We start from the raw sequence: 115343 nt of genomic DNA on the forward strand, positions 1-115343 counted from the left end.
CTAAGTATGAGACCGTATATCTGCATAAGCTTATCGCTGAACGGTACTTAGAAAAACCAATCGCGGACAAGAAGCTCTTTGTTCGGTTTATCGATGGTGACCCCCTCAATGTCCAGTTAGCTAATTTGGAGTGGGCGCAGATGAAAACGATCAGAAGGGAAATGAAGGGAACCAGTTCTACGGGGTTCAGAGGTGTGACCAAAGATCGTGGTCGGTTCAGAGCCGTTATCTACGTGGGCGACAAGAAGCATGATCTGGGATTTTTCAGCTATGCCGAGGATGCGGCAGAAGCATACAACGAAAAATCCCGTGAGCTGTTCGGTGAAACAGGGAGTCTTAATGTGATTGATGGAGGCAATTCTAAGTAGGGAAGAATCAAACCAAGTTCTTTCCGAATAAAACACGACCTCGCTCCCACCTAAGAATGGTCAGTCGTGCTTCATTATCGTTTGTAGTGCGTTGTGTGTGTATCCACTGCTCCACATATACTAATGGGATTAATTAATCCGACAAGTAGAAGTGCGTGATGATCAAGGATAGGGCATCAAACAAGCCTTGATTGTAATCCTCAGCATCCCAGGCCTTACGTTCTTTTGGCAATCGATGTCGATACTCCTTCATGTACTTGCCGATGACATGAGCAATTTGAAACTTCGATTTTGCTTCACCATCAAATTCAGAGAATACCATTCGGATTTGTTCACGATTGTATCGTGCAACTTGAATGTGTTCTTGAGTCGCAAACTTTTGAATAACCCGTGTGAGTTGTTTAACACGTGATGATTTATACGAATTCTTTCCTTGAAGATGTTGAAGGACTATATGCGTGGGTTCATACTTTGCAATGAGAGTGGTAATCCTTTCGAGCGCTTTTGAATTATTAGGGGGGACAATTCGGACAACTCCACAATCAATTGGTTCCCTTGGACTTCGCACGACTGCATATCCGAATCCTATACTGTTTGGATATATGGCCAATGTGAGACCGTGTTTGGAAGTCATGGTCGGTCAGAACTAAGATTTCTAAGAAATTGGAGAAGGAAGGCGATTCGTTCAGCTCCTTTTGGTGTGAGTTGCTCTTTTTCAAGTTGAGCTACGAGTGGTTTAATGCGAGAGGCGATACGGCTTTGAACGGTCGTGCGTTGATCGACAAAAAATTCACTCACTGCTGCGCCAAAAAGCAGATGGTATGCAATGAGAATTTCAATCGTCACTTGACGTTCGCCATTCTCGCAACGGGAGATGAATGAATTGTCAGTGTGGTTTAATAAAAAGGCAAGGTCGGCCTGAGTGAGATTGGATTGCTTCCGGTGCATGCGTAACGTGTTGAATGGTTTTTTCATAAAAACATGTTCGTTGATGAACTAATAATGTTTATATGATACTAAATGGGTTTAGAGGTAATAGAAGTTAGAATATGTCTGATTGACATATTTTTTCGGTGGTTGTGCACGTGATGTGGATAACCTCGATTGTAGTGGTCGGAGACTATTTATGTTTATGGAAAGAAGAAAAATTGTTTCTCAATTTTTCATCATAGGTATGTGCACACGTCACCCTTAGTTGGTGTGGAACACCAAACTAAGTCTGCCATGTACACATCCCCGTGAGAGTTGAACATTGCAGTGTGATATTCATGTATACAATCGTTTTAGAATATCCTTGATGCTTTGAAGGCTCTTTGTAATATTTTCTTTTGTAGGATTAGTTTTGTCTTGTACAAGTAACCTGACACCTTTCCTCCTACTAACCTTACAAGTCATGTTAAATTGCTTTAAATCTTCTGTTCGCCCAAGTGCGTAGAACAGCTTTGATTTACCTTTTCTCTCTGAAGGTGTGTTGGTAGCATTTCCTTTGAAGTCAGTGATGGAAATCAACTTCAAATTGCTTAAGGTTTGAAGCGTTGAAGAAATAGTTTGCCTTGTTAGTCCAGTTTTTAGCACAAATTGACTTTGACTGATCCAATCACGATTCTTTCGTTGACCATTTGAAAGTGCCCATCCATTCGTTTGGCGGATTATGACCAGAACGACTTTGAGTTCCGCCATGGTTAAGTGGGGAAGCATTTGATCCAACATGATGTTTGGAACTGGGGTTGTGCGTTTTAAGCTCATCCTCCCATCATGAACTATCGAGGACTAGGTAACAGAAGTGAAATTATGCTCAATCGGCTGTCATATTCTCACTTCTGTTTTAGGTAATCTGCCACATGTAGAGTGATTATATGTGTGAAAGATGTCAAAACAATCTAGGGGGAAAATCCAGAAACAAAACTGTGGGATCTGGGCCCGATTTGAAGGTCCAATATGTTACGATTCAAGATGAGGATGCAGAGGCTAAAATCAACCGTGCATTTGACATTCTCTTTAAATCTTTGGAGAATTTATGAATCAAGAAACCTCACAATTCAAGAAACTTGTTGCCGTATATGGTAGAGTTTCAACTTCGACTCAAGAGAATGAAGGAACCATTGAAACACAACTATTGGCAGTTCGAGAACATGCTGAAAAACATGGCTATTCTATTGTACGAGAGTACTTGGATGAAGGATGGAGCGGAGACACGCTAGTGAGACCCAACCTCGACCAGCTTAGGATGGATGCTAAGAAAAAGCTTTGGGAAGCAGTTTTAATATTTGACCCTGATAGACTTGCACGAAGATTCTCGTACCAAGAATTGGTGTCTGATGAGCTTCGCGAAGCTGGAATCGAAGTGATGTTCGTTACCACTCCAACTCCAACCAATAGTGAAGACAGAATCCTCTTTGGAGTAAAGGGTTTGTTTGCAGAATATGAACGGTCAAAAATTGCTGAGCGCTTTCGACTTGGAAAAGTTCGAAAAGCCAAAGAAGGTCATATTATCGCAAGTGAAGCTCCGTATGGATATACCTATGTCGCTCGAAAAGGGAACAAAGGTGAATCTGGTTTTAAGGAAGGGTACTATGAAGTCAATGAGGTAGAAGCAAGTGTTGTCAAAAGCATTTTCTCTTGGGTGGCTGATGACAGACTTAGTCTTCGAGCAGTCATTGGCAAACTAAAGGATTTAGGTATTCCTCCGCGGAAGAGTAAACGAGGTGTTTGGAGCACGAGTACCCTGAGCAACATGTTCAAAAACCGAACCTATATTGGAGAGGGATTTTATGGAAAACACTATGGAGTTGTTCCAGAAAACCCTACGAGTAAAAACGTATATAGGAAGATAAAAAAGACCAGCAGGAAACAGAGACCGGAGGAGGATTGGATCAGTATTCCTACTCCTCAAATAATTCCTGAAAAGTTGTTCAATCGAGCTTCAAAGAGGTTGCAAAAGAATTTCGAACAGTCAATTCGCAACACTAAAAATGAATACTTACTCTCGGGAAGAATCTGGTGTACTTGTGACTCACGGAGAACTGGTGAAGGTCCGCAGAATGGCAAGTACCTCTATTACCGATGCTCTAACAGGATTAATAACTTTCCCTTACCTCCTACTTGCTTGGAAGGGGGAATTAATGCCAGAATTGCCGACAAGTTGGTATGGAACGAGATAAGCCAACTTATGTCATCTCCCTCTTTACTGTTTAAACAGGCTGAACGATTTTATGTTGAACCAAACCGCGAAGTCACTGGTCCGACAATCAACATTCAAGCTACTCAAGCTGAGATTACCAAATTGAAAGAACGAGAAGCACGATTTACCAATGCGTATGGCGATGGGGTTCTTTCGATTGAAAAATTTAAAGAACTCGTTTTGCCAGTTAGAGAAAGGGCTGCCATTCTTGAAAATCAAGTCTCGAAAGCCAAGGACGAAGTCCAGCCCAAGGCAAAACAATCTCTACCGAATTACTCTGACATTGAAGAGTTCACAAACGTGATCTCAAATCGTTTAGGTGACTTGAGTTTTGATGATAAAAAAGCTATCCTAGATGACACAACTTGTAAAATTGTCGGCACACAAGAAGGTTTACTTATTAGCGGTTATATATCAATACAAAATCATGTCGAGTACTGTTCTATCTATAGGTATGACACGAACGCAATCAAGCACACTAAGGATAGTAAAAATATAATCTCATTTAAGATTGAGTTGTCGTTACCACCACCACTTCAGAGGGGAGTTGATTATGGTTTTATTAAAAAATAATCCTATGGAAAATATAGAATCCCCACATGACAGCCTCCTCCTAACGTAATTGGTTGATGTATTTATGCTTTACCTGATTTTATGTATAATCATGTATATGGAGAAACTACAACAACCAGAAAGAACCCCAGAGATTATTCTCGAGGAGATTAATAAAATAAAAGAAGACCTCAAAAGTCCAGACATTACCCTTGAAGGATCAGAGGGGAGACTTTCTTACTTATTGGATGTTATAGGTACATATGAAAATCTCAAGGATATCCCTATACATATAAAAATAGAGTATGGTGCTCTTGAAGATAAGGGTGTGGATAGTTTTTTGGTAAAAGAGAAAAAAAGAATTCAAAAAGAATTAAAAGATAATATCGATAAACTAAACAAGGAGCTAGATTCTTTTGCCAAGGAACAAGAAGAACAGGAGATCGATGATAGGGAAGTTTTGTTTGAAAAATTGAATTCCGAGGTTAAGAGAGTTCAAGAGGTAGTAGCTAATGCGTATGACAAAGTAAGCCCCCTTATTGATCGTGTTGAAAATTATAAGAATGAAAATGGGTCAACAGGTAATGAAAGGTTGGATATAAAAGCAGCCTTACTCTTATTGCCGGATGCAGAAGATGATTACTATAAATATCATAGGATTATTGAAAAAACAGAAGGCCCACTTTCTGAACTACAGGCAATCCTGGATAAGGTAAAAGATGCCGTGGATAATGATAAAGGAATAGGGTATGCAGAAAGAGATTCCAAAGCTATTTTAGAAAATATAGGGAAGTATTTAGAATCATAAAATACAGATAAAAAGCTCCACCGATTGGTGGAGCTTTAAAGTAAACCTTATTAGAAATAATGTGTTATTTACACCCTTTCTCCAGCGTTTCCAACTGATTATTCATTTGGTTAAGGATATCTTCCATTGAGAGTATGGTAAGTTCATATTCTTCGGTGACTTCTTGAAAATCAACTAAAAATTCCTTTGTAAAGCCTTTAGATTCACTAGTCAGAAAAGTTTTCACATGATTCGTTTGCACAATTTCTGACCTCAAGGTTTGCTCTCTCACAATTTTCAAGCCAAATCTGAAAATGAGATCACTCATTTCCGAAACATCAAAACTTCCGTCTTGACTATAACAGTTCTCTGTTAATGAACTGTACTTAAGAGCACTATTCCCATATTCTTGATACAGATCAAGCCTTCTTTCAAAAAACATTAGATATGAATCATAGGCATCGAGATACTGAGCTTCTCTTTCTTCGAGTAGGGCCGTTACTTCTTCAGATTTTTGTCCACATGATTGGAATAGGAAGGTGACGGACAGTAGGAACAATACTTTTTTCATTTTTATTGGATTTTGTGATGAACAGGGTGGTTCCCTGATTGGGTTTAACTATTTATGAGAATGCTATCACACACTTTATATTTTGTCAATATTCCACTTCACTAAAAAATTCAACATTTTCATATTATTTATCTTCACTCATTTCTCTAAACAAAACATCAAATGCTCTATTTATTCTCCTTTCGAACTCCAATCTTTCATCTTCATCCTTAGGTTGTACTTCCACATACGTAACCTTTAATTCTTCTGACTTCATGTTATTAATATTATGTTAATAATACTTCCAGTATACTAGTTTGCTTTTTTGACATATTTTCACTACTATTCAATACATCAATGGTCATGATACATTTTAAAAACAATATAATCCCAAGTCAGAACCTTATCTCATAAGGCTTATTTGACGTTCTATATATGGCACTATCTATAGGAACGCCCAGAACACAATCCGACACGCTGACAGTGAGAAAAACATTGTTCCTTTCGAAATCAAAGTACCGTTACCACCGCCACTTCAGCGAGGTGTCGATTATGGGTTTAAATAGAAGGAAATCGGTTAACTTGGTGGCGGTGGTAATTATTTATTCTTAAGTTCTATTACTATGAGAATTATTGATCGAGACGATATAAAAGCTTGGGGTAAATCATTTGGATCAAAAGGCCAACTACCTGTTCTCTTAGCGAAATTATCAAGAGCCACATCAGGGTTCTCTACTAGAATACATTTCCCATCTGGCAGTGCGGTTACGACTTCAGGATTTGACGGAATCGTAGATTGTACCGAAGAACACGCCTATGTTCCTGAGGGTCGTTCTATCTGGGAATTTGGAACTGAGCCTGGACCAAAAACCAAAGCCCAAGAAGACTACGACAAGAGAACGACTAATCCCAGAGGTCAAACTTTGTCAAAATGCACTTTCGTTTTTGTTACTACTGAGCCTTGGGTGGATAAAGATGTTTGGATTGAGGAAAGGAAAGCAGATGGAGTTTGGGAGGATATTAGGGTGCTGAATTGCAATGACCTTGAAGAATGGATTGATTTGGCCCCTGCCGTTGGTCGAGAATTCTATAAACAAGTAACTGGTGCTTCTATTGACGATATACTTACTGCAGAAGAAAGTTGGAGAGAGTTCAGTACTGGCCCGTATAAACTTAGCTGTGAAATGCTAACAGCTGGTCGTTTGCACGACTCTACTCAGATTGACACTTTTTTGGCTGGAAATCCAGGTATTTTAGCCATAAAGGCTTCATCAAGAGACGAGGCAATAGCCTTCATAATTGCATCTGCATTTCAGTTCAGTGATACAGTCAGGTCAAAGGCATTTTTCCATAAATGTCTTGTGGTAAGCGACCCACGTCAATTTAGGCAAATGGCAAAATCAGGAAAAAAATTAAACCTAGTTGCCAATTTTGAAGACTACAGACCCATTTACACTGCAGTGGAGGATGGTCATCACGTCCTAGTTCCACTTGGAGCAGATGATAATTTCAATCCAAACCCAGATTTACTACCCCTTCTTGATGGTGTTATTTTGACCGAGGAGCTAGTGAAACTTGGCATTGATTATGATCAGGCAAGACGATTCATTAAAGAATCTGCTAACAACATTACACTTCTTAAAGAACGGCTTGGATTTCCACCTTTAAATGTAGACTGGAATAAAGCAGAGTTTGCAACTGATTTACTTGCAGCTTTAATTGTTGGGAAATGGAACGAGGAGAGCAGTGGAGACAAGAAAATTTTGGAAACCATTTCGGGGTTGCCATACGAACAATATGTACAGAAGCTATCCAGATGGAAATCTGACCCAGTTCCTCCAATTATTCAAATCGGAAGTACTTGGAGAATATCGTCCCCATTAATCGTTTGGAGGAACTTGGCAGAGTACATTTCCCATGAACATATGGTGTCTTTCAAAAAGGCTTTCGAAGAGGTTCTGTTGAATAATAAGCCAATTGAGGTTGACGTACCAAATCACGCTTTCACCTTCTTTTCAAGAGAATACATGTATTCCTCAGATTGTAGAGAGGGATTATGTCAGTCAATGATTTTAGTTGCACTATACGGGGTTGGGCTGAAGCTATTCAGTGATGGAGATTCTCAATCATGGGTTGATGAAATTGTTGCTCAGATGTTGGATAGAGCAGATAGCCAACTTTGGATATCACTAGATAGAATAATGCCGTTAATCGCTGAAGCATCTCCGGAATCATTCATCCAAGCGGTTTTAGACTCGTTAAATTCCTCAACACAATCTATTATGGGCATGTTTGAAGAGGTGGATGGGATCATATCCCCAAACAGCCATCACACAGGTCTTCTTTGGGCTTTGGAAGGGTTGGCATGGATGCCAGAATATATTTCCGATGTCGCCATTATTTTAGCCAAGCTTGCTGCTCTTGACCCAGGTGGAAATCTTGCCAACAGACCGGACAACTCATTACGTGAAATCTTCAAACCATGGCACATTCAGACTTTTACTTCGCAAGAAGATAGATTAGTGGTATTGAACAGAATAGCTGACAGTGTTCCTGAAGTTGGTTGGAAACTCCTCGTGAGCTTACTCCCGAAGTTCCACGATATGGGGCAACCAACTCATAAACCACGGTGGCGAATGTTTGAGAAGTCATTTAAGGTCCTAACCACTTATGAAGAGCTATACAGCACCCACACTAGAATTGTAAAACTCCTCATAGATAGGGTCGGAAAATCTGAAGACCGAATTGCCAATCTCCTTGAAGAATCTGACAACCTTGCTCCTGCTGACAGAGCAATAATCATAAAAAAGGCATCTGAACTAGCAGGAACACTGGATGAAACAAATCATTTAGTGTGGCACACGTTGCGTAAGCACTTATCTCATCACAGATCACACCCAGATGCCAAGTGGGCATTATCTGAAGCAGATCTGCAACCGTATGCTGAGTTGTATACAAAATACTCACCTGGTGAAGGAGTAGATAGCATCGAGTGGTTATTTGCTGAACATGGTCCAAGTTTTGCGGATTCGAAGGCGTATGACTCATTAAACTTTTCTGATTCCCACAAAGAGCGTGAGGAACGAATTTCTCAAGAACGAATTAAGGCTTTAAATGCACTTGTAGAAAGTGACGGTTTTGATTCCATAAAAGAGCTCAAAGAGCGTCTTGAGGATGGTTGGTATCTCGGTCAATCTCTAGCACAAGCTTATTTGACAGACAAGCAAGAATATCAGATTCTTGAGGAATATCTGGGGATAGAAACAAATGATCGTTTTATTTCTGGCTATATCTTTCACAGCGCAAGAGAAAAAGGAACAGATTGGGTTACAAGGACATTTGAGCAGCTAGAACAAAAGGGCCTAGACCCTGATAAGTTAGTCTCATTCCTGATTTCAGTGGAAAGTACTCCAGACTTGTGGAAATACATAAACTCTTTGAAAGACGAGGTTGTTACTGGCTATTGGAAACACATGAGGCCAGTTCTTCATGAACTAAAAAAAGAGAATGCTGAATATCAACTGAATAAGTTGATACTAGTCCAACGGCATGCGACTTGTATACAAGTGGCTTTTTACCACCGAGAACATATCCCAACTAAAGTCATTTTTGAGGTTCTACATAGTGCAGGTTCAAGAACCCCTGATGAAGCATTTGGTGGTCGGAGTTATGAGATTGAACAGCTTTTTACAGAGCTTGACGTAAGAGGTGATATTGAGAGAGATAAGTTGATTCAACTTGAACTTCTGTACTTACCGGTTTTAGAGTCGTATGGAAACAATAGAAACCTGAAGACCTTACACGAGGAGTTAAGTTCGAATGCCGAATCGTTCATTACGGTTTTGTCGTGGCTATATAAGCCGGAAAGTGACGAGCAAAGAGAGTTAGAGGTGAAAGATGTTGACGATAAGACTCTTTCGAATCGAAGCATGGCTGCATACAGAATCCTCAGCTCTTGGAAATTAATACCGGGAAAAACTGATGACGGTGTTGCTGAAGCCAAGTTGATAGAGTGGATCGAACAAGTGAGAGAGCAAGCAAAAGCATGTAGTAGACTAGACGTTGCCGATTCACGTATTGGTGAAATTTTAGCAGAATTTCCACAAGGAAAATTTAACGGCTGGCTGCCTGATGGCTTATGTAAAAAACTTGAAGGCTATGAAAGTGAATCTATACTAAGAGGACTGTCAAGAGCTCTATACAACCAACGCGGCTCCTCTAGCCGAGGTGTTTATGCTGGCGGTGAAATAGAACGAGGTCATGCCGACTACTTCCTTAAGCTTGAAGAATATCATCAAGTTAAGTATCCTAAAATTGCTTCAGTATTTAGGCAGCTCCGCACAGGATACCTGAAACAAGCGAAGAAAATGGATGACGAGGCGGTTAGAAACCAACTGGATTGATGCTCAAGGTATAACTGCTAAACGGTTTTGATGGCTTGCCATCTATCATCAAGGTCAAGTAAATGTGGTAGTTTGGGAGTGACATGAAATCAATGGGTTCAAATACAGGAGACATTTTCTTTGCCATATAGTCCGCATCAAAGGCATCTACTCTGAATGAGATATGTGTTCCAATGTTTCCCAATACGGCATTTCTAAGTTCAAGAGGTAGCTGATCCATGTATTGGTGAGCCATAACCATCCCTACTTTAAACTTTCGTAGTTCTGAGAGCATATTGACCAATGAGAGAGTCGTGAAATTTTGGAATTCATCAAGAAAAATATGGAATGGAACTCGTTCGGATTCTTGCTTGTCGACACGGCTAAAAGCTGCTGATGATAGGGAAGTGAGAAGTACCGCACCGAGGATATGGGCCACATCTTCTCCAACTGCTCCTTTTGATAGGTTGACCAAGAGGATTTTCTTTTCATCCATCAAAGACCGAAGAGATATTCTGTCCTTGTTGTCCACCAATATTCGTTTGATGGCAGGATATGCAAGCATCCCTCCTACCTTATTCAATGCAGGAAGTATGTCGTAGTATGAATACCGAGGAAACTCCTTAGTCCAGAAGTTACGTACCTCAGGATTCTCCACATGTTCCAAGGCTTTCTTTCTGAATTCCTTGTCCATGAGCATGGTTGAAACTTGGGAAATATCAGCTTCTGGTTGATCAAGAAGAGCGAGAAGGGTGAATCTCAAGATGTGTTCGAGTTTTACACCCCACGCATCAAACCAGAGCTTCTTGAGGGTTTCTAAAATTGAAGATGCTACAAGCGCTCGTTTCTCATAACTGACCTTTCGAAGTGGATTGTACCCAAAGGATTGATTGGGGTTGGTGACATCGATATAGACCACATCATTCTTTCGATTGGGTGGAATCTTTTGGAGTATTCGGTTCACTAGGTCACCATGGGGATCAATGAGGCAAAAGCCTCGATTGTGGATGGCGTCCTGGGTCATAAGGGTTTCTAAAAGGGTACTCTTTCCCGTACCTGTTTTCCCAATGATGTATGTGTGCAAAAGGCGGTCAGCCTGCTTGATTCCAAAAGGAACACCTGCGTTTCTGAAGGTGGTTTTTGCGAAATAGCTTATGTCTCCATTTCCACTGTTGGCCATACTCAAAGTATCTCAGGCAACACATTCCTGAAACAGTAGGGAATATATGCTATTGCATATTCTGACTTCTAGTAAGTGCTCAAGCATTAGAGGACAATTCGGGTATGAGAATACTCGAACTATTCGCTGGAAGTCGTTCAATAGGAAAGGCAGCAGCACAACTGAACGTAGAATCCTTCTCGACTGACATAGAAGGATTCGAGGGTATTGATCTAGTCAAGAATATTCTTCATCTCAATCCGGAGGATATTCCTTTCGTTCCTGATGTCATATGGGCATCTCCACCATGCACCACGTTTAGTGTTGCAAGCATGTGGAGACATTGGAAGAAGGTTGATGGGCGATATATCCCACAAACAGCTAAAGCTATTGAAGGCCTCAAAATTGTTCGCAGAACCCTTTGGCTTATCCGTGAATTTCAGAAACTGAATCCGAACCTTGTTTGGTATCTTGAGAATCCACGAGGAGCGTTACGGAAAATGCCCATGATGCAGAACCTTCCAATCAGGCACACGGTCACGTACTGTCAGTATGGAGATTTTAGAATGAAGCCTACTGATATTTGGACGAACAACCCTCAGTGGAAACCAAGATCTATGTGTCGACCAGGTGCCTCTTGTCATATTTCAGCACCACGAGGAAGTCATACGGGAACGCAGGGCATGAAGAACAGTTTTGAGCGGTCGAAGATTCCTCATGAACTGTGCTTGGAAGTGGTGGATTCTGCGACTTCTCTATGACATATTTTCACTTCTGTTTGGCCTCTTTCGTCAGAACTACAATGAGTGAAAAACAATGGTAAAACGAGATTCAATTAACCACGTAGTTGTGAAAGAATTAGAGATTCAATACGAACGACCAGCATTTGATTCCATGAAGAAAATAGCGGATTCTAAAGATTGTGAAAAGTTGTTTAGGGCAGTATTTAACCCAAAGACAATAGATCTGAAAGAATCCTTTTGGGTCGCCCTCTTGAACAGGGCAAACCGAGTACTTGGAGTTTCAATGATTGGTATGGGTTCCGTATCAGGATGTACAGTCAACTTGATTGAAATTTTTCAACTCGCAATCAATACGAATTCATGCGCCATAGTTCTTTGTCATAATCACCCATCAGGGAATGTAAAGCCAAGTCAATCCGACATGGCTCTTACACAGAAAATCAAGGATGGATGCAAGCTCTTTGAGATTGTGTTGCTCGACCACATCATCTTAACACGGGAGTCATATTCCTCTTTTGTCGATGATTGTATCATGTAATCGCTTCTTCACCCTTACTGTGGCTAGTCCAACGTTGCTCGGTCTTTATGTAAGATTCTGTTTGGTCCTGCTCTGAATTGAACACTCTCCATTATGGACGTTGCACGAAATGCGCAAGCAATGCTGGCTTCGCTCATTCCTACTTGCACTCTATTTCTATCACAAGTCCGCGGTACGGCTCGATTATCAATTAAGCCAAAGCAATATGGACACAAAAACAAAATCACACATTACAAAGACACTTAAAGCAATCGTTCTGGATGAGCCAAACTCAATAAGGGGTGCGGTTGCACAAGAAGCACTTGATTACCATGACCCTGTAGAATTTTTCAATGACCTGCTTTCACACGGATGCGTGAGTGGTATAGTGAGCTCTCTGATCTACTACAAGGACACGCATGCTTTCTTCGATGTTCATTATGAAGAAATCGAAGACTTGCGAGTAGAATATGTAGAGAGCATAGGGGAATCACTTATGGTGAAAGGCGACATGAAAAATTGGTTCGCATGGTTCTCTTTTGAAGAAACTGCGCGATCTCTTTCTTGTGAGTTGGGCATATAAAACCGGAACTAAATCTGAAAAGCACTTCAAATAGAAGAGCTTTTTTATTTATGATTTTAACCAAATCTCATTCACTTGAATAGGTTAACTAGTTTATAAATATTGTATCCATTTCTCCATGCAGTGTTTTGTCGTGTTATGGACATTATTTAGGTCAATCGAAACCAAATGAGGAATGATAAGAACCTTATAGTTCTTGGTTAGGTGGTTGAAATTTCCTTTCATCGTAAAAAATTCAAGTAACCTGATTGATTATAAGTTCACTTCGCTTCATCCGGGATTTGATGTTGATAAAAAGCCAGTCAATTGATATTTGTTGTTATGAAAAAGTCATTTGTCTGACTATTTTTCCGACATTAATTTAATTGTAGCAAGATAGTTGACATGTCTAATATTGATGTTCGAAAGTTTGACAGAGCCTCATTGGCTCAAGCAATTGCCGATTGCAACATGTCAATTACCGGCAAGGAGGTAAATGAGGATAAATGGTTCAGTTACCTCTTCTCATACCTCTCTTATCCCAGTGCTGGTTTCAAGGCTAAAATATTCATTATCGAACCCAATTATGTAAGCGAGGCTTATCTAGGTGATTATTTAAGCCATTATTCAACAAAGTTCAAGGAATATCCAAAGTTCACCTACCGAATTCATTTTTTTGACAGCAATATAGACGCAGAAACTTTATCTCATGATTTACTTCACTCGGATGATAACGAGAAGTTAGATAAATTTTGGGAGAAATGCTATATAGGTTATACCGTAATTAAACCAGTTACAAATTCAATTTTTGGTGCTACATTACTTAAACCGTACGAGGATAAAACCAAAATTCTGCGAAAGTATCCAGTAACTACGCTCGAAGAAATTCATTTTCTAGGGCGGACGATTAAAATTCGAGCACTTGGTTATCAACAACAAGATGTTTCGGTCGGTGTATGCGCCACAAATTCGCTGTGGTGCGCTTTTCATAAAACTTCACGACTTTTCGGGACAGATTTACCATCTCCGCATAACATAACCAAATCATCATTATCCAGCACAGGAATATTTGATGATTTTGAAAATGCGGAACTTGGATTGACTTTTGGTCACATAGCTCAAGCTATCAGATCTCTTGGTATGGGATTAGACAGGTTGTATTCAGGGGTGGGTTCCGTGGGCCTTGATCATCCTACACTGAGGAAGTATGTATACGGATATTGTAAAGCGGAAATACCGGTACTGTTAGGGTACCAAAGAAACGATTCATACCACCTGGTAACTATTTGTGGATACCGACTTTCGTCATCTGAGAAAGTTTCTGATGGTCGCGGTGAATTTGTTGAGTTTGCGGATCGAATTGACCGCTTATACGTTCATGATGACCTCATTGGGCCGTACGCTAAAATGACATTCGAAAAAGAGTCCCTGACGTTGATGAAGAGAAACGATGAGGGTAAATTAGTACCAGCGTCAAAGACCGTGGAAACCTTCACCACTCACTATATAGATGGGATTCCGCATTTTAACACTTGTATCCCCAATATGCTGATTATCCCACTTGACAAATCGATATCAGTTAAGCTAGAAGAAATAAGAAAAAGTGTACGGAAATTCCATAAGTTCTTTGTTCAAATCAACCTTTCTAATCTTGAACTACTAAAGAATTCTCAATGGGAAATTTATCTTCAATCTGGTATTGATTATAAAAAAGAATTCAAAAATTCGGGGAAAACTAACACCATTTCTAAGATCATGGGTGCATCGTTTCCGTTGTACGTCTGGATTGGAAGATTAATTCATCAAGGAAAACCAATCCTAGATATTGTATATGACGCTTCTGATGACAACAACAGCTTTTGTTGTTTCCAATTCAATGTATTTGACGACGAGCATAAAGCAATATTCTATAACTTCATTCTGATGGAGTTGAGGAAAAATCGAAACGACTCAGAATCTAAATTACCTCAGAAACAATCAAAGGATTCATTAAGCAGACGGCATATCAATTTCATGATATTAGCACTTATCTATGATGGTCTAGAAATGCAATATTATGGTAAGTTCAATTTAGCAAACCAATTAGTTGACGAAATAAGGTGAATTTTATCGACCCAAGCACGCTTAAGGACACTAAATCGCTAGAAACCCAAATGGGATTGAGCCTGAGCCATTATCGTGAATTAGAATCGCAAATAAATGATCTAAGAGGACTGTCAAAATATCATGTCGCATATGTCACGCTGACAGGTTACTATTTAATTTCAACAATTTCGGAATTGAAATTGCTTCTGTCCAACCTTCATAACACAACTGTTCTTTTAGGTGAGGTCTACGTAGTTGTTGTGCTTTTTATGTTCTTGTTAATTTCAATTTCAGTCTCCTCATTCAAACTGATTTTGGTTCTTCGTCCGATTCACCTTCATGATGCCCCGCCACCCTCATATCGTTTTGACAATTTTAAAATACTAGTTAAAGACAAGTGGACTGAAACCAAAGCATGGAACATTTCAACTTGTAAGTTTATTAAAGAGATCGATAAAGTGTGCGTCAAGAACAAACTAATAATCGACAACGTTCATACTCAACATAAACTCTTTGTAAATTGGGCCATTGTGGTCATGGTTGTAGGGTTTGTATTAATGACGACATTAACTATTATTGTTTAAACTATTTCAAGGACTTGAATCAATGGAGAACGAGGAAAGCAATTCTAATTTGATGAACACCCCAAATAATTTAGGGGATAAGGATATGGGACTACCGTCCCAAAATGTTGAGACCTCAAACGATATTGGTAAGTATGAGTACGTTATGATAGGTGGCAAACTGCAACGATTACTAAAATATGATGGCGGAAAGAGATACAAAGGACTGGGTGATAATGAAGATAAATGAGTGTGTTATATCCGTTTAGTTATCTCAATCAAAAAGTTTTACATTTGCAGACCTTTTTTAGGCATGGTACAATTCTTGACAAGAAATTGAACAGTATATAAAATGAAAGATTTAGTATTATCAGGTACTTACCAGGATCATGTCGATTTAGTCAAGAAGAAAAATGAAACTCGAGATTTTGAGATTGAAAGTACGTGGTGGGATGGAGACATCTTCTGCGGAAAGGTCTTGACAAAATCAACGGGACAGGTCGCAGTGTACAAAATTGACTACAGTGATGGACTTTCTAATCAACTAAAAGAAAGGTCTTCATTCAGTTCTAAGAAGAACTTAACGCCGGAAGATGTCGTGAGACTACTTGGTATTAGATTTAACGCTACAAACGATGAGTGAAATTCGTTGATTACGTAGTTCATTAGCCACCTACACAATACTTGTAGGTGGTTTTTTATTTACACATGTATCCCTATAATGGATGAGTGGTATGCTAATATAATTGACTTAGATATTTTTTTGCCTTTTTTCTGGAATCACATTTCGCTGTTCACGCAGTAAGAACGGCTTCCTATTCTTGTTCTAAAATTGATATAATATTCATCCTAAAAACCTTTATTCATAGTTGTTTCAACTATCTTGTCATCTATGATAGGGATACGTGCGTTTATTTAACTACGTTTTGCAAGATTGCTGTTTACTGAAAACTTGAAAGTATTTCATTTAACAGCCATCTTGTCGGGGGAATCCCCGAACCCCTTTTTGCAGGTCGGAGACCTGTGGATGACTAACGCTCAATACCAAAGCGGTCATCCAGTGGTCGATTTCTCAAGGAGGCAAGCTCAATCGACCTTTCACTTTCAAGCAATAGTCCTTGTATCCGTTCTTGGTTTACACCAAGTTTATTAAAGCGAAAGCGCCTTCCTTCGTGCTCTACTCCGTAGAGTTTTCCACCACGATAGTATGGCTCATACTGATTCTCCTTTAAGTTGTCGAACCAATCATCCAAGCCATCAGCTTGTTCTAAGGAAGAGGAAAGAAAGTTGCGTATGACCTCTCGATGAAAGACACCGTTTCGGAGCTTTATTTGGTATTCCTTGTCTGAAGCCTCAAGCTGCTCTCTATGCTTCTTGCCATGATCCGCGAGGCTACTGTAGTGCAATTCAGGGAAATTAATCTGTTGGTACAATTGCAATTCTTTCTTCATGTCTTGGAAAGACTCAATACTCATTCTTTTGTTCTTACCCGTAAGGTCAAGAGGGGATTCAACCAGATGTAAGTGATGATGGTCTGCATCATGATGTGACACGATGAGGTATTTTGAATCCAAGCCTCGAAGAGAAACGTATTTGAGCGCCATGGCTTTCAGTACTTCTTCATCCACATGTTTAGAGTCGTCCGGTGCTAAGGCAATCACCGTGTGTATGAGCTTGATGTTATGTTTATGATGAAGTTGCCGGAGTTTCTCATTGTCCTCGAATTCTTTCACCCAATCTTCGATTGATTGGCCTTTCAAATTCCATGGAATAAGAATGCCCTTGTCACCAAGGGCATCTTCACGCATCACATACGATATCAGCTGCTTATACGATGCCAATTTCCGAGTGAGCGTCTTGAGAATCATTCTCTAACTTTTTGATAAGCTTTTCCATATCACCAATCATCTTTTGCAACATGGTTTTCTTTGTCTCGTCCAGTATGTCGCCCTGAATCAGGGTCAATACTTGAAGTGAGGTGGAAAGGGTAGCCACAACTTCAATCGTTGAGAATTCTAACATCCGTTTTTGGTTCAACTCTGATAAAACCAACGTCTTAAGATATGTAGAGAGACCTTGGCCGAACCTATTACTCTTTGGGACAATGCTTCTCATCTCCTTATCGGTGAATTCCAAGGTGACAGGCGTGAGATTCTCTCTGCGCTCACGTTGGTACTCTCGCAGATAGACCTTTCTAAATTCAAACCTGAGACGATCCTTCGTATCTCGATCAGCGTTCATGGCTCCTTTCATCTCAAGATAATCCCAGAAATTGATTCCTGACTTATACATCGCTCCCAGTATTTGAGTTCAACTTGTCGAGGTCGAGATATGGTATGTGCGTTGGAAGGTGACCCTTGAATTCAACAGGAGGCATCTTCGCATATTTGCTGTATTTGCTGTACTTGTAGTAGGGGGCCAATCTCACTAGCATTGGACGTTTAGAACCACTTGTCAGAATTCCCATGTCGGGGTCGAGGTGCATGAGTTCATCGACCTCCTTTGCGTTCTTAATGACCTTGTGACCTTTGTCGTCTTCAAATTGCCATTTTCCTAATCTTCTGGAAAACTGTCCTGCTAAATCCTCCGATAACCGTCCGAAGGCTATCAGGTTATTTGTGTTATCAAGAATGGTTGTGGCTGAGCCATGATATGTCGTTTGAAGTTGTGCCAAGCTTTGGCAGGCATAGAGGAGCATCACCCGATTTGCCCTACAATTTGAAATGAAAATTGGAAAAGAGGGCACGTACACGGATCCGAATTCTTCTAAAATCATGAGCAAATCAAGTTCTTCCTCTTTGGGGTACTGACTCAATATTTCATCAAATACCTGCTCGAAAAAGCAACTAACAAGAGGCTGGTAATATGTGTCCAGTCCACTCTCAACGAATAGTACCGTTTGAGTGGTTCGAAGGGCACTGAGATCAATATCATCCCTTCCAGTCACTGCATTTACTATTGGATCATTGAAGATTTTTAGCGTTGCTAACACTGTACTTATAACATTGCTTTGAACCTTAGAATCTTGGGCGATGAAGGCTTTGTAAGCGTTGTACACCTCAGGATTATCAATGGTGCTTCGAGCTACGAAACTGTCGACCTGCTTAGGGTTCCCGAGCATTTGAGCGAGCAACTGATTTGTGTAGCCAAGTGTCCTGTATTGCTCGGCCATCAAATCCTGTATTCGCCAGAGTAGAACGCAGAGGTTCTGACCTGAGTTTCCCCAGAAATCGTGATCAGATTGCTTGCCGAAAAGGGCATGAGCCAATTTGTATTTGGCTGTGATGCTCGTTGCTCGTTTCAATGGGTTGTAGCCTAAGCTGTCCATTGAGTTGAACCTGAGAACCTCTACCTTATGTGTCATAGCAAGAAATCCGCTAGACTTCGTTCGTAATTCTCCTTTGGGGTCGAGGACCAGCTTCGATGTCGTATCACTCTGAAAAAGTGATGGTAATAGCACAACACTTGACTTACCCCCACCCGACCCTGAAATCGTGGCAGAGGAACGGTAGCTTGCACTTTTGGAGAGTTGCTTGTTGATGCCAGCTATGGCAACTCCTGTGTTCCACATGGAAATCGTTCCTAAACTTGAATCGAAGTTTCCTTGAAGTTCCTTGCTTCTCTGATCACTAGGTAGCAATGCAAAGAGTACAAGCAGTGCAATGATGGCACCGATGAGCCATAGATTGAATAACAGTATTGCTAAATCCATTGGTTGAGTTTTTTTAGTTCGACATTCGTTTGATGAAAAGGCCAAGGCTTTCTATAAGGAAGCCAAGAGCTTGAAGAAGAAGACAGATCAGCCATAGCAGTAACCGAAGTACTGCTATGGCGAAATCTCTCAGGTAGAGAAGGAGGTGTTTTTGCTGCATCACTTTAGAATTTGAGATGCGTGTCTTTGGCGCGGATCACCACCCTTGCTCCTTGTTCCTCCAATCTTCGTTTGAGGAACTCCGAGCGGGTACGATAGGACGTTTCTTGATTCTGAGTTGGGCGGTAGATGAAGAAGATATGTATGCCTTTCAATTCAAGTTCTTTCGCACCCGGAATCTCATCCCAAACTAACCTGTCGTCTTTCTTCATCCTTTCAAGTGAGGGACTAGCATCCAGCCAATTCCGTTCATCATTGAATTCAGCCAGGTCTGAGAACACTATAAGAGCGCGGTCGTCCGTGGGGTAATCACTCAGACTTTGTAATTCTTGAACAAGTGAACGAATGAATGAGGTTCGGTCGTACCCAATCCGTTCGGACATGACCTCCGATATGGTAGAGGATACTCCCAGTTCAAACTTCTCAATCTGACCCCTTCGGTATTCCTCATCCTTATGTCCCTCCCACTCTGTGGTGCTCCATTCTCCGATGATGCGGTAGGCAGGAAGTTCCAGATGTATCCTGTCCTCAGTCAGGATATCGGTCACTGGACGAATGACTACTCGTCTTGACTGTTTCAATTCATCCATACTGAACTCCAATTCAACGTGCTCGCTGTCGGCGGAAAGTTGGAACTCATTTGTCCTATCAAGTAAATAGGTTCTCCGATGAGTAGGGACTTCTCCGTGGTATGAAAAGATGAAGGATCCTGCGATAGCTAGCATGGCCACGAAGGCACATGACCCAAGTATTGCGAGTATTACATGTTGCGTTTTCATAATCAATCGTTTTTAGTGGTTGTGAAAAATGTCCGGTCCTCAATTCCGAAAAGAGGCTCTGGCCTTACTGCGGTGAAGCTGTCATCGATGCGTTCGCCTTTGTTGCTTCTGCCTTTCAGGTAGAGTGTCAGAAATTTTGAATGGGTTGACCGATGGTGATCTTCCAACATCTGGAACAATGCTTCAGCCTCACTCCTATCCAATTCTCCTTCCACCGCTGATTCGACCAACAGGTTTCTCAGTTCCTGTTGACGGGCTTCTAGCTGTTGCTTTTTCTTGCGCAGTTCGGCTGTCTTCTGATGGTCATGCCATCTTTGACGGCTCACTTGGATTTCTCCTCGGATAGGTTCAGTGAGGTAGTGAGAAGCCCATATAGCCCCGAAGAAAAAGAGGCTCAGGGTCACGAAAGCCATCTCTCCTGAAGTCTCAGTAATTCCTGAGTTTGCCAAGGTTTGAAGGCGTAATTTTGCGACCATCATAAAAAGGCCTGTCATGGTAAGTAGGGTTGTTGCCATGATTGCCACTTTCCAAGTAAGTTTTTCAGTCCGTTTCAGTAATCGGGTCAGCAACTGAATAATGACCAGCTTGGATATATTGAAACCAATCGCCAAAAACAGCGCAACAAGGTAGAACAACTTCAAACTTGAGAAGGCAGACGCATCAAACGCTATTTCGGTGAGAACTAGCAGGTAGCTAAGCCAAGACAGCAGTCGCTTCGATAGCGATACACTATCTGGCGCGGTTTTTCCAACATTAGGATCATTGCTTAGTCTGTTGTTAACGTCTTCGAGATCAGCACCTGTTTCTTTCATCTCGTTCTCGTAGCTCTCAGTTCTCAGTCGTTCTATATCCCTGTTGGTAGGGTTAATCCAACCATGAACCATCTGTAGGAGCTTTCTGTACTCGTACCTGAGACCTTGCAGGTGGATGGTGAGCTCTGGAACACTTAATGGAATCCTGGACTCTGCCTGTTGTAATGCGTTCCGTATGGCTTCTTCTCGGACGTGTTCTGCCTCGTTAAGTAATTCTTGCTTGTGTGCCTCTTTTAAGGCCTTACGTTTCTTTGATTCCTCCTCATGGAATCGATATTCATTCGTTTTCATCGTTTTGAGTTTTTAGAATTAACAGGTGATTTATTGGATTGTGTAGTTGTTGATTACGCTCCATCGGGAGGGTCTCTTACCTGTTCAGTCCGAGCCCTGATCGTTTCCTGTAGGCATGCAGAAGCTTGGCTTTCCGACAAGCCATTGGAGACAAGGGTTTGGAAGAAGCGTATAGCGTGCTGAGCGTCCTTGATGGGGACATGGAGATTCTCAGTCGAAGTGCTTGACAACTTTGACTGGTCTATGTTAGACTTGTTGTAGGTCGGGGTTTCCCGATGACCGAGAAGGTCTCGATTAGTTCTTTTTGTCATTTGTCGGAACTTTTTCAGGCTTTCAAAGTCGGTCGCATCTCGTAAATGCGGCCCTTTTTATTGCCTGGGTTCGGGACAAAGGTTATTTCAGGTTATTCCAGAGAGGCACTAATCAGCTGGGGGGTGTAACTTTTAGTCAGTATCGTTTAATTTTATAGCATCGGCCACCTTTACATGGAAATTTCCAGAGCGACATTACTTGATTTACTTACCTCAAAACAATGGAAGGCCAGAGAAGCACTGGACAGGTTTACGTACAATTTTTATTTAAGAGACATTCTGAAACCTCGGCTGGAAGATTCAAAGCCACAACGGATTAATGTGGGGAAGCTTTGTGTATCAAGGGCGGAGCTAGGAAAACTTGTGGAACATATTGAAGTGTCTGATTGGGGAGAAACCATGTTTCATTGGGTGAAGAATGTCACCATCCCCAACCTGACGACCTTAAAGTTTATTCATAAGTGGTTTAGCAACGGGATTGAACTTCTCACCTATAATCAGTTCTCCAAACAAACAGATCTTTGCTGTAAATACTTTGATGACAATCTAGAGGAGTACGTTCAGCGCATACAGTCGGACAGAGTGTGTCCGTTTACATTCAATGATGTTTTTTCATACGGAATTTCACTCAATTCAAAGGTTCTTGGTAGTAGCAATAAAGCTGGTGATGATGACGGGAGGCTTAAGATCATTACAATTCTCGTTGGGTTGTTAATTGAAAATGGCAGAGCAAGTGCGGGGGAATTGAGCCTGTATTCCGCAGAATTTAAGTTAACTCGGTTACTAAGAAGTAAGCGACTTGATAAAGAGAGTAACCTAGAATTAAAGAGTGAGATTTCGCGATTAAAATCGTTTCGAGTAAGCTCTGCCTCTCAATTCACGACAAGGGAATTCGTAGTGAAGTGGAAGGTGCTCCTGACGCTAAGCACTGCCATCTTCGTGGCACTTATGGCGTATACGTATCGTTCCAACTTCGGATTTGCCGGCTCCGATGTCAGTCTACCAGGTAGTTCCATGTCCACTGTCGCGCTTCCACGACCATTTTCGGATACGTCAGCTCTACTCGATTCTAATTTTTGGGATTCTTATGAAGGCATTCTTCACACCAAAGAATACTTTCTTCGCGAGGATTTTTGCGACTGGATGGAGGGTCTTGAGAGCTTGAATACTCTTGAAGACAAGCTTTACTATATGGACAGTATTGTTAAGGTAAAACCGTTCTCACCCCGTGCTTTTGGAGAAAGAGCGAACATAAAATTTGAGATGAACTCATTTGATGAAGCTTTGAAAGACATTCAAATTGGAATTTCACTCAAGCCATATATCATTTGGGAATACTATATTAAAAAATCGTTCTTTCTCGGAACAAAAGGTCAGAAATGGGAGTCTCTCGTTTGTCTTGATTCCACCATGATGTTCCTACCCAAAGAAACTACGGACTCAATCAGAGCGGAATGTTACCTACTCCGAGCCTTAGCACGTGATAACCTGTCATTTTTAGATTCAGCTATTGCAGACTACTATCGATCTCTCCAACTCTACCCAGACAAACCAATCGCCTATTATAAATTGGGTCGGGTAAATTTGGAAAACTCTGAATTCGAAAGTTCAATTGGCAACTTTCAAACACTTTTAAAGGCACACCACGAAGGAAGACCATTGGATGATGTCAAATTAGAAGACATATATTCGTACGTAGGGCTGGCATTTTATCAAATAGCCAGATATTCTACGGAAACGACAAAAAACAGGGACGCACACATTAATTACTCAATAATGTACTGTGATAGTGCGCTAAAGCTGAATCCTCAGAATATAATGGCCTCTAACACGAAAAAAAATGCAAAAGACTTGTACAAAGGATTAGTTCCTTTTATGGATCCCTTGAAATTGAGAAAATCGCGCGATACGCTCGGGGTAAACTAGAGTTGGGGTGAACTCAAAATTGACTACTAAGCTCACCCCTAAGATTACACGATTATTATCGAATCAGAATCAGTCTCTCATATTGGACCTGAGCCCCTTCATAGTACACTTGCACGATATACATTCCTTTTCCAACGCTAAATAGGTTTACCGTTTCAACACTTGCTCCAAAACCACCTGAAGTAACCAATCGGCCAAGCTGATCAGTAACCTCATATCGAATAGGGTGGGAATTGCCCGAAGTTTGAATAGTGAACATTCCTGTTGAAGGATTAGGATAAATGGATAATCGGTTATCCATCTCATTCGCCTGAACTGATGTTACATCAACAAGTTGGGTTTCGGAGCTACAAATAGTATCTGTATCACAAACGATACATCCTGTAGCTGTTACGACATATCCTGTCTCAAATGAGGCAAACGTGTGGGAAGGGGAAAAGCCTGTTTCAACTGGTGATGAATCACCAAAATCCCATTCTACATAATCAAATTGTCCTGCGTTTGAGAGTTCAAATTCGACATACAATGAGTTTGATATATAGCTATGAAGAGGCCACTCAATGATTGGTGTTGGTGCTTGATTTGATATGACAGAGACTAACACATTATCGATATTGGTACACCCCGTATTAATGTCTGTAACTTCTACGCTGTATTGTGTATCGGTGCTAGGTGAGGCATTCGTTGAACAATTAATTGGGTTTGCAAGACCTGTGGTGGGCGTCCATGTGCAACTAGATGCTGTTGTGACGCTCGTAAGGGTAGCGCTGTCGCCAAAACATATAGATACATCTGAACCCGCATTAACCGAAGGCAATGGAATCGTGGTAACGGAGGTCGGCATACTAGAGGTTTGGCAACCGTACTGATCAGAAATGGTGACCGAATAATTGCCAGATGTTGAAACCGTGAGATTTTGAGCTACTCCATTTCCAGGACTCCATGAATAGCTGTATCCTGACGGGGCAGAAAGAACGACTGAGCCACCATTACAGAACTGTACAGGTCCATTTGCTGAAACTGTCGGAGTTGGAGGTAACGCGTGCACGACAATCGGTCGCGTGGCTTCTGCTGAGCAACCTGTTGCATTAATGTATTCATAGGTAATGATGTGTGTGCCAACACCTGCGGTTTGTGGGTTAAACGAACCGTTTGTCACACCTGTTCCTGAGTATGTTCCACCAGTTGGAGAACCTCCTGAAAGTTGAATTGGATTGGCATTGATACAGATTCCATTGTATGGGTTTAGGGCGACTACAGGCGGTGTGCAGTACATGAGAAGAATTCCATCATCATTCGTTGCGTTTGAATTGCTCATTCCTCCTACTCGAAATGTTCCGCTATTATCTACATGGATAAACTTCGCAATGTCTGAGTTTCCATCCGGTCCATTATATGGAAGATACCACTCGACATTTCCGTTGGTGTTGTCCAAGCTAAAAGTCCCAATATCATTAGTTCCTTGAGCCGTACTAGTTACGGTTCCGTATACAGAAGAGTACGTTTGATTATCTGGAAATAACGCTTCAATTACATCCGTTCCTGTTCCAACAATTGAACGGAACCAGCTATATGAGTAGTCTGAATTAAAGCAGAGTATAAATCCATCAAGATCAATTCCATTGGTTGGGTCAGCATCATAGCTTCCTGAAACGTAAATCTTGCCAAGGCCATCGACAACAATATCAGTCACGTGGTGCTCATCAACTCCAGCATCCCAGTACCAATAGAATTCATAGGTAATAGTGCCATTTATACCTGCATTTCCAACCTTGTACACCTGAATGCTATGTGAAATGTTCTGATTGTCTATGATACCTTCAGCGGCAATGAATACCTCCTCAGAAGAGGTCATGTAGGTAGCGCGTGGTCGTATAATGTCCGAGACGGAATTAGTTGAATAGCCGAAAGTAGGGTTGCCGCCACTCGAGCTGCGAGCCTCAAGTTCTAATTGGATGCTATATGGACCGCTGGGTTGTGCCGAGTGAGACGAATCTTCGCTTACGAATACCATATTTCCATTATTGAAAAATTCAACAAATCTCGATGTCTTATCATAACCCCCTTGGTTGATTTCAGCGTTTATTAACTGTCCGTTCTGATTCAGTATGATGAAAATAGCGTCTCTATCATTAAAGCCCCCATCCGTTTCACCAGCTAGGGCAATACGCGTTCCGTTATTAGAAACAGATACGGAATTGGCTTTGTCAACACCACTTACGATACCGTCATACACGTAATCCCACAAAAGACTTCCGTTGGTTGGGTTGAGTTTAAATATCACGGCATCCTGACTTGTTCCAGTGTTGGTGACTGTTCCAATGCAATACACGTTTGACTGACTATCAATCTCGATGTCAGTCCCGACATCGGTTTGATTTGCAGTTCCATTGTAGCGGTATGTCCAAACGATGCTTCCTTGATTGTTAACCTTAGATACGATGATGTCATAACCTGTTCCTTGACCAATTGATTTTCCAATCAAATAGCTATTTCCAGCCCCATCAACTTCCATATCAATCCATTCATCCTTATTGTTGATTAATTGGTTGTTGTATTTGACTTCCCAATTAAAGACTGGTTGAGCAGAAACAAGACTTACAAATAGGGATAATGCTACGATTAGTGAGAATCTATGTGTCATGGCGTATATTTTCAAATCGAAACTACAAAAAGTAGGCCGAAATATCAGCCTAATTTATCAGAAGGTGCTTCTCACCTTTCGATAATGACTAAGATTCGAGACGAACAACTCCTACAGGCTTTCGGTGAGCGTGTTAGAAGCTTGCGTATTGAACGGAATCTTTCTCAATACGAATTAGCGGACACAGCAAACATTAGTCGGAGTCAAGTGAAGGGAATTGAAAAAGGGGATATTAATCCATCCTTATGTACCATGGCCGTCTTAGCAGACGCATTCAATATCACTACAAGTGAATTGACAGACTTTTAGCTTACTCGCAGAAGATGTCATTCACATCGAGTGAAGGGGTATCACAGATTTTCTAATCGACAGTGAAAAGAAGGATTCTCTAAACTGCCTCATGTTTTACCTATGTTTTACCAAGCAAAAAAATAAGGCTTCCAGATTTCTCTGAAAGCCTTATTCTCACTGTGTTGCGGGAGCTGGACTCGAACCAACGACCTTCGGGTTATGAGCCCGACGAGCTACCAACTGCTCCATCCCGCGATATATCTTCTGGCGCTGAAGTTGCTTTAGCGCAGCCTGTTTTTCTAAGGGGCGGCAAATATATAATTTGTTTCTTTGCTGACCAAATTTTTCACACTCCATTTCCAAATGTCGCACAAGGCCGGATTCGTAAGCATCATCGGTAAGCCCAATGTTGGGAAATCTACACTGATGAACGCACTCATTGGTGAAAGGCTTTCTATCACCAATCCGAAAGCTCAAACCACGCGCCATCGAATTTTGGGCATTTGGAACAACGAGGAGAATCAGATCGTTTTTTCAGACACTCCTGGAATTTTGGATCCAGCATACAAATTGCAGGAAAACATGATGGCTATCGTGCATTCTGCTATCAAAGACGCAGACGTTCTGCTTTATTTGGTGGAACCTGCAGAACCTTTTAACGAAACCTTGATTGAACAGTTGCAGACCGTGAAGTGTCCTGTCATTGTCGTTTTAAATAAGGTTGACCTTAGCTATCAGGAAAAAGTTGAAGGCAGGATAAACGAATGGAAGGAGAAATTGCCCAACGCAGAAATCCTTCCTGTGTCAGCATTGCATCAATTCAACACGGCATCGTTGATTGAAATGATGACACAGCATTTGCCTGAACATGCGCCCTATTACGATAAGGACGAATTGACAGATAGACCAGTTCGATTCTTTGTGTCTGAGATCATTCGAGAGAAAATACTCAAGCATTACAAAAAGGAAATCCCCTACTCTGTTGAAGTTGTTGTAGAAAACTATACCGAAGAGGAAAAAATGGATCGGATTCAAGCCACGGTTTTCGTGGAACGGGAATCTCAGAAAATGATCCTTATTGGTCAAGGCGGAAAGGCCATAAAGCGAATGGGTACTGATGCAAGGCGAGACATTGAAAATTTCGTTGGAAAGAAAGTGTATTTGGATCTGACGATCAAAGTGAGAAAGGATTGGAGAAGTAACGACCGAGACTTGAAAGAATTCGGTTATTCATAGAAATAGAAAATGAGCAATATTGTAGCAATTGTAGGAAGGCCAAATGTTGGCAAATCGACCCTATTCAATAGGATGATCGGTGAGCGTCAGGCCATTGTGGATGAGCAAAGTGGCGTGACACGCGACAGAACTTATGGCAAATCGATCTGGAATGGAATTGAGTTCAACTTGATTGATTCTGGAGGATATGTGATGGGTTCGGAAGATGTATTTGAAGGCGAAATAAGGAAACAGGTTGATATCGCCATTTCTGAAGCAACAGTGCTTCTTTTTGTGGTTGATGTTTCATCTGGAATCATGGGACCAGATGAGGTGGTTGCAGAGGTTTTACGCAAGTCTCAAAAGCCAATTATCCTAGTGGTGAACAAGGTGGATAACAGCGACCGTATTGGAGACGCATCAGAGTTCTACTCCCTTGGCTTGGGCGAATATTTCTGCATTTCGAGTATTAACGGAAGCGGAACTGGAGAATTGCTCGATGAAGTTGTAACCTATTTGACGCCCGAAAAGGAAGAAACCAAATCGGATCTACCGAAATTTGCGATTGTTGGCCGTCCCAATGTAGGAAAATCGAGTCTGACAAACGCTTTGCTGGGTGAGAATAGAAACATTGTAACTGACGTTGCTGGAACTACTCGCGATACGGTTGATAGCTATTACAACGGCTATGGATTTGAATTCACATTGGTTGATACTGCCGGTATTCGAAAGAAAAAATCGGTGCACGAAGACGTTGAATTCTATTCAGTTCTTCGATCTATCCGTGCAATAGAAAGCTGTGATGTCTGTATTCTGATGGTAGACGCAACAGTGGGCTTTGAGCATCAGGATATGAGCATTCTTGGTCTGGCCCAGAAAAACCATAAAGGAATTGTCATCCTCGTAAACAAATGGGATCTGATGGAAAAGGACACCATGAGCACAAAGGAGTACACAGAACACATTCTGAATAAGATTGCTCCTTTTAATGATGTTCCGATTTTATTCGTGAGTGCGCATACTAAGCAACGTATTCATAAAGCATTGGAGACAGCTGTTCAGGTTTACAAGAATCGATTGACACGAATTCCGACCAAGAAACTGAACGATCTGATGCTGCCGATCATTGATTCGAATCCTCCGCCAACGATGAAGCATCATTACGTCAAGATCAAATACGTGACACAACTTCCAACGTATTTTCCTTCGTTTGCATTCTTCTGCAATCATCCGAAATACGTTCGCGAAGACTACAGACGTTTCCTTGAAAATAAACTGAGAGACAATTTCAATTTCACTGGCGTTCCAATTGAAATCTACATGCGGCAGAAATAGCCATTGTAACGAAACTTTTTAGCACAAAAAAAACGGGGCGAAATGCCCCGTTTTTCGTATTCAATCAATTGGCATTACATGTTATAGACGTCTGGAATTGAAATCACCTCATCCAGTTCAAATTCTTTGATCAATTCGTCCACTCGGTCAAGTCGTTCCCAACCAAAGGTTTCCACCTTTTTGTAAAGCTTATCAGCTCTTCTTGTAACGCCTTCACCTTCGTAATAGACTTCAACTTCTTTTTGCTCTGGCTGACGACCAAAGTGTCCGTAAGCTGCGGTTTCAGAGAATATTGGGTTCTTAAGACCAAATCGTTTAACAATAGCTGCTGGCTTCATATCAAACATTCTAGCTACAATCGCTGAAATTTCACCATCAGTCATTTTCTTTCCATCTCTCCACAGTTTAGCAGTCTTATACGTGTTGACATAAAGACTAACCGGATCAGCAACTCCAATGGCATAAGCAACTTGAACCAAGGCTTGGTCGCAAACACCTGCTACAACAAGATTCTTGGCCACGTGACGGGCAGCGTAAGCCGCACTTCTGTCGACTTTTGTTGAATCCTTTCCAGAAAACGCGCCACCACCGTGTGCGCCACGTCCTCCATAAGTATCTACAATGATTTTTCTTCCAGTAAGACCAACATCACCGTGTGGTCCGCCAATTACAAATTTGCCGGTCGGATTAACGTGAAGAATGATGCTTTCTTTCCATCCGCGACCAAACAAGCGTCTTTCTGTTGTTGGAAGTTTCTTTATTATTCGTTTAAGAACGATTTCTCGAACATCATTTTTAATGACTTCGAGCATTTTTTCCTCTTCATCAAAGTCATCGTGCTGAGTGGACACAACAATAGTGTGGATAGACTCAGGCCTTCCTCTATCGTTGTATTCAATTGTAACTTGCGATTTAGCATCTGGACCTAGATACTTCATCAACCGTCCTTCCTTACGGATCTCTGCCATTTCCTGCAAGATCATATGCGACAATTTCAAGGTGATCGGAATGGCATTTTCGGTTTCGCTAGTTGCATAACCGAACATCATTCCCTGATCACCAGCGCCTTGCTCTTTGTGCAATCCTTGACCTTCAACTACTCCCTGACGAATATCGCTCGATTGTTCATGAAGAGCAGAAATGACACCACAGCTTTCAGAATCGAACTTATATGAAGCTTTCGTGTAACCGATCTTTTTAACTGTTCTACGAACCACTTCATCCACTTTCACTTTTCCTTCACCTAACGAAGATATCTCTCCTCCCACTACGACAAGACCTGTTGTACAGAAGGTTTCGCATGCAACTTTTGAATTCGGATCGTGCTTGAGGAATTCATCCAACATGGCATCCGAAATTTGATCTGCCACTTTATCTGGATGGCCCTCCGAAACTGATTCTGATGTAAATAAATATGACATAATGAATTAGGTTTTAACTTAACAAGGTATGAATGTGAAACATTGGCGCAATTTATGACTTTTCCAGAATGCAGAACAAGCATTAGCGACTTCAACCAAAATTAATTTGTGAATTTTCGGAAAACGCCTTCAAGATTTTCGTCTTCCAGTTTAAGTGTAAGCACCAATAGGTTGTTCTCTCTAGCAAATTCCGAAATCAACTTACGAAGGTCTCCTTGGTAATCTGCAACAACCTTATAGGTTCGATTCTCCATTATTTCGCATTGAAGCACGAATTCAATTTGCTTCAGACGCTCAAGCGAAACTTCTCCGTCAAACTCCACAATCACTGATTGAAGTGATGTATGCGACAGCGAATCCTTCATGGTTCTATCTGTCATCAATTTCCCTTTATCAATGATGATGATACGATCGGAGACCGCCTCAACTTCCTGCATGATGTGCGATGAAAACATAACCGTCTTTTCCCTTCCTAAGTTCCTGATCAATTCGCGGACATCTACCAACTGATTGGGGTCCAAACCCGATGTCGGTTCATCTAAAATGAGCACCTCTGGATCATGAATAAGCGCCTGTGCAATCCCAACTCGTTGCTTATATCCTTTAGAAAGTTGTCCGATCTGCTTGTGTTGTTCGCGGCCAAGCCCAGTAAGCTCTATCATCTTCTTCACCTGTTCCTTTCTATTTTTTCCTGCATCATAGAGCGAAGCCACAAATTCCAGGTATTCCTTCACATACATATCATAGTAAAGCGGATTGCTTTCTGGCAGGTAACCGACCATTTGTCGTACGGCCATGGAATCATCAAGGATATCGTAACCACCGACCGTGACTTTTCCTGATGTTGGAGGGATAAAACACGATATGATCTTCATCATCGTTGATTTTCCAGCACCGTTAGGCCCTAAGAAACCCAAAACTTCCCCTTTCTTCACTTCAAAAGACACATCATCGAGTGCTTTCTGAGTACCATAGATCTTCGTTACGTGTTCTACTTTAATCGACATTGAAAACAATTTGGGGTGAAATTAACAAATGACCATCTTGATGAAAGTATCTTTGACCACAATGGCAGAGCGAATTAAAGGCACCGTTATCAGAAGCACCGGAAGTTGGAGCACAGTGATGCTTGCAGATAAGCGCTCGGTGGAATGTCGGTTGCGTGGTCAATACCGTATCAAAGGTTTGCGCACCACAAGCCCCATTTCTGTAGGCGATAAAGTGGAGATTGAGTTGGAAGAGGACGCGGAAACTGGTGTTATCAATACCATTTTCGAACGTGAGAATTACATCATCCGTAAGTCTGTGAATCTGAGTAAGCAAGCGCATATTATCGCTTCGAACGTAGATCAGATGCTGATCATTGCCACGGTCCATCATCCTCGCACATCTTTTGGTTTCATTGATCGATTACTGTGTACGGCTGAAGCTTACAACATCCGCGCTGCGGTATTGATCAATAAGATTGACCTGAACGACACAGGAAAATCCATCAACCTACAAGAAGAATACGAAAACTGCTACCGTTCCATCGGTTATCCTGTTTTCCTTGCCTCGGCACTGGATGGAACAGGAATGGATCAATTAAAAACGTGGATGAGCGGAAAGGTGACACTCGTTTCGGGACACTCAGGAGTTGGAAAAAGCACTTTGATCAATAGTTTGGTTCCAGATCTGAATCTCAGAACTTCCGAAATCTCTGAAATGCACAGCAAAGGAACCCACACTACCACCTTTGCCGAAATGTTTCCGTTGGTCGGTGATGGCTACATCATTGACACGCCAGGCATTAAGGAATTTGGAATGATTGATATGCAGCCTTCCGAACTATCGCACTTCTTTCCTGAGATATTCAGCGCCTCGGCCAAGTGCAAATTCCACAATTGTCAGCATGTGAATGAGCCAGGATGCAACGTTCGCGCAGCGGTGGAATCAAATGCCATCCCAAGCAGTCGGTATTCCAACTATATTAGCATACTCGAGAGCATTCAATGAGCGAATACGTCAACCACATACAAGGCACTGGCTGGGAAGTCATCATTGCGTTTGTGGTGGCAAATCTGATTGCTCAATTCTTCAAGATCCTTACAGTTGCCATCAAGAAGAAAACCTTTAAGTGGACCATTCTGTTTGCTACTGGCGGAATGCCATCCAGTCACAGTTCTACGGTTGTTTCCATGGCCACTTCCATCGGTTTGATAGATGGATTTGATTCTACAACCTATGCATTGGCCGTGTGTTTTGCCACAGTGGTGATGTTTGATGCCGCTGGATTGAGACGGAATGCTAGCAAGCAAGCCATGGTCTTGAATAGGATGATCAAAGAACTGCTTTCGCCAGATAGCAACGTAAGCCGCGTGAAACTGAAGGAATTCTTGGGACACACGCCTACCGAAGTATTGGTTGGCGCACTGCTTGGAGTAGCCGTGAGCTTGGCATTGCACTTCGGGCCAGACTTCCTCTAGCACACTTTTTCCTTAACATTTCTGAACACCAACTTTATTTAGCTTTGCGATTATGGCAGGTCAATTTACCAAAGAGGAATTGGAAGGTTTTACTACCCGTAAGGAGGTAGTGAAGCTTGCTAAGCAGAAAGACATCAATATCCAAAACCACATTGCAAACCGCGAATACGAAATAGAACTGGCCAAACTTCAGGCGCAGCTTGTCAGTTTGCAGCGTTGGGTTTACAAACGGAAGCTCCGCGTGGCCATTCTTCTGGAAGGTCGCGATGCTTCGGGAAAAGGTGGAACCATCAAGCGTTACACCGAACACTTGAACCCAAGAACATCACGCGTTGTGGCGCTCAACAAGCCTACAGATATTGAAAAAGGTCAGTGGTTTTTTAGACGTTACATCAGTCAACTACCAGAACCGGGCGAGATCGTCTTCTTTGACCGAAGCTGGTACAACCGTGCCGTGGTTGAACCCGTTATGGGCTTCTGCGACCGAAAGCAATACGACCAGTTTATGGTGCAAGTGCCCGAATTTGAGCACATGCTTTATGAAGATGGCGTCATCATCATTAAGTTCTGGTTCTCCATTACCAAAGATGAGCAGCGAAAACGCTTCGAATCTCGAATGAAAAACCCACTGAAACAGTGGAAATTCAGTCCTGTAGACATGAAAGGACAGGAATATTGGGATGAATACACTTACTACAAGGAGCAGATGTTCACGAAGACCCACACCAATTTCAGTCCGTGGGTCATTGTAAAGACCAATAGCAAGCGCACGGCAAGACTCGAGAGCATGCGCTACATTCTCTCCCGATTCGATTATGATGGAAAAGATCAAGCTGAAACAGTGCTTCTACCCGACCCTAACGTCATTTTGAGATATTACCGTCACATTCAACAATTGGATATCTGATATGGAAACCGTGAAAAAGATAGAACTTACGGAAGAAGATGTCAGACTGCTGAACTCCAAAACAGGCCTTCGGCAACTTATCCGATCATCCAAGGTCAGCTTAGAAAAAGCCTTGCAGTATGCTCGTTACGACCATAGGCTGAAAGAACTTCAGGCAGAGATGATCAATCTCCAAACGTGGGTAATGGAGAACGAGAAAAAACTTGTGGTCATTTATGAAGGGCGCGATGCTGCCGGAAAAGGTGGCGCCATCCGTAGGACAACCGCACACATCAATCCTCGGGCTTATCGGGTTGTGGCACTTCCGAGACCAACGCACCAAGAGGCCGGTCAATGGTATTTTCAGCGTTACGTTAGACGATTACCCATTCCTGGCGAGATCGTATTCTTTGACCGTAGCTGGTACAACCGTGCGGTGGTAGAACCGGTGAATGGCTTCTGCACGCCTGAGCAGTACAGCATTTTCTTGGAAAATGTGAATGAGTTTGAGAAGATGCTGGTTCAAGGAGAAACCTATCTCATTAAGATGTATTTCTCCATCACCAAAGAAGAACAAGCGTTGCGGTTTGCAGATATAACCAACGATCCACTTAAGCGATGGAAAATGAGCCCGGTTGATGAGCGTGCTCAAGAACTTTGGGATCAGTATACCAAGTACAAGCAGATCATGTTCGACCGAACACACACCGATCTTTGTCCTTGGACCATTATTGACGCGAACGTAAAAACCCACGCGCGCGTTAGTTCCTTAGAGCATATCCTGCAGAGTGTGCCATACAAGAAGTGAAGTTTGGCGATAGTTTGCCCCTTGCCGATCATCATGAAAACAACTACCGTCCTACTCGCCATCGCGCTTTTTGCTTGCACCCTTTTGAATGATCAAAATGCTGCAATTGCTCAGACCTTTTGGACAAAAGACGCCACAAACCCTGTGCTACGCAGGGATACGGTGCTTGCCAATTTACCGCACGACATCTATGCCATTAGCGACTGCTGGGTATTGAAGGAAGGTGCAACTTATAAGATGTGGTATACTGGTGGTGGCTTGAATTATCCTACCGACACCGAATTGCGTTCAAGAATCTGTTATGCCACTTCTTCTGATGGCGTTAATTGGACTAAATATGCTGGCAATCCTGTGTTGGATGTGTCTTACAATGGTGCGTGGGATTCGCTTGGAGTGGAAACTGTTTCTGTCATTATTGACGAAGACGCTCCTGCCGGACAACGCTACAAAATGTGGTATGCAGGTCAGTATTTCAACGAGTATCGCTACGAAATTGGTTACGCCTATTCTGCCGATGGCATCAGTTGGACAAAACATGGAAACCCCGTGCTACAGGTTGGAACAGCCAACGAATGGGACAATGGTTTTTTGGAAGGCCCCTCCGTAGTTAAAGATGGCAGCACCTACCAAATGTGGTATTGCGGTTATGACGTGACCGTAAACGGAAGCCCAACAGACGGAAAGGCAAGTATCGGCTACGCAACATCTACCGATGGCATCAACTGGACGAAGTATGCCAATAATCCAATCATGGTTACAGGAGTTGGCAATTGGGAGAGCGTTTACGTGCAAGACCCGCACGTGATCAAAGACGACCTAGGATATTATATGTGGTATGGCGGTGGATCGGACGACTCGCACTATGACCAACAAGTTGGTTACGCCACTTCGTTCGATGGTATCAATTGGGGCAAATCTCCGCTCAATCCTGTTCTGACAAGAGGAAATCCAGGCGATTGGGACCAATTGGTTGCTTCTTTTCCAAGTGTGATAAATGATGGTGGAGGCTATAAAATGTGGTACACGGGCAAAGACGTTGATCCGCTTCCTGAGAACTCCACAGCGTATTATTGGGAAATCGGCTATGCCACTTCATCTCCCACAGGGATGGAGGAATTCGCTAGCAATCCAAACGAAATGCAGATCTATCCGAATCCTGCCACCGAAACCATTTATATCACCTTTCCTCCTTCTGAAACCGGACAGAAACATCTGCTCATTTTCAATTCGTTGGGAGCTTTGGTGCAAACGGTCAACACGAATCAAGCAGTGCAGATAAACATTGCCGACCTACCAGCTGGCCTTTATTTCATCCAAATGAACTCAGATAACGGCAGTGTGACGAACAGACTGGTTAAGAATTAAGCGTCTAAGCAGCTTTGCCTTTATCCAAGCCAAGACCTTTCTGCAGTCGCGACAGCCTGAATAGAGATAAATCCTCCAGAAATTTAAGAACACCTTAAGCCTAAAAGAAGCCATCAGAACCATGGACGATTTCGAAAGTGACTACAGTGAAAGAATAAATCCCGCTTTAATGACAATGTTGCTTTCTGAAGCGGTGCCTACCATTAAAGATGTGGACTTTCGATATGAAGAGGTAAAAAAAGGGTATTGCAGGTCCGTTTTGCCTCTAAATCATAAGAGCTCAAATCAGCATGGTACCCATCAGGCATTAATCATGGGCATGAGTGGAGATTACACCGGTGGGCTTGCTTTAGCTTCATTGATTCCATTCGAACCAATACTTGGCATTCATGAGATTACTCCTGACAGAGGCATGAGCCTATGGTTAGTGAAATCGGACATGAAATATCTTAAACCATCTACTGACGATGTAGTTGTGGAAGCAATAATTCCAGAAGATCTGGGAGAAGCGATAAACAAACGCTATCACAACGGCCAAATAATTCTTCTGGACGTTGCGGTAACGTTCAAAGATCTAAGAAACACAGATGTTGCCCAAGGAACTTTCCGCTATTACTGCAAGAAGAAAAACTCTCTTGCCCCTGTTTCTACAAGCAGAGCGATTAATGTGATGTTTGAACATCTTCTAAAAACATCGGCAAAGCTAATTGCGCAGTTAAGGTCTTTTGAAAGCAGTAAAAGCCGACCGCTTTTCATAGATGATATTTCTGCAGAAGTTGCCGGAAAGCAAGGAAAAGTCATTGCCGACCGATTCATGGAACTATTACCCGAATTGCAGAACATGGTTGCTGCAAGAACATTCCATTTAGACGAAGCGCTTAAAAAACGCGCTTCTGAAATAAAGAACGTAGTGTTTATCGGAGCTGGGCTCGATTTCAGAATGTATCGCAATCAATCTGATTTTAAAGGCAAGATGATCTTTGAACTGGACCTAGCTGAAATGTTAGCTGAAAGAATTCACACAGAAACAGCACTTCAACTCAAATCATCATCCTTCAACACACCGGTTAAAATCAGCTGTAATTTCATATCCGAAAGCATCTCAGAAAAACTGTTGCACCACGGATTTAACCCTGAGGAACCTTCATTCTATATTTTCGAAGGGTGTTCGATGTATTTCTCGGAAGCAGAAAATCGGAAAATTCTGATGGAAATAAGCGGCCTGCTTCATCAAAATTCAGCAAGTGTTCTTTGGATGGATATGGTAGACGACAGAGCAATCCAGATCACGGAAAAGCTACCGATGGAAATCAAGTCTTTTCTTTCGAATATGGCCAAACTTGGAGAACCTTTTATTTACGGATTCGACAAGGATTCTGAACTCTTTACAATAGCAGACCTTTCCATTGTTGAAAGCGCACTTACCAATGATTGCATGGATATTGAACCAAGTGATGTGTACTCGCTGTATTCCTTTAATCTATTGAAGTACAATCACTAATACACGAGACCTTCAAGGTTTTTAAAGCCTTGAAGGTCTTTTCTACATTCAATTATCCCCAAAAAACAGCTGACTTCCAGTTGAATCAAAAGAGAAAGCCTTGTCGCTTTCGGTTCTATCCAGTTTATTCGAAACGGCCAAGGTCCAAAGCACCAATTCCATAGCGAAGAGTTTTTCAGGTTCAGTCAACCTAGGCGCATATTCGTTTACCAATTTCACCAGCGGTTTGATGCTGAGTAGATTGGCATTGAATTCCTCGTCCGTATCCGTGTAGTTAAGTTCGACCAGATTGCTGCTATCGAACCAGGTGATGATGTCGGTGTAAGGCGTTTTCACTCCTGCTTTTTCAAGATTGGGGATGCGCGGGAACAGCTTCTCGAACTCGGTTACCACCGCTTGATCGATGAGGTGCTTGGCCACTTCGGTGGCTCCCTCCTGCTCTCCTTCATAGACCAACTCGATCTTGCCCGTAATGGAGGGAATGATAGACATGAAATCGACCAATCGGATGGCTGTTTTCTTCTCGCCCGATTCGATCAGACGGAGATTGGCAGCGGCCATGAGGTTTTCCATGGCGCTGATGGTGAGACGGGCGCTAACGCCACTCTTTGCATCCACATATTCGCTATCGCGCGCTTCAAAGGCCACTTGCTCTAAGAGGTCTTTGGCCAATTCGCACATGGCGATGTTGGCACGGTCTGCTTCCGATAGCCGCGCTTCCTGCTCGGTTATCTTCTTGGCCAGCGCAATGCTTTTCGGGTAATGCGTGAATATCTGCGAACCGATACGGTCCTTCAATGGCGTGACGATGCTTCCGCGATTGGTGTAATCCTCTGGGTTTGCTGTGAAGATGAACTGAATATCGAGCGGCATTCTGAGCTGAAAACCTCTGATCTGAATGTCGCCTTCCTGCAAGATATTGAAGAGCGAAACCTGAATGCGCGCTTGAAGGTCGGGCAATTCGTTGAGTACGAAAATGCATCGGTTGGCACGAGGGATCATACCATAATGTAGCACGCGTTCGTCCGAATACGGCACTTTTAAGGTAGCGGCCTTTATCGGGTCGATGTCTCCGATGAGGTCGGAAACATTCACATCGGGCGTGGCCAGTTTCTCAAAGAAACGGTCGGAGCGGTGCAACCACGCAATGGGCGTGCTGTCTCCCATTTCGGCCAGCGTGTCTTTGGCAAACTTCGAAATGGGACTGTAGGGACTGTCGTTGATCTCGGAACCTTCCACGATGGGCATGTACTCATCCAAGAGACTGACCAAGTTGCGCGCAATGCGTGTTTTGGCCTGTCCGCGCAGACCGAGCAGGTTGATATGATGCCCCGCCAGAATGGCTTTCTTCAATTGCGGCACCACGGTATCATCGTAGCCCCATAATCCTTCGAAAGCCGGTTCGTTGGCACGGATCCGTGCAATAAGGTTCTCCTTCAACTCCTCGCTAATAGTGCGCTCGGTATAACCCGCTGCTTTCAACTCCCCAAAAGTGGTTTCCTTCTTCATTTAAATACGTTTGATTCTGTTCTTCTCGTAATCTTCAAATATCATCTGCCCCAAGCCTTTCAATCCTGTCAGGAAGGCTTTGCCGTTGTTCTGCTTGGTGAACATCTCTACAAATTGCCGCAGGTAAGGGTCGGATGCGATCATGAATGTGGTGATCGGTATCTTCAGTTTCCTAGCCTGCGCGGCCTTGTTCAGACACTGATTCACGATCATCTCGTTGAGGCCGTTACTGTCCTTGTAATACTCTCCGTTTGGCAACCGCACACAGCTTGGTTTGCCATCGGTTATCATGAATATCTGCTTGTTGGTGTTGCGCTTGCGTCTTAGAATGTCCATGGCCAATTCCAATCCGGCAACGGTATTTGTGTGATACGGCCCCACCTTCAAATACGGCAGGTCTTTCACCTGAATGGGCCACGCATCATTGCCGAACACGATGATGTCTATCGAATCTTTCGGGTATTTGCGATGGATCATCTCCACCAAGGCCATGGCCACCTTTTTGGCAGGCGTGATGCGGTCTTCGCCATACAGGATCATGGAATGGCTGATGTCGATCATGAGCACGGTGCTCATCTGCGCCTTGTGCTTGGTCTCCTCCACGATCAGGTCGTTCTCGGTGAGTTTCAGGTCGCCAATGCCGTGGTTTATCTGTGCATTCTTGAGGCTCTCGGTCATATCCACCCGCGAGAAATCATCCCCGTAATTGTAGGGGCGGTTCTCGCCATCCTTCTCATCTCCCTGCCCTACTTTCTTGGTTCGGTGGTTGCCCGCTCCGCTCTTCTGAAGTTTCCCGAAGATCTGCTCCAAGGCGTATTCGCGTAGAGCAGATTCCAATTTAGGCGTGAGGATGTTCTTGCCTTTTCCCTTGCCCGAATTCCCCTCCTCGGGGTCAATCTCCTCTTTGATATAACCACGTTTTTTGAGGTCTTCCTCAAAGTCAGCCAGCGTGTATTCGTCCGTGAAAATGTTGTACTCCCTATCGAGTTGATTCAACCAATCGAAGGCTTCCTCAATATCGCCCGAAGTGTGGGTGATCAGCTCCTTGAAAATATTGAACACGCGGTCAAAAGGAGAAACCTCCTTCGGATGGTGCTTACTGAAAATGAAGCCTTTGCTAAGATTGAATTCTATGCCGTCCATTGTGTGCTCAATATACTGCTTCGCTCAGAAGAACGTAGCTTCCTTTTACTTGATCTCTGTGATGAGGTCCGCTCTGCTTTTTCGCACCTTTTTCAGGTTTACGAGCCAATCTTTTTCGGCATTCCGATAGCCCAAGGGCAGCATCACGCAGCTTCTCAATCCCTTTGCCCGTAAACCCAGTATCTCATCTACGGCCGCAGGGTCAAAACCTTCTATTGGCGTGCTGTCAACACCTTGAAATGCAGCAGCAGCTATGGCCATCGAAAACGCGATATAAGCTTGCTTGGCCGCATGATTGAAGTTGACTTCCGCATCCTTTTGAGGGTACGTGCCCAGTAGCAGTTGGCGGTAGTTCTCCCAACCCTTATTCTCAAATTCTCTGATGGTGTTTACCAGATCAAACTGCTTGTTGATGCGATCTGCCGTGTAGGTATCCCAAGCGGCAAAGACCAACAGGTGCGAACAATCCCTTATCACCGATTGGCCCCAAGCCACTGGTCTGATCTTCTCTTTTACTTCCTGATTGGTGATGACCAAAACCTCGAAAGGCTGCAATCCACTGGAAGTTGGTGCTAGCGAAATGGCTTCAATAATGTTCTCGATCTTTTCCTCTGGCACCGTTTGGCCGTTCATGGCCTTGGTAGCATAACGCCACTTCAATTTCTCTATTAATTCCACTTTATGTTGTTTTTCTGTTTGTTCTCAGCTGCTTGCAATTGCTTTGGTCAAAGCTACGGTGCTTAAGCCGCGCTGCTCACCGTGTCTGAACACGGCTTGAAGAGGAATTGTTGTGATCATGGGCAACAAGCCAACTCAGATGCTGCAACGAGTTCAGCATGACCGGACCTTTTGGTGTTCGCACCAAACCTACATACACCGTCACCCTCAACTTGTTTCAGGGTCTGTCTTACCAGTTAAACCGTAATAGATGCTGAAACGAGTTCAGCATGACGCGCTTGTAGCCCCGATCTAAGGATAATACGGATACACGTCTCCCTCTGGGGGTTCGTGTGCCTGTTTCATGGCTTTGCCTTGTAGGCGAAGTTCCTTCATGTAGGTATTGAAGGGACGATGAAGACGGTGTAGCATGTCGGCCAATACGGTATCGGTTTTGGCAGCGTTTAGCATCCATGTGGCCTTAGGGTCTATGCGGCCTTCGTTGTTGCCCAAGCCCGGAACGCGGGTAGAAAGGCGATTGACATCTTCTGCCTCGGCCCAGTAATCTGTCTTATCCATTGGCAGCAGGCTCGGAAAATCGGACCATGCCTCGATGAAGGTGATCTCTCCTTCATTGTTGAAAGTGAACTCTTCGTAAATGGGAACGCGCTTGCCGCTGTAATTGAATACCACGTGGCAGCGACAGAAGGGCTGCTGTTCAAAAAACCGACAATCGATGGTATCGTACTTGGTTGGGTACAACTTGAGCAGGATATCTGTATCGATGAGGTTCCTTCTTCGGTATCCTGTAAGCAGCAACCACGGGTGCCATTCCCAGCGGATAACGAGGTCGGAATAGTAGGGTTTTACCTTAATGGGCACAGACGATTCCATGGTGAGGAAGTACTTGACCCCCTGCTCTATGTAATAATCGGCCGTTTGGCTTGGCACAAGCGTGGTAGATAATGCCGAATCCACATCGGCAACCAGGTACAATTCAGAGCTACCATCGCTTACCGTTTTGCAGGCGCTGGCCGAAACCAAAACCACAAACAATAGGAAGCTGAAGTAGTTGATGGTTGGCATATGCATGGATTGCTAAAGATAACAGCGAACTATGAAATGAGCGCCATCGTTCACAAAGCGGAATATTTCAAGCTGCCTGTTGTAAATGCACGAAAAAATATCTTTGTACTACAATCAATCCCATGAAAACGCACATTTCCATTCTCGGTCTGGTCATCATAACCCTCTTTGCTTCTTGTAAAAGAGACCCCACCACCACCGAACTTCTTACGGATGGCAGTTGGAATATGAAAACCCTGACAATCAATCCGTCCATTACCATAAACGGAGTGGTCATCACCGATTATTACAATCAACTCTACGATTATGACAAGGATAACATTCTGACTTTCAATACCAATGGAATCGTTACCTCAGATGAAGGTCCGCTTAAGGAGTTCCCAAGTGATCCACAGACCAAACAAGGCAATTGGCTTCTTTCTACTTCGGAAGACGTGATCACTGTTTACCTGAACGATGACACGGCTGTTTATGAACTTTCTGCTATTTCTGAAAGCCAACTGACACTTATCTACTCACAGCGAGACACAGCTACACAGATCAATTACACCCTCACCGCAGGATACACGCATCTGTAATTTTAGGAAGCTGAAGTAGTTGATGGTTGGCAGCTGCATGGATTGCTAAACATAGCGTTTTACAACTATGAAAATAGAGCTTTAATACCTGCGTCCTTTCGCCCGAAACCGAAAACTGCAAACCGTGATGAACTTGCGGCAAACATTTCACGCCCTATTTTTATAGTTGGTGTTGTGTGTAGTTGTTTTCTTTTTTGCTTTAAAATCTTTGTAACAGTCGAAGCACCGAATTGTCTTGCTTAAAAACGGTAGAGGCAGTCCGATTAGTAAAAGTCCAATTCCAATTGCCGCACATGAAAACTTCGGTTTTGAAACATTAGTTGAATTACAGTAGGGACAAGTCGTCATACATAGGTTTTAGTGCATTTCCTTATAGCAAACCAAAATAGTACTGTAAGAAGTCAGATACATCATTCTGCGTTCAAATTCGATCTTATACCGTCCGTTATAAACGTGTTCGAAGCTGTCGAGTTGACTTATAATCACAGAGTCGCCAAAGAGTTCCCAATTGGCATTGAGAAAACCATGTCCGAAACCTGGAATTGTTGTTTGACCATTTGGGCTAAACGTTATCTCGTCACGGCAAACACCAGTAAAAATGACGCCCCCTTCTTTCGAAGTAGGGTAGTAAACATCTTCACCGTAAACGATGTAGTCCAAACACCACGGGCTGCCTGTCATACGTTGTGTAATTGTCGGCTTGTTTAGCTGTTTGAAGATAATTCCTGAGGTAATCAATACTGCGGCAACAACCAAAACAGAGAGGCTTGCCCATTTGAAAATTTGAGCAGTCTTTTGTCTGCGAGCAACATCATTCTTGTCTATTATTGTCGAAGTTTCTTCATCTGAAAAACCACCTGCTCTAAGGATTGCCCCCGCCTTTTCAAAATCAGATTTCCTAACCTGAAGCTTCACACCACCGACCGCGTTGGAAACAAAATTGTATGATTGAACCGTTAATTCGTCAAGAACTCTACACTCAATTCCTTCTGCTTCAAGTTTCAGTTTTGCAATTGCAAGTTCGCTGGGGTATGTAAAGCTGACAATTGTCACAAACTCGTTCATGTCGGTTTGTTTCATTTTAGAAACCACTTTGCTTTCAATTTAGTGCCGCGTTTTCAGACGGCTTAACAATTACACACAACTATGAGCTATGAGATATTAGATATCAGAAGACTCAAAGGCACAAAAATCAAACACTAAGACACTTATAATCGGCACGTTCAAAGAGTTAACAGAGGTCACCTACCTCCTATCTATAAGAATCTTCGGTTTGCGTTCGTTCTCATCAAACTTCAACACGTTGATTTCTTCGTTGCTGGCTAGGATGAGCCGTGGTTTTACACGAAGTTTGCCGCTCAGCTTTTCAAGCACCTTTGCTTCTGCATTCTCGCCTTTCAGCAAAGCTTTAATCACCACTTCGTCCAAACCAAGTTCATCGCTGTGCAGTTCTACCACAAAATTGGCTACTTCAGCAATAGCGTTCAGCTCATCAATAATGGCATTGGGGTATAGCGATGTGCCTTTGAGCTTCACCATCTGTTGTTTACGCCCAACCACCGGACCTAATCGGGGCGTATTGCGTCCGCAGCTACATGGTTCATCGTAATAATGGCAGATATCGCCCGTTCGGAATCGCAGTAAAGGCGTGCCTTCTACACCCAAAGGCGTTACCACCACTTCTCCCCGCTCTCCATTTTTCACCTGAATGCCATCTTCGTCCAGCACTTCAGCAAACATCAATTCGGGTTGGATGTGCGCGCCATTTCCTGCTTTGCATTCGGTAAAGGCCGTGGCCATTTCGGTGCTAGCATAGGTCGAAAACAGTTGCACATTCCATTGTTCTGTAATGCGCAGTGCGAGGTAATTAGGTTGCAGGTTCTCATCGCGCACGGCTTCGCCAATACACACGATCTTCTTCACGCTGGTCTTGTTTGGGTCGATGCCATTAGCCAATGCATAGCTAATGAGACGTGGAATGAAACTCGGCACAGCAACCAACACGGTAGGATTGAATCGCATGATACTCTCCCATTGCAATTGCAACGCTCCTGGGCCCGAACGCACCATCCGTGCTCCAAGCTCGTTGGCTCCAAGGAAATACGCCAATCCTGCCATAAAACGTTTATCAATGGTGGTGAGCAATTGAAAGGTGTCGTCACTGGTGCAGCCTGCCAATTTGTAAGAACCCGCTTCATTTACACCCAATCTGTGAAGATCTTTTTGCGTCAGATAAACCGCCACCGAACCGCCTAACGTACCTGACGTGGTTACGATATCGCGGATATCTCCCATTGGCACACAAAGAAAATCCTCGTTGCGACTGGCAATATCATCCTTCTCCGTAAACGGGAAATTCTGAATATCAGAAAGCTCTTCGAGCACGGTTGCTTCTGGCCCTGCCCAAACCAGTTGGTCTTTATAATACCAACTGTTCTTTTTAAGGTAAGCGATGTGTTCATTCAAGGCCTTCAACCAATAATTCTGGCGCGCTAAGGGGCTAGTTTCCAACTGTGCTAGTGGCATGCTGTTAAGTTCTGTTGTATTTTCTTCCGTTCTTGTTCAGAGGCAACCTCCTTACTCAAACTGAGTAAATAGTACTTGCTGGCCTCTTGAAATTTATCTTGTTCAAGGTAAAGATCTCCGAGCATTAAATACGTCACATAACTCTCCGGATTGCTCGCAATGAACTCCGCTTCCAAGGCCTCGTTCCACTCAATATCTTTTCCTAAAGCAATGTTGTCGAATAGCCTATTTTTCAATTCCTTGTAGCGCAGGAAGTGCGTATAATCTTCGGAAGCAAGGAAATTGTCGGCAGGAATGGTGAGGGAATCGCTAGAGATATCAGATATCAGATATGAGATGTCAGATTGAGGTCTGTTGTCTGTCGTCTGTCGCCTGACGTCTGACCGAAAGATTTTCTTGAGGTCGTAGCAAACAAACTCCCCCAATTGAAATGGATTTGTGCTGATCCACAGCACACGCTTCTCTGGTTGAAACACAATACCATGATGTGCCAACAATTGATTGATTGCCTTTGGGTTTCCCATTCCCAATTCTGCATCGTTCAACCCTTTCTGGTTTCGGAGAATATCTACAGATTCCCTTGGATCGATGGGGAAATTGGCTTCCAATAGTTGATTCAAACGCTTGAAACGATACTCCGAATCCGAATTGCGCATATTCTGGATATTGACGGAATCATTCTTAAAAGTCTCACTCTGGTAATGATTGGTGCAAGTCAATCGACTGTCATTCGGTCTGTATATATCAATGCGGTCTGGCGATTTCTCGATGATGGCGGCCGCATGATCATCGGCTGAAGCAATAAGCAATGATTCCGAAACAAAGGTTTCCCTCGATTTGGCGATAGCATAAGCTTCATCAATCGTTCGAGCATATTGAAGAATTTCCCTCGCTAAGAGCGAAATAGGCGTTTTTGCACCATTCGGGATCTCACTTTTGGCAGCATTCAGCGTCACAGTCAATCCGTGCTCATTCATCCCAGAAACCACCCCCATGAAACCGGCCCAAGTGATGCTGGCGAAAGCATAACCACTATCAGGTTTTACAAAGAGAATGATCTTGTCCTTCGCAAAATCATCTCCCATGTAGAAATCGAAATTGCGCCCTACAATAAGCGCTGAATCGGCACTGAACTCGTCCCAAACTGCAAAACTACTGCAGCCCACAATACTCAGATCCTGCAAGGCATGACCGATATCATGTGCTGCGTGGTAATTGAGAATACGGCTGTATTTGTCGCCAATGAAATCAAACTCATCGGCAAATGATTTCGAAACGCCATAGATCTCCTGCTGCAATTCTTCAGAAACATGCTCGGGCAAGTTCCGATTGAAGAAAACCACGCCATATTTCAAGGTTTTCAAAAACCATTCGGATGGAATAAGCTTCCGTATCTGCGCCACGAAGCTTTCCTCTTGAGATACGACCTGTGCCTTGGCTAGGATTCCTAAGGTAAGTCCTCGCTCATAAGCGCTTCCTTCCACATAGGCTTCCCAAAGTCCATTCTCATTCTGCCAATACCAACTGCCATTCAAGCTGCGAACGCCATTTTCGGTCGTCACTTGGCTTTCACCTATGGCAAGTTCCGGTACCGATGGCGGATCCAAAGCCAAGGAATAATAGAACAACTGAAGCCCAAGCCATGCCACAATAAGCACGATCAGCAGTCCAATTCCTATGTTTCGAAGTGTCCTCATCTTGCGCGAACGAAGTTAAGATTTGCCATCTGTTTCAACTGGTTACTTTTGCCTTCAAATTGAAGACAAGCAAGATGAAGAGTTGGATTGAGATAACCGAAGACAGTGATTTTAGTTTAGACAACATTCCTTTCGGAGTTTATGGTAACGGTGGAAAACCGAAAGCAGCCACACGAATAGGCGACTCGGTAATTGACCTAGATGTATTGCTCAAGGCTGGGCTTTTTGCTGGTTTGAATCTTCCTGAAGACGTATTTGAACAGCAAGTTCTAAACGATTTCATCGAACTTGGAAAACCAACTACTAACGCCACAAGAAAGCGCATTCAGGAACTGTTTGCAGCAGATAATGGCGAATTGCGCGACAATGCTGCGCTTTGCGTAGATGCCATTCTGAATATTCAGGATGTAAAGATGCACATGCCAGTGCGTGTAGGCGATTACACCGATTTCTACAGCAGCAGAGAGCACGCCACGAATGTTGGAACAATGTTTCGTGACCCTGCAAATGCCTTATTACCAAACTGGTTGCATATTCCGGTGGGTTACCACGGCAGAGCTTCATCAATTGTTATCAGCGGCACGCCCATTCATCGTCCAAAAGGACAGACAAAGGCCGATGATGCTGAACTACCAACTTTCGGACCTACCCGCCTACTCGATTTTGAACTGGAGATGGCGTTTATCGTTGGAAAAGGGAATGCTATTGGAACAACAGTTCCTGTGGAAGAAGCCGAAGACCACATTTTCGGCATGGTGGTTTTTAACGATTGGAGCGCGCGCGATATTCAAAAGTGGGAATACGTTCCATTGGGACCATTCTTGGCAAAGAATTTCGGGTCGTCCATTTCTCCTTGGATTGTGACGATGGAAGCTTTGGAACCATTCCGCTCGGCCAGTCCAAAACAGGAACCGAATGTTCTTCCATATCTGGAAATGAAAAAAGACCACAATTTCAACATCAATCTGGAAGCCATCATCGAAACACCAGAAGGCGTTTCAAAAACCGTGAGCCATTCCAATTTCAAATACATGTATTGGAGCATGGCGCAGCAATTGGCGCATCATACCGTCAATGGTTGCAACATGAACGTGGGCGATATGTGTGCTTCAGGAACAATCTCTGGCCCAACGCCTGATAGTTACGGCTCCATGCTCGAGATCACTTGGCGAGGCTCAAAACCTGTGGCCATGCCCGATGGAACGGAACGAAAGTTCATTCAGGATGGCGATTCGGTAATTATGAAGGCATTCTGCGAAAAAGACGGTAAACGTGTTGGCTTTGGCGAAGTAAGAACAAAGGTTCTTCCTGCCAACTAATTCAATTGGAAATCTTTACCAATAAAAAAGGCCGAGCGAATGCTCGGCCTTTTGTTTTAAAGTTGATGCTTCTTAGTGAGCAGCTTCTTCAGTAACTTCTTCAACTGCAACAGTGTCAGCAGGAGCTTCTTCAACAACTGTTTCCTCAACAACTGTTTCTTCAACAACAGTCTCCTCTACAGGAGCCTCTTCTTGAGCTGGTGATGAACATGCAACAAAAGATGCACAGAAAATAGCAACTAGTGCGTTGCTGAAAAATGTAGATTTCTTCATTATTAAATGAGTTTGGTTTATGAGGGCACAAACGTAGTAAAAACTCAACGATCTGTTATAATTTGTTAATAAATACGACCTATTTGGTGACAAAATCATCATTTTATATCGGACAGCGTTGTTAACAGCCTCACTTGAATACTTCTTTCTCCCCGTTGCCGTTAGGGCACGCGTAGCTTATACATTTGTCTACATTACATGGTCTGGATAAAACGGATTGTATCTATTCTCCTTCTGCTGTTGCTGATTTCCGCAGCAACCATTGGATTCATTACATGGCGCTACGCGGACGAGATCAAAGCCTACGCACTTGACGCCCTTCGCTCGTCCATTGTAACTGATATATCATTCAACGAAGAAGTAGTCTTGTCCTTGTGGAAGGATTTCCCGCTTATTGCTGTAGAGATATCTGACATCCAAATTGAAGACGCGTTCAAAACGGATACGCTCCTAAAAGTTGACAAAGCCTTTGTTCAGTTCGACATCATCAAGATAATCCAGAACCAGTTTACCATTGAAGGAATCAGAGTGACAGATGGATTTCTTCGGTTACGGAGAAATGACCACGACAAGTGGAATTTCCGCGTGTGGAAGGAGAAGGAAGATGATGGCGCGCCAAGCAAGACCGACTTCAGCATAGAAATTCTGACGCTTGAGAATATTCATTTGGATTATGACGACCGCATGGTTGACCTGAACATTCAATTCCTCTCCGAAAAATCTAAGCTAAAAGGGCGTTTTACAGACGAAAACACACGTTTGGGGTTGAGTATCAAAGGCTTCATGGAACGTCTTAGCACCACTGGAGGAGATCGGATTATAGACCTTTCTCTTAGCTTGGCAGGTGTGCTCAATATCAATTCTAAGGAAAGCATCTACACCATCGAAATGGGAAATGCCATTTTAGCTGGAAACGAAATGGTGCTTGACGCTGAATGGACAAGAATTGCCGAAGGCACCAACATGGAAATGGAAGTCCATGCGGGCAACATCGAACCTTTTGCCTTGTTGCCACATATTTGGCCACAAATGCCCGAAAACATCCAAAAACTGAAACTAGAAGGTAGAGCAGATCTTATCTTCTCACTGAATGGTCCGTTTACAAAAACCAGAGGCCCGCAATTGGATGCAACCATCAGAATGCGTGATGGTGGATTGGTTTTTCAGGAAACGAATGTTTCGGAACTCAATTTCGAAGGCAAGCTGTTTATGAAAGACATTAAAAGCTCCAAGGCAATGGAAATCACGTTCGATTCCTTCGACCTTAGAACGCCTCAGGGAAAAGTGAATGGAAAAGGAAAGCTAACTGATCTTTCCAATCCTTATTTGCGCCTTAGTAGCACCGGAACTTCCAGATTGGAAGAGATTCTGACCGTGGCTCACGTGAATGAAGAAATGGCCGGTACTGGAGATGTTTCGTGGTCCATTGATTTTGAAGGACCATTAGGCCCCGATTTTAACACAACAGTGAATGAATTGAAACAGATGCGTTGGTCTGGCAGTTTGAATCTTTCCAACACCGAAATGCGCTTCAATGCGAACATTCCGACCATTCAAAACCTGAATGCGAAGATCCAAATGCAATCAGGCAAGACCTCCATCCAAGATTGCTCGGGCAAGATCGGGCATCTTGAATTTGATGGGAACGTTGATATTGCCCAACTGACGGACATTTTGACCGATCCGAATTCGAAAATTGCGCTGACTGGAGAAATTCATATCGTAGAATTAGATATCCAACAACTTCCAAAGGAATGGCATTTCGAATCTGATTCTGATGCTGAAAAAGCCAATTCGCGACCTGTTTCGTTCAAGGTTAAAACAGCCATAGACCGAATTGTTTACAACAACTTCAGTGCTACTTCCATTTCAGGAAATCTAGCCATGGAAAATGAGCTCCTTCTGGTGAATGAATTACATTTTAAAGCATTGGATGGTAACATATTAACAGACCTCACATATAGCCCTACATCCAATGGATACGTTCTCGGAATTGCCTCCGAACTTCGGAATATTGACATGACCAGAACACTTGCAGAATGGGATGATTTTGGTCAAAAAGGAATCACTTCCAAAAATCTGAAAGGACGTGCGTCTGCCAAATTGGAAGCACAGATTTTCATGGACAAGGATTTCCAAATTCTGAAAGACAAGCTTAAGGTTGAAACGGACATGGAGATCAGCGGTGGTGAACTCATAAAATTTGAGCCGCTTTTAGCGCTTTCCAAATTCATAAGCGTAGACGAATTGAATGACGTTAAATTCGATACCCTACGTAATCAGTTGAGCATTCACGATGGGAAACTTTATATCCCAAAAATGTCTGTTTCGAGCAGTATTCTGAACGTTCAGGTATTTGGCGAGCACGGATTTGATCAAGAAATGGATTATCACGTTAACCTGCTATTGAACGATCTGCTGCGCAGAAAAGCCAAGAAAAAGGAAATGTTTGATGGACATGAAATTGTGGATGAACGTGGAAAAACACGCTTGTTCCTTTGGGTTAGAGGCAAACCTGGCGATATTAAAGTTGGGTTCGATAAGAAGGAAGTGCGCCAGAAACTGAAAGAAGATTTCAAGCAGGAAGGTCAAACATTGAAGCAATTATTCAAGGAAGAGTTCGGTGGCGCGTCTTCAACCAAGAGCGAACCCGAAGCCGTGCAATTTCAATTGGAAGAAGAACCAACGCAACCCGCAACGAAGGGTGCTCCTGAAAAAGAAAAAACCGAACAAACAGACAAGCCTAAAAAGAAGAAGGGCTTCTTCTCTACCGAAAAGGAAGAAACTGAAACAGAAGGCAAATTTGAGATTGAATTCGACCCTTAAAAACTACATTTACACGTATTGAAAATCCGTTTACGAACGTGAATATCTATTCTCAAAAACAACGCTGGAAACAACTACTGATCGTGCTAGCGCTATGCATTGGTGCAGGCTCGCTGCTTTATACCAATCAGCTTGCAGACCGACTTGCCAACCAAGAGCGGCTAAAGGTTGAACTATGGGCAAAAGGCACCAAGTTTCTAGCTACTTCTACAGATCAGAACACAGATCTGAGCTTTGTGTTTGAGGTGGTGAAATCAAACACAACCATTCCTTTAATCTTAACCGATGGCGATAACAACATCATTTCCATCAGGAATTTTGATGAAGATCGAAGTCAAGACCCAATATATCAAAAGCAGCAATTAGAAAGGATCTTAAACCTCAACGAAGCAATAGAAATTGAGCTTTATGGAGGCACTAAGAATTTGATTCATTACGATAATTCCGACCTTTATTATCAACTCAAATATTACCCGTACGTCAGTTTAGGAATCATCTCCATCTTCATTCTCGTAGCCTACTTCGCCTTCAGTTTTGCGCGCAAAGCAGAGCAAGATCAAGTTTGGGTTGGAATGGCCAAAGAGACGGCACACCAACTCGGAACTCCGCTTTCATCACTCATTGCATGGATTGAATATCTGCGTTTGAAAAATGTTGATTCAGCCACGTTGGATGATATGAAAAAGGACGTGTCGAGATTGGAAACGATCACAGAACGCTTCTCAAAGATCGGTTCGGTACCTGACCTTGTTCCCGCAAATATTGCCGATGTGCTGACAGAAAGCATGGATTACATGCAAACGCGGAGTTCCAAAAAAGTGCATTTCACCTTGAATATTGACGATGTGAAGAACGTTGAAGTGCCGATGAATATTCCGCTGTTTGCTTGGGTAATTGAAAACCTTTGCCGAAATGCCATTGATGCCATGGAAGGTGCTGGAGCAATTGATCTTGTTGCCAGCGTTTCAGGCTCAAAAGTGATCATCGATGTTTCGGACACAGGAAAAGGAATTGCACGTTCGAAATTTGAAACCGTCTTTCAGCCGGGATATACAAGTAAGAAACGCGGCTGGGGTCTCGGACTTTCGCTTACCAAACGAATTGTAGAGCAATATCACAGCGGTAAAATTGTGGTCAGTAAATCCGAATTGGGCAAAGGAACAACCTTTAGAATCACCCTGAATAAAGCCTGATGGCGGGCATTTATATTCACATTCCCTTTTGCAGGAGGGCTTGCCATTACTGCGATTTCCACTTCACAACTAACCTTTCCAATGCAGATCAGCTGGTGGCTGCAATTGTGAAGGAAATAGAGATTCAAAAGAATTACCTCTACGGTGAGACCATTTCGACCATCTATTTTGGTGGTGGCACTCCTTCCCTACTTCCAACCAAGCAGATTGAACGCATCATCCAAACAATCGGTACGTTTCATTCAGTTGAAAACGATCTTGAATTGACCTTGGAAGCCAATCCCGAAGATCTTTCTCTCGAAAAATTGAAAGATCTGAAATCTATTGGAATCAACCGATTGAGCTTGGGAACACAATCATTTATCGATGCAGAGCTGAAATGGATGAATCGAATGCACACAGCCGAACAGGCAATTGAATGCATTAAGGTGGCCCAACAAATTGGATTCGACAACATCAGCATTGATCTGATTTTTGGTCTCCCAAGCCAATCGGTCAAAGACTGGAACTTCAATCTGGCAACAGCTTTGAGTTTGAATGTTCAGCATATTTCAAGTTATGGGCTTACTATTGAAGCTAAGACTGTACTCGGAAATCGCGTGAAGAAAGGAACGCAAGAAGCACCAGACGATGAAGTTGCAGCTGAATTCTTCAGAATGAATATGGAGTTTTTTCCAAGCAACGGATTTGAGCATTACGAGATCAGCAATTTTGCCAAGGAAGGTTTCATTTCACGCCATAATTCATCGTATTGGAGAGGCGTTCCATATTTAGGTTTAGGTCCGTCTGCTCACTCATTCAACGGTACCTCAAGGCAATGGAATGTACGCAGTAATGCAGCTTATCTGAATTCAATTTCTACTGAAAAGACCTTCTTCAAAACCGAAGAATTGTCTGAGATCGATCGATTGAATGAACAGATCATGATCGGACTTCGGACCAAATGGGGCGTTGAAAAGGCCAAGATGGAACAGATTCGATCTGACAGTTGGAAAATCCTTGTTTCTGAGGTCGCGAGGCAAGAACCTGAAAATTATATTGTGGATGAATCCACAATTAGACTTTCTGAAATCGGCAAACTGTTTTCCGACAAGCTTACTTCAGATCTTTTCTTCGATTAACAAATTTACCTTTGGGCAGCTATGGAATTTCTGAAGAACAATAAAGAGGTACTACTGTTTTTGGGCAAGCTTTCTGCCTTGTGTGCTTTTTATTTCCTGTGGTTCAGCCCCAATGTTTGGCAACTACCAGTAATAAGTACGCTCTACGGTTATTACATCCACTACACGCTTCTCTATCTTATAGAACCAAGTGTTTGGATCCTTCGATTGTTAGGGTATGGTGCTGATGTAATCAACCTCAGGAATATCGACCTGCATGATCTTACCTACAATATTCATATCAGAAATTTCTGCCTTGGAACAGATATGATGTTTTCCCTCGCTGCACTTATCGTTTCTTTTCCTGGAAAATGGCTTGATCGCTTCTGGTTCATTCCGCTTGGATTGATTGGCATACAGATTATAAATATTGCGCGAATTGTCGGGTTGTGCATTTCTCTCATCCTATTGAAAAACGGAAACTTTGTGGACCACCACGATGTCTTTAATGTAGTTGCCGTCATTTTCATCTTTTTCATGTTCACCTTATGGGTAAAGCGATATGAAAAAGAACCTGCTTGTTAAAGCAGGTTCTCGTTGATAGCTACGCGAACCAGTTCTGCGAAATTTCCACATCGGGAACGGTTCAGCATATTCTTTCGGTGGTTGGTAACTGTATGGTTGCTTAGAAAAAGTTTCTCTGCAATTTCCCTCGATGAGCACCCGAACGAAATCAATTGTAGGATTTCAATTTCACGTTCAGAGAGCACAGAGGCCGTTTTACCGTAGTTGGTTGCAGGTAACTTGATGATCACTGTAGAACCTGTTTCTCTGCTGATGCGTAATGAACGAATCCATTCTTTGTGGCGCATGTCCAGAATATCTTCTGGAGAAGGCCTTTTTGTTCGAGGGTCTCTCATGGCTTTCTACTTGCCATCATTGAACTTGAACCCACTTCGCTGCTCCGTGCCAATTGAACCTGTTGTGCACTTATCTTCTCGATGACGGAGCGTTTGTGCTGGATGGATGCCAATGGAATACAGCTCATGTAGTTCCTGTATGCATCGATCGACTTTTTAGCAGCTCCAGTGTGAGCGTAAGATTCTGCCAGCAAGTACCAGACATTGGCCGGAGAAGTCTCGTCATTCACATCTCCATAAGCGTGGTAGAAATTGTACTTCTTAGAAGCTTCCTCAAGCAGACGAACCGTTTTTCCCCCGAAGTTTCCCTCTTTGATCCTACTCATGGCAAGCAGATATTGAACTTGCCCATGTGTGCGGTCTGATTCATTCAGTTGTGTTAGCAACGGAGTGGCTTCGGCATAGTTTCCATTCAAAATGGCCGCAAATGCCTGGTTGAATACTTGTTCGAATTTGTATTGGCTCATTTGCGCAATAGCTGAGTACGAACTGGTGATGCTGATGATTACAGCTACAGAGATTTTCATTATCGTTTTCATGGTGTTTGTTTTTATTGTTTGTTAAAACTTGATTATTGGTTCAGTACTACATTCTCTGGTAAAACTTCTGCTGAATTCTCTATTGTGGCAGCTTTGCACTTTTCCATATTCCGATGGATCATGGCGTAAGTTCTGCTACCGTTGTCAGCTCCATTGTTGATGGTTGCGAGGTATTGTTCGTAGTATCGAGCTGCTTTGGCGAAATCCTGAAGGTTTTCATAAGCCTTGGCCAAATGATACACTGATTCGATCGGAGCGCGTTTCTCATCCAGATCCCAGCTTTCGAAATCAACGGCTGCGTGCTTGGCTGCTTTGTTCAGGTAGAAAACCGCCTTTTCCGATGCATCCTGCCCATAGAGATAGCACATTCCAAGCATGTGGTTCACGTTGGCATTTTCTTCCGAGTTTGCTCGCACTTCAAGTAACTTGGCCGCTGCCTTGTCGAAATCCAGTCTATCCATATCCAGCATCGCTTGTCTTAGCATGATCCGATACTTTAATGGATCAGGTTGTGCCGATGCTACTATCGATACACTTAGCGTTATCAGCATGAACAGCACGATGATCGCATTCATGGTTCGGTCAGAGATGCCATCGTCATCACCGATCTTTGGTCGTGGAGATTCCTCTACTGTTGTTTGAGTGGCCTTAAGGCTTACACTCCATTTTTCATTTTCTTTTAAGGTTTTCATGATTAAGAGTTTTTGAGTGTTTCAGTTGTTTGACTTGTGGTACCTGTGTTTTGAATTCGAGGTCAAACATACCGGGGCGGCAAGCCCTGCTCCTAACCAACTTTTTTCAGGTTTTAGGAATTCTGAGCCTGTTGTTTGTCGAAATAGCCTTTTTCAGTCATTGAATCAAACGACTGATTATCAATTGATTAATCACTTTGGAATAGCTAAAAACAACTAGTGAACGTTAGGAATTGAGAAGCCCAACGAAAGCCGTATTTTGCAGGTAAATTCTTTGATAATGGCGGCCCAAGACGAGCTTTTTCTGTTGATCCAATCCCTTTCTCCTTCCGAGAAACGATACTTCAAGGTAAATGCATCAAAGGGTGGTGATGCCAAAAGCAACTACATGCAGTTGTTTGAAGCCATGGATGAACAGAAAGAAGAATACGATGAAGAACTTCTGAAGAAGAAGCACGGAAAGAAACCATTCGTCAAATACCTATCAGCAGAAAAGAAGCATCTGCGCGAGCAGATCATGAAGCAGATGCGGGCGTTCAATTCTAACAGAACGGTAGACAATCGAATAAACGAATTGCTGCAAGATGAAATGTTCTACCGTGATAAGGGATTGAACGATCTGCGAGAAAAGGCACTAGCAAAAGCAAAGGAGCTGGCCACTGATTTTGAGAGATTCCATTTTTTACAAGAAATATTGGAACGCCAAACCAACTTCGTGGAAGAGTTTGAGCAGAAAATCTTGACTGAGCCAGTGATTGGATTGCTGACGGAGTTAAAGCAACTATCCATTACGCAATCCACATATATTGATCTATGGGGCAAGAACAAAGAGATTTTCTCGAACTATCGATCAGGAGCCGATATAAAAGACCCAATGGTCATTCATCGGATGAAGACCTTGGTTGCCGAAGTTGAATTATTAAGAGGCAGGCTAGGTACATCCTTTCGTTTAAACAGAGCTTTTCAGATTGCTTACTCGAACTATTATTTCGTATTCAACGAAACAGAAAGGAACTACGAGCATTTAAACGCTGAATATCAACTTTTTCAGGATCATCCTAGATTTAAAGAAGAGTTAGCTATCAATTATAAAATCTGTTTGGCCAACTTGATCGGAAGAGCTCACTCAGCTGGAAAGCTTGATGTTTTTCTAAAAGGTATTGCTGAGCTTAAAAGCCTACCAACGGCTTCTTTCAATGAAGAAGGTGAAGTTTTTCAAAACGTCTATTTTTCAGAACATTTGCATTATATAAACAATGGAGATTTTGAAAAGGCAGAGGATTTGGTACCTGATATTGAGGAAGGTTTGGTGAAGTATGAAAGCAAGATCAACAAGGCCCGATTACTTTCCTTTCAATTCAACATAATGATCATGTATTTCATCATGCATCGATTCAAAGAAGCTGCAGTTTGGGCTGAAAAGGTGTTGGACGACAAGAGCGAGATCAAGCAGGGAATTCATGTGGTGACCAGAATTCTTCTCCCTATCATTCATTTCGAAATGGGACATCACGACTTGGTAGAAAACCTGACACGATCAGCCTATCGATACCTTCTGTCCAAAAAAAGACTCCACAGCTTCGAAAGATTAATGGTAAATTATTTAAAAGATATGCCGCTTAGTGCTGATTCAGAAGAATTCACCAAAAAACTGAAGGCATTTGACCTAAAACTACAAGCCATCTTTGATGACCCTAATGAGTCCGTGACATATGGAATGGAGGAACTTCGATTATGGATACTTAGTCACTTGGGCAACAAACGAATGAGCTCATTGGTCAAATGAGAGCCTAGTTCTTCCTCGAGAATACATTCACGTTGCAGTGTAATCCAGCTAATCTTTTAAAATCAGTAGACTTAATGAACGTTAATTTAATTCCTTGTTTTGAAAGCTGCCTTTTTACTATCGTCAAAGACTTGCCATATTTGGTTTCTTTCCGAAGCAATATGTTTCCAGCCGCAGAATAATCGGGCAAATAGCAGTGAATACCTGATTTGTAGCTTTCTACCAATCCATTTGCGAATGATGCAATCGTCTCAAGCTCGGAATTGTCATCTTTTATCACCAAGGGCATTGGAACTGTAATTGCTTCTAATTGAACACCTAATTTGGATATAAGATCTTGCTGTAATTTTCTAAAACAAGTGTCTGTAAATAAAACCAAAGAGTCAACCACGGTAACATACATTGCCTGTTTTGATCGAGAATTTACACCCTTCAAATTCTGGAATTCGATATTTGGTTTCGCTAAAAGGCAATGATAAACGTTTGAATCATTAAATCTCGTGCCTAACAACATCATTGATAAATCAAGATGATACATAGGCGCATGGCCACGATAAGAAGCGATGGTGCTGGAGTCAATCGTGTAAGAATGAAATCTCGCACGCTTTTCCTCAAGCCCAAACCACAATATGGTTTTCGTTCCGTTTGACAATACGTACTCTAAACTCTGTGTCACCTTAAGTTCAATCTCCTTTTTAGTCAATTTGTTCCAATTAATTCCGAACTGAGTTAATCTCTCCCTAACTGAGGTACTCGCTGTGTCCAAATAGCGCATCTCCAATTCGTCTCGACCAATTATTATGAACCTGTCAGCAATAATCATGCTTCCTCCCTGTATGTCGCATTGCGGAAGCATCATGGGACCAGTATGACAAACGCATCGAGCCATACTTCCAGCGGCCTGAATCGGAGAGTTTCTATCCGTAAGGAGGTCATTCCTAATAGCGAAACTTTTCAATCCACTTGCTGTGGATGGCTCCAATGCGTAATAGTAATCTTGAATCCAAGAAGCAGTTAACCAATTTTCAATATTTGCAACACACGTTGGATCAGAAGCACAGTATCTGGTCACGTTTGAAAAAACTGGTGGACACTCATTCCTAGTCCTGAAAACATTGAGATAAACCTCATCTATGGTCTTATTATATTCCAGATATAACTCGACAAGAGAATCAAAAAGATCCTGAACAATTTTGTCCTGGTTGGAAAGCCAATTTTCAAGTTTAACATCTCCAGTATATTCTAACGAGCTCAATCTCCTGATTCGTTCATCCAGAAAATAATGTGATTCAGGAAGGAAAGACGCTGTCAAAAGCCTTTTTCGTGCGCCTAAGGAAACAAGTTCGTCCAAGCTGGATTTATCCAAGTTCAATGCTTTTTGCGCACCCAAACTATGAAAAGTGACAGATAGTGAATCTAGTTTATGCTTTAGTTCAGGAGAGTGAGAAAGTGACTGACACCAAGGGCGATTTTGCGCAAGAAAATCATGATTAGTAATTGACGAAACGTTCTCAACCACTGGGATTGCACAGAATTGACCAGCTTCGAGTTTGAGCTTTCTCTTAAGGTTAGTAGGCGGGTTTGGATGTGACAGAGTAGCCCGATACTTCACTAGAAGGTGATCTATTTTTCCGTGGTAGGAATTAAGGACAGTTACAACATCATATTCATCGTTGAACTGACCATGACATTGCAAAGTCATTATTAAAACAAAGGCCATGGAATTGAAAATCCATGGCCTTAGCAAGTTGTTTCTTAAAAACTTTGACATCAATACTTACATGTCCAATGACTAACTCCTAAATCATCTGTTTTCTCTTTTCCAATCTTCAGGTCGTTAACTGTCCCAGAGGTTGCTAAGTATAGAGTTCCAGAGCTAGGACTTCGATCGTTAAAATGAATAAAAAATGAAGAAGAAACTGCTCCTTCTGAACGCGTATACAAATCTGCCAAAACGACTTCCTTAGTTGTCACGCCAGCATTTCTGCCATCTGTTGCTCCAATTAATGCCGGTGAAGATTCACCATGACCGAATAAATCCTTAGTAAAGGAAAGTTTAAAGTCTGAGTATTCGTCAAAATCTTTCTGTTGCGTAACTCGCTTTGGATCTCTTGCCGCAACAGTGCTGATTCTACCAGAATACACCTTTCCTTTTTGCCTAGTTGTAAATATTTCAACACCAGCAAGCTGATGAATATTTGCTTCAAAAACGGGTTTCGAAGTACCACTATTGTCATAAACCTCAAAAATCGCAGTTGCAAAAGCAGGCCAAGTGTGTTTTTCAATTCGGAGACATATGTTGTATTTACTTATATCTGCCATTTCAAGAGATTTAGCCTTTTCTCCACTCTCAACTTCTGGCATACTATCAATCACAGCAAGTCTAATTTGATTCAAAATGGAATCCTTTATAGCACCTTGTTGAATATAGCTATCTTGACACTCCTTTAATTTTCCGGCATCTCCACATCCCGCCATTCCGCCAACTAGAACAACAGCGATAAATAATTTCATTAACGATTTCATAGGTCAAATAGATTTTCAGGTTAGTCTCCCAATATTACCTATTCATCTATAAAAACACAATACCCAAGTGATAAAATGACTGAAAAAGGCTATCGATTTTACGATAGGATAACATTCAGCTACTTCAGTTGCTCAATTGGTAGCTAGTGATGGTGAGTTCGGTGAGTTCCTCCGATAAAGAACGAACGTTGATGGTTCCTTCAGCATTACTGATGCGCGTTAACTGACCATCCTTTCCTTTCACAAAACGCAATCCATCCAATAAACTGGCTTGTTTACTCATTTTGAGTAAAGCTTCCAGCAGTACATATGTCTGTGGAACGGAAATGGGCAACAATAACTTAGATGTTCTTCGGTCGTTTTGCTTCTCCAATTCAAGCTCTATTCCAGCGTCAAACTTCTGTAAGCTGTAGAATAAGGTATCTCCACTTCTACTCTTCTCTGTAGCCGTAATGGTTTCTCCTTCCTGATGCAGCGTTGATGCACAATAAACAGGAAGCAATTCGGTAAGCGAGCCAGTTTCTGAGACTTGGGTAGGCGCAGGTAACTCATTAAGATAACCTCCGAAAATATATCCTTCTCTACCTCTGAAGCTGACCTTAAACCAATGGTCCTTTATCCATCCCAATTGAAGGTCGATGTTTGTCCGTTCTAGTATTTCGACCTGCTTGCCAAACGGAACTTTTGTTACCACGCGGGCATTGGCATCGGGTTGCGAACGCATGTTCAGACCGTTTACGGCCATCACGTTCAAATACTTAGGTGTGTTTTGCGCCATCGCGTTCATACCGATGGCCGAAATGAGAATTACCAGTAGCTTTTTCATGACTTTCAGATTTTGGTTCAATCACTGAACGTCTATCTGAAAACCAATATTGAACGGACTACATCGCTCTTAACATATATTAGATCGGCTCCGCTTTATGGAGTTGCACGCGCAAGGTCAATACTGCGGCAAGCAGCATCAATCCACCGCCAAGCATTACAGCCGAAAGGCGGTCATTATCCAAGACTGATTCCATTACCCAACCAAAACCAAGGCTGGCAATGATCTCTGGTAATACAATGAAGAAGTTGAAAATACCCATATAAACACCGATTTTCTCTTTAGGAAGACTATTGCCCAACATGGCATAAGGCATGGAAAGAATACTGGCCCATGCAATGCCAACGCCTGTCATAGAAAGGAAAAGCATGTTCGGTTCGGTTACAAATTTCACAGATATGAGACCGATTCCGCCAGCTAGCAAGCACAAGGCATGCGTTACTTTCATAGAAAGACGTGTGGCCAACCACGGCAGCACCAATGCAAACAAGAAGGTTATGAGATTGTAATACGCAAGCGTCAATCCGGCAAACTCAATTCCTTCGGTGTATGCCTGAGAACCGTCTTCTGCCATGAACACGTTTCGGGCCACGGCAACCGAATAATAGAACCACATCAAAAACAATCCTGGCCATGTAAAAAACTGGACCAAAGCCACTTGCCGCATGGTTTTGGGCATAGTTGCAATAGAACTGAAAATCTCTTTTAGTGCCACGCCAACTCCTTTGCTATTGGCATTCTTGCTTCTAAATGCTTCAAGATCAGCAGGTGGATAGGGTTTTGTGGTGATAATCGTAACGGAAACAGCTCCGATAAAAGCCACGGCACCCAAATAGAATGAGAACTTGACCGAATCTGGAATACCGCCATCAGGCGAAGCATTGGAAACACCGAACCAATTGCTCATCATCCATGGTAAGGCTGATGCAATTACAGCTCCAATACCGATCATGAAGCTTTGCATGGCGAATCCTTTGCTGTGCTGTTTTTCTGGAAGCATATCCACGACAAACGCCCTGAACGGTTCCATGGAAACGTTGATGGAAGCATCCAAAATCCATAGAAGACCGGCAGCCATCCAAATGGCTGAAGAATTTGGCATTAATACCAAAGCGATGGAACTCAAAATTGCACCAGTAAGAAAATATGGCCTCCTTCGTCCGAGTTTGGTCCATGTCCTATCGCTCATGTAACCTATGATGGGTTGAATGATCAGGCCTGTGAGTGGCGCAGCTAACCATAGCATTGGGATATCTTCAGGTTTGGCTCCGAGATATTCGTAAATGGCGCTCATGTTGGCCATTTGCAATCCCCAACCGAACTGAATTCCCATAAAACCGAAACTCATGTTCCATATCTGCCAAAAAGAAAGGGTAGGTTTTGTCTGTGTATTCATGCTTAAAACGACTTAGTGTAAATGTAACACTTTGGGTCATTGAGCAACAACTGGCAAATTTGCTGGCATCCACTATTTCTTAGCTACGAATCGTAAAAAAACGTGCGTGATCATATACCTTTGATTCATGTCTGATAACATGCCAGCGATAGACCCAGAGAAGGAGAAACAGGATATTCTCAAAGCGTATAAAAAGCTCCTACGTTCCACCAAGCGACACGAAGCCAAAGGCGATCTGAAAATGATTCGCAAGGCCTTTGATGTGGCGTTGGATGCGCACAAGGATATGCGCAGAAAATCTGGAGAACCGTACATCTATCATCCGATTGCCGTAGCAGAGATTGTGACCTCTGAGATCGGTCTGGGGGCAAAATCGATTGTATGCGCGCTTTTGCACGATACGGTGGAAGACACTGACCTCACCGTTGAAGACATGCGAAGGATGTTCGGAGACAAGGTGGCGCAGATCATTGATGGTCTGACCAAGCTCTCTGGCGTACTCGATATTAAAGAAGATAAAAGCCTTCAGGCAGAGAATTTCAGAAAGATGTTGCTGACCATGAGCAGCGACATCCGTGTGATCCTGATCAAACTGGCCGATCGATTGCACAACATGCGTACGATGGATTCGATGCGCAGAGACAAGCAGCTGAAAATTGCATCCGAAACGATGTACATCTACGCTCCGCTTGCGCATCGATTGGGACTTTACGCCATCAAGACCGAATTGGAAGACCTCTCGTTCAAATACCTTGAACCAGAACTCTACGATGAGATTGTAAACAAGCTACGGGATTCGGCCAGGCAACGAAATAGATTCATCAATAAATTCAGTTTTCCGATCATCAATTCTTTGAATGATGCAGGAGTTGACTACGAAATAAAAGGCCGGACCAAATCGGTCTATTCCATTGCTCGGAAGATGAAATCGCAAGGTGTTCCGTTCGAAGAAGTGTTCGACATTTTCGCCATCCGCATCATTACCAACAGTAAAGAAGAATCGGAGAAAACAGATTGCTGGAAAGCCTATTCCATCGTTACAGATCATTATGTTCCAAATCCAGGTCGATTCCGCGATTGGGTGAGCAAACCCAAATCTAACGGTTACGAATCGCTGCATACAACGGTAATGAGCGAAGGCGGAAAGTGGGTTGAGGTTCAGATCCGTACAAGAAGAATGGATGATGTGGCCGAAAAAGGATTGGCGGCACATTGGAAGTATAAGGAAACAAAGAAGGGAGACGATCAGCCACAGTCAAACGAAAGTGGATTTGATGAATGGTTGAATCAGATCCGTGAATTGCTGGAAAGTCCAGACCCGAATGCCATCGATTTCATTGATGATTTCAAGCTGAATCTGTTTGCTGAGGAGATTTTCGTTTTCACCCCATCGGGAGAAGTTCGAACGCTGCCATCGAATGCAACTTCGCTTGACTTCGCCTTTGAGATCCACACAGAAGTAGGAATGCGCTGCATTGGCGCCAAAGTGAACGGCAAACTTTATCCGCTCAGCTACAATTTAAAAAGTGGCGATCAGGTTGAAGTATTGACCAGCAACAAGCAAAAACCGAAGGAAGATTGGTTGTCGTTTGTGGTAACGGCCAAGGCCAAATCGAAGATAAAACAGGCACTAAAAGAGGAAAGTAGAAGCATTGCCGCTGACGGAAAAGAAATACTTGAGCGTAAACTGAAGCAGATGAAGCTTACGCTCGATCGTGAATTGACCGATAAGCTTCACAAGCACTTCAGGCTTCAAACAAGTCAGGATCTATTCATTAAAATCGCCAAAAAGAGTATCGATTTCAAGGAGATAAAGGAGTTTATCGAAAGCAGTAAGAATGCTTCAAAATGGTATAATGTTCTCCGAAATCGTATTACTGGAACAAGTGAAAGCAATACGGCCAAAACCGAAGCACCGAAACCTAAATCGGCAGACAAAGACAAAGCAGATACGATAGTTATTGGCGATGCCAGTCAGAAAATGGACTACGTGATGGCCAAATGCTGCAGTCCGATTCCTGGCGATGACATTTTCGGTTTTGTGACCATTGGCGAAGGCATTAAGATCCATCGGACCAATTGCCCAAATGCCATCAACATAAGAAGCAACTACGCTTACCGCGTAGTGCCAGCAAGTTGGGCAAGTAAAGACGATCATACTTCTTTCGTCACTGGAATTCTCATTACTGGAATTGATGACGTAGGTTTGGTGAATGCCATTACAACGGTTATTTCCAAAGACTTGAATGTGAATATGAAAAGTATCGCGTTCGAAAGTCATGATGGTGTGTTTGAAGGCCACATCAAGGTTTTGGTGGAAGGAATTCATCACCTCAACAATCTAATTGTGAACCTCAAAAAGGTTAACGGTATAAAGAAGATCGTCAGAGAAGACGAACTGGACAATTAATGGAAGTAATTGCCTCAAATAGAAACGCCAAGTACGAATTCGCCTTTTTGGAAGAATTCACGGCAGGACTACAACTATTTGGCACCGAAATAAAAAGTATTCGGAACAAAGATGTGAGCATTGCCGAAGGCTATTGCACCTTCATCAATGATGAACTGTATATCCTTAACATGCATATTGCGCCATACGAGCAAGGCACTTACAACAATCACGAGCCGAAGCGCGACCGAAAACTGTTGTTGAAATCGCAAGAACTGAAAAAGCTCAGCGGTAAATTGAAGGACAAAGGTCTGACCATTATCCCAACGCGGCTGTTCATTTCAGATAAAGGTCACGCCAAGTTGAACATCGCGCTGGCAAAGGGTAAGAAACTGCACGACAAACGCGACACCATTAAAGACAAAGACGTGAAGCGCGAAATTGATCGCGCCATGAAGCGCTGATCTTTAACACAATCGATCATCTGAGATTGATGGTTTAAGGTCTATTGAGCCTTATCATCCAACATCGGCACAAAACGGAAGCTGCCATGATCGGCAGTGATCAATTCCCCGTTGGCTTTCTTTGTGATGGTCTTCATGATTTCTTCATCACCATTCGAAACAGGAATGACCATGATTCCATCTGGCTTCAGCTGTTCCAACAATCCTTCGGGAATAATAGGTGCTCCAGCAGTAATGATAATGCGATCGTAAGGTGCCCAAACAGGTACACCAAGATTGCCATCTCCGAAAAAAGTCTTTACCTGATAGCCGAGCTTCGGTAGTAATTTACTTGTTCTATCAAACAGCTCTTTAATTCTTTCGATGCTGAAAACCTTCGCTCCCATTTCTTGAAGAACGGACGCCTGATAACCGGAGCCAGTACCGATTTCAAGCACCTTCATTCCGCGCTTTATCTGTAACAGTTCGCTTTGCACAGCCACCGTGTAAGGCTGCGATATGGTCTGACCTGCACCAATGCTGAATGGTCTGTCTTCATACGCATACTGTTCAAATGCACTGTTCAAGAACAAATGTCGAGGCACATTCCCAATTGCCTTCAGAACATTCTCATCCTTAATTCCTTTTTCTCTAAGGTGCTCAATCAGCTTCCTTCTATTTCCTTGCTGTTTATGAGAATCCTTGACCAATTGAGATGTTAAATTTTGAATGTTGAAAAGAGAATTTCCCGCTGAATATCGGGGCGGCTAAATGTAATAATTTGCAGGTGTTCTAATTTAAAACGAAGTCTGAATTTCAATGGAAAACCTTAAGGTCGGGGTACTAGGTGCTGGGCATCTTGGAAAGATTCACATCAAGCTGCTCTTAGAGACCGAAGGATTTGACCTCGTTGGTTTTTACGATCCTGATAAAAAACAGGCCGACTTTGCAAATGAACAATTCGGCATCAAAGCGTTTTCCAGCATCGAAGAACTGATTGATGCCGTTGATGTGGTAGACGTGGTCACTCCTACTCTTTCTCACTACGACTGTGCTTCGCTGGCACTTAGAAATTCGAAACACGTTTTCATCGAAAAACCTGTAACCAACACCTTAGAAGAAGCCGAAGCGTTGATGAAATTGGCTGAAGAAGCCAAAGTGAAGGTGCAAATTGGTCACGTGGAGCGCTTCAATCCAGCGTTTCTTGCCAGCAAACCATTCATCAAAAATCCGATGTTCATTGAATGCCATCGCTTGGCGCAGTTCAACCCGCGTGGAACAGATGTTCCTGTCGTAATGGACCTTATGATCCATGATCTGGACATCATTCTGAGCTTGGTTAAATCGAACGTGAAACGCATCAGTGCGAGTGGTGTTTCTGTGGTAAGTAACACGCCAGATATTGCCAATGCGCGCATCGAGTTTGGAAATGGTTGCGTGGCCAACATTACTGCAAGCAGAATTTCGTTGAAGAATATGCGTAAAACACGGCTGTTTCAGCGCGATGCATACATCGCCATCGATTTTCTAAAGAAGAAGACCGAAGTGGTCCGATTGGAAGATGCCGGCTCAGAAACGAACTCGAACGACATGTTCATTGAATTGCCTGACAACAGCAGGAAAAAGATTCATTTTGAATTTCCAAACATTGAAGAAACCAATGCCATTCACGAAGAACTTCGGTCGTTCAGAAACTGCATTGAAACGGATACAGAACCAGCCGTTTCTATTCAAGATGGCTACAACGCGCTTCAGATTGCCCATCAGATCGTAACCAAGTTGCACCTTGGCACCGATCTTCTTACTTCTGAGATATAATAAAATTACTTTCGCGTCCGTTCTCGCGCTTTATAATGCAATGAGAAAACGACTACGACCAACCACATATCTGTTCATCCTTATTGTACTTGCTGCCTCATACAGTTCGTGCGACCTGATCAATCCTGAAGAAACGATTCCTGGTTTTCTGAGAATTGATTCTATTTCTCTTGCGACCACAAGTGTGGAATCGGAAGGACATCCAGTTCCTAATTTGGTAGATGCCTGGGTTTTCGATGATGATCAGTTGGTTGGCATTTATGAACTACCGGCAATCGTTCCTATCCTCCGAAATGGTGATGCCAACATCCGTATTCGAGGTGGTATTAAGCTCAATGGTTTGGTTGGTTCGCGTGTTCCCTTATTGTTTTCTGAAGATTATCAGGCAACATTGGAGATGTTTCCCGATAGCCAACTTCACGTAAACCCAACACTTCATTTTCATGATTGGGTTACATTTTCCTGGTTAGAAGATTTTGACAATGTAGGACTATCAATAGAAGCTTCTGCGGGTAGCGATGGAACAACTGACCGTGTAAGCGGTGTAGAAGCCCTTGATGGAAATTCCTTTAAAATGGCACTCAGCGCTGATGAACTACTAATGGAATGTTCGATGACCGGAAACATGCTCGAACTTCCATCTGGAGGTGCACCTGTTTTTTTGGATTTCTCCTATAAAAACAACAACCCATTTGTTGTTGGACTATTTAGCAGCGATGCTACTGGAACGATTCAAACATCACTCATTGTTCTCAATCCATCAGAAGATTGGAATCATATTTTCGTGAATCTGACGGATGCCGTGTCTGCAAACGCCTCCTACACCGGCCACCGACCATTCTTCGGATTTGTACGTGATGAAACCGTTTCAGGCGAAGCTTACGTCTATTTGGACAACATCAGGCTGATTCATTGATGAACCGAAAACTCCAAACTGCCAAGTATCTGCTGTTTGATTGGTTGGCTGCAACCATTACATGGAGCCTGTTTTTCTACTATCGGAAAACGTTTGTGGAAAGCAACAAGTTCGGCTATCAGGTAATGGTTAACGTGGACGAGCGATTCATCCTCGGATTGATTCTGATTCCGTTGTTCTGGTTGCTATTTTATACCGTTTTAGGCAACTACCGCAAGGTTTATCGCAAATCGAGACTGAAAGAATTCTTTCAAACCTTGCTTTCCACGCTTATTGGGGTTACATCCATCTTTTTCTTGCTTATTCTAGATGATGTGGTGGTAAACCACAAAACCTATTATCAGTCGTATGCGGTGCTTTTCGGAATGCAATTCGCATTCACATTCATATTCCGCTTCATTCTTTCCTCCATTACGGCTTCAAAAATTCATAGAAGGGTAATCGGTTTTCCTACGCTGATGGTTGGAAGCGATGCCAAAGCATTGGAAGTTTTCAATGAATTGGATGGACAACGCCAAGCTTCCGGAAACCTTTTCAAGGGTTTTATCCGTGTTAAGGAGCGCGAACTTTATCCGCTGGAAGGTCGACTTCCATTTCTGGGAGACATGGAAAACCTAGAACAGGTCATCCGCGAAAATTCCATTGAAGAAGTGATCATTGCGCTTGAATCGAGCGAACACGCGAGTTTGCAGAACATACTTACGCGGTTGGAAGACACGAATGTGATCGTGAAGGTGATTCCAGACATGTACGACATCCTTTCGGGTTCTGTGCGCATGGATTCCATTTATGGAACGCCACTTATTCAAGTGACCCAAGATATAATGGCGCCTTGGCAACAAGTGACAAAACGGATCGGAGATATTTCTGTGTCCGTTTTTTCGCTTCTTGTGCTTAGTCCTGTTTACTTGATAACTGCATTTTTGGTAAAGGTTACCAGCCCAGGTCCAATATTCTATGCGCAGGAACGAATTGGAAAAGGCGGCAAACCGTTCTTCATCTATAAGTTCCGATCAATGGTTGTGAATGCTGAAAAGCTTGGGCCTGCGTTATCAAGCGACAATGACCCACGAATTACACCTTTCGGCAGGTTTATGCGTAAGGTGCGATTGGATGAAACTCCTCAGTTTTATAATGTATTGATCGGTGATATGAGCCTAGTAGGTCCACGACCAGAGCGCCAACATTTCATCGACCTTATTGTAAAGGAAGCCCCTCATTACCGTCATCTTTTGAAGGTGAAACCTGGAATTACATCTTGGGGAATGGTGAAATACGGCTATGCCGAAAACGTGGAGCAAATGGTAAGACGGATGAAGTTTGATCTGCTTTATATCGAAAACATGAGTTTGTTAGTGGATCTTAAAATTCTGATCTATACCGTTCAAACCGTGCTTATGGGAAGAGGAAAATAACCTCAATTTCGAACTTCTGTTCAGTCGAATTTTCCTGACATCATACTATTTCAACAGTTGTTTCGTACTAAGATTAGATGAAACAAATACTTGTTCTGTTCTTGACCTTTGCTTTATGCCTTCTCAAGGTGATGGGGCAAAATCCGTTGCACCATTCGGTGTACTTCGAACGAGATAAGGCAGAAATCTCAGCATCGGAGATTCAAAAACTGAATAAATTCCTTCAATCAGTTTCAGACACTGCTGCTAAAATTGAATTGATCGGACATGCTGATTATTTGGGTTCTGAAGCGTATAATCTTCGACTTTCAGAAAACAGGGCTAAAACTGTCGGTTCATTTCTAGAAAATCAGCGGTTGGTTCCTGTAAGAATCATCTTATCGGATTTCAAAGGAGAGTCGGAATCAACTCAAACGCCTGATCCAAGCGGCAACCCGCCAGACCGAAAAGTGGAGATTGTACTTCAGCTCCAGCCAAAAAAGTCACCAGCGATAAATGAACTCAAACCCATCGCAGAAGAACCTAGTTCAGAAACTGAACTTCTAACAAGAGCAGAGGTTGGTCAAACAGTGGTTCTCAGAAATCTCAACTTCTTTCCCGGCATGCATTACCTAGTTCCAGAAGCATTGCCAGAATTGGAACGCTTGGCCGAAGTTTTGAAATCCAATCCTAATATGGAGATTGAGATCCAAGGCCACATCTGCTGTAAACTGGATTCGCTTGATGGCTTGGACATCAGCACGAGAACGTATAGTCTTTCCTTTAATCGGTCGAAATACATTTATGACCAATTGGTATTGGCTGGTGTGGAGCAAGATCAAATGAAATATCGTGGTTTTGCGGGCAGCAGACCGCTGATAAAACCCGAACTGACGGAAACTGACCGCTTGCGTAACCGAAGGGTTGAGATCCGAATACTTAAGAAGTAGTTATTCGGTAGGGAATTCGTCTTCAAAATTGAGCTCTACAGCAGAAGAACCTGTCATATCTGAACGCAACTCGATATCGAGTTTCTGAACACCATCCGAAATAGTCATTGTCACCGTATTGGGCGAAATGGTTCCCAGATTGTGTGCGTGCAGATAGAGATATACCTTCTTATAGGCCGAAGCATCAAAATGAACCACTTTCTTATCTGCTGTAATGCTGTACTCTTCTACAATGCATTTATCATCAATGAAGATGGAAACGATATCACCATCAATCACCTGTGCATCCCAAATCTCAAACGTTAACTGATGCGATTTCAACAGCAATCTGTGCTCTCTTCTGATCGGCATAACCCTTCGGCCATTTTTCCTATCAGGCAATTCGCTCACTATAGGATCAGCCACAATCGTATCAACTACAGCTACAACTCCATCCTCGTTCCCGGAAATCACTTTCGTATCAATTGGCTTGATTTTAACAACCTGAGGCACATCTTGCACAGGCTCTGAATATTGAACGATCTCAACATCTGGTTCTACACTTACTGGCTCTGTTTGAACTTCTTTCTTCTTCTTTTTGACTTCTTCAGGAACGTCTTCTACTATCTGCCAAAGTTTTATACTCTTGTCCAAACTGCCAGAAAGCAAATACTTTGGACCACTTTCAAGATCAAAGGTCATCACCGTTCCTTGTTCAGCCCATTGATCTAAAACAAGTTGCTTGCTGTTCAGGTCCCATACATTGAAACGAGATGCATGATCGCCAGTGACCACATATTTCTGGTCTTCTGTAAATGCTAGATTGCTGAACTTCCGAGAACTTGTTCCTGAACGGAAACTCGTTATCAGATAAAAATTAGAAGGATCACGCATATCAACACGCGAATTATCGCACCACGAAAGCAATCGCTTTCCGTCACCAGAAAACTCCAAACAATTCACCATACAACTTCCTGTGTTGTATTCGCGAACAACTTCTCCCGAACTTAGGTCAAGTGCCATCAGGTACTTTCCAGCAGCAAAAATGATTTCCTTGCCATCTGGGCTCAAAACTGCACATCTTATTTCTTCCTGTGGATCTGTATAAATAACCTCGGGATCACCCGTACTCTTCAACGGTATTTTGGACAGAAATCGGTTTGAACCACCGAAATAAACCGTACCTGTCTTTGACGAAATGAGACAAAAATTAACCTTGTTCAAAGGGCTGCTTTCGGATGTAGGGCTAATTATTTGCTGAATGCCTTTTCCTGATGTCGCATCCCACACCTTCACTTGTCCATCTTCTCCTGCAGAAACGAGATACTTTCCATCTTCAGAATAGCGAACATCGGTCACCGAACCATAATGACCTTCCAGTTGCTTCACAGCACCGGTTCCATCTACCTTCCACATAAAAAGTTCCCCACGAGTGCCACCGCTGGCAAAATGAGTTCCATCAGGAGAAAAGGTTACTCTTCGAACACCATGAGAGTGCCCAGTGAAGGTCCTAATATGCTCTAGCTTCAAATTTTGCGCTTCGCAAAATTCAAAACCAATTAAACTGAGTACGTAAAAGATGAATCTCATTAGTTTCCCGACCAATCATAAGTAGTCAATTTTTTATACGTGCACAAATATCAGCGTGCAGTTGTCTTTGCAAATACAATTCCTGTTGCATAAGGGTTAAAACTCACCTTCTATTGTCGCCTTTTGAATGTACTTGCTAAAGTTTCAGTTTTATTTCCACATTTGCTGCTGATGACGAAAGGTATTGGCTTCATGCTTATCAGCACATTTTCGTTTTCGCTGATGCAGTTATGCGTCAAGTATCTCAACCATTTGCCAACGCACGAGCTCATTCTTTTTCGAAGTGTGATCTCGCTCCTTCTCAGCTTAGGCTATCTGTTACCAAAAGGAATTGACCCATTCGGAAACAATCGCAAATTCTTACTTCTTCGAGGAATCTTTGGGGTGACAGCGCTGAGTTTATTCTTTCTCACCTTGCAGCATATTCCGCTTGCCAGCGCGGTTACGATTCAATACCTCTCTCCTATTTTCACTGCCATCATTGCCATTTTCATGTTAGGTGAAAGGATGAAGACAGTACAATGGATTTTCTTCGGAATTGCATTCATCGGTGTAGCATTACTTAAAGGATTTGATGAACGTGTTTCTATCTTCTATTTGGTTTTAGGCGTCATCTCGGCCTTTTTTGCTGGGGCTGCTTACAACTGCATACGTATTGTAAAAGATACCGATCATCCATTGGTAGTGGTATTCTACTTTCCGCTGGTAGCAACACCAATTATGCTTGTGCTTAGTTATTTTGAATGGATAACACCTGTTGGTTGGGATTGGGTTGCCATCCTTTTGCTGGGCATTTTTACGCAGATCGGTCAGGTTTTTATGACCAAGGCCTTGCAAGCTGAGAAGGCTAATCTTGTCACTAGCCTCAAATACCTAGGTTCGCTTTATGCACTTATTTATGGTTACTTCTTCTTCGATGAAACCTACGGAATAGTCAGTCTATTGGGAATTGCCCTGGTGTTGGCTGGCGTTCTGCTAAACGTTGGACTAAGAAATTACTGGGAGAAAAACACATAAAAAGAAACCCCGAAAGCCAGTGTTGTCTTTCGGGGTTTCTTTATCAATTATCACAATCAGTTATTTGACCGTCATTCTTCGCGTTACACGGTCAACGCCATCGGATAACGTATAGACATAGATTCCAGAAGCTAGTCCGTTGGCAGAAAAGTCAATGGTGTTTCTTCCTTTAGCAGTTGAAACGCTACGAGAAATGATGCGATTTCCTAGCACGTCAAAAACTTCAAACTGAACCATCGAAACTTGCTTTTGCAAGTCGAAAGAAATAAGTGTTTGTCCTGAGAAAGGATTTGGTTGATTTTGTACTGTTGCAAACTGCTCGCTTGCATCTTGAATGCCAAGTCCACTTTCTATCACCTCCAAAACTGGACCTTGATATCTGATTCCATCAGAAGTGAAATTGGTATCGCCAAAGGTCTCCAGTAAAGACCCCATATCCGTTACCCACGTATTGTAGCCAACAATATTGGCGATTGCACCTGGATCGAACTTGGCTGCGCGAGCATCAAGAAAGATAGTAAGTGGGTAAAGTCCGTCACTGTTCGGCCCTCCATTTGCTGCTGCAGTCCAATCGGCCGCAGAACCTGTAATGCTGATGCAACCTGTGGTAGAAGAAAGTCCAACCGTTGTATCTCCTTGATTAACCCAATAACCAAAAGGATTTTCAACTTCGTCATACGTAGTATCGAGCGCTGCATCAGTGGTATAGCTTAATCCAGATGGAAGTCCTTCAACGGAAATCAATCGGAAAAAATCAGCGTACACAGTCACATCCAACGGAGGATTACCAGGTGCAAGTTCGATGGACAAAACTGTATCTGCTAAGGTGTGAACACTGATAATTCGTTCCTGATCACCGCAATCCAGGCAAGCATAAACAGGTTCTAATTGAATTGGAAGAAATGCAACTCCTGTTCCAGTGAAGCCAGATACTGGAACACATTGAGCAGATGCATTCAGACCTATAGAAATAGTGAAGATTGATAGTAATAGTTTTTTCATGTGTTAGATTTAAAGTGCTGCGAATCTAATCTTTCTCACGAATTGCGTTGTTGATGTAATCGGTCAACGACATAACCAAAGTTTCACTTTCTACGTTAAGAGTTCGGTGAATAGCGTTGGCGAGAAATTATTAATACCATCAAAAGCTACCAAAAATTGGTTTGAAGAGGCTTGGACACTTGTTTCATCGCTTGGCGTAAAGGAATCGGATTCTCCTTATTTATCGAGAAAGATCGTGCTTACCAATCAGGTAGCGATCATCATTTTTACCATTGCCTTACTTCTAACTACAGGCTTTTTAGCCATTGACTCGCCACAAGCAACCATTAACTGGTTCTTGCTTTTACTGATTGCAGTTTGGGCGGTTCCGTTCTTGAATTTCCTTGGCAACAGAATCCTTTCAAGGCATGTGCTTAGTACGGCACTACCGTTATTCTCAGTCCTATTTGTAGCTCATATTCGTTCCATTGCTCCAGAGTCAGTGCATGAAGCAAGCTTTTACATCCCTCGCTATTTTCAGATAGCACTTAGCTTCATTCCTGTCATCCTTTTTGGTTTTGAAGAAAGGAAACACCTGTTCATCTCGTTCACATTTAACGTACTAGTACTTCTCTTTTACAACCAGATAATGGATGCGATGGGTGCAGGGCTAGGCGTGGCAGAACCGATTATCAAGGACCCGTTCTTTGTAAGCGTATCTTCTGTTCTTGGTTTGATGATCGTTAGCACCGGATACTTTTTCTTGAACAAGATGAACAGCGAATATGAAGTTCAGATAGAAAGTCTGTTGCATAAAACTGAGCAACAGAATCGTAGCATGCAAGATGCAATCAACTATGCTAAAAACATACAGCAAGTGGTACTGCCAAAAGATAATGTGCTTGCCAAGCTAAAAGAGAACCTGTTTGTGCTTTACAAGCCGCTTCACACAGTATCGGGCGATTTTTACATGGTTGAGGAATCTGATGACCATCTTATTTTTTCCGTCATAGATTGTACAGGACATGGTGTTCCAGGTGCTTTCATGAGCATCTTGGCAAGTTCATCGCTTCAACGGTCTATCGACCTTGTGGGTTATAAGCACCCTGAGGTGATACTGAACAATGCCAATCGTCTGTTTCATGAAGACCTCAGCCGCAGTGGAAATCCAGACATTCAGGATGGAATGGACATGGTTCTCTGCAGTTTTGATAAACGTACGAATGAACTTCAATTGGCAGGAGCAAACCTTTCTGTACATGTAGTAACCGAAGGAGGAATTGCTGAATATCGTACCGATAAAGGAGGAATCAGCATGGGTTCGCCCACACGTAACTTTAAAACCACCAGCGTTAAACTTGAACAGGGGAACCTTGTGTACATCAGTTCCGATGGCTACTACGACCAATTCGGTGGCGATCGGGATAAACGTTTGGGAAAACGCTCATTCAGAGAAAAACTGGAGACTATTTCGCACCTACCGATGACAGAACAACACGAAGTACTACTTGCGTTCTTCGAAGAGTGGAAAGGCAGTAGCTTTCAGGTAGATGACGTCTGTCTGATAGGTTTCAAATGTTGAAATAACACCCACGAGCAAGTCCCAAACCATCGATTGTCCTTCAAATAAAATGATCGACAAACTGCGCAACTGAAATACGTGTTTTTGGTAATAGGATGACAAAACTTTTCGTCAAAGTCACGAAATTGGCGTTCATTCTTAACTCTTTCAATATCCATGTCTTTAACATTCGAATTCGCTAGAAAAGCACTTATTGCGTTGGTAATTATTTGTGCAACTGCTGGAATGTTATGGATGGCCGCCAACACGGTTAGCGGAATCTGAATCTCTGTTTTCACTCCTCATTTCATACGTTTGATCGGAAGCTCTGGCCTCCGAGTACGTATTGAACTTCATTGAAGATGAACGTTTGTTAGCTTTATCGCAATCAAACCTTATTCGTATGAAGAAAAGTCTTTACTCGCTTCTTGTTGTTCTATTGATGCTGAGTTCAGTTGTTACTGCATTCAGTCAGATATCTTCACAGCTACAGCAAGCACTCACGGAAAATGCCGGAGAGTATCATCGTATTCGCATTGAATTCAAGAATAATGTGGATTGCTATGCCTTGAATCATGAATTCAAGCAACAGCGGACTCCTGCTTCTGAGCGATCTAAAATGGTGATCACTCAGTTGCAAGATCAAGCGAAAACTTCTCAAGCAGATGTTCTTGAATTATTAAACGGTGAGCTTGAAGATCAAGTCAGTCATATACAGCCTTTTTGGGTTGTGAATATGATTGTTTTGGAAGCCAGCAAAGATGCCATTGAGAAGATTGCGGACATACCTGAAGTGGCATTGATTGATCTGGAAAACTCGCACATACTTCCACACGACCCAATAATTCGGGAAGTAGAATCGCATCAACGAACACCAAATGGTGTTGAGTCAGGTCTTGTTGCCATCAATGCTCCTGCCGTGTGGGCTTTGGGCTATACCGGCCGAGGAAGAATGGTGTACGATTATGACACAGGAGTTTGGCCAACACATCCTGCTTTTTCTGAGCGATTTCTCGCACATCGATATCCTATTGATCAGTGCTGGTACGGCTATTTCAGTGATGTTCCGAACGGAACAGTTAGCGATCATGGCACGCACACCTTGGGCACCATGACAGGCTTGGTTGAAGCAACAAACGACACGATAGGAGTGGCTTTCAAAGCTTATTGGATTGCTAACGATTTCGTGACGTCAACGGTGGAAGCACTTCCTCCTCTTACCGATATGATCGGTGCTTTTGAATGGGCACTTAATCCTGACGGTGATGTAAATACGACAGAAGATATTCCGGACGTGATCAACAACAGTTGGCGCTGGCGCGATGACCCTGACACGGTTCAGTGCGGTGGAATAGTTGTGAATCTGATGAATGCCATTGAGGCGGCCGGAATTGCCAATGTTTTCTCTGGCGGAAATTCAGGGCCAAACAATACAACGGTAAATGCACCGCAACGAATTAACACATCCGAGGTCAATACATTTTCGGTCGGAAGTGTAAATGGAAACAGCCCTTTCCCCTATCCTATCAGCAATTTCTCAACCATTGGTCCAACGCAATGCCCAAGCGGAGGCAATTCAGCACTCGAAATTCATCCCGAAGTGGTAGCTCCTGGGCAAAATGTCCGTTCAGCTTGGGGAACAGATGGATTCAATACAATTTCCGGCACAAGCATGGCTGCGCCTCATGTTTCGGGCGCCATTCTCTTACTGAAAGAAGCATTTCCGTACCTCAGTGGCGAAGAGCTACTTTGGGCATTGTATCTTACTGCCGTTGACCTTGGTGATCCAGGAGAAGATAACGTTTACGGAAGAGGTATCATTGATGTTTATGCTGCATTTCAGCATCTGGCCCAAACAAATACACCAGTAGATCCACTGAATGTAGCTTGGGATCTGGGATTGAAAATGATCGAGGATCCAAACGAAAAGGGATTTACCTGCGATGGTACGATGAATCCGCAAGTTTCCATCACCAATTTGGGCGACAGCATCATTACCTCTATCGATTTTGAATACAACATAAACGCAGGGAATTTGCAATCATTTACATGGACAGGAACACTTTTGCCAGCGCAATCCATTACTGTGAATCTTCCAGCAATTTTAACCTCCGATTATGGTGATCTGGGATTGAGCATTACGGCCAGTATTTCAGGAATTCCCAGCGAGTACGATCTATACAACAACAAGTGGTACCACACCATCAACAGAAGAGAACCTGTATCACTTCCGTTCATAGAAGATTTCGAACACGGATTCTCGCAAAATAATTGGTTCGTCAACAATATTGATGGAGATATGACCTGGGAACCATTTCAAACACAAGGCCTTCCATGGAATGATTATTCCGCTTCAATTCAACTCTTTAAGTATACACCACGCAACAATCAACGTGATGGATTGATCAGCAATGAACTGGTTATTCCAAATACGTCTGATCCAGTTTGGCTTCTATTTGATGTGGCCTATCAGAAATGGACAAGCAGTATCTCATCTCAAGATACGTTTACTGTGAGCGTTTCGACCGATTGCGGAGCAAATTTTGAGAACGAAGTGTACCGTAAACAAGCGGATGAATTGAGCACTGCAGATACGGTTCAACCAAACTTCATACCCACGTTTGAATGGGATTGGAGACGCGATTCGGTGAGTTTGGACGATTTTGCAGGACAGAATATTCTTCTGAAGTTTCAAACGGTCAATCGAAAAGGCAACAACCTTTATATAGATAATGTGAAAGTGTTTACCGGCAGCACAGAGCCAGCATCAGTCGTTGATCAGATCAAGAACGAACTCAAACTTTTTCCAAACCCAACTGCTGGGCTATTGAATATCGTTTCCACTCAAACCTTCAATCCGAAAGCAACGGTGCGCATCTATTCCAATGTAGGCGCGGAAATATCGATTGACAGTCAAATCTCTAGCAACCGAATTGAGCTACGCACGGAATCCTTAAGCAGTGGAATCTATTTTATCCGAATAAGTGACGGAAAGCTGGATGAACGCCTTCGTTTCGTAAAGCTTTAGGAATTGCCTTAAACAAAAACGGCCCCGATAATTCGGGTCCGTTTCTATTAAATGCGTTTCGGATTACGGATTAACATGCTCTTCTTTCACTTCAGTCGCTGCTGCATGTGCAGGACATTTCTTCTCACAAGATGGCGCGCAAGCCTTCTTGTCGCCAGCCGCTTTATCTCCTGCTGCTGCACAGCAAGCTTTCGTGCAACCTGGTTCGCAGGCATGTTTCTCTGCAGAAACTTCGGTTTTTACTGTTGCTGAGTGGTCTGCATCTGCTTTCTTGTCTTGTGCCATAGTAGCAGTTACGCCAACAAACAAGAACATCACGAATGTCAATACAAGGTTTTTCATTTGAAATAGATTTAAAGTTGAGGCGAAGATACCTTCGTTTACAGTGAAAGGTTACGTCTTGGCGACATTACTGACAATTATCAGCACGAAAACTGAAGTTAAATTAATCGTGAATGGCTCTCAGGTACTGCCGTGCATCTTCTATGGAAACCTTTCTTCCTTCGTTGAAGGCCACGATGAAGGCATCTTTAAAACCCATCAAACGAAGTTCATCTCTGCGTTCAATTGCGTTTCCATAGCTCTTATAATTACCTACGGTTAGTAGTGTGAGGTCATCGAGCGGAACTTCCGAAATACTATCAATCATCAGGTAGAATCTCGCTGACTCATCTGGCAACGTTTCTCTATATGCGGCCAATTGAATTCGATAATTCACTTCTCCCCGTATTTGCGCCTTTGGCGATTTCTGGTCCAATGCAACTACTTCCAATGGATAGCGCTCTTCGTCCGTAATGTTCACAACAAACGCATCGGCATAACCAACACCTTTGACTACTTCTAACATTTTCTCGGCTTGAGACTGGAAATTGAAATTGCCAATCACGTACCGATACACTCCATTCATATCCACATAAACTTCCACGTTATTCAAGCCATCAAACTTGCGGGTCATTTGAGGCTCGAGCAGCGCAGCCACTTGCACGCCATAAAGTGTCGATAAAGTGGAGTACTTGTGCGGTTGGGTTTTTATCCGAAGGTCATGCTTCACTAATCGTTCTGGCACCTCCAGCAATTGGATAGTTGGTTCTTTGCAGAGATTGGCCCATTTCCTACCATCGAACAAATAGTATTCATCCGACTTCAAGAAGTCTTCATTGTTCGCAAATGCTTCTTCCAAACGCACCAGACTTTCCTTCGCCTTGTCGCATGCTCCACTTCGACAATATGCCAAAATCATATAATAGAACAAATGTTCTGGTGGTCCAACGCCAGGATTGTCCCATAGCTCAGCAAAGTTCTTATCAGCCATTTCGAACAAAGAAGTTGCTCTCTTTGGATCTTTTCCTACAATTATCAACGAAACACCTAATAGATATCCAACATTCGGATTGAGCGTGTCTTGTTGATGAAGTTCTTCGAGAATTTTAATGGCCCGACCAGCATTATGTTTCGCAATGTAAAGTCGTGCCTGGTCAAATCGATCCCAATACGCTTGGTCTTTCACATCCTGCGCAGACACAGTAAGTGAACTTACAGTCAGCACCCACAGCGAACAAAAGCTCAGAACATACGATTTCACAGCATACCGATTTGGTTACTATGAATCTAGCCAAGTTCTCAGCCGATTGAAGACACTTTTCTATATCCTATCAAGAATGAAATGTGGATAACCTTAACAATCGAAACCTTCATAATCCAGTTCGCATGGTAGTTTGTTTGGAATTAAACATTTCTGATGAGTTCAAAACTTTCTTAATTGCCATTTTCCTGCAAAAAGGGAACAAATACCTTTGCTTCATCCACTAAGCTATAACCAAATGGACATTTTTGAACGCATAAAGAACAACCGCGGCCCGCTAGGAGAGCACGCAAAACAAGCGCACGGATATTTCACTTTCCCTAAACTGGAAGGAGAGATCAGCAACAAAATGATGTTCAACGGTAGAGAACGTCTGGTTTGGAGTTTGAACAATTACCTCGGACTTGCTAATCATCCAGAGGTGCGTAAGGCAGATGCCGATGCTGCACGAGATTGGGGAATGGCCTATCCGATGGGCGCACGCATGATGAGCGGACAGACCCAGTATCACGAACAATTGGAGCGCGAATTGGCCGATTTCGTGATGAAGGAGGATGCCTATCTGCTCAACTTCGGATATCAGGGAATGGTTTCAGCCATTGATGCTCTTGTGAACAGACATGATGTGATCGTGTACGATTCCGATTCGCATGCTTGCATTTTGGATGGTGTTCGACTACATATGGGAAAACGTTTTGTGTATCCACACAACAACATCGAAAATCTTGAGAAACAATTGCAACGTGCCACCAAATTGGCCAACGAGCAAGGAGGTGGTGTATTGGTGATCACCGAAGGTGTGTTCGGTATGAGCGGTGTGCAAGGAAGCCTGAAAGAGGTCGTTGAGTTAAAGAAAAAATATGCCTTCCGACTGTTTGTAGATGATGCACACGGATTTGGGACACAAGGAAAAACAGGTGCTGGAACTGGCGAGCAACAAGGCTGTCAAGATGGTATTGATATCTACTTTGGCACCTTTGCCAAAAGCATGGCCAGTATTGGTGGATTTGTAGCTGGAGAAGCTGACGTGATTGACTTTCTGCGATACAATATGCGTTCGCAGATCTTCGCCAAAAGCTTGCCGATGCCAATTGTGATTGGCGCACTGAAACGCTTAGAACTGCTGCGAAAAAGTCCTGAATTGAAGGACAAACTTTGGACAATCGTAAATGCACTACAGGAAGGATTGAAAACTGCAGGCTTCGATATCGGTAATACGCAATCTTGCGTTACGCCTGTTTACTTGAATGGTACGATACCTGAAGCAACAGCCATGATCGTGGATCTGCGAGAGAATTACGACATCTTCTGCTCCATGGTTGTTTATCCTGTTGTTCCAAAGGGAATCATTTTGTTAAGACTTATTCCTACCGCTGTTCATACCTTGGAGGACGTGAAATACACCATTGAAACCTTCGGTAAGATAAGACAGAACCTCACCGCAGGTAAGTACAACACAACTACCATTTCCACCACTATCTAAGCCATGGCGCGATTAAAGATCTTAATTCCAACCGATTTCTCGATGCTTGCACGCAAGGCAGCAGAATATGCTGTTTCGCTTTCGGCCAATCTTGATGCGGAATTCATCCTATTGCATTGCGATAATGTGCCTCGTCCTTCCTACTCGTTTGTGAACAAGTTGGATACGATTCTTCGCGATGAAGCTATTAAGACAGGCAACGAACTGGCTGAGTCTATCAGAAAGTCTACGGGTATCAATGCCAAAATCACTCCCGATTTTACGTTTGGAGATCCAATCGAAGTATTGGAAGAATACAGCAAAGCCCACAAAATTGATCTGATAGTGATGGGCACCAAAGGCGAATCGGTTATTCAGAACAAGATATTCGGTTCTACCGCATCTGGCGTGTTGGAGCATATTTCATGTCCTACCATTTTTGTGCCTTCGTCTGCTGACGTAAACAGTCCTGAGAATATTGCATTTGCCACCGACCTCACCAATTTGGATGAGGAAATTGGAGAATTGATCTCGTTTGCGCAGTTTTTCAACGCTACCATTCATGTCGTGCATGTTTATCCAGATATGATTGACCCAGCGACCTTTGATGAGGAGAGCACCAAGTTGCAGCTAATTGCAGATACGGACTATCCGCAGATCACCTTCAATGCGGTGATGGATTCAGACATCATTGCCGGATTGGATCAATTCGTTGCCTCCGACAAACCAGATATGATCGCCATGTTCACCTACAAATCAGGAATTCTCGAATACCTGTTCAATACGAGTTACACGGAAAAGATGGCTATGCACAGCCATACGCCATTGCTCATTATGCGTAAAAAGTAAATCGTACAATTCGTGACTAAATAAACAAGCTACCATACACTGACGAAAAGCACTTTTATGTGTGGGCGGATATGATAGATTTGTGAAGATAAAACACTTGAATAATGGCAAATTTTCATTCACTTGAGGTTGTTGACATAAAGCGGGAAACAGCAGAGGCCGTTTCCATCAAACTTCGGATTCCGGAAGAATTGAAGGAAGAATTCAGCTTCATTCCTGGTCAATATGTCATGTTTAAGCGCATGATCAATGGCGAAGAATTGAAACGGTCATACTCCATCAGTTCTTCACCTTCAGAAGGTGAACTTCGAGTTGGGGTGAAAGAAGTGGCAGACGGAAGATTCTCTACCTATGTTAATCAAGAACTGAAAGTAGGCGACACCTTGGATACTTTGCCTCCAAGAGGACGATTTGTGGTGAATACCGATGCCATCAACAAGAAGCATTTCGTGAGTTTTTGCGCTGGCAGTGGTGTCACGCCAATCATTAGTATGATGAAGCACGTTTTGGAAACCGAGCCACAAAGCAAATTCACTTGCTTTTACGGAAATCGCTACGCTTCAACCATCATCTATTTTGATGAGATCAATGCATTGAAGAACCGTTTTCCAGACCGTTTGGAGGTTCATTTTGTGATGAGTAAGGAAGAAATGGGTTCCGATTTTTTCCGAGGAAGAATTGATGAGGAAAAGATCCGCAAGTTCAGCGAAGTGCTTTTCGATCCTGCGGAAGTAGACGCATTTTATATGTGTGGACCAGAGCAGATCATTCACGCAGCTAAAAAAGTACTCAGCGAGAAAGGTGTGGATGAAACGCGCTTGCATTTCGAATTGTTCGGAACACCGAACCCTACCGCTGGCTTTGCCTTGGATCTGGTTCCGGAAGACACCGAAACGGTCAAGAGTCGCATCACGGTTGTGATGGACGGAGACGAATTTGCATTTGATATGGAACCGGGCAACATGACCATTTTGGATGCTGCCGATAAAGAAGGTCTGGACGTTCCTTATTCCTGCAAAGGTGGTGTTTGCTGCACCTGTTTGGCCCGTGTGAAGAAAGGTGAGGTTTCTATGGAAAAGAACTACTCTCTAACCGATAAAGAGGTCGCGTCCGGATTGGTGCTTACCTGTCAGGCTCATCCAAAATCAGATGAGGTGTTGGTAGATTTTGATGATATCTGGTAAGAGCTAGTCGGCTAAAAGCCACGCTTTAGCTTGATCCACATCTGTGAATACCTTCGCAATCTTACCTCGATTTACAAGCACCGTTTCAATGAACATCAATTGTTCTAGTGAATCTGGGTTCAATTCGAACCAAGCAATCTTGTATCTGTAGTTTATTCCTATCTCGTCAAACAGGTCACCATGCTCGTAGCCTTCCATGGTAGAAAAGGTTTTGGTCGAATTGGCTAAGCCTAAAACCTTGTAGCAGTTATGTTGCTTGCAGGTTTCCGCAATCATCGACCACATTTTATGAGCCGTTTCATAACTCTTATCTCCATTGGAAATAACAAGCACAAACGTTCCTTCAAACGTTACCTTGAGCTCGTATTCAGTATGCATTGACTTTAATTGAGGTTATTCTTGAAAAGAAAGAACTTGAACGCTTTTGCCTATTCCGCTTCAGTCGTTTTCTTAGACTTTCTGTAGAGATATGAGTTGAAGATGCTTCTTCTTCCAAAGCGATATTGCTTGTCAGAATTATGGAATTTGATGAAGACTGTCTTCGGAACTCCGAAGTACTCGTAAGTGCTTCCATCCAAGAAGGTCACCTCCAACAACAGACCTTTATGGAAGTAATCTGCAATGCCTGTTTCAGAAATAGTGATGTTGTATTGTTCCAAATTCGCCTCTCGCGTTTCGGGTGCAATGCTTACCAGAAAATGGTAACCATCAATGATCTTTCTGCTCACCGCTTCGGCTTCTTCCGCGCGTTCATCGTTTTCCCTGAACTTGTCCGGATGCCACTCTTTTACCAGATTTCTGTAATTGGTTTTCAATTCTTTAAGCGTGGCCTTCTCTTCCACTCCAAATAATTTCCGGTATTCAGTAACGCGTTTCATAATTCGGTACTCTACTTATTTCAGCGCGCGAAAGTACACTTTACGTTTAGCTATGGATGATTTTGCGGAACAAAGGACAAAATCATCCATGTATTATCTTGACCATATTTGCAGTATGGACAATCAACTTAGCGGAAACCTATTTAAAATGCCAGCAACGTTTGGCAATCCAATAACTTACAGACTTCACCTTGGCGAAGATGAGCTTGTTCTGAATGACCTTTTAGGGAAGAAACTGTCGATTGAGTTTGGAGGTCGAATCAATTGCGTTGCCTGCGGAAGAGCAACGAAAAAGGCGTTCGGTCAAGGATTCTGCTACCCTTGCTTTTCAACTGCGCCTGAAAATGCTGAATGTATTTTGCGACCAGAACTTTGCGAAGGTCATTTAGGAAAAGGCCGTGACCCCGAATGGGAATTACAGCACCACGTTCAACCGCATTACGTTTATCTGGCGTTGAGCAGTGGATTGAAAGTGGGCATTACGCGAGAAACCCAAATTCCAACCCGTTGGATTGATCAAGGAGCTTCATCGGCCATCATTCTTGCCAAGGTTCCACATCGAAGATTATCCGGAGAGATTGAGGTTGCTTTGAAAGCGTTTTACAGCGACAAAACGAACTGGCAACGCATGCTTAAGAACGAACTCCTGGATGCTGACCTCACCCAATGTAAACGAGAAGCCAAAGCGCATCTTCCCGCTGAATTGAAGCAATACGTTTTGGATGATGACGAAATCTGGGATTTGGAATTCCCATCGTTAGATACGCCTTCGAAGGTCAAAAGCATCCGCTTAGAGAAACAACCCATTTTAGAAGGCGTCCTTACGGGAATAAAAGGGCAATACCTGATATTGGACAATATCAATGTCATCAACATCCGTAATCACGCTGGCTACTTCGTCCGTTTCTGTTTCTAAAACTTCGTTTGTCGAAAGCTTGAATAACTTGATCTATTGATTTCCGTGTTTCGTCTTCCTTTTTACTATTTTGCGCCACTTATTCCAAAGTTGTACATGTTCTGAATTCGAATTCATGAAAAGACTTTTACCTCTACTCTCCATAGCAGCAATTCTAGTATTTACTGGAGAAACTACCGCTCAAACGGCCACTTGCCAAAATTTAACTGTTCAGCTTGACGGAACGGGGAATTACAGTTTTGCTATTGGAAGTACCGCTCCGCAAGTTGACGCACAGCAACTTATTCCTGCTGGCATTCAAACTTCGGGTGGATTCGTTTATCAATCATTCACACCAACGGTTGACGGGGTTCTTCATAGCGTCAGTTTGTCTTTTTCAGCCATTCCTTCTAGTGATATTGACATAATAATACGTCAAGGTCAGGGTTTTGGTGGCTCTGCTATTGGAGCAGCACAGACCGTTACAGTTGGTGCTACGGGATTGGTGGAATATGAGCTTAACAGTATGATTGAAGTATTGGCTGGAAATGAATACACTATTGATATTCAACCACTGGTTTCTCCTGTTAGTCTTCAAAAAAACGATGGAGATCCTTATGCTGGTGGAAGAAACAGCGTTAACGCAAGCTCCGACTTCATCTTTAGCACGAAAATTCTTCGAAGACCTGACATTGACAATGGTTCTACAGCTATGGCTGGTTTAGCTTCATTCGGAGTAGACATCTCTTCGTTTAACTGCTCTAATATTGGCGCAAACACGGTTACGCTAACGGTAACTGACAACACTAGTTCTAGTACAACATGTACTTCTACAGTTACGGTAGAAGATGTTGATCTTCCTACAGCAGTTTGTAAAGACATTTCGGTAAACCTTGATGCAAACGGAGATGCAACAATTGTCGCAACCGACATTGACAATGGTAGTTCAGATAATTGCTCCATTACTTATTCCGCAGACGTAACCGCATTCAACTGTGGAGATATTGGTACAAATACAGTAACGTTGACGGTTACAGATCCTGCCAGCAACTCAGATCAATGTACATCAACCGTTACCGTAAGTGACGTAACTGATCCAACAGCAAGTTGCCAAAATTTCACGCTTGTTCTAGATGGTTCAGGAAGCGGAACCCTTCTGGTCAGCAATATCAACAATGGTTCCTCTGATAACTGTGCAATTGCCACAACATCTCTTGACCAGACTTCTTTCAACTGTGGCGATCTAGGAACAAATACGGTAACACTGACTGTAACAGATGTTAATGGCTTGGTTTCTTCCTGCACTGCAACTGTTACTGTTGCAGACAACCAAACGCCATCCATCACTTGTCCATCCGACATAGTCGAATGTGCTGCAGATGCTAGTGGCATGTTGGTGAGCTACTCAGCTGCTATTGGTTCAGATAACTGCGGTTTTACCATCACACAGACAGACGGATCTGGACTCACATCTGGAAACACATTTCCGATTGGATCAACCACTCAGGAATGGACGATCACAGATGCTGCTTTGAATGTTTCATCTTGCTCATTCACAGTTTCTGTAAACGCAACTCCAGTTGCTGATTACTCATTTTCGCCAGCATGTCTTAGTGAATCAATTTTCTTCACGGACGAATCTACAATTGATCCATCTACCAGTATCATTAGTTGGACTTGGAATATGGACGATGGTAGCGGGCCAATTACACTTGTTGACCCAACGCATGTTTTTGCCGCGCTTGGATCGTATGACGTAAGCTTACTTGTAGAAACACCTGAAGGTTGTTCCGATGTTGTTACCCAAACAGTAGATGTAACGCCAGTTCCAGTTGCAGGCTTCACCTTCGTTGAAGGTTGCGAAGGAAATGCAACTGTCTTTACCAACACATCAACCATTGCCAGTGGAACACTAACTTATGCTTGGGATTTTGGAGATACCAATACTTCAACAGATGCTTCTCCTAGCAATGTTTACGCCTTGGATGGAACTTACACGGTTACGCTCACAGTAACAAGCAATAATGGCTGCAAGGACGAGATTTCTCATTCAGTAACAGTCGATAATTCTCCAACAGCACTTTTCACCGCTTCTACAGAATGTGAAGGTTTTGCTACCGAATTCACGAATCTAAGTACAGGAGATGGCGTGCTTTCTCATTCTTGGGATTTTGGTGATGGAAACAATTCATTTGACCCAAGCCCGACACACACTTATGCATCAGCGGGAAATTACACGGTGGTTTTGAGCGTTACAAATAGTAATGGATGTGTTAATACTCACACCGTAAACGTGTTGGTAAATGCGCTTCCAACTGTCGACTTCACTTTCAGCAATGTTTGCGAAGGAAGCACAGCCTCATTTGTGAATGCATCTTCTTCCGGAACCTACACTTGGGATCTTGGCGATGGTTCAAGTTCCAGTTTAACCAATGTCAATCACGATTATACCACCTTTGGTTTTTATGACGTTACGTTGACAGTTACCGATGCCAATTTCTGTATCAATACTGGTACGCAGCAAATTGAGATCTATGATCTTCCTGATTTCACACTTACTCCAACCGATGTATTGTGCTTCGGAGAATCGACTGGAGCTATCAACACAACTCCAGTAGGAAGTCCAGCATTTCCTTGGACCTTGAGCCTGAATGGTGCCACACCAGTTTCCAACGGAAACTTCTCTAACCTTCCTGCTGGTAGTTACGATGTGACCGCTTATGATGTAAACGGATGCGAATTCACAGCGTCAACTGTTGTTTCTCAACCAAATGAAGCGCTTGGAATCAACGTAATCAGCTTCGATGACATTCTTTGCAACGGAGATAATTCTGGAGCAATTTCGGTTACTGGAACTGGCGGAACAGGGCCTTACAGCTACAGTTTAGATTCAGGCTCTCCACAAGTAAACGGAACATTCTCAGGCTTAGTAGCAGGAGTTCACGCAGTACAGATTACAGACAACAATCTTTGTGTTTTCGATACGGTAATCATACTTTCAGAACCTGCGGTATTGGTTCTTGGATCTGTGAATGCAGAAGACCTCCTTTGTAACGGAGACAACTCAGGACTTGTTGAAGTTGCAGCAACAGGTGGTGTGACGCCTTACATGTACAGTATAGATGGTGGTAGCTTCGCTAACCCGAGTACATTTAATGGCCTTGCTGCTGGGCTACACATCTTAGGCGTTTTGGATGCCAATGGTTGTACAGATACGGTGCACGTAACGCTTTCGGAGCCAGGCATTCTTCAACTTTCGATATTGGCAAGTGCTGATGCAAATTGCTTTGGAGAATCAAGCGGAAGTATTGAGACACAAGCAGCATCTGGCACAGCTCCTTATCAATACAGTTTGGATGGCGTTAGCTTCGTTGGAGGCGGAACATTTGAAGGACTTTCTGCTGGAACGTACACCATCACGGTCAGAGACGCGAATGGCTGTTTAGACAACGTGACTGAAACCATTTTCGAGCCTTCAGTACTAACTATCGAAACAAACTCTGCGCCTGTTTCTTGCTTTGGAGATGACAGCGGAATGATTGAGATCATTGCTACAGGAGGAACTCCGAATTATCAATATTCATCGAACGGAGGTGGTCTTTTTGTTCAGAATGGGGGGCAATTTACTGATGTAGTTGCTGGAACTTATCTTGCAGTGGTTCTTGATGCAAACGGCTGTTCAGCATCTGAAGGAGTAATTGTTTCGCAGCCAACATCCGTTTTTGTGATAAGTGCAAACGTGACGAATGCTGCTTGTCTTAATGAAGCTTCAGGTTCTGTTCAATTGATCGGTGCTGGTGGAACGCCTACTTACACCTACTCGAACGATAACACCACTTTCGGAACATCAACTGTTTTTGAAGGCTTTGCAGCAGGTGCTTACACGCTTTACGCCAAGGACCTTAACGGTTGTGTTGACAGCGTGAATGTGACCATCAGTCAGCCATCAACTGCTGTCTCCATCAACAATACAATTCTAAACAATCCAGCATGTCCTAATTCGCAAACAGGAACTGTAACCGTTCAGGCTGGAGGCGGAACTCCACCGTACATGTATTCTTCCAATGGCGGAGGAACGTACCAGAACGGTCAATTCCTATTTGGAGTTGGTGGCGGAAATCATTTGATCTTTGTAATGGATGACAATGGATGTACGGATTCTGATACTGTTACGTTGGTCAGTCCTCCACTTTTAGATTTTATCATCGATACGGTGATCGGTGTTCCATGCGAGAATAATTTCAGTGGCGAAATTCACGTAACTGCAGTTGGCGGAACCCCATCGTACAACTACACGCTTAACGGTGGCAGTCTTCAATCCAATGGTGATTACGTTAACCTTACAAGCGGCAACTATGTCGTAGCCATTACGGATGTTAACAGCTGTGTTCATTCTGAGAGCTTCACAATTGTGGCCGATCAGTTGCTTCCAGAGGCAGACTTCAGTTGGTCAGTGAGTGGAACTGCAGTGCTGTTCAGCAACAATTCAGATTTTGGAGATACCTACTTGTGGTCGTTTGGTGATGATTCTACCAGTACTGAAGAATCTCCAGTGCACGTATATGCAGAAGATGGTGATTACAACGTGAGCTTGACCGTCTCTAATGCCTGTGGTTCTGCGGTTGTAAGCTATAACGTGTCTACCACTGCTCTTGGCATTTCAGATTCAGAGCAAATCGCATTTGGAATTTATCCTAACCCGGCTTCTACCCTATTGTTCTTACAGTCATCGAGCACAATGAATGAAAAACTGAGCTTAGAGGTTATTTCCATTTCAGGTCAATTGATCAATTCTCTTCAGATTTCAGGCATCGATGCCAACGAAGCAATGAGCGTAGACGTCAGTAGCCTGTCTAACGGGATGTATTACCTACGAATTGTTGGGCAAGATCAGTCCAGCGTATTGAGATTTGACATTATCAAATAAGAAATAATCAAGGATGAAAAAGATGAGAATCCTATTTTCCATACTTACCCTATTGGCATTTAATGCCAATGCAACCATCGTGTCGGTTGATTACACCACCACTACTGTGTGCGAAGGATCACAAACCACCTTTGCCAATGCTTCTGTGGTTTCAGGAGGTGCACAGATCACCAATTGGAATTGGGATTTGGATGCTGATGGGCAGTTTGATGACGCTACTGGACCTAGCATCAATTTTCAGTTCAACACACCAGGTGTTTACAACGTAGGACTTCAGATCGTTACTGATATGGATGCTCCCGCAGCGGTATACAAGTTGATTACAGTAAATCCAGTTCCAACAGCTAATTTTTCTGGGCCAGATGTCTGCGAAGGTTCTGCTACCGTTCTTCAAGATCAATCAACAATTGCTTCTGGATCTGTTGTCAGCTGGGAATGGGACCTGAATAATGATGGACTATACGATGATGCTACTGGAACACTGGTTTCACACAACTTCGGCTCTGCTGGAAGCTATGTTGTTGGTCTGTTGGTCACATCAAATACCGGATGTCAATCAACCACTTCAGCCAACGTTACTGTTGACCCAATGCCAACGGTCGGATTCTCTGTTTCAGATGTTTGTTTAGGAGACTTGACTCAACTTTCAGGAATTAGCACAGTGAGCTCAGGACAGATTTCCAGCTATGCTTGGGAACTGAATGGAAACGGTTTTTATGATGATGCCACTGGGCAGAACATTTCCAACCAATTCATTACAGATGGAAACTACCAGATCGGACTTCAGGTAACATCAGACCAAGGTTGCGTGAACGATACATTCCAGTTGGTAACGATTGCTCCATTTCCCTACGTGAATTTCAGTTTCGACAATGCTTGTCAAAACACTGCTGTTCAGTTCACCAACCTTACTGGAAATGTGGTAGGCACGATTTCTTACAATTGGACATTTGGACTTGAAGGAAACTCTGTGCTTGAATCTCCTTCGTTCTCTTTTTCTGGAGCAGGTCCAGCGCAGGTTCAACTTATTGGTCTTACATCGTATGGTTGCGCAGATACGCTTGTACAGACCGTTACAGTTCATCCTACTCCAAGAGCCGATTTTTCTGCCACAGAGGTTTGCTTTGGCAATCCTACCAACTTCACCAATCTTACTGATCCTAAAGGGTCAACGATTGAAAGTTATTTCTGGGACTATTCGGATGGAAACACCGGTGCTGGACCAAATCCTTTCCACCAGTTTAACACCGCAGATAGCTTCAATGTAAGTTTGGTTGCTTACACTACAGATGGCTGTAGAGATACAATTGAGCATTACGTGCACGTTTGGGCACTTCCTACTCCTGAAATAACAGCCGATGGTCCAGTTTTCTTTTGCGAAGGCGAGAACGTTACACTTACAGTAAATCCTATAGGAACACCAACGCTTTGGAGCACAGGTGTAATCACCCAATCCATTACCGTAGATACAACAGGCGATTACAGTGTATTGATAACAGATGAGCATGGGTGTGTCGGCACTGGCTCCATCTTGGTTTACTCTTGGCTTTTGCCTGAGTTGACAATCAGTAATGATACAACGGTCAGTTTAGGAGAAGAAGTTCCGTTATGGGTTGCAGGAGCGAACTTCTATAATTGGAACCCCGAAACTTACTTGGATGATGCAACGAGCGCTACACCTATCAGTTCTCCGAAAGAAACCATCACTTACTCGGTTTTAGGAACAGATCTGAACGGATGTCAATCAACCATTGATGTCAATATCAAAGTTGACGTTGACTACAACCTGAAACCAGTGAACCTCTTTACTCCGAACGGAGATGGTGCAAACGAACGATTCTACATTGGAAACATCGAATGCTATTCTGATTGTGTTGTAAAGGTTTACAACCGATGGGGATTGGAAGTGTACTCTTCTAACGCATACCAAAACGACTGGAAAGGAACGTTCAATAACGATCCACTTCCTGACGGAACCTATTATTATGTTATTGAATGTGATGGCAAGGAAGACCGCTTTGACGGTGCCGTGACCATCTTACATTAATTAATCTTTTGACCACACGAAATCCTACTCGAATGAGAAAGATATACGTTTCACTTTTCATCCTTGGGCTTATCGCTCAAAGCTGGTCTGCAATCGCGCAGCAAACACCAATGTCGAGCCTCTACAAGGAAAACCGATTTCTGATAAATCCGGCCAACGCTGGATACAGTGATGGGCTTGTTGGTTTTGTTAACTACCGAAATCAATGGACAAACGTGCAGGGTTCGCCTACTACCGCGTTGGTGAGTTTACACACTCCGCTTGGAAAGAACACCAATATTGGAGGAAACCTGATTTACGATAAGACCAATTTTGTGTCCACGATCAATGCCATGCTTGCTTATGCGCATGACATCAAACTGGCGACCGATCATGAACTGAGTTTAGGCGTAGGTTTCGGTATCAATCACACGCAGCTTAACCTGACTGATGCAATTGTGGAAGACCCAACAGATGCGATTTTGGCCAATGGAAATGTGGGAAGCACCACGTTCGACATGAATGCTGGATTGAAGTATAGCTGGAGAAATCGTCTTGAAATTGGTGCTTCTGCCCCACACGTTTTAGAAACTGTGGCTGAGATCAGAGCCAAGGACAATTCATACAGCTACGACCTAAGTCGTCACTTTAAGTTCTATGCGGGTTATGATTTCTGGATAAAGAAAGATTGGTTAATCGCTCCTTCAGCCTTAGTGCGTTGGTTGCCTTACAAGACAAATCTGTCTTACGATGCCACAGTGAAATTCGGCTACAAGCAAATTGTTTGGACCTCATTCACTTGGAGAGCGGAAACTGGACCAGTAGCTGCGATTGGCGTTAAAATAGCTGACAAATTCATGCTTGCGTATGCGTACGATTTCACGCTCAATGGAATAGACGGTAAACCAGGAGCTCCATGGTCAAACGAGATCATGCTTGGATTCAGTCTTGATGGTTTCAAGAAGAAAATCAAGAAACTGGAAGACGATATGGCCGGAATGCAACAGGATAACGAATTGCTCAATTCTAAAATGGATTCGTTGGAAGGTGTGCTGGGTTCTAAAATGGATTCATTGGAAATTGAAGTGGATGGCGTTAAAAAACGTGTGGATCAACATGATGATGATCTAGAAAGATTGAAGCGTGAGATTGACGGACTGAACAAAGAGATTGAAGATGTAAACAGCCGAATGATCGACACTAACAAGTTGAAAGGCATGCTTCAACAGATCACTCCTTACCGACAAGAAGACGGTTCTGTGGGAATGAAAAAGGCTGAACTTGAAAGCGGTTATTATGTGGTCATCGAATCGTTCAGAAAAGTGGAGAACGCATGGAAAGCAATCGACATTTGGAAGTCGAAAGGTCGAGACGCCATCATTGTTTACAATGAAGAAAGAAAGTGGTTCTATGTTTATTCAACGAAGTTTGACAGCCTTAAACCTGCTGTGAAAGAGATGAAGAAAACACGTAAACAGGATGTGCCGGATGCGTGGGTTCACAAATACAGAATTGACGCGAAAGACCTAGAAAAGTAGTCGGTGATTCTGACTTCTAATAAAGCAGCTCGATGCTAAATCCTATTCAAAAGGCCAACCTGAGATTCAAACTGGTTGGCCTTTTTAAAATCAGATTGATCGGTTTTGTAAATGCAAAACTGGTTGAATACTCGGACGATAAAACTGTGGTCAGAATTCCGCTGAACCGGAAAACGCGTAATCATTTAGGCAGTGTCTATTTTGGGGCATTGGCAATTGGTGCCGATGTTACTGGTGCTTGGATTGCATTTGACTATTTAGCCAAGACAAAAAAGAACGTTTCAGTTGTTTTCAAAGATCTGAACGCGGAGTTCTTGAAGCGCGCAGATGGCGATGTTCATTTTACATGCCTTGATGGAAAAAAAGTACTGGCCGCATTCAATCAAACGATTGAAGACGGTGAAAGGAAAAACGTAGAAATTCAAGTTATTGCTACAGTTCCAGACAAGTATCAGGACGAAGCCGTAGCGAAATTCAATATGACTTTAAGCATGCGCTACAACGCGCGTTGATCACTTATTGTATTCCTGATTGACCTGTTCAATGCTCGGAAATACAACGCTCTCATCCCCTGCTCTTCTCCCCCACGAAAGGTACTTTCCAGTTCCAACACAGGCATAGGCTCGTAACGAATCTCCTGGCGCCATGCTCGTATGATGAAAACGCTTCCATTGCTTATTGTCTTCCTGAACGCAAATCATCACATCAATTGATTCGTCACAGGTGTTTTTGAGATACACCACGTAGCTATCCTTCCAAGCAGTACACTGAGAACATTCTTCGCCCCAAGAAGACCTATACTTCTCCAGACAATCCGTGTAACTCATCTGGTCAACTTTCTTCGTATCCGGTTTAGGATTAACAGCGAAAAAAGTAATACTGAATGCAAGCAATAAACTCGATATAAAATTCATGACGTTTTATTTACAGTGATTATTCTTCAAAATCAACTTGGCTTCTTCATTACCTAGTTTCTTAGACTTATTCCAATCGGCACACGCCTCTTTGTAAAGTCCCATTCCATTCATGGCCCAACCTCTATTGTTGTATGCTTCTTGATTATCAGGATCAAGATTCAACGCCTTGTCAAAGTCGATCAACGCACTTTTGTATTCTTCCAACTTATTGTGCGCGCTTCCACGACTTATGTAAGCGAACGGATGATTTGGATGCTTGTCAATCACAACACTGAAATCGGAAACGGCTTGATCATATTTTTTCAGAACCGAGAAACAAAATCCTCTTCTTAGATAAGCATTGTCGTTTTCAGGGTCAGCGGTTATCACCTGAGTATAAAGTGCCGATGCTTGTTCGTATTCTCCAGAAGCGAATAGATTTTCAGCTTGATTGAAAACAGCTTCTGCATCTTGAGCAATGCTCTGAAAAGCCACACAAAAAAGGAACGCACACAGGATCAACTTTCTCATTTCAATAAGTTTTAACCATTTCATTCAACATTAGTCGAAGCTTTTCTACGATTTCAAGGCCAGAAATGCCATCAGACAAACCGAAGACCAAGCGCTTTCTGTAAGTTTTTTTCTTATCCAGAACCAATACCTGATCTACACATCCATCAAGATCGGAATGACAATTGACAGAAACGGTGTTATCCGTTTCAGAAAACTTCAGTGTCGCCATGTCCAGATCAAACACATTCACTTTTTCTGTTTTAACCTGTTTGCCTTCTCGGAAACCATTAACTAACAGAATCTTCCCCTTATTACTCACGTTATATTCTTTCCCGATAGCTTCGTTAAATGCATCGATACGCGCATCGACATCTTGTCCATAACTGATGGCAGTTACGAACATCAAACTGAAAACAAGAAAAGGTAAAGGAAGGATATGCAAGTGGTAGGATTTTCTACTTTTAAGACTTTCTCAGATACAACTATCTGGCCAATGCCATTTTTGTTTAAACGACTATTACTCTTTTTACTGGTTTTTGTTTCATCAGAGCTGATGGGACAGAACTTGTCCATCCTCATTAAGTTTGAAGTGAACGGAGGAAATTTCAACGACACCAAGGTCACAATTACCGAAAACGGAAAAGTTAAAGAGGTTTTTGAGCCCGGAAAAGCCAAGATGGTTCCGGAGCTTGGTTTTGGGAATAGTTATATCGTTACGTTCGAAAAACCGGGGTACATAACTAAACGGGTAGAAATTAGCACCAAAAATGTACCAGAGGATATTCGAGAAGATGACCTGGACTTTGACTTTGCGGTAGAAATATTTGAACAGTATGAAGGCGTAAACACAGTCATCTTCAACCAGCCTGTAGCGAAGTGGTTCTACGACACACAGGAAGACGCTTTTACCTACGATACAGATTACACGAAAAGCATTCGATCTGCCCTGATCAATTTTGATAAAGAATATGAAGCTGCGAAGGAAAACAAACCTGACCCATCGGCAGAAGCTTTAAAAGCAAAACAAGCTGAGGAAGCACGATTGGCAGCAGAGGCCAAAGCAAATGCTGCAGAGGAGCAACGACTTCTTGCAGAAGCGAAGGCCGCAGAAGAAGCTAAAAAACGACAAGAACAAGAAGCGCGACTAGCTGAAGAAGCAAGAAAGAAACAAGAACAGGAACTGGCCGAAAAACAAGCGTTGAAAGAGCAAGAATTGCAAAATGCACAGGTCAAATTGGATGAGGAGCAGAAACGATCAGTACAAGAAAAACTAGATCAGGAGCAGCGAGAAGCTCAGCTCAAATCGGAAGAAGAAGCGAGAAAACAACTTGAGGCAAAAGGAGCTGAAGAAAAGCGGTTGGCGCAGGCCAAAGCTGATGAAGACAAGCGAAATTCAGAAATGCGAGCTGCAGAAGAAGCCAGACAAAAGGCTGAATCCAAAGCCGATGAAGAAGCTAAGAAACAAGAAGCTGTTAGATTGGCTGAAGAAGAACGAGCCAGAAAGAAGGCTGAGATTGAAGCCGAAATGAAGAAGGCTGAGCAAGAATCTGCTCAGGAAGCAAAACGAAGAGCACAATTAGAAAAGGAAGAGATTGAAAAACGGCAACGAGATGCCGATGCTCGAATGGCCGAAGAAGCGCGATCAGCTGCATTACAAGCTGCAGAAGCTGAGAAAAAGAGAATAACTGAAGAAGCACGACTGGCAGAGGAAACACGGCAAAAAGCGTTGCAAGACCAAGCCTACGAAGAAGAACGGAAAAAAAGAGCCCAAGCTGATTTTGAAGCAGAGCAAAGACGATTGGCACAAGCAAAGGCCGTTAGCGAATCGCAGCAGCGAGATAGGTCTGAAGCTGTAGCTAAAATGGAAGAAGAAAGAAAGAGTCTGGCCATAAAAGATGCTGGAAACGTAGTTTCTCGAACGGAAGAATTGATTGAAGAAGTGAATCGGAAGATCACACAGATAACCGTGAAGCGTGAGAATATGACCTACGTGTACAAGAAAGTGGTATATAACTGGGGCGGTGTTTACTATTTCCGTGATGACACAGACATCACCAAATTCGTATTCGAAAACGAAACCAGCGTCAAATAGATGAACGCCAACGACTATTTAAGCAAAGATGAAATACAACGCTTGCTTAAAAAATCGAACGTAAAGGCGGCATTAGAAATATTGGATACATGGTTCTGGATCTGCATTGCTTTTGCCATTTCTGGCATCTGGCCGAATCCGTTCACAATCATTGTTTCGATTTGGATCCTTGGCGGTAAGCAGCTTGCCTGCGCCATCATTATGCACGACACATCGCATCATGCGCAATTTGAAACTAAACGGGCAAACGAAATATTCGGAAACCTGTTCGGTGGCTTCCCCATATTCTTAGATGTTGCTCGTTATCGTCCCTATCATCTCTCCCACCACTCTCATACTGGAAAGGATAATGATCCAGACATTGACCTTACGAAAGGCTATCCGGCAGGAACAAAAAGTCTGATACGGAAAATCGCCAGAGACCTAACGGGACTGACTGGTTTGAAAATCCTTGTGGCACTGGTCATGATTCAATCCGAGCTATGGAGATTCAATTTAGGAGGACGAGTTGAACGGATTTCTAAATCGGAACGAAAAGGCCTTTGGCACATATTCCTGTTTTTCAAGAATATGGCCGGTCCAATAGTCGTGAACACCTTAATGTGGTTTGCGCTATGGTCAACAGGAAATGGCTGGCTTTACCTATTGTGGATCGTTGCCTATTTCACCACTTATCAGTTTTGCTTACGAATTCGATCAATTGCAGAACATAGCGTTGTTCCTGATAGAACTGATAATCATCTGAACACAAGAACAACTTACGCCAACTTCATTGAGAAAATGCTATCCGCACCGCACCATGTCAATTATCATGCTGAGCACCATTTGCTAATGACAGTTCCGAGCTACAACCTTCCGAAAATGCACAGGCTTTTAAAGGCTAGAGGATACTTCGACAAAGGCTTGCTAAAGCCGAATTACCTCGAGATAATCAAGTTAGCTGCGTAGCCTAAACTTTTACAGTGAACTGAATGGAAGCCGTTCTTGGTTGTTCCATTTTAAGTGGACGCAACGAATAAGAGCTGTTCAACAGATTGTTTACGATGAACGCAGCCTTCAGCCATCCAGAAACCTGAAAGCTGACTCGAGCATCCATCACGTAATTTCCTTTGTGTTTATCACTGATAACGTAATACGGTGGTGCTGTACCAGACGGCCAATCCTGAAGCTCCGTATCTCCGCGTTGTGTAATGATACCTGAATCAAATTGATCATGACCAGTTGCTTCCTTGACATTTGAATCAAGACTGTAAAGCACCTTATCGATATTCTTCATGTAGCTGTAATACCTGAAAGTATATCCCAAAGACCACTTTCTGTAAGTAAACTCAAGATCAAGATTGACCAAATGCTGAAAACGATACTTAAGGATTTTGGTCGAGTCTATTGATGTGCTGTAATGAGTGTGTTGCTGAACGGATCCTCCTCCAGTGGAATCTGAATAGAACACTTTTTCAGGTTCTACAGATTCAGGAATGGTGTACGTATATCCAACAATTACACTCATTCCCAATGATTTTGTGAACTGGCCACCTCCCATTACAGATGTTTCAATTCCTCGCACTCGATTCCTGCCTGTATTAAGGAACTTGAACCCAGGAAGCACATCATCCTTGGAATATCGTCCCATTACGAACTGAATGCTGTTGTTGTACTCTTGCCAGAATCCAACCAGGTCAAAATAGCCCATGAATTTTCCGATCTTGAAACCTTGCTTGAAACCTAGTTCCATGTTCCAGCTGGTTTCAGGCTTCAAATCTGGGTTTGGAAATACGCCCAAGCCACCAGAACTTGTGAGAATATACTTCTCGGCAATTGTCGGGAAACGATATCCCTGACCATACGAACCTCGAATGTAGCTCTCTCTGCCAGCCTTCCAACTTAGCCCCGTTCTAAACACAGGTCTAACAACAAATTCTGTTGTATTGATCTGAAAATACTCTCCTCTCACTCCTACCGAAACATTAACCGCTTTGAAGAACTTCTTGTCCAACTGCATGTACAGGCTGAAATTCTTGGCATTGTTTACGCCAGATGAGTCTCCTCCTACGAAAATGGCAGATTTTGATTGAGTATAGCTCCCAGATGCACCGACAATCACATTCAGGTCTTTCATTTTCTCGAACGTTCGGTGCAATTGGTATTCGCCAAAATAGACCGTGCTTTGTACAGATTGGTTGTTCGAATTGTCGCTGTGGTTGTACAATATTCTTGACCGGAAAGTGTGTTGCACGCCAATTGGCGTTACGTAATTCACAAATGGATCCAAATAAAAAGTAGTGATCTCCGTAAGCGTCATCGTACCAGGATAAGAACGATACTGTCCTGATTGGTCAAATTCTGTGGATTGCCAAACAAGCGAAAAATTCTTGCTGCTTCGCATGAAGTTCCCGTTCAATCCGTAATTCAATCCACTCACCTTCTTATTGCGATAGCGCAAATTGAAATTCAATCTTCCTCTTACCTCCCGCACCTTGTCGTTCGGAATATCAGCAACAGTATCCTTATCAGTATTGAATAGGTCCACATAACCTAAGCCAGCCAAGTCGCTAGGTGCTACAGACTTCACGGGCCTTTGCGGTCCGATGTAGCCATAATCATAGAGGAAATTTCCTCCGATCACTACGTCCAATTGTTTGATTTTTCTAGAATGCATGAAGTTCATGCCTGAAAAATTGGCCACGCCATCCCACCATTTTTTGCCGTTGGCCTTGGAAGCATCCAATCCGAAGAAGTTGGCAATTCGTTTCCCCACTGAAGCATCGTCTTCTAGAATCGCGCTTCTAAAGCCTGTGAAAATATTGACCTTGGTTAATGGCTTGTCTTTCGGAAATGCCGTTCGAACGTTAATTGCTCCACTCAAAGCAGAAGAACCATATAGTACGGATGATGCGCCTTTTATAACTTCAATCTGCTCCACATTTTCCGTAGGAATGAAGCTCCATTCTGCTTTACCGATGTCACCATTCAAAACAGGAAGATCATCAACCAGAATGGCAACCCTACTTCCTATTCCAAAACTGTAGCCACTACCACTTCTTATCTGTGGTTCTTCGTCCATGATGGTAAGACCTGGAGTTTGTTCCAACGCAGAAGTGATGTTCATGGAATTCCGGTTTTCAATAAGTTCCGGTTTGATCACATTCATAGTGACCGTAAGTTCTTCCAGCTTCTGTTCAAACCTACCCGCTGAAACCACTACCGTTCCAAGCTGTTCCACATTCATCCCGAGAATAATGTTCCTGTTCGTAATCTTACCACTCACGATAACAACCGATATCGTATCTGCTTTCATACCTGTGAACGAACAGATTACCTGATGTTTTCCTGGAGGAAGTGTGAATGAGTAATTACCATCAATGTCTGTAGATGCGCCTCTGCCTCTATCTTCCAACATCACCACATTGGCACCTATCAGTGTTTCGTCAGTGGCATCATCCGAAACCGTCCCTGATAAAGTTCCAAACTCCTGCGCAAAACCAGAGTGAACGGAAATTCCCAAAATGACGGCAAACAACAACTTCTTCATGGGCTGTGCTTTATAACTGAAAGAGGGAAATCACTTTTATTACTAAAGCGTTTCCCTCATTCAAATAAAAATTATCCTATTAAGGATTTACCAATAATTTTCCTGTTCGTACAGATGTACCATCCATAGAACTGATCTGATACAGATATACACCTGCAACTAATTTACTTAAGTCAAGAGAAGACGCTCCTGCTCCTATTCTTTTCAACATCATTCGTTTTCCCGTAATGTCCAGCAATTCGAAATTTGCTGGTTCCAACGATGAACCTTGAATATTCAATATTCCTGAAACAGGATTTGGATATACATTCCAATCATTCTCATTGGTAACAGTATTGATTCCAGTACCGAACGGATAAATGAATTGAACCGCATCTACATACATGATTGAACCAATTTCAGCTTGGCCTTGGGCGCCATCTCCCCAGCTTGAACTAAAAAACAGACTCAACTTTTCAGGTGTTCCAGTAGCCTGTGTGATCGGTGCTGAAAAACGAGTCCAAGATGAAACGGTGGTTGTAAAATTCACTCTTGTGTAAGACACCGTATCTTGGTCGTTATTGGCCAAAAACATGATCTGAGAATATGCAGAATCCTGATTTGCCGGAGCATACTTATACCACCCTACAATACTATCTGGCATGACTCCAGAAAAATCAGCTCCGCCTTCTTGCCCTCCTGAATTGGCCGAGCAGATCATCTGAGCTGTTGTAACCACACCGTTCATTACAATAGTTGGTCCTGGGCCATCAAGCGACTCTAATCTAATAGAGTGTGATCCAGAATGTGCATCAGTAGATTTGGTAACAGGAGTTACGTTCAAGATGGCCGTACACTCGTTTGCTGTGTTCCAACTTACTGGTTCATCGTATGTATTAGAGATAGGTCCATTCAATGTTTCCCAATCATCGAAGCTTGCGTTGGCTGGCTGAAATTGAGCGACAGCATTCAATATGAAAGCTGATGATATAAAAGTGAGTAATGATTTTTTCATGTCCAGTTAATGTTTGTTAACCCGTCAAAGGTAGAGATCAACCCTTGTGGACAACTTGATATTTATCCACAGGTTTTTATTGAAAACTCATACATTCCGCGCACTTCAAGCTCCATTTTGAACTCAACGCGCATTGAATTCATTTCAATTCAAGGCTTTTTGTTTCTCGAAGAGCACTTTAAGGTTCTTAACGGTCACATCAACTTCATCCTTCGTGTTGTATTTACTGAACGAGAACCGAATGGCAGGTCGTTTCTGATCGCGTACCAATGCTGCTAACACGTGCGAGCCGACATTGCTTCCTGACGAACAAGCGCTTCCACCAGAGGCTGAAATGCCCATGATATCGAGATTGAAGAGCAGCATTTCTGAAATTGGCGTATCTGGGAAACAGACGTTCAAAACCGTGTAAAGCGAATTTCCCTCAGCATCACCATTAAAACGAACGTCAGGAATGTGCTTCCGAAGCTCAGTTATCATGTACGTTTTCAATCCTTGTATGTGCTGATGATGAGCCTCCAATTCGCGATAGGCCACTTCCATGGCTTTGGCAAGTCCAACAATACCGTAGATGTTTTCGGTTCCACCGCGCATATTCCGTTCCTGCGCTCCGCCATGTATCATTGGTTTGATGCGCACATTTGAATTGATATACAGGAAACCGATTCCTTTTGGACCATGGAATTTATGAGCTGATGCCGTTATAAAATCGATATCCAAAGCAGAAAGATCAAACGCATAGTGACACATGGTCTGAACTGTATCTGAATGAAAATATGCTCCATATTTCCTGCACAACTCAGAAACTTTCTTCAGCTCTATCAGATTTCCGATCTCGTTGTTGGCATGCATCAACGAAACCAAGGTGTTCTCGCTCTCGCTAAGCAGTTGTTCCAGATCAGCAAGATCAACATGACCATTTTCGGTCAGTTTCACATAATTCACTTTCACATTATGTTCAGCTTCAGCTGCTTCTACCGAATGTAGAATTGCATGATGCTCAATTTTTGAGGTGATAATATGTTTCACTCCAAGGTCGCGGATGCTGCAAAGAATGGCCATGTTATCGGCTTCCGTTCCTCCTGAAGTGAAGAAAATCTCGGAAGGAGACACTTTCAATAAAGAGGAAACAGTTCGTCTTGCCCGTTCAATTTCCGCTCGCGCCTGTCTACCAAAACCGTGCACTGACGAAGGATTACCATAGTTCTCCTGCATCACCTTACACATGGCTTCAATCACCTCAGAATCAATCTGAGTAGTTGCCGCGTTATCAAGGTAAATTTTCATGGCTAGTTATTTTGGCTGCATAATTAGTTCCAACTAGTTACCAATGTCGCCTTTCTTTAGACAAATCAGCAATTCTTTCTCAACCTTTCATCAACTCTTTGATGTCTCCGATGATCTTATTCGCCAAGTTTTCGGCTGTGCTTTCGTTCTCACTTTCGCTATAAATACGAATGATCGGCTCTGTGTTCGATTTTCGGAGATGAACCCATTCCTTACCAAACTCGATCTTCACGCCATCAACGGTATTCACTGGTTGAGATCTATACTTCTCTGCCATTGAAACAAGAATTCCATCAACATCAGTTTCTGGCGTGAGCGATATTTTGTTCTTGGAAATGTGATAACTCGGATAAGACGCTCTAAGCTGACTAGCCGTTTTGCCCGTTTGGGCCAAATGGGTAAGGAAAAGTGCAATTCCAACAAGCGCATCTCGACCGTAATGTAGATCCGGATAAATGATGCCTCCGTTGCCCTCGCCACCAATAACCGCATTTGTTTCCTTCATCATGCTTACCACATTCACTTCGCCCACGGCACTCGCATTGTAGGTTCCACCAGCAGCTTCCGTCACATCACGTAGTGCGCGTGTTGATGAAAGATTGGAAACCGTATTTCCTTTCTTGTTTTTGAGAATGAAATCGGCCACAGCAACAAGCGTATACTCTTCTCCGAACATTTCTCCGTCCTCGCAAACCATCGCCAAACGGTCCACATCTGGATCAACCACAAAACCCACATCTGCCCCGCTCTTTTTAATGGTTGATGAAAGTTCTGTCAAATGCTCAGGAAGCGGCTCTGGATTGTGCGGAAAATGACCGTTTGGTTCAGTGAATAATTCTGTCACTTTGCTAACTCCCAAAGCGGAAAGCAGCTTTGGCAATGCTATGCCGCCTGTTGAATTGACACAATCGATGGCAACATGAAAATCTGCTTTTTTGATGGCTTCAACATCCACGAGTGGAAGATCGAGAATCATATTAATATGCCGATCGATGTAATCATCCATTTTTCGGATAGAACCAAGATTATCCACTTCAGCAAAATTGAAAGCATCGTTTTCAGCGATCTCCAGCAATTGTGTGCCGTCTTCACCAGAAATAAACTCACCTAGTTCGTTCAACAATTTCAGCGCATTCCATTGCTTCGGATTGTGACTAGCCGTAAGAATAATGCCGCCATCGGCTTTTTCAGCTGTCACGGCAACTTCCACCGTTGGTGTAGTAGAAAGTCCGAGATCGATCACGTCAATTCCGCAGCCGGTCAAGGTTCCCAGAACCAAACTACTGACCATCTCTCCGCTCAATCGCGCATCGCGCCCAACAACCACGGTCAGTTTCTTTTTACTCGAACGTTTCTTCAAGAATTCAGCGTAAGCGGAAGTGAATTTTACCACGTCCAACGGAGTCAGACCATCTCCTGTCTTTCCTCCTATTGTTCCCCGAATTCCGGATATCGATTTTATTAAGGTCATCGCTGAGTTTATTGCGCAAAAGTACCATTGCAGAAAGACCACTTCCGTGTCATTCACCTATTTTTGCCGCCCTTTTATACTTTTTTTAAACAATTGCTGTTGAAAATAAGCCGCGAACAAACGGATAGAAACGTTCAAATTATTCTTACCCTTGATAAAACCGTAGGCCATGCATTCTAACTCTGGAGACGAACAGGAAGAAGAACGACTGAACGAGTGCGTTGTGCGTTTCGAGCATATGCTTGCACACGATGATCAATACTATTTTGACGTTGCGGACCTCGAGGAGCTGATCGATCATTATATGGATAGGCTCGAGTTGGAAAAAGCGTGGAAGGTGCTTGAATTGGCTTCTAGCCAGCACCCACACAGCAGCGAATTTGAACTGAAACGGGCCGATATTCTAGGGCTGAAAGGCGATTATGAAGGCGCCATGAAATCCATTAATCTGTTAGAGGCCATTATGCCCAACAATCCGGAAATGCTGATTACCAAAGGCAGCATTTTAAGTAAACTTGGCAAGCACGAACAAGCGGTTGAGATTTACAATCGGGCATTGGAAACTGCCGAAAATCCGAGTGATGTCCGATTGTTGCTTTCCTACGAATATCAATCGCTCGGCAATCAATTGGAAGCTTTAAGCCAACTGAAGATCGGATTAATGGATTCTCCAACCGATCAAGCATTGATCTACGAGATCAGTTTCCTGTTCGATATGATGGGCGATAGCGATTCGGCCATTGAATTTTTCACAAAGTATTTGGACGAGCATCCGTATCAATACAATGCTTGGTACAACTTATCAACGTTTTATATCAAGCAAAAAGATTTTGAAAAAGCCATTTGGGCACTTGAATTCTGCTTGGCAGTAAGTGACAAACACTTGATGGCGCTACAGGAAATCGGTGATTGTTTTCTTGAAATTGAAAATTGGGATAAAGCCGAGGAACATTTCGAGGAAGTCCTGTTGCTCGATGAAGATAACGTGGATGCGCTGATCGGAATTGCCGAATGTTCTGAAGGACGAGAGGATTTCGAACTAGCTTTTGAACGCTACAAGGAAATTGCAGATTCGGATGCGTTTCATTCAGAAGCTTGGTATGGAATGGCCGTGGTGAGAGAGAAACAAGAACGCTACAGCGAGTGCTTACCGTACATAGAAAAAGCACTGGAAATTGACCCGACCGATCCTGAATATTGGAACTTTCTGGCCGATCTGAAAGAACAATCTGGTGATTACGAAGCGGCCATCGATGCATTGGAAAAAGCCAATTCCATCAGCCCTGAAGAAGAACGGTTTTGGATTTCTAAAGCAGAACTCATCTTTCATCATGTTGATCGGGAAATGGGAACTGAAGTGCTGATGGAAGCGTTGAAAATTTCTCCAGAAAATGCAGAGTTGCATTATAGACAAGCTGCTTTCCTGCTGGCTTCTGGTCAAATAGTTGAAGGTTTGAACTTTCTACAGAATGGCCTCGAACTGGATTATCACAAACACCTACTTTTGTTCGAGCAATTTCCTGAAGCCATCAACATACCACGGGTAATGGATCTCATTCAGATCTACGGTCAATAATGAATTTCGAACTAAGTAACATCCCAGAAAGAGCGTCCAAACCCAGAGAAGCTGGGTTAACCATGGTGATGGACAAAGGTTTGAGCTTGCGTGAAGCTGAAAACCTGATTGAATCCAGTGATCATCTCACCGATCTTGTCAAACTCGGTTTTGGCACTTCGCTCATTACCAAGCATCTGGCGGAGAAGATCAAACTGTACCAAGATGCGGGAATCATGGTCTATTTGGGCGGAACGCTTTTCGAGGCATTTTTGATCCGCGGCCAATTTGACGATTACCGTAAACTGCTACATAAATTAGGATTGGATACTGCTGAGGTTTCGGATGGTTCAATTGAATTGAACCACAACACGAAATGCGAGCTTATTCATGAAATGGCCAAAGATTTCAGAACACTTTCTGAGGTTGGCTCGAAGGAAGCAGGTATCATCATTCATCCAAGCAAATGGAAGAATATGATGAAAGCTGAATTGGAAGCTGGTTCGTGGAAAGTGATTGCTGAAGCACGAGAAAGTGGAAATGTTGGTATTTATCGCCCAAATGGTTCTGCTCACGTTTCACTCATCAATAAGATATTGGATGTGATTCCGAAGGACAGCATTCTTTGGGAAGCACCTATAAAGGCACAGCAAGTGTGGTTCATCAATCAGTTGGGCGCTAATGTGAACTTAGGAAACATTGCTCCAAACGAGGTAATTCCGCTCGAAACGCTTCGCTTAGGTGTACGTGGAGATACGTTCTTCAACTATCTGCCGCAAGACATCGATGTGAATAAAGTGATTGCAAAATCGAAGAAAAAATAAAGATGAAAGAACTGTCTGTTCTGCAATTGAAGGAAATGAAAGATGCCAGCAAGGCATTCCAATTGATTGATGTGCGCGAACCTTGGGAAGTGGAGATCTGCAGTATTGGCGGAGAACATATTCCGATGGGAGAAATTCTGGAACGTGCGTATGAGATCAAAAAAGACATTCCGGTAATAATACATTGCCGAAGTGGAGCACGTTCATCCAACGTTATCAATGCTTTAGAAATGCAGCTTGGACTCACCAACCTGCATAACTTGAAGGGAGGAATTTTGGCTTGGGCCGATGAGGTTGATCAAAGTTTGGAAAAGTATTAATGGCCACTGAAACCAATTCACGGAGCACAAAAGACTTCGTTTTCCTCTATTTGAAAGGCATGTCCATGGGCGCTGCCGATGTGGTACCAGGCGTTTCTGGAGGAACCATCGCGTTCATCACCGGTATTTACGAAGAACTGCTCGAAACCATCAAAGGATTCAATCTTTCGGTCTTTAAAACACTGAAGGATCAAGGCGTAAAAGCTGCTTGGAAACAGACGAATGCCACTTTTCTCGTGGTGTTGTTGGCAGGCATTTTCACGAGTGTTATAAGTCTGGCAAAAGGCATTACCTACTTGCTCGATACTTTTCCTGTGTTGCTTTGGGCCTTCTTTTTCGGATTGATCGTTGCCTCAAGTCTCATCATTGGACGCTACATCAAAGCCTGGGGGATGAAGGAAATTATTGCCTTGGTGGCAGGAGTGGCCATTGCATTCTATATCACCATTGCCGCACCTTCTCAAATGCCTGAAGGTCTGATTTTCATTTTCTTGGCTGGTTGCATTGCTATTTGTGCCATGATATTGCCAGGTATTTCTGGAAGTTTCATTTTGCTTTTACTAGGTGCTTACGGTACTGTTCTTGGGTCTATCAGTGGTTTAGTTGATGGGTTAAAAGCTGTTGATATTGAGTCAATTATAAAATTCGGAACAAACATCATCGTATTCATTCTTGGTTGTGTTGTCGGCATCATTTCTTTCTCGAACGTCCTTTCTTGGATGTTCAAAAGAGCTTATAATCTGACCATGGCGTTGCTTACTGGTTTCATGATCGGTTCGCTGAATAAAGTTTGGCCATGGAAAGAAACGCTCGAATTCAGAATCAACAGTCATGGAGAAGAAGTTCCGTTTCTTCAATCGAACGTTACTCCAATGCGCTTTGAAGAATTGACAGGAGAAGCATCGCAGCTTTGGCTGGCCCTTGGACTTTGCATTGCAGGATTTCTTCTCGTATTCATCATGGAAAAAATGGCATCGCAGAAAGGATGAGGAAATTCGGACTTATCGGCTACCCACTCTCCCACTCGTTCTCCAAACAATATTTCAACAGGAAGTTCAAATCTGAGGGTTTGGATGCAGAATACCTGAATTTCCCAATTGAATCCTTGGGCGAGTTGGAGGACATAATCAGTTCAGAACCCGAATTGGTTGGTTTGAATGTGACCCTTCCCTACAAAACATCGGTCATTGCCATGTTGGACGAAATGACCGATTGTGCTAAATCCATTCAATCGGTGAACACCATTTCAATCAATCGTACTGGGAATTCTTGGCGTTTGCGTGGTTCGAACACAGATGTGATCGGATTCAGAGAAAGTATTGAACCACATGTAAAAGGTCACGATCAAGCTTTGATCCTTGGATCGGGTGGTGCAGCAAAAGCCGCGTATCACGTTTTGGACGAACTTGGTCTGGAATGCAACGTTGTTTCCAGAACGCATGATGAAGGAGATTTCGTTTATGAAGAATTGACCGCAGCAGATATTTGGGAACATTCCATCATCGTGAATTGCACGCCAATTGGCATGTATCCGATCATTGATGGCGCTCCTGATATTCCGTACGAATCAATCACGCCAGAACACGTGTTGTATGATATGATCTACAATCCGGCCGAGACCGTATTTTTAATGAATGGAAGAAAACGAGGCGCCACAACCATTAACGGTCTTGATATGTTGGAAAGACAGGCTGAGGAAAGCTGGAGAATTTGGAACGCATTAACCTAATTGAAATGAGCTTTACAGGAACTAAAACATACATCGCATCGAACGAACTGCAGATTGCGGTGAATGCGGCCATTCATTTGCAGAAACCACTTTTGGTGAAAGGCGAACCAGGAACTGGCAAAACGCTTTTGGCGCACGAAATTGCCAACTCGTTGGGAAAGAAACTCATCACGTGGCACATCAAATCAACCACCAAGGCACAGCAAGGATTGTACGAATACGATGCAGTTTCGCGCTTGCGCGATAGCCAATTGGGCAACGAAAAGGTGCACGACATTGCCAACTACATCGTTAAAGGAAAGTTTTGGAAAGCGTTCGATTCGGACGAATCGGTGGTGTTGTTGATTGATGAGATTGACAAAGCCGATATCGAATTCCCAAACGATCTGTTGTTGGAATTGGACAAGATGGAATTCTTCTGCTACGAACTGAATGAGACCATTAAAGCCAAAAAACGACCGATCGTTATCATCACTTCCAATAACGAAAAGGAGTTGCCTGATGCGTTCCTAAGAAGGTGTCTGTTCCATTTTATCCGTTTCCCGGAAGAAGATCAGATGAAGCAGATCGTAGATGTGCATCATCCAGGATTAAAGGAAGAGTTATTGAACCGTGCGTTGGGCGAGTTCTACCGAATTCGTAAGGTGAACGGCATCAAAAAACGCCCAAGCACCAGTGAGTTAGTTGATTGGATCTCTTTGATTCTGAGAGATGATCTTTTGAAAGATGAACCGAACGATGGCGAAAGAAGACTTCCGCCACATTTAGGTTCGCTCATCAAAAATGAGCAGGATCTGATGTTACTTGAACGAATGTTTGGATAAAGAGCGACCTGCGATTGGTTAGGTCTAAAATCTCAATCGTATCTTTGATTCTATGACAACTTCAAACGAAATATTCGCGAAGCTTAAAGAGCTTAAACCATACCTTAAAAAAGAGTTTGGCGTGAACGAAATTGGGGTGTTCGGTTCGTTTTCCAACGAAACTGCTTCGGATTCGAGCGACATTGATATTCTTGTTTCCTTGGACAAGCCTATTGGTTGGAAATTTTTCGGTTTGGAAATTTTTCTTGAGCAAACTTTCGGTAGGAAGATCGATCTTGTGACTAAGACTGCATTGAAAGAGCAACTGCGTACGCAGATACTTGAAACCGTCATTTCCATCGATTGAAAAAAGAAAATCGTTCATATTTGCTCTATTTAGATGACATGAAGCTTTCCATGCTTCGTATTGCGGAGTACATTGAGGGTATTGACTTTGAAAAATTCAAGCGAGATTATAAAACTGTTGATGCGGTGGTCCGAAACTTTGAGATCATTGGAGAAGCTGCCAAAAAGATTCCTACTGAGATCAGGGCAAAATATCCATCCGTTCCTTGGTCAGAAATGTATTATCTGCGGAATCGAATCTCTCACGAATATTTTGGGATTGATTACGAGATACTTTGGGACGTGGCAAAAAACCATCTTCCCAATAACCTTCAGGAAGTTGAAAAAATCATCAATCACCAATCATAATTCAACAGTCTGTTGTTCCTCCAACTCTTTTACAAACTCAAACAAGAAGGCATTCCCGTTAGTCTTAGGGAGTATCTGACCTTGTTGGAAGCTGCAAAAGCAGGTTTGGGCGAGAACGTGGATGATTTCTATTCGCTGGCGCGAACGATACTTATCAAGCACGAAGAACACCTTGATCGCTTTGATGCCATTTTCAGTCAGTATGTGGCTGGAAGCATGAAATTGTCTGCTCCTGATCTGGCTAAGATTCAAGAAGATTGGTTGAAATACATGGCTGAGAATAACCTTACAGATGAGGAAAAAGCCATGATTGAGGCGATGGGTGGTTTGGAAGAATTGGCCAAACGTTTTCAGGAATTGCTGGAAGAACAACAAGAACGCCACCAAGGCGGAAATAAGTGGATCGGTACGGCTGGAACTTCTCCATTTGGAGCTTATGGTTACAATCCGGCTGGTTATCGTGTTGGACAAGCAGGAAGCCGTAACCGAAGTGCCGTGAAGGTTTGGGACAAACGCGAATTCAAAGACCTAAGCGACAAAGAGGAACTGAACACGCGGAATCTAAAAATGGCCTTGCGCAGATTGCGCGTTTTCACGCGACAAGGACATGAAGAGGAATTGGACCTGAGTGCCACCATCAAGAAGACTTCTAAGAACGCTGGTTTCCTTCAGATTGAAATGCGACCCGAACGGAAGAATAACGTGAAGGTGCTGATGCTGTTCGATATTGGTGGAACGATGGACGACCACATTGATCTGTGCTCCAAGCTTTTCAGCGCTGCGAAATACGAGTTCAAACATTTGGAATTCTACTACTTCCATAATTGCTTGTATGAACGACTTTGGAAGGAAAACAGAAGACGATTCAACAATATCAGCCCAACGTTTGATGTGATGCACAAATTCAATGACGACTATCGGTTGATCATTGTAGGAGATGCAACCATGTCGCCTTGGGAGATTTTACAACCTGGTGGAAGCGTAGAGCACAATAACCCCGAAGCTGGTTTGGTTTGGATGGAACGGATTACGCAGAAATTCAAACACCACGTTTGGATCAATCCTAACCCTGAAGACAGTTGGCGCTATTCCGAATCGACTCAGATTCTGAAGCAAGCTATGAATGACCGCATGTTTCCGCTGACGATGGAAGGTTTATCGAAAGCGATGAACATGCTGAAAACGGCCAACAAAAGGTCGGTTAACAAGACAGAGGTTTAACTGCGGACAAGAACTTGCAAAGTAAACGTGAGGGATGGAAGCGGCATCCTTTTTTCATTCACTTACATTTCGAGAACCTCAGTGCCCGTGCTGAAAAAAGATACAGCGAACAGCCCGGCCCCGATTTTTCATCGGGGACACGCCCTATAATCTTTTGAACAATTTTTGAGTTCCAATGCATACATCGGAAATTGATCTTATTTTAGTGCTCTACAGATGATGATGACCCGATTTCTTACATTTTTTTCGCTGATGCTGTTATCAACCTTGGTTGTGGCGCAAGGAAATTTTGATGAGGGATTGCGTTGGTACAATCAGCGGACTTCGGGTGCCGTTGGTCTGCAGGCAAAACCGGAACACATCGACAAAGCGATTCTTTACTTCAACAAAGCTTTGGCAAGCCACGAAAATGAGCTGGAAGCGGGTATTTATCTGATGCGCAGCTACATTTTTAAGGCGCGATTTACGCAAGATACAGATAGCGACAAGAGGAAAACGTTTCAGTTAGCGAAAGAGATCGGAGACCGACTCGTTCCCAGATTTGCGCTGAGTAAGGAACTTCGTTTTGAATACTTGAGTTCTCTTGGTCAGTGGGGCGAAGTGATGGGCGTTTTTAGAGCTGCAAAGGAAGGCGTGGTTGATAAGGTGAAGCACGAAATGGAAGCGCTGATAAAGCTTGATCCTGAGTTCAGGAAAGGCGTTCCGGAAAGGGCTTTGGCTGTTTTGAATCTTCGGGTTCCAAAAATTCCGTTCATCCTTAGTTGGCCAGACAAGAAGAAATCACTTGTGATGACACGTAAGGTTGTGGACAAATATCCTGACGATATCGGCAACAACTTCTATCATGCTGAAGCCTTAATTGAAAATGGCCATGAAGAAGAAGCAAAGAGCTACTTGATGCGTGCCTTATCCATGCAACCTGAGAAAGAGTATCTGTTGGAAGACCGTTCGCTGCACATTCAAGCGAAGAAGATGCTGAATCAGATTCAGGGCAAATAAGCAATTCATTATTTCTGAACTCACGGCTAACTTGAAGCCATACATTTGCGGCCATGTCTGGCGAAAAGAAAGTTCATCCTAAAGTAAAGTCGAGTTTGCATCCACGGAATAAGCACCGTGAACGCTACGATTTCAAACAACTGACCGAAAGCCATCCGGAATTGGGTCCATTCGTGAAATTGAACGCTTATCAGGATGAATCGATTGAGTTCTCTGACCCGTTGGCAGTAAAAACCTTGAACAAGGCATTACTGAAACACCATTATGGAATTACGTTTTGGGACGTGCCAGAAGGTTACCTCTGCCCTCCTATTCCGGGCCGTGCAGATTACTTGCATCACATTGCTGGCCTTTTGGGAGAAAGTAACTACGGAAACATTCCAACGGGAGACAGAGTGCTCTGTTTGGATATTGGTGTTGGCGCCAATTGCGTGTATCCGATGCTTGGAGCGATTGAATACGGCTGGTCGTTTATTGGAACTGATATTGACCCAACAGCCGTTGCGAATGCCAAAGTGATTGTAGAACAAAATGAGGTTTTGGAAGGGAAGATTGACATTCGATTACAGTCGAACCCGAAAGATGTGTTGTATGGCGTGATCAGGATTGAAGACAGGGTAGATCTGACCATTTGCAATCCACCTTTCCATGCTTCGCTGGAAGAAGCACAAGCAGGAACGCTCCGAAAAGTGAACAATCTGAATCATAAAAAAGTGGCTATTCCTACCAAGAATTTTGGTGGTCAGAATTCGGAACTATGGTGTGATGGAGGCGAAAAACGCTTCATTAGAAACCTGATTCACGAAAGCAAGAAATTCTCTACTTCAGTGTTCTGGTTCTCCACGCTCATTTCCAAGCAATCGAACCTGAAAAGTGTGTATGGAGCACTTAAAGCCGCAGAAGTGGTTGAAGTGAAGACCATTCCAATGGGACAAGGAAACAAAACCAGTCGCATTGTGGCTTGGACATTCTTAAAACCTCACCAGCAGCGTGCTTGGCGAGAAACGAGATGGAATTTAAGCGAGCCTGAAAAGGCTTAAGCCAACTTCCTTTCGGAAACATTCAAGAGCTTCAACTTTTCCTCGAAGCTTGCAACTTCTGCTCTAAGCAACTCGATGCTTTTTTGCGCGCTCACCAACAACGGATTGTCTGGTTTGGCATTCGCAAAAAACGCCATATTGTTCTCGTACTTCATCAGTTCGTCCTTCTTCTCGCGAAGCATTTTCTGAACGTAATGTCTTTCGCGTTGGATCTGATCGACTCCATTATCGCCAACAGCCATTCGCTCAACCTTATTCTTAAAACGGACCTTTTCCACTTGGCCTTTGTCCATTTTAAGCTGTGCGTACAGCTTCTGAATGGCATTGTCGTACTCAGTGGCAATTCGATTTACATCCTTCTTAGGCACGTGATCAATAGCAGCCCACTCGGCAGCAAGCAATTTTATCGCTTCTAATCCTTCTTCTTTCGATCCTTCCAATTTAGTATTGGCCATTTTGGCAAGCAATTCCTCTTTGGATTTTAAACAAGCCGCTTCGCGGTCATCTTTTGAATCGAACCACTCTTTCTTTCTGTTGAAGAATTCATCGCAAACGCCTCTGAATTTGCTCCACAGTTTGTTTTCATCGCGTGGTCCAGCAGAACCAACACGTTTCCAATCGTTCTGCAAACGTTTGAACTTATCTCCAGCTTCGCGCCATTCCGTGCTATCTTTCAACTGTTCGGCACGCGCGATCAGCTTTTCCTTCGCCTCTTTATTCTCTTTGAAACCTTCTCTGGCCTCGCCAAGCAATCCTTTTTTCTTCTCGAAAAACTTATCTAAAGCTTCTTTGAACTCTTCCCAAACAGCATGATGATGCTTTCGCTCCACCTGACCGATCAACTTCCAGTCTTCGCGCAATTTGTTTACCTCTTCAGTCAGCTTATTCCACTTCGAGATCGAATTCGAATCAGTTTCTGCCATTTCCAGCACTCGCACAACCATCGCTTTTTTCGCATCCAAGTTGGTTTCCATTTCTGATTTTCGTTCAGAATAGAAATCCTGGATCTTCTTGTGCAGCACCTTCACAGCTTCGTAATAGCGTTCGCGAAGCGCCTGAAAAACCTCTGGTTTCACAGGGCCGGCTTCTTCCCACTCTTCTTTGGCTGCAGCTAAAATGAACTCAATATCCTTGATGATTTCAGCCGTTGAAAGCTCTTCCAATTTCTTAACGATGGAATCGCGTATCTCCAAGTTCTTGGCAAGGTCATATTCCTTGAGTTCCTTGTTGATGTTGATGTTGTAGTAGAAACGATCAACCTCTGCTTTGTAATCGCTGCTGAGCTCAGCCACTTTCTCTTTCGGAACCGCTCCTACCTTCTTCCATCGATCTTGAAAATCCTTGAAACGATCGAAACTCTTACCGATGTTCTCTTCGTTATCAATTAGCTCTTTCAGCCCTTTCAGCACTTCCTTTTTCTCCGCAAGGTTCTTCTTTTCGGCTTCTTCCCTTACATGAATGAACTTGGCCTTGTTGTCGCGATACTTGCTATAAAGCTCTTTGAAGGTATCTTCCAAGGGATTTGGAATTGGAATAAAATCTTCCATTTGAGCACCCAATTCGCGGTGTTCTAATTTCTGTTGGTCCAACTTCTGATGGTTCAATACATAAAAAGCCGACTTCAATTCGGTGGCTTCTCGCATTGTTTCATCTATCGGTAGTTCCAACAGTTCTTCAAGGCGCGCAATGATTTCTTCCTGTGTTTCCATTATCGTAAAAAAGGAGTGCAAAGTAACGGGGCTACGGTTAATATTGCAAAGTTGATATTTGTACATGGATTACGATCGATTTCCTGATATACCTGAAGAATTTTATAACTCAGACACCAGACAACCCTTCACAAACTGTTTGGTTTGCGAATGCAATTTGATGGAAGAAACGCAACCTTACGCCATAGAACGGGCCATCAGGCACTATCCGGAAATGGAGTTGAAAAGCGTGGTTTTTGAATATGCCATGTGCGCCAAATGCATTGCGCAAATGGAAA

At 43.0% G+C, this 115343-nt stretch carries 101 protein-coding genes and 1 tRNA gene (2 of these 102 cut by a window edge); 58 read left to right on the forward strand and 44 right to left on the reverse strand.

Annotated elements, in window-relative coordinates; all coding sequences use genetic code 11:
* Nucleotides 1-368, forward strand: the 3' portion of a protein-coding gene (locus K9J17_02495; protein ID MCF8275578.1) for a hypothetical protein. Its footprint begins 181 nt before the window's first position; the window shows 368 of its 549 coding nt (coding positions 182-549); the start codon falls outside the window, past its left edge; it ends in the stop codon at nt 366-368.
* A gap of 133 nt (nt 369-501) precedes the next feature.
* On the opposite strand, the gene K9J17_02500 is transcribed toward K9J17_02495, so the two are convergent.
* The 3 genes from K9J17_02500 to K9J17_02510 form a co-directional block, all read right to left on the reverse strand.
* On the reverse strand, nt 502-690 hold the full coding sequence (locus K9J17_02500) for a hypothetical protein (GenBank protein MCF8275579.1): 189 nt from the start codon (nt 688-690) through the stop codon (nt 502-504).
* A 308-nt stretch (nt 691-998) separates the two neighbouring features.
* Nucleotides 999-1343 carry a helix-turn-helix domain-containing protein gene (locus K9J17_02505; protein ID MCF8275580.1) on the reverse strand — a complete coding sequence of 115 codons (345 nt, stop codon included), beginning with the start codon at nt 1341-1343 and terminating at the stop codon, nt 999-1001.
* 291 nt (nt 1344-1634) lie between these two features.
* Nucleotides 1635-2078, reverse strand: a complete 444-nt coding sequence (locus K9J17_02510; protein ID MCF8275581.1) for a replication protein — start codon at nt 2076-2078, stop codon at nt 1635-1637.
* 307 nt (nt 2079-2385) lie between these two features.
* Between K9J17_02510 and K9J17_02515 the strand changes: the two genes are divergently transcribed.
* Both K9J17_02515 and K9J17_02520 read left to right on the forward strand, forming a co-directional pair.
* Nucleotides 2386-4122, forward strand: a complete 1737-nt coding sequence (locus K9J17_02515; protein MCF8275582.1) for a recombinase family protein — start codon at nt 2386-2388, stop codon at nt 4120-4122.
* Between the two features lie 97 nt (nt 4123-4219).
* The gene (locus tag K9J17_02520; protein ID MCF8275583.1) at nt 4220-4909 is read left to right on the forward strand and encodes a hypothetical protein; all 690 of its coding nucleotides are present in this window, start codon (nt 4220-4222) and stop codon (nt 4907-4909) included.
* A gap of 64 nt (nt 4910-4973) precedes the next feature.
* Here K9J17_02520 and K9J17_02525 read toward each other — a convergent pair whose 3' ends face one another.
* Nucleotides 4974-5459 (reverse strand): hypothetical protein, encoded by a 486-nt coding sequence (locus K9J17_02525; protein ID MCF8275584.1) that lies wholly within the window; start codon nt 5457-5459, stop codon nt 4974-4976.
* A gap of 602 nt (nt 5460-6061) precedes the next feature.
* Here K9J17_02525 and K9J17_02530 point away from each other — a divergent pair.
* Complete coding sequence (locus K9J17_02530) at nt 6062-9841, forward strand: hypothetical protein (GenBank protein MCF8275585.1); 3780 nt, start codon at nt 6062-6064, stop codon at nt 9839-9841.
* On the opposite strand, the gene K9J17_02535 is transcribed toward K9J17_02530, so the two are convergent.
* A complete protein-coding gene (locus K9J17_02535; GenBank protein ID MCF8275586.1) occupies nt 9822-11000 on the reverse strand; it encodes a type IV secretion system DNA-binding domain-containing protein in 1179 nt (392 codons plus the stop codon). The genes K9J17_02530 and K9J17_02535 overlap by 20 nt on opposite strands.
* 104 nt (nt 11001-11104) lie before the next feature.
* Here K9J17_02535 and K9J17_02540 point away from each other — a divergent pair, with 104 nt between their 5' ends.
* The 6 genes from K9J17_02540 to K9J17_02565 all read left to right on the forward strand — a co-directional run bounded on the left by K9J17_02540 (nt 11105) and on the right by K9J17_02565 (nt 16092).
* Nucleotides 11105-11740, forward strand: coding sequence for a hypothetical protein (locus K9J17_02540; GenBank protein ID MCF8275587.1), 636 nt, complete (start codon nt 11105-11107; stop codon nt 11738-11740).
* Nucleotides 11741-11828: 88 nt separating this feature from the next.
* Nucleotides 11829-12260, forward strand: coding sequence for a JAB domain-containing protein (locus tag K9J17_02545; protein ID MCF8275588.1), 432 nt, complete (start codon nt 11829-11831; stop codon nt 12258-12260).
* A 205-nt stretch (nt 12261-12465) separates the two neighbouring features.
* Nucleotides 12466-12822, forward strand: coding sequence for a hypothetical protein (locus K9J17_02550; protein MCF8275589.1), 357 nt, complete (start codon nt 12466-12468; stop codon nt 12820-12822).
* A gap of 384 nt (nt 12823-13206) precedes the next feature.
* Nucleotides 13207-14904 (forward strand): hypothetical protein, encoded by a 1698-nt coding sequence (locus tag K9J17_02555; GenBank protein MCF8275590.1) that lies wholly within the window; start codon nt 13207-13209, stop codon nt 14902-14904.
* Between the two features lie 588 nt (nt 14905-15492).
* Nucleotides 15493-15699, forward strand: a complete 207-nt coding sequence (locus K9J17_02560; protein MCF8275591.1) for a hypothetical protein — start codon at nt 15493-15495, stop codon at nt 15697-15699.
* A 102-nt stretch (nt 15700-15801) separates the two neighbouring features.
* Complete coding sequence (locus K9J17_02565; GenBank protein ID MCF8275592.1) at nt 15802-16092, forward strand: hypothetical protein; 291 nt, start codon at nt 15802-15804, stop codon at nt 16090-16092.
* A gap of 388 nt (nt 16093-16480) precedes the next feature.
* Here the strand turns inward: K9J17_02565 and K9J17_02570 are convergent, their stop codons facing one another.
* The 5 genes from K9J17_02570 to K9J17_02590 form a co-directional block, all read right to left on the reverse strand.
* Complete coding sequence (locus K9J17_02570) at nt 16481-17317, reverse strand: hypothetical protein (protein ID MCF8275593.1); 837 nt, start codon at nt 17315-17317, stop codon at nt 16481-16483.
* Nucleotides 17277-17741, reverse strand: coding sequence for a hypothetical protein (locus tag K9J17_02575; protein MCF8275594.1), 465 nt, complete (start codon nt 17739-17741; stop codon nt 17277-17279). The genes K9J17_02570 and K9J17_02575 overlap by 41 nt, the downstream gene beginning before the upstream one ends.
* Nucleotides 17734-19161, reverse strand: a complete 1428-nt coding sequence (locus K9J17_02580; GenBank protein ID MCF8275595.1) for a type IV secretory system conjugative DNA transfer family protein — start codon at nt 19159-19161, stop codon at nt 17734-17736. Before K9J17_02580 ends, K9J17_02575 begins: the two co-directional genes overlap by 8 nt.
* A gap of 164 nt (nt 19162-19325) precedes the next feature.
* Nucleotides 19326-20099: a hypothetical protein gene (locus tag K9J17_02585; GenBank protein ID MCF8275596.1), complete on the reverse strand. Its 774-nt coding sequence runs from the start codon at nt 20097-20099 to the stop codon at nt 19326-19328.
* Between the two features lie 2 nt (nt 20100-20101).
* The gene (locus K9J17_02590; protein MCF8275597.1) at nt 20102-21202 is read right to left on the reverse strand and encodes a hypothetical protein; all 1101 of its coding nucleotides are present in this window, start codon (nt 21200-21202) and stop codon (nt 20102-20104) included.
* Between the two features lie 485 nt (nt 21203-21687).
* On the opposite strand from K9J17_02590, the gene K9J17_02595 reads away from it, so the two are divergent.
* The gene (locus K9J17_02595) at nt 21688-23439 is read left to right on the forward strand and encodes a hypothetical protein (GenBank protein MCF8275598.1); all 1752 of its coding nucleotides are present in this window, start codon (nt 21688-21690) and stop codon (nt 23437-23439) included.
* 55 nt (nt 23440-23494) lie between these two features.
* Here K9J17_02595 and K9J17_02600 read toward each other — a convergent pair whose 3' ends face one another.
* On the reverse strand, nt 23495-26083 hold the full coding sequence (locus K9J17_02600; protein ID MCF8275599.1) for a T9SS type A sorting domain-containing protein: 2589 nt from the start codon (nt 26081-26083) through the stop codon (nt 23495-23497).
* A gap of 84 nt (nt 26084-26167) precedes the next feature.
* On the opposite strand from K9J17_02600, the gene K9J17_02605 reads away from it, so the two are divergent.
* On the forward strand, nt 26168-26392 hold the full coding sequence (locus K9J17_02605) for a helix-turn-helix domain-containing protein (GenBank protein ID MCF8275600.1): 225 nt from the start codon (nt 26168-26170) through the stop codon (nt 26390-26392).
* A 164-nt stretch (nt 26393-26556) separates the two neighbouring features.
* Here K9J17_02605 and K9J17_02610 read toward each other — a convergent pair.
* A tRNA-Met gene (locus K9J17_02610) sits at nt 26557-26629 on the reverse strand.
* A gap of 108 nt (nt 26630-26737) precedes the next feature.
* Here K9J17_02610 and era point away from each other — a divergent pair.
* Together era and der are read left to right on the forward strand one after the other, a co-directional pair.
* On the forward strand, nt 26738-27610 hold the full coding sequence (gene era / locus K9J17_02615) for a GTPase Era (GenBank protein MCF8275601.1): 873 nt from the start codon (nt 26738-26740) through the stop codon (nt 27608-27610).
* A 9-nt stretch (nt 27611-27619) separates the two neighbouring features.
* Complete coding sequence (gene der / locus K9J17_02620) at nt 27620-28924, forward strand: ribosome biogenesis GTPase Der (GenBank protein MCF8275602.1); 1305 nt, start codon at nt 27620-27622, stop codon at nt 28922-28924.
* A gap of 74 nt (nt 28925-28998) precedes the next feature.
* Here der and metK read toward each other — a convergent pair whose 3' ends face one another.
* The gene (gene metK, locus K9J17_02625; GenBank protein ID MCF8275603.1) at nt 28999-30345 is read right to left on the reverse strand and encodes a methionine adenosyltransferase; all 1347 of its coding nucleotides are present in this window, start codon (nt 30343-30345) and stop codon (nt 28999-29001) included.
* A gap of 101 nt (nt 30346-30446) precedes the next feature.
* Nucleotides 30447-31352, reverse strand: a complete 906-nt coding sequence (gldA, locus tag K9J17_02630) for a gliding motility-associated ABC transporter ATP-binding subunit GldA (protein MCF8275604.1) — start codon at nt 31350-31352, stop codon at nt 30447-30449.
* A gap of 73 nt (nt 31353-31425) precedes the next feature.
* On the opposite strand from gldA, the gene rsgA reads away from it, so the two are divergent.
* The 6 genes from rsgA to K9J17_02660 all read left to right on the forward strand — a co-directional run bounded on the left by rsgA (nt 31426) and on the right by K9J17_02660 (nt 37370).
* Nucleotides 31426-32340: a ribosome small subunit-dependent GTPase A gene (gene rsgA / locus K9J17_02635; GenBank protein MCF8275605.1), complete on the forward strand. Its 915-nt coding sequence runs from the start codon at nt 31426-31428 to the stop codon at nt 32338-32340.
* Nucleotides 32337-32810 (forward strand): divergent PAP2 family protein, encoded by a 474-nt coding sequence (locus K9J17_02640; GenBank protein ID MCF8275606.1) that lies wholly within the window; start codon nt 32337-32339, stop codon nt 32808-32810. Before rsgA ends, K9J17_02640 begins: the two co-directional genes overlap by 4 nt.
* Nucleotides 32811-32862: 52 nt before the next feature.
* Entirely contained in the window at nt 32863-33717 is an 855-nt protein-coding gene (gene ppk2, locus K9J17_02645) for a polyphosphate kinase 2 (GenBank protein ID MCF8275607.1), read from the forward strand.
* A gap of 19 nt (nt 33718-33736) precedes the next feature.
* Nucleotides 33737-34504, forward strand: a complete 768-nt coding sequence (ppk2, locus tag K9J17_02650; protein ID MCF8275608.1) for a polyphosphate kinase 2 — start codon at nt 33737-33739, stop codon at nt 34502-34504.
* 33 nt (nt 34505-34537) lie between these two features.
* Entirely contained in the window at nt 34538-35869 is a 1332-nt protein-coding gene (locus tag K9J17_02655; protein ID MCF8275609.1) for a T9SS type A sorting domain-containing protein, read from the forward strand.
* A gap of 319 nt (nt 35870-36188) precedes the next feature.
* Complete coding sequence (locus tag K9J17_02660) at nt 36189-37370, forward strand: class I SAM-dependent methyltransferase (GenBank protein MCF8275610.1); 1182 nt, start codon at nt 36189-36191, stop codon at nt 37368-37370.
* A gap of 48 nt (nt 37371-37418) precedes the next feature.
* Here the strand turns inward: K9J17_02660 and K9J17_02665 are convergent, their stop codons facing one another.
* The 4 genes from K9J17_02665 to K9J17_02680 all read right to left on the reverse strand — a co-directional run bounded on the left by K9J17_02665 (nt 37419) and on the right by K9J17_02680 (nt 41765).
* The gene (locus tag K9J17_02665) at nt 37419-38879 is read right to left on the reverse strand and encodes a sigma 54-interacting transcriptional regulator (GenBank protein ID MCF8275611.1); all 1461 of its coding nucleotides are present in this window, start codon (nt 38877-38879) and stop codon (nt 37419-37421) included.
* Entirely contained in the window at nt 38880-40022 is a 1143-nt protein-coding gene (locus tag K9J17_02670; GenBank protein MCF8275612.1) for a VWA domain-containing protein, read from the reverse strand.
* A gap of 45 nt (nt 40023-40067) precedes the next feature.
* Nucleotides 40068-40700 carry a nitroreductase family protein gene (locus K9J17_02675; protein MCF8275613.1) on the reverse strand — a complete coding sequence of 211 codons (633 nt, stop codon included), beginning with the start codon at nt 40698-40700 and terminating at the stop codon, nt 40068-40070.
* A 291-nt stretch (nt 40701-40991) separates the two neighbouring features.
* Nucleotides 40992-41765: a hypothetical protein gene (locus K9J17_02680; GenBank protein MCF8275614.1), complete on the reverse strand. Its 774-nt coding sequence runs from the start codon at nt 41763-41765 to the stop codon at nt 40992-40994.
* A 122-nt stretch (nt 41766-41887) separates the two neighbouring features.
* On the opposite strand from K9J17_02680, the gene K9J17_02685 reads away from it, so the two are divergent.
* A complete protein-coding gene (locus tag K9J17_02685; protein MCF8275615.1) occupies nt 41888-42343 on the forward strand; it encodes a hypothetical protein in 456 nt (151 codons plus the stop codon).
* 357 nt (nt 42344-42700) lie between these two features.
* Here K9J17_02685 and K9J17_02690 read toward each other — a convergent pair whose 3' ends face one another.
* The 3 genes from K9J17_02690 to K9J17_02700 all read right to left on the reverse strand — a co-directional run bounded on the left by K9J17_02690 (nt 42701) and on the right by K9J17_02700 (nt 46566).
* Nucleotides 42701-43423, reverse strand: coding sequence for a DUF2007 domain-containing protein (locus tag K9J17_02690; protein ID MCF8275616.1), 723 nt, complete (start codon nt 43421-43423; stop codon nt 42701-42703).
* A gap of 165 nt (nt 43424-43588) precedes the next feature.
* Nucleotides 43589-44869 carry an AMP-binding protein gene (locus K9J17_02695; GenBank protein MCF8275617.1) on the reverse strand — a complete coding sequence of 427 codons (1281 nt, stop codon included), beginning with the start codon at nt 44867-44869 and terminating at the stop codon, nt 43589-43591.
* Entirely contained in the window at nt 44860-46566 is a 1707-nt protein-coding gene (locus tag K9J17_02700) for a C45 family peptidase (GenBank protein MCF8275618.1), read from the reverse strand. Before K9J17_02700 ends, K9J17_02695 begins: the two co-directional genes overlap by 10 nt.
* A gap of 74 nt (nt 46567-46640) precedes the next feature.
* On the opposite strand from K9J17_02700, the gene fahA reads away from it, so the two are divergent.
* On the forward strand, nt 46641-47885 hold the full coding sequence (gene fahA / locus K9J17_02705) for a fumarylacetoacetase (protein ID MCF8275619.1): 1245 nt from the start codon (nt 46641-46643) through the stop codon (nt 47883-47885).
* Nucleotides 47886-47957: 72 nt separating this feature from the next.
* Here fahA and K9J17_02710 read toward each other — a convergent pair whose 3' ends face one another.
* Nucleotides 47958-48158 carry a hypothetical protein gene (locus K9J17_02710; GenBank protein ID MCF8275620.1) on the reverse strand — a complete coding sequence of 67 codons (201 nt, stop codon included), beginning with the start codon at nt 48156-48158 and terminating at the stop codon, nt 47958-47960.
* Nucleotides 48159-48356: 198 nt separating this feature from the next.
* Between K9J17_02710 and K9J17_02715 the strand changes: the two genes are divergently transcribed.
* The 4 genes from K9J17_02715 to K9J17_02730 are packed head-to-tail and all read left to right on the forward strand — an operon-like array spanning nt 48357 to nt 53862.
* A complete protein-coding gene (locus K9J17_02715; protein MCF8275621.1) occupies nt 48357-50984 on the forward strand; it encodes an AsmA-like C-terminal region-containing protein in 2628 nt (875 codons plus the stop codon).
* A gap of 38 nt (nt 50985-51022) precedes the next feature.
* Nucleotides 51023-52177 (forward strand): HAMP domain-containing histidine kinase, encoded by a 1155-nt coding sequence (locus K9J17_02720; protein MCF8275622.1) that lies wholly within the window; start codon nt 51023-51025, stop codon nt 52175-52177.
* Nucleotides 52177-53298, forward strand: a complete 1122-nt coding sequence (hemW, locus tag K9J17_02725) for a radical SAM family heme chaperone HemW (GenBank protein MCF8275623.1) — start codon at nt 52177-52179, stop codon at nt 53296-53298. The genes K9J17_02720 and hemW overlap by 1 nt, the downstream gene beginning before the upstream one ends.
* A gap of 21 nt (nt 53299-53319) precedes the next feature.
* Complete coding sequence (locus tag K9J17_02730) at nt 53320-53862, forward strand: exosortase/archaeosortase family protein (GenBank protein ID MCF8275624.1); 543 nt, start codon at nt 53320-53322, stop codon at nt 53860-53862.
* Here the strand turns inward: K9J17_02730 and K9J17_02735 are convergent.
* Genes K9J17_02735 through K9J17_02745 form a run of 3 tightly spaced genes read right to left on the reverse strand, consistent with a single transcriptional unit; the run spans nt 53859 to nt 55428 of the window.
* Complete coding sequence (locus tag K9J17_02735; GenBank protein ID MCF8275625.1) at nt 53859-54197, reverse strand: LuxR C-terminal-related transcriptional regulator; 339 nt, start codon at nt 54195-54197, stop codon at nt 53859-53861. The genes K9J17_02730 and K9J17_02735 overlap by 4 nt on opposite strands.
* The gene (locus K9J17_02740) at nt 54194-54736 is read right to left on the reverse strand and encodes a hypothetical protein (GenBank protein ID MCF8275626.1); all 543 of its coding nucleotides are present in this window, start codon (nt 54734-54736) and stop codon (nt 54194-54196) included. The genes K9J17_02735 and K9J17_02740 overlap by 4 nt, the downstream gene beginning before the upstream one ends.
* Before the next feature lie 32 nt (nt 54737-54768).
* A complete protein-coding gene (locus K9J17_02745) occupies nt 54769-55428 on the reverse strand; it encodes a tetratricopeptide repeat-containing protein (protein MCF8275627.1) in 660 nt (219 codons plus the stop codon).
* A gap of 280 nt (nt 55429-55708) precedes the next feature.
* On the opposite strand from K9J17_02745, the gene K9J17_02750 reads away from it, so the two are divergent.
* Nucleotides 55709-57214 carry a hypothetical protein gene (locus K9J17_02750; GenBank protein ID MCF8275628.1) on the forward strand — a complete coding sequence of 502 codons (1506 nt, stop codon included), beginning with the start codon at nt 55709-55711 and terminating at the stop codon, nt 57212-57214.
* 4 nt (nt 57215-57218) lie between these two features.
* Here the strand turns inward: K9J17_02750 and K9J17_02755 are convergent, their stop codons facing one another.
* The 4 genes from K9J17_02755 to K9J17_02770 form a co-directional block, all read right to left on the reverse strand.
* Nucleotides 57219-58985 (reverse strand): hypothetical protein, encoded by a 1767-nt coding sequence (locus K9J17_02755; GenBank protein MCF8275629.1) that lies wholly within the window; start codon nt 58983-58985, stop codon nt 57219-57221.
* Complete coding sequence (locus K9J17_02760; protein MCF8275630.1) at nt 58985-59740, reverse strand: hypothetical protein; 756 nt, start codon at nt 59738-59740, stop codon at nt 58985-58987. Before K9J17_02760 ends, K9J17_02755 begins: the two co-directional genes overlap by 1 nt.
* Nucleotides 59741-59864: 124 nt before the next feature.
* Nucleotides 59865-60566 carry an SH3 domain-containing protein gene (locus K9J17_02765; protein ID MCF8275631.1) on the reverse strand — a complete coding sequence of 234 codons (702 nt, stop codon included), beginning with the start codon at nt 60564-60566 and terminating at the stop codon, nt 59865-59867.
* 79 nt (nt 60567-60645) lie between these two features.
* Nucleotides 60646-61914 (reverse strand): MFS transporter, encoded by a 1269-nt coding sequence (locus tag K9J17_02770; protein MCF8275632.1) that lies wholly within the window; start codon nt 61912-61914, stop codon nt 60646-60648.
* Between the two features lie 187 nt (nt 61915-62101).
* Here K9J17_02770 and K9J17_02775 point away from each other — a divergent pair, with 187 nt between their 5' ends.
* A complete protein-coding gene (locus K9J17_02775) occupies nt 62102-64372 on the forward strand; it encodes a bifunctional (p)ppGpp synthetase/guanosine-3',5'-bis(diphosphate) 3'-pyrophosphohydrolase (GenBank protein MCF8275633.1) in 2271 nt (756 codons plus the stop codon).
* Nucleotides 64372-64815 carry an SsrA-binding protein SmpB gene (gene smpB / locus K9J17_02780; protein MCF8275634.1) on the forward strand — a complete coding sequence of 148 codons (444 nt, stop codon included), beginning with the start codon at nt 64372-64374 and terminating at the stop codon, nt 64813-64815. Before K9J17_02775 ends, smpB begins: the two co-directional genes overlap by 1 nt.
* A gap of 41 nt (nt 64816-64856) precedes the next feature.
* On the opposite strand, the gene K9J17_02785 is transcribed toward smpB, so the two are convergent.
* Complete coding sequence (locus K9J17_02785) at nt 64857-65504, reverse strand: protein-L-isoaspartate(D-aspartate) O-methyltransferase (protein MCF8275635.1); 648 nt, start codon at nt 65502-65504, stop codon at nt 64857-64859.
* Between the two features lie 109 nt (nt 65505-65613).
* On the opposite strand from K9J17_02785, the gene K9J17_02790 reads away from it, so the two are divergent.
* From K9J17_02790 to K9J17_02805, 4 genes are all read left to right on the forward strand, one after another.
* Nucleotides 65614-66612 (forward strand): Gfo/Idh/MocA family oxidoreductase, encoded by a 999-nt coding sequence (locus K9J17_02790; protein ID MCF8275636.1) that lies wholly within the window; start codon nt 65614-65616, stop codon nt 66610-66612.
* 40 nt (nt 66613-66652) lie between these two features.
* Nucleotides 66653-67528 (forward strand): hypothetical protein, encoded by an 876-nt coding sequence (locus K9J17_02795; protein ID MCF8275637.1) that lies wholly within the window; start codon nt 66653-66655, stop codon nt 67526-67528.
* On the forward strand, nt 67528-68943 hold the full coding sequence (locus K9J17_02800; protein MCF8275638.1) for a sugar transferase: 1416 nt from the start codon (nt 67528-67530) through the stop codon (nt 68941-68943). Before K9J17_02795 ends, K9J17_02800 begins: the two co-directional genes overlap by 1 nt.
* Before the next feature lie 77 nt (nt 68944-69020).
* Nucleotides 69021-69872 carry an OmpA family protein gene (locus K9J17_02805; protein MCF8275639.1) on the forward strand — a complete coding sequence of 284 codons (852 nt, stop codon included), beginning with the start codon at nt 69021-69023 and terminating at the stop codon, nt 69870-69872.
* Here the strand turns inward: K9J17_02805 and K9J17_02810 are convergent, their stop codons facing one another.
* Nucleotides 69873-71441: a WD40 repeat domain-containing protein gene (locus K9J17_02810; protein ID MCF8275640.1), complete on the reverse strand. Its 1569-nt coding sequence runs from the start codon at nt 71439-71441 to the stop codon at nt 69873-69875. It lies immediately after the preceding gene.
* 192 nt (nt 71442-71633) lie between these two features.
* Between K9J17_02810 and K9J17_02815 the strand changes: the two genes are divergently transcribed.
* On the forward strand, nt 71634-72458 hold the full coding sequence (locus K9J17_02815; protein ID MCF8275641.1) for a DMT family transporter: 825 nt from the start codon (nt 71634-71636) through the stop codon (nt 72456-72458).
* A 60-nt stretch (nt 72459-72518) separates the two neighbouring features.
* On the opposite strand, the gene K9J17_02820 is transcribed toward K9J17_02815, so the two are convergent.
* Nucleotides 72519-73460 (reverse strand): T9SS type A sorting domain-containing protein, encoded by a 942-nt coding sequence (locus K9J17_02820; protein ID MCF8275642.1) that lies wholly within the window; start codon nt 73458-73460, stop codon nt 72519-72521.
* A 106-nt stretch (nt 73461-73566) separates the two neighbouring features.
* On the opposite strand from K9J17_02820, the gene K9J17_02825 reads away from it, so the two are divergent.
* A complete protein-coding gene (locus tag K9J17_02825) occupies nt 73567-75021 on the forward strand; it encodes a SpoIIE family protein phosphatase (protein ID MCF8275643.1) in 1455 nt (484 codons plus the stop codon).
* Between the two features lie 382 nt (nt 75022-75403).
* Nucleotides 75404-78028 carry a S8 family peptidase gene (locus tag K9J17_02830; protein ID MCF8275644.1) on the forward strand — a complete coding sequence of 875 codons (2625 nt, stop codon included), beginning with the start codon at nt 75404-75406 and terminating at the stop codon, nt 78026-78028.
* Nucleotides 78029-78091: 63 nt separating this feature from the next.
* On the opposite strand, the gene K9J17_02835 is transcribed toward K9J17_02830, so the two are convergent.
* Together K9J17_02835 and K9J17_02840 are read right to left on the reverse strand one after the other, a co-directional pair.
* Complete coding sequence (locus tag K9J17_02835; protein MCF8275645.1) at nt 78092-78370, reverse strand: hypothetical protein; 279 nt, start codon at nt 78368-78370, stop codon at nt 78092-78094.
* A 103-nt stretch (nt 78371-78473) separates the two neighbouring features.
* Nucleotides 78474-79610: an SPOR domain-containing protein gene (locus K9J17_02840; protein MCF8275646.1), complete on the reverse strand. Its 1137-nt coding sequence runs from the start codon at nt 79608-79610 to the stop codon at nt 78474-78476.
* A gap of 238 nt (nt 79611-79848) precedes the next feature.
* Between K9J17_02840 and K9J17_02845 the strand changes: the two genes are divergently transcribed.
* From K9J17_02845 to K9J17_02855, 3 genes are all read left to right on the forward strand, one after another.
* The gene (locus K9J17_02845; protein ID MCF8275647.1) at nt 79849-81093 is read left to right on the forward strand and encodes an aminotransferase class I/II-fold pyridoxal phosphate-dependent enzyme; all 1245 of its coding nucleotides are present in this window, start codon (nt 79849-79851) and stop codon (nt 81091-81093) included.
* A gap of 3 nt (nt 81094-81096) precedes the next feature.
* Nucleotides 81097-81921 (forward strand): universal stress protein, encoded by an 825-nt coding sequence (locus K9J17_02850; GenBank protein ID MCF8275648.1) that lies wholly within the window; start codon nt 81097-81099, stop codon nt 81919-81921.
* Between the two features lie 104 nt (nt 81922-82025).
* Entirely contained in the window at nt 82026-83105 is a 1080-nt protein-coding gene (locus K9J17_02855; GenBank protein MCF8275649.1) for a 2Fe-2S iron-sulfur cluster binding domain-containing protein, read from the forward strand.
* Between the two features lie 3 nt (nt 83106-83108).
* Here K9J17_02855 and K9J17_02860 read toward each other — a convergent pair whose 3' ends face one another.
* Together K9J17_02860 and K9J17_02865 are read right to left on the reverse strand one after the other, a co-directional pair.
* Nucleotides 83109-83483 carry a hypothetical protein gene (locus tag K9J17_02860; GenBank protein ID MCF8275650.1) on the reverse strand — a complete coding sequence of 125 codons (375 nt, stop codon included), beginning with the start codon at nt 83481-83483 and terminating at the stop codon, nt 83109-83111.
* Between the two features lie 50 nt (nt 83484-83533).
* On the reverse strand, nt 83534-83983 hold the full coding sequence (locus K9J17_02865) for a KTSC domain-containing protein (protein ID MCF8275651.1): 450 nt from the start codon (nt 83981-83983) through the stop codon (nt 83534-83536).
* Between the two features lie 115 nt (nt 83984-84098).
* Here K9J17_02865 and K9J17_02870 point away from each other — a divergent pair, with 115 nt between their 5' ends.
* From K9J17_02870 to K9J17_02890, 5 genes are all read left to right on the forward strand, one after another.
* On the forward strand, nt 84099-84899 hold the full coding sequence (locus tag K9J17_02870) for a DUF2797 domain-containing protein (GenBank protein ID MCF8275652.1): 801 nt from the start codon (nt 84099-84101) through the stop codon (nt 84897-84899).
* Between the two features lie 115 nt (nt 84900-85014).
* Complete coding sequence (locus tag K9J17_02875) at nt 85015-89805, forward strand: PKD domain-containing protein (GenBank protein ID MCF8275653.1); 4791 nt, start codon at nt 85015-85017, stop codon at nt 89803-89805.
* A gap of 22 nt (nt 89806-89827) precedes the next feature.
* A complete protein-coding gene (locus tag K9J17_02880) occupies nt 89828-91852 on the forward strand; it encodes a gliding motility-associated C-terminal domain-containing protein (GenBank protein ID MCF8275654.1) in 2025 nt (674 codons plus the stop codon).
* Between the two features lie 32 nt (nt 91853-91884).
* Entirely contained in the window at nt 91885-93369 is a 1485-nt protein-coding gene (locus K9J17_02885) for a PorP/SprF family type IX secretion system membrane protein (protein MCF8275655.1), read from the forward strand.
* 32 nt (nt 93370-93401) lie between these two features.
* A complete protein-coding gene (locus K9J17_02890; GenBank protein ID MCF8275656.1) occupies nt 93402-93881 on the forward strand; it encodes a DUF4442 domain-containing protein in 480 nt (159 codons plus the stop codon).
* Here the strand turns inward: K9J17_02890 and K9J17_02895 are convergent, their stop codons facing one another.
* The 3 genes from K9J17_02895 to K9J17_02905 are packed head-to-tail and all read right to left on the reverse strand — an operon-like array spanning nt 93882 to nt 95181.
* Nucleotides 93882-94283, reverse strand: a complete 402-nt coding sequence (locus tag K9J17_02895) for a hypothetical protein (protein ID MCF8275657.1) — start codon at nt 94281-94283, stop codon at nt 93882-93884.
* Between the two features lie 6 nt (nt 94284-94289).
* Complete coding sequence (locus tag K9J17_02900; protein ID MCF8275658.1) at nt 94290-94796, reverse strand: tetratricopeptide repeat protein; 507 nt, start codon at nt 94794-94796, stop codon at nt 94290-94292.
* Nucleotide 94797: 1 nt separating this feature from the next.
* The gene (locus K9J17_02905) at nt 94798-95181 is read right to left on the reverse strand and encodes a hypothetical protein (protein MCF8275659.1); all 384 of its coding nucleotides are present in this window, start codon (nt 95179-95181) and stop codon (nt 94798-94800) included.
* Between the two features lie 150 nt (nt 95182-95331).
* On the opposite strand from K9J17_02905, the gene K9J17_02910 reads away from it, so the two are divergent.
* Together K9J17_02910 and K9J17_02915 are read left to right on the forward strand one after the other, a co-directional pair.
* On the forward strand, nt 95332-96870 hold the full coding sequence (locus K9J17_02910; GenBank protein MCF8275660.1) for a hypothetical protein: 1539 nt from the start codon (nt 95332-95334) through the stop codon (nt 96868-96870).
* Complete coding sequence (locus K9J17_02915) at nt 96871-97818, forward strand: fatty acid desaturase family protein (GenBank protein MCF8275661.1); 948 nt, start codon at nt 96871-96873, stop codon at nt 97816-97818. It begins immediately after the preceding gene.
* A gap of 1 nt (nt 97819) precedes the next feature.
* Here the strand turns inward: K9J17_02915 and K9J17_02920 are convergent, their stop codons facing one another.
* The 4 genes from K9J17_02920 to glmM form a co-directional block, all read right to left on the reverse strand.
* On the reverse strand, nt 97820-100399 hold the full coding sequence (locus K9J17_02920; GenBank protein MCF8275662.1) for a TonB-dependent receptor: 2580 nt from the start codon (nt 100397-100399) through the stop codon (nt 97820-97822).
* Nucleotides 100400-100478: 79 nt separating this feature from the next.
* Entirely contained in the window at nt 100479-101393 is a 915-nt protein-coding gene (locus tag K9J17_02925) for a T9SS type A sorting domain-containing protein (GenBank protein ID MCF8275663.1), read from the reverse strand.
* A gap of 144 nt (nt 101394-101537) precedes the next feature.
* Complete coding sequence (locus tag K9J17_02930; protein MCF8275664.1) at nt 101538-102680, reverse strand: cysteine desulfurase; 1143 nt, start codon at nt 102678-102680, stop codon at nt 101538-101540.
* Between the two features lie 79 nt (nt 102681-102759).
* Nucleotides 102760-104151 carry a phosphoglucosamine mutase gene (gene glmM, locus K9J17_02935; GenBank protein MCF8275665.1) on the reverse strand — a complete coding sequence of 464 codons (1392 nt, stop codon included), beginning with the start codon at nt 104149-104151 and terminating at the stop codon, nt 102760-102762.
* A 169-nt stretch (nt 104152-104320) separates the two neighbouring features.
* Here glmM and K9J17_02940 point away from each other — a divergent pair, with 169 nt between their 5' ends.
* From K9J17_02940 to rlmF, 11 genes are all read left to right on the forward strand, one after another.
* Nucleotides 104321-105727, forward strand: a complete 1407-nt coding sequence (locus K9J17_02940; protein ID MCF8275666.1) for a tetratricopeptide repeat protein — start codon at nt 104321-104323, stop codon at nt 105725-105727.
* On the forward strand, nt 105727-106530 hold the full coding sequence (locus K9J17_02945; protein ID MCF8275667.1) for a phosphosulfolactate synthase: 804 nt from the start codon (nt 105727-105729) through the stop codon (nt 106528-106530). The genes K9J17_02940 and K9J17_02945 overlap by 1 nt, the downstream gene beginning before the upstream one ends.
* Before the next feature lie 2 nt (nt 106531-106532).
* On the forward strand, nt 106533-106850 hold the full coding sequence (locus K9J17_02950) for a rhodanese-like domain-containing protein (GenBank protein ID MCF8275668.1): 318 nt from the start codon (nt 106533-106535) through the stop codon (nt 106848-106850).
* A complete protein-coding gene (locus K9J17_02955) occupies nt 106850-107839 on the forward strand; it encodes a DUF368 domain-containing protein (protein MCF8275669.1) in 990 nt (329 codons plus the stop codon). The genes K9J17_02950 and K9J17_02955 overlap by 1 nt, the downstream gene beginning before the upstream one ends.
* Complete coding sequence (locus K9J17_02960; GenBank protein MCF8275670.1) at nt 107836-108579, forward strand: shikimate dehydrogenase; 744 nt, start codon at nt 107836-107838, stop codon at nt 108577-108579. Before K9J17_02955 ends, K9J17_02960 begins: the two co-directional genes overlap by 4 nt.
* Complete coding sequence (locus K9J17_02965; protein MCF8275671.1) at nt 108570-109403, forward strand: MoxR family ATPase; 834 nt, start codon at nt 108570-108572, stop codon at nt 109401-109403. The genes K9J17_02960 and K9J17_02965 overlap by 10 nt, the downstream gene beginning before the upstream one ends.
* A 52-nt stretch (nt 109404-109455) precedes the next feature.
* Nucleotides 109456-109749, forward strand: coding sequence for a nucleotidyltransferase family protein (locus K9J17_02970; protein ID MCF8275672.1), 294 nt, complete (start codon nt 109456-109458; stop codon nt 109747-109749).
* Between the two features lie 38 nt (nt 109750-109787).
* Nucleotides 109788-110096 (forward strand): DUF86 domain-containing protein, encoded by a 309-nt coding sequence (locus K9J17_02975; protein MCF8275673.1) that lies wholly within the window; start codon nt 109788-109790, stop codon nt 110094-110096.
* A gap of 12 nt (nt 110097-110108) precedes the next feature.
* Nucleotides 110109-111317 (forward strand): VWA domain-containing protein, encoded by a 1209-nt coding sequence (locus K9J17_02980; protein MCF8275674.1) that lies wholly within the window; start codon nt 110109-110111, stop codon nt 111315-111317.
* Nucleotides 111318-111569: 252 nt separating this feature from the next.
* Nucleotides 111570-112316 (forward strand): hypothetical protein, encoded by a 747-nt coding sequence (locus K9J17_02985; GenBank protein ID MCF8275675.1) that lies wholly within the window; start codon nt 111570-111572, stop codon nt 112314-112316.
* A gap of 53 nt (nt 112317-112369) precedes the next feature.
* Entirely contained in the window at nt 112370-113356 is a 987-nt protein-coding gene (gene rlmF / locus K9J17_02990; protein MCF8275676.1) for a 23S rRNA (adenine(1618)-N(6))-methyltransferase RlmF, read from the forward strand.
* Here the strand turns inward: rlmF and K9J17_02995 are convergent.
* The gene (locus K9J17_02995) at nt 113353-115065 is read right to left on the reverse strand and encodes a DUF349 domain-containing protein (GenBank protein ID MCF8275677.1); all 1713 of its coding nucleotides are present in this window, start codon (nt 115063-115065) and stop codon (nt 113353-113355) included. The two genes, rlmF and K9J17_02995, sit on opposite strands and share 4 nt — an antisense overlap.
* Before the next feature lie 160 nt (nt 115066-115225).
* Between K9J17_02995 and K9J17_03000 the strand changes: the two genes are divergently transcribed.
* Nucleotides 115226-115343: the start of a hypothetical protein gene (locus K9J17_03000; protein MCF8275678.1), read on the forward strand. 383 nt of this gene lie beyond the right edge of the window; only the first 118 of its 501 coding nucleotides appear in the window; it begins with the start codon at nt 115226-115228; its stop codon lies off the right edge, out of view.

It is taken from the genome of Flavobacteriales bacterium, from assembly GCA_021739695.1.
Taxonomy (GTDB): domain Bacteria; phylum Bacteroidota; class Bacteroidia; order UBA10329; family UBA10329; genus UBA10329.

What these genes read in the sequence shown, in the direction of transcription:
- K9J17_02920 (MCF8275662.1), bottom strand. Translation starts at nt 100,399, where the DNA reads ATGAAGAAGTTGTTGTTTGCCGTCATTTTGGGAATTTCCGTTCACTCT.
- K9J17_02775 (MCF8275633.1), top strand. Translation starts at nt 62,102, where the DNA reads ATGCCAGCGATAGACCCAGAGAAGGAGAAACAGGATATTCTCAAAGCG.
- K9J17_02975 (MCF8275673.1), top strand. Translation starts at nt 109,788, where the DNA reads ATGAAGCTTTCCATGCTTCGTATTGCGGAGTACATTGAGGGTATTGAC.
- K9J17_02710 (MCF8275620.1), bottom strand. Translation starts at nt 48,158, where the DNA reads ATGAAGAAATCTACATTTTTCAGCAACGCACTAGTTGCTATTTTCTGT.
- K9J17_02600 (MCF8275599.1), bottom strand. Translation starts at nt 26,083, where the DNA reads ATGACACATAGATTCTCACTAATCGTAGCATTATCCCTATTTGTAAGT.
- K9J17_02970 (MCF8275672.1), top strand. Translation starts at nt 109,456, where the DNA reads ATGACAACTTCAAACGAAATATTCGCGAAGCTTAAAGAGCTTAAACCA.
- K9J17_02905 (MCF8275659.1), bottom strand. Translation starts at nt 95,181, where the DNA reads ATGTTCGTAACTGCCATCAGTTATGGACAAGATGTCGATGCGCGTATC.
- era (MCF8275601.1), top strand. Translation starts at nt 26,738, where the DNA reads ATGTCGCACAAGGCCGGATTCGTAAGCATCATCGGTAAGCCCAATGTT.
- K9J17_02895 (MCF8275657.1), bottom strand. Translation starts at nt 94,283, where the DNA reads ATGAATTTTATATCGAGTTTATTGCTTGCATTCAGTATTACTTTTTTC.
- K9J17_02940 (MCF8275666.1), top strand. Translation starts at nt 104,321, where the DNA reads ATGCATTCTAACTCTGGAGACGAACAGGAAGAAGAACGACTGAACGAG.
- K9J17_02810 (MCF8275640.1), bottom strand. Translation starts at nt 71,441, where the DNA reads ATGAGATTCATCTTTTACGTACTCAGTTTAATTGGTTTTGAATTTTGC.
- K9J17_02930 (MCF8275664.1), bottom strand. Translation starts at nt 102,680, where the DNA reads ATGAAAATTTACCTTGATAACGCGGCAACTACTCAGATTGATTCTGAG.
- K9J17_02835 (MCF8275645.1), bottom strand. Translation starts at nt 78,370, where the DNA reads ATGAAAAACCTTGTATTGACATTCGTGATGTTCTTGTTTGTTGGCGTA.
- K9J17_02640 (MCF8275606.1), top strand. Translation starts at nt 32,337, where the DNA reads ATGAGCGAATACGTCAACCACATACAAGGCACTGGCTGGGAAGTCATC.
- K9J17_02585 (MCF8275596.1), bottom strand. Translation starts at nt 20,099, where the DNA reads ATGAAAACGCAACATGTAATACTCGCAATACTTGGGTCATGTGCCTTC.
- glmM (MCF8275665.1), bottom strand. Translation starts at nt 104,151, where the DNA reads ATGACCTTAATAAAATCGATATCCGGAATTCGGGGAACAATAGGAGGA.
- K9J17_02510 (MCF8275581.1), bottom strand. Translation starts at nt 2,078, where the DNA reads ATGTTGGATCAAATGCTTCCCCACTTAACCATGGCGGAACTCAAAGTC.
- der (MCF8275602.1), top strand. Translation starts at nt 27,620, where the DNA reads ATGAGCAATATTGTAGCAATTGTAGGAAGGCCAAATGTTGGCAAATCG.
- K9J17_02955 (MCF8275669.1), top strand. Translation starts at nt 106,850, where the DNA reads ATGGCCACTGAAACCAATTCACGGAGCACAAAAGACTTCGTTTTCCTC.
- K9J17_02830 (MCF8275644.1), top strand. Translation starts at nt 75,404, where the DNA reads ATGAAGAAAAGTCTTTACTCGCTTCTTGTTGTTCTATTGATGCTGAGT.
- K9J17_02795 (MCF8275637.1), top strand. Translation starts at nt 66,653, where the DNA reads ATGAGAAAACGACTACGACCAACCACATATCTGTTCATCCTTATTGTA.
- K9J17_02985 (MCF8275675.1), top strand. Translation starts at nt 111,570, where the DNA reads ATGCTGTTATCAACCTTGGTTGTGGCGCAAGGAAATTTTGATGAGGGA.
- K9J17_02755 (MCF8275629.1), bottom strand. Translation starts at nt 58,985, where the DNA reads ATGTCAAAGTTTTTAAGAAACAACTTGCTAAGGCCATGGATTTTCAAT.
- K9J17_02900 (MCF8275658.1), bottom strand. Translation starts at nt 94,796, where the DNA reads ATGAGAAAGTTGATCCTGTGTGCGTTCCTTTTTTGTGTGGCTTTTCAG.
- K9J17_02960 (MCF8275670.1), top strand. Translation starts at nt 107,836, where the DNA reads ATGAGGAAATTCGGACTTATCGGCTACCCACTCTCCCACTCGTTCTCC.
- K9J17_02890 (MCF8275656.1), top strand. Translation starts at nt 93,402, where the DNA reads ATGCTAAATCCTATTCAAAAGGCCAACCTGAGATTCAAACTGGTTGGC.
- K9J17_02945 (MCF8275667.1), top strand. Translation starts at nt 105,727, where the DNA reads ATGAATTTCGAACTAAGTAACATCCCAGAAAGAGCGTCCAAACCCAGA.
- K9J17_02750 (MCF8275628.1), top strand. Translation starts at nt 55,709, where the DNA reads ATGGCGGCCCAAGACGAGCTTTTTCTGTTGATCCAATCCCTTTCTCCT.
- K9J17_02865 (MCF8275651.1), bottom strand. Translation starts at nt 83,983, where the DNA reads ATGAAACGCGTTACTGAATACCGGAAATTATTTGGAGTGGAAGAGAAG.
- K9J17_02730 (MCF8275624.1), top strand. Translation starts at nt 53,320, where the DNA reads ATGGAATTTCTGAAGAACAATAAAGAGGTACTACTGTTTTTGGGCAAG.
- K9J17_02765 (MCF8275631.1), bottom strand. Translation starts at nt 60,566, where the DNA reads ATGAAAAAGCTACTGGTAATTCTCATTTCGGCCATCGGTATGAACGCG.
- K9J17_02800 (MCF8275638.1), top strand. Translation starts at nt 67,528, where the DNA reads ATGAACCGAAAACTCCAAACTGCCAAGTATCTGCTGTTTGATTGGTTG.
- K9J17_02815 (MCF8275641.1), top strand. Translation starts at nt 71,634, where the DNA reads ATGCTTATCAGCACATTTTCGTTTTCGCTGATGCAGTTATGCGTCAAG.
- K9J17_02885 (MCF8275655.1), top strand. Translation starts at nt 91,885, where the DNA reads ATGAGAAAGATATACGTTTCACTTTTCATCCTTGGGCTTATCGCTCAA.
- K9J17_02580 (MCF8275595.1), bottom strand. Translation starts at nt 19,161, where the DNA reads ATGGATTTAGCAATACTGTTATTCAATCTATGGCTCATCGGTGCCATC.
- metK (MCF8275603.1), bottom strand. Translation starts at nt 30,345, where the DNA reads ATGTCATATTTATTTACATCAGAATCAGTTTCGGAGGGCCATCCAGAT.
- K9J17_02735 (MCF8275625.1), bottom strand. Translation starts at nt 54,197, where the DNA reads ATGAGAGACCCTCGAACAAAAAGGCCTTCTCCAGAAGATATTCTGGAC.
- K9J17_02565 (MCF8275592.1), top strand. Translation starts at nt 15,802, where the DNA reads ATGAAAGATTTAGTATTATCAGGTACTTACCAGGATCATGTCGATTTA.
- K9J17_02515 (MCF8275582.1), top strand. Translation starts at nt 2,386, where the DNA reads ATGAATCAAGAAACCTCACAATTCAAGAAACTTGTTGCCGTATATGGT.
- K9J17_02770 (MCF8275632.1), bottom strand. Translation starts at nt 61,914, where the DNA reads ATGAGTTTCGGTTTTATGGGAATTCAGTTCGGTTGGGGATTGCAAATG.
- K9J17_02575 (MCF8275594.1), bottom strand. Translation starts at nt 17,741, where the DNA reads ATGTATAAGTCAGGAATCAATTTCTGGGATTATCTTGAGATGAAAGGA.
- K9J17_02540 (MCF8275587.1), top strand. Translation starts at nt 11,105, where the DNA reads ATGAGAATACTCGAACTATTCGCTGGAAGTCGTTCAATAGGAAAGGCA.
- K9J17_02690 (MCF8275616.1), bottom strand. Translation starts at nt 43,423, where the DNA reads ATGAAACAAACCGACATGAACGAGTTTGTGACAATTGTCAGCTTTACA.
- gldA (MCF8275604.1), bottom strand. Translation starts at nt 31,352, where the DNA reads ATGTCGATTAAAGTAGAACACGTAACGAAGATCTATGGTACTCAGAAA.
- K9J17_02695 (MCF8275617.1), bottom strand. Translation starts at nt 44,869, where the DNA reads ATGCCACTAGCACAGTTGGAAACTAGCCCCTTAGCGCGCCAGAATTAT.
- K9J17_02910 (MCF8275660.1), top strand. Translation starts at nt 95,332, where the DNA reads ATGGGACAGAACTTGTCCATCCTCATTAAGTTTGAAGTGAACGGAGGA.
- K9J17_02740 (MCF8275626.1), bottom strand. Translation starts at nt 54,736, where the DNA reads ATGAAAACGATAATGAAAATCTCTGTAGCTGTAATCATCAGCATCACC.
- K9J17_02685 (MCF8275615.1), top strand. Translation starts at nt 41,888, where the DNA reads ATGAAAACGCACATTTCCATTCTCGGTCTGGTCATCATAACCCTCTTT.
- K9J17_02555 (MCF8275590.1), top strand. Translation starts at nt 13,207, where the DNA reads ATGTCTAATATTGATGTTCGAAAGTTTGACAGAGCCTCATTGGCTCAA.
- smpB (MCF8275634.1), top strand. Translation starts at nt 64,372, where the DNA reads ATGGAAGTAATTGCCTCAAATAGAAACGCCAAGTACGAATTCGCCTTT.
- K9J17_02950 (MCF8275668.1), top strand. Translation starts at nt 106,533, where the DNA reads ATGAAAGAACTGTCTGTTCTGCAATTGAAGGAAATGAAAGATGCCAGC.
- K9J17_02670 (MCF8275612.1), bottom strand. Translation starts at nt 40,022, where the DNA reads ATGGACGGCATAGAATTCAATCTTAGCAAAGGCTTCATTTTCAGTAAG.
- K9J17_02605 (MCF8275600.1), top strand. Translation starts at nt 26,168, where the DNA reads ATGACTAAGATTCGAGACGAACAACTCCTACAGGCTTTCGGTGAGCGT.
- K9J17_02595 (MCF8275598.1), top strand. Translation starts at nt 21,688, where the DNA reads ATGGAAATTTCCAGAGCGACATTACTTGATTTACTTACCTCAAAACAA.
- K9J17_02880 (MCF8275654.1), top strand. Translation starts at nt 89,828, where the DNA reads ATGAGAATCCTATTTTCCATACTTACCCTATTGGCATTTAATGCCAAT.
- K9J17_02500 (MCF8275579.1), bottom strand. Translation starts at nt 690, where the DNA reads ATGGTATTCTCTGAATTTGATGGTGAAGCAAAATCGAAGTTTCAAATT.
- K9J17_02570 (MCF8275593.1), bottom strand. Translation starts at nt 17,317, where the DNA reads ATGATTCTCAAGACGCTCACTCGGAAATTGGCATCGTATAAGCAGCTG.
- K9J17_02535 (MCF8275586.1), bottom strand. Translation starts at nt 11,000, where the DNA reads ATGGCCAACAGTGGAAATGGAGACATAAGCTATTTCGCAAAAACCACC.
- K9J17_02660 (MCF8275610.1), top strand. Translation starts at nt 36,189, where the DNA reads ATGAGTGGAGATTACACCGGTGGGCTTGCTTTAGCTTCATTGATTCCA.
- K9J17_02680 (MCF8275614.1), bottom strand. Translation starts at nt 41,765, where the DNA reads ATGCCAACCATCAACTACTTCAGCTTCCTATTGTTTGTGGTTTTGGTT.
- K9J17_02520 (MCF8275583.1), top strand. Translation starts at nt 4,220, where the DNA reads ATGGAGAAACTACAACAACCAGAAAGAACCCCAGAGATTATTCTCGAG.
- K9J17_02845 (MCF8275647.1), top strand. Translation starts at nt 79,849, where the DNA reads ATGGACATTTTTGAACGCATAAAGAACAACCGCGGCCCGCTAGGAGAG.
- K9J17_02995 (MCF8275677.1), bottom strand. Translation starts at nt 115,065, where the DNA reads ATGGAAACACAGGAAGAAATCATTGCGCGCCTTGAAGAACTGTTGGAA.
- K9J17_02700 (MCF8275618.1), bottom strand. Translation starts at nt 46,566, where the DNA reads ATGAGGACACTTCGAAACATAGGAATTGGACTGCTGATCGTGCTTATT.
- K9J17_02655 (MCF8275609.1), top strand. Translation starts at nt 34,538, where the DNA reads ATGAAAACAACTACCGTCCTACTCGCCATCGCGCTTTTTGCTTGCACC.
- K9J17_02820 (MCF8275642.1), bottom strand. Translation starts at nt 73,460, where the DNA reads ATGAAAAAACTATTACTATCAATCTTCACTATTTCTATAGGTCTGAAT.
- K9J17_02665 (MCF8275611.1), bottom strand. Translation starts at nt 38,879, where the DNA reads ATGAAGAAGGAAACCACTTTTGGGGAGTTGAAAGCAGCGGGTTATACC.
- K9J17_02745 (MCF8275627.1), bottom strand. Translation starts at nt 55,428, where the DNA reads ATGAAAACCTTAAAAGAAAATGAAAAATGGAGTGTAAGCCTTAAGGCC.
- K9J17_02560 (MCF8275591.1), top strand. Translation starts at nt 15,493, where the DNA reads ATGGAGAACGAGGAAAGCAATTCTAATTTGATGAACACCCCAAATAAT.
- fahA (MCF8275619.1), top strand. Translation starts at nt 46,641, where the DNA reads ATGAAGAGTTGGATTGAGATAACCGAAGACAGTGATTTTAGTTTAGAC.
- K9J17_02505 (MCF8275580.1), bottom strand. Translation starts at nt 1,343, where the DNA reads ATGAAAAAACCATTCAACACGTTACGCATGCACCGGAAGCAATCCAAT.
- K9J17_02805 (MCF8275639.1), top strand. Translation starts at nt 69,021, where the DNA reads ATGAAACAAATACTTGTTCTGTTCTTGACCTTTGCTTTATGCCTTCTC.
- K9J17_02915 (MCF8275661.1), top strand. Translation starts at nt 96,871, where the DNA reads ATGAACGCCAACGACTATTTAAGCAAAGATGAAATACAACGCTTGCTT.
- K9J17_02760 (MCF8275630.1), bottom strand. Translation starts at nt 59,740, where the DNA reads ATGAAATCGTTAATGAAATTATTTATCGCTGTTGTTCTAGTTGGCGGA.
- K9J17_02850 (MCF8275648.1), top strand. Translation starts at nt 81,097, where the DNA reads ATGGCGCGATTAAAGATCTTAATTCCAACCGATTTCTCGATGCTTGCA.
- K9J17_02790 (MCF8275636.1), top strand. Translation starts at nt 65,614, where the DNA reads ATGGAAAACCTTAAGGTCGGGGTACTAGGTGCTGGGCATCTTGGAAAG.
- hemW (MCF8275623.1), top strand. Translation starts at nt 52,177, where the DNA reads ATGGCGGGCATTTATATTCACATTCCCTTTTGCAGGAGGGCTTGCCAT.
- K9J17_02550 (MCF8275589.1), top strand. Translation starts at nt 12,466, where the DNA reads ATGGACACAAAAACAAAATCACACATTACAAAGACACTTAAAGCAATC.
- K9J17_02860 (MCF8275650.1), bottom strand. Translation starts at nt 83,483, where the DNA reads ATGCATACTGAATACGAGCTCAAGGTAACGTTTGAAGGAACGTTTGTG.
- K9J17_02855 (MCF8275649.1), top strand. Translation starts at nt 82,026, where the DNA reads ATGGCAAATTTTCATTCACTTGAGGTTGTTGACATAAAGCGGGAAACA.
- K9J17_02715 (MCF8275621.1), top strand. Translation starts at nt 48,357, where the DNA reads ATGGTCTGGATAAAACGGATTGTATCTATTCTCCTTCTGCTGTTGCTG.
- K9J17_02870 (MCF8275652.1), top strand. Translation starts at nt 84,099, where the DNA reads ATGGACAATCAACTTAGCGGAAACCTATTTAAAATGCCAGCAACGTTT.
- K9J17_02875 (MCF8275653.1), top strand. Translation starts at nt 85,015, where the DNA reads ATGAAAAGACTTTTACCTCTACTCTCCATAGCAGCAATTCTAGTATTT.
- K9J17_02590 (MCF8275597.1), bottom strand. Translation starts at nt 21,202, where the DNA reads ATGAAAACGAATGAATATCGATTCCATGAGGAGGAATCAAAGAAACGT.
- K9J17_02525 (MCF8275584.1), bottom strand. Translation starts at nt 5,459, where the DNA reads ATGAAAAAAGTATTGTTCCTACTGTCCGTCACCTTCCTATTCCAATCA.
- ppk2 (MCF8275607.1), top strand. Translation starts at nt 32,863, where the DNA reads ATGGCAGGTCAATTTACCAAAGAGGAATTGGAAGGTTTTACTACCCGT.
- rlmF (MCF8275676.1), top strand. Translation starts at nt 112,370, where the DNA reads ATGTCTGGCGAAAAGAAAGTTCATCCTAAAGTAAAGTCGAGTTTGCAT.
- K9J17_02530 (MCF8275585.1), top strand. Translation starts at nt 6,062, where the DNA reads ATGAGAATTATTGATCGAGACGATATAAAAGCTTGGGGTAAATCATTT.
- K9J17_02925 (MCF8275663.1), bottom strand. Translation starts at nt 101,393, where the DNA reads ATGAAAAAATCATTACTCACTTTTATATCATCAGCTTTCATATTGAAT.